The sequence below is a fragment of the Luteolibacter flavescens genome (genome assembly GCF_025950085.1).
In the GTDB taxonomy this organism is placed as follows: Bacteria; Verrucomicrobiota; Verrucomicrobiia; order Verrucomicrobiales; family Akkermansiaceae; genus Haloferula; species Haloferula flavescens.
Genome location: NZ_JAPDDS010000005.1, coordinates 1 through 115,343 on the forward strand (window position 1 = coordinate 1; position 115,343 = coordinate 115,343).

87 protein-coding genes (1 of these 87 running past the window's edge) are annotated in these 115,343 nt (G+C 64.5%); 36 read left to right on the plus strand and 51 right to left on the minus strand.

Translation table 11 applies throughout. The annotated features are described in order from the left end of the window. The first annotated feature begins 215 nt into the window (after window positions 1-215). Window positions 216-851, plus strand: coding sequence for an HD domain-containing protein (locus tag OKA04_RS10000; protein WP_264501016.1), 636 nt, complete (start codon window positions 216-218; stop codon window positions 849-851). A 50-nt stretch (window positions 852-901) separates the two neighbouring features. Beyond that, the gene (locus OKA04_RS10005) at window positions 902-1,504 is read left to right on the plus strand and encodes a flavin reductase family protein (protein WP_264501017.1); all 603 of its coding nucleotides are present in this window, start codon (window positions 902-904) and stop codon (window positions 1,502-1,504) included. Between the two features lie 56 nt (window positions 1,505-1,560). Here OKA04_RS10005 and OKA04_RS10010 read toward each other — a convergent pair whose 3' ends face one another. Beyond that, window positions 1,561-1,728 (minus strand): hypothetical protein, encoded by a 168-nt coding sequence (locus OKA04_RS10010; RefSeq protein ID WP_264501018.1) that lies wholly within the window; start codon window positions 1,726-1,728, stop codon window positions 1,561-1,563. 216 nt (window positions 1,729-1,944) lie between these two features. Beyond that, on the minus strand, window positions 1,945-4,377 hold the full coding sequence (locus OKA04_RS10015) for a hypothetical protein (RefSeq protein WP_264501019.1): 2,433 nt from the start codon (window positions 4,375-4,377) through the stop codon (window positions 1,945-1,947). Between the two features lie 46 nt (window positions 4,378-4,423). Between OKA04_RS10015 and OKA04_RS10020 the strand changes: the two genes are divergently transcribed. Together OKA04_RS10020 and OKA04_RS10025 are read left to right on the plus strand one after the other, a co-directional pair. Beyond that, window positions 4,424-7,339, plus strand: coding sequence for a PVC-type heme-binding CxxCH protein (locus OKA04_RS10020; protein ID WP_264501020.1), 2,916 nt, complete (start codon window positions 4,424-4,426; stop codon window positions 7,337-7,339). Between the two features lie 78 nt (window positions 7,340-7,417). Beyond that, window positions 7,418-7,615: a hypothetical protein gene (locus tag OKA04_RS10025; RefSeq protein ID WP_264501021.1), complete on the plus strand. Its 198-nt coding sequence runs from the start codon at window positions 7,418-7,420 to the stop codon at window positions 7,613-7,615. A 10-nt stretch (window positions 7,616-7,625) separates the two neighbouring features. Here the strand turns inward: OKA04_RS10025 and OKA04_RS10030 are convergent, their stop codons facing one another. The 11 genes from OKA04_RS10030 to OKA04_RS10080 all read right to left on the minus strand — a co-directional run bounded on the left by OKA04_RS10030 (window position 7,626) and on the right by OKA04_RS10080 (window position 21,162). Then, window positions 7,626-8,993, minus strand: coding sequence for a DUF1552 domain-containing protein (locus OKA04_RS10030; protein ID WP_264501022.1), 1,368 nt, complete (start codon window positions 8,991-8,993; stop codon window positions 7,626-7,628). Window positions 8,994-9,054: 61 nt separating this feature from the next. Further along, a complete protein-coding gene (locus OKA04_RS10035; RefSeq protein WP_264501023.1) occupies window positions 9,055-11,391 on the minus strand; it encodes a DUF1592 domain-containing protein in 2,337 nt (778 codons plus the stop codon). A gap of 8 nt (window positions 11,392-11,399) precedes the next feature. After that, window positions 11,400-12,371 (minus strand): alpha/beta hydrolase, encoded by a 972-nt coding sequence (locus OKA04_RS10040; protein ID WP_264501024.1) that lies wholly within the window; start codon window positions 12,369-12,371, stop codon window positions 11,400-11,402. 439 nt (window positions 12,372-12,810) lie between these two features. Then, window positions 12,811-13,191 (minus strand): hypothetical protein, encoded by a 381-nt coding sequence (locus OKA04_RS10045; protein ID WP_264501025.1) that lies wholly within the window; start codon window positions 13,189-13,191, stop codon window positions 12,811-12,813. A 195-nt stretch (window positions 13,192-13,386) separates the two neighbouring features. Further along, the gene (locus OKA04_RS10050; protein ID WP_264501026.1) at window positions 13,387-14,172 is read right to left on the minus strand and encodes a hypothetical protein; all 786 of its coding nucleotides are present in this window, start codon (window positions 14,170-14,172) and stop codon (window positions 13,387-13,389) included. Then, window positions 14,169-14,879 (minus strand): hypothetical protein, encoded by a 711-nt coding sequence (locus tag OKA04_RS10055; protein ID WP_264501027.1) that lies wholly within the window; start codon window positions 14,877-14,879, stop codon window positions 14,169-14,171. The genes OKA04_RS10050 and OKA04_RS10055 overlap by 4 nt, the downstream gene beginning before the upstream one ends. Window positions 14,880-14,947: 68 nt before the next feature. Continuing rightward, complete coding sequence (locus OKA04_RS10060) at window positions 14,948-15,622, minus strand: hypothetical protein (protein ID WP_264501028.1); 675 nt, start codon at window positions 15,620-15,622, stop codon at window positions 14,948-14,950. 305 nt (window positions 15,623-15,927) lie between these two features. Then, complete coding sequence (locus tag OKA04_RS10065) at window positions 15,928-16,827, minus strand: Mul1B family putative transporter subunit (RefSeq protein ID WP_264501029.1); 900 nt, start codon at window positions 16,825-16,827, stop codon at window positions 15,928-15,930. Then, on the minus strand, window positions 16,824-19,751 hold the full coding sequence (locus tag OKA04_RS10070) for a tetratricopeptide repeat protein (protein WP_264501030.1): 2,928 nt from the start codon (window positions 19,749-19,751) through the stop codon (window positions 16,824-16,826). Before OKA04_RS10070 ends, OKA04_RS10065 begins: the two co-directional genes overlap by 4 nt. Window positions 19,752-19,807: 56 nt before the next feature. Next, window positions 19,808-20,446: an endonuclease III gene (gene nth, locus OKA04_RS10075; RefSeq protein WP_264501031.1), complete on the minus strand. Its 639-nt coding sequence runs from the start codon at window positions 20,444-20,446 to the stop codon at window positions 19,808-19,810. A 29-nt stretch (window positions 20,447-20,475) separates the two neighbouring features. Beyond that, window positions 20,476-21,162 carry a 3D domain-containing protein gene (locus OKA04_RS10080; RefSeq protein ID WP_264501032.1) on the minus strand — a complete coding sequence of 229 codons (687 nt, stop codon included), beginning with the start codon at window positions 21,160-21,162 and terminating at the stop codon, window positions 20,476-20,478. A 486-nt stretch (window positions 21,163-21,648) separates the two neighbouring features. On the opposite strand from OKA04_RS10080, the gene OKA04_RS10085 reads away from it, so the two are divergent. Genes OKA04_RS10085 through OKA04_RS10110 form a run of 6 tightly spaced genes read left to right on the plus strand, consistent with a single transcriptional unit; the run spans window position 21,649 to window position 28,776 of the window. Beyond that, window positions 21,649-24,366 (plus strand): tetratricopeptide repeat protein, encoded by a 2,718-nt coding sequence (locus OKA04_RS10085; RefSeq protein ID WP_264501397.1) that lies wholly within the window; start codon window positions 21,649-21,651, stop codon window positions 24,364-24,366. Between the two features lie 22 nt (window positions 24,367-24,388). Continuing rightward, a complete protein-coding gene (locus OKA04_RS10090) occupies window positions 24,389-25,282 on the plus strand; it encodes a tetratricopeptide repeat protein (protein ID WP_264501033.1) in 894 nt (297 codons plus the stop codon). A gap of 22 nt (window positions 25,283-25,304) precedes the next feature. Next, window positions 25,305-26,150, plus strand: a complete 846-nt coding sequence (locus OKA04_RS10095) for a MotA/TolQ/ExbB proton channel family protein (RefSeq protein ID WP_264501034.1) — start codon at window positions 25,305-25,307, stop codon at window positions 26,148-26,150. 45 nt (window positions 26,151-26,195) lie between these two features. Beyond that, the gene (locus OKA04_RS10100) at window positions 26,196-26,633 is read left to right on the plus strand and encodes an ExbD/TolR family protein (RefSeq protein ID WP_264501035.1); all 438 of its coding nucleotides are present in this window, start codon (window positions 26,196-26,198) and stop codon (window positions 26,631-26,633) included. Window positions 26,634-26,643: 10 nt separating this feature from the next. Beyond that, window positions 26,644-27,093 (plus strand): ExbD/TolR family protein, encoded by a 450-nt coding sequence (locus OKA04_RS10105; protein ID WP_264501036.1) that lies wholly within the window; start codon window positions 26,644-26,646, stop codon window positions 27,091-27,093. 21 nt (window positions 27,094-27,114) lie between these two features. Continuing rightward, on the plus strand, window positions 27,115-28,776 hold the full coding sequence (locus OKA04_RS10110) for a prenyltransferase/squalene oxidase repeat-containing protein (RefSeq protein WP_264501037.1): 1,662 nt from the start codon (window positions 27,115-27,117) through the stop codon (window positions 28,774-28,776). A gap of 397 nt (window positions 28,777-29,173) precedes the next feature. Here the strand turns inward: OKA04_RS10110 and OKA04_RS10115 are convergent, their stop codons facing one another. From OKA04_RS10115 to rdgB, 7 genes are all read right to left on the minus strand, one after another. Then, window positions 29,174-30,256 carry a hypothetical protein gene (locus OKA04_RS10115; protein WP_264501038.1) on the minus strand — a complete coding sequence of 361 codons (1,083 nt, stop codon included), beginning with the start codon at window positions 30,254-30,256 and terminating at the stop codon, window positions 29,174-29,176. A 152-nt stretch (window positions 30,257-30,408) separates the two neighbouring features. Next, window positions 30,409-30,909 (minus strand): RNA recognition motif domain-containing protein, encoded by a 501-nt coding sequence (locus OKA04_RS10120; RefSeq protein WP_264501039.1) that lies wholly within the window; start codon window positions 30,907-30,909, stop codon window positions 30,409-30,411. Between the two features lie 166 nt (window positions 30,910-31,075). Next, window positions 31,076-31,594, minus strand: coding sequence for an NlpC/P60 family protein (locus tag OKA04_RS10125; RefSeq protein ID WP_264501040.1), 519 nt, complete (start codon window positions 31,592-31,594; stop codon window positions 31,076-31,078). A gap of 29 nt (window positions 31,595-31,623) precedes the next feature. Continuing rightward, entirely contained in the window at window positions 31,624-32,196 is a 573-nt protein-coding gene (locus OKA04_RS10130; RefSeq protein ID WP_264501041.1) for a hypothetical protein, read from the minus strand. Beyond that, a complete protein-coding gene (locus OKA04_RS10135) occupies window positions 32,183-32,623 on the minus strand; it encodes a hypothetical protein (protein WP_264501042.1) in 441 nt (146 codons plus the stop codon). Before OKA04_RS10135 ends, OKA04_RS10130 begins: the two co-directional genes overlap by 14 nt. Further along, the gene (locus tag OKA04_RS10140) at window positions 32,620-34,353 is read right to left on the minus strand and encodes a DUF3592 domain-containing protein (RefSeq protein WP_264501043.1); all 1,734 of its coding nucleotides are present in this window, start codon (window positions 34,351-34,353) and stop codon (window positions 32,620-32,622) included. Before OKA04_RS10140 ends, OKA04_RS10135 begins: the two co-directional genes overlap by 4 nt. 43 nt (window positions 34,354-34,396) lie before the next feature. After that, complete coding sequence (gene rdgB, locus OKA04_RS10145; protein WP_264501044.1) at window positions 34,397-34,993, minus strand: RdgB/HAM1 family non-canonical purine NTP pyrophosphatase; 597 nt, start codon at window positions 34,991-34,993, stop codon at window positions 34,397-34,399. Between the two features lie 79 nt (window positions 34,994-35,072). Between rdgB and OKA04_RS10150 the strand changes: the two genes are divergently transcribed. The 5 genes from OKA04_RS10150 (at window position 35,073) to OKA04_RS10175 (ending at window position 41,495) form a co-directional block, all read left to right on the plus strand. Next, window positions 35,073-35,531, plus strand: coding sequence for a thioredoxin family protein (locus tag OKA04_RS10150; RefSeq protein ID WP_264501045.1), 459 nt, complete (start codon window positions 35,073-35,075; stop codon window positions 35,529-35,531). A gap of 115 nt (window positions 35,532-35,646) precedes the next feature. Continuing rightward, window positions 35,647-36,126: a thioredoxin family protein gene (locus OKA04_RS10155; RefSeq protein ID WP_264501046.1), complete on the plus strand. Its 480-nt coding sequence runs from the start codon at window positions 35,647-35,649 to the stop codon at window positions 36,124-36,126. A gap of 163 nt (window positions 36,127-36,289) precedes the next feature. Further along, window positions 36,290-36,781: a PA2169 family four-helix-bundle protein gene (locus OKA04_RS10160; RefSeq protein WP_264501047.1), complete on the plus strand. Its 492-nt coding sequence runs from the start codon at window positions 36,290-36,292 to the stop codon at window positions 36,779-36,781. Between the two features lie 195 nt (window positions 36,782-36,976). Next, window positions 36,977-38,722: an ankyrin repeat domain-containing protein gene (locus OKA04_RS24730; RefSeq protein WP_425503669.1), complete on the plus strand. Its 1,746-nt coding sequence runs from the start codon at window positions 36,977-36,979 to the stop codon at window positions 38,720-38,722. Between the two features lie 61 nt (window positions 38,723-38,783). Continuing rightward, complete coding sequence (locus tag OKA04_RS10175; RefSeq protein WP_264501049.1) at window positions 38,784-41,495, plus strand: leucine--tRNA ligase; 2,712 nt, start codon at window positions 38,784-38,786, stop codon at window positions 41,493-41,495. 29 nt (window positions 41,496-41,524) lie between these two features. On the opposite strand, the gene OKA04_RS10180 is transcribed toward OKA04_RS10175, so the two are convergent. Further along, on the minus strand, window positions 41,525-41,908 hold the full coding sequence (locus OKA04_RS10180) for a hypothetical protein (protein WP_264501050.1): 384 nt from the start codon (window positions 41,906-41,908) through the stop codon (window positions 41,525-41,527). Between the two features lie 255 nt (window positions 41,909-42,163). Here OKA04_RS10180 and OKA04_RS10185 point away from each other — a divergent pair, with 255 nt between their 5' ends. From OKA04_RS10185 to OKA04_RS10200, 4 genes are all read left to right on the plus strand, one after another. Beyond that, window positions 42,164-43,690, plus strand: coding sequence for a family 43 glycosylhydrolase (locus OKA04_RS10185; RefSeq protein WP_264501051.1), 1,527 nt, complete (start codon window positions 42,164-42,166; stop codon window positions 43,688-43,690). Window positions 43,691-43,702: 12 nt separating this feature from the next. Continuing rightward, the gene (locus OKA04_RS10190) at window positions 43,703-45,106 is read left to right on the plus strand and encodes a 3' terminal RNA ribose 2'-O-methyltransferase Hen1 (protein WP_264501052.1); all 1,404 of its coding nucleotides are present in this window, start codon (window positions 43,703-43,705) and stop codon (window positions 45,104-45,106) included. Between the two features lie 10 nt (window positions 45,107-45,116). After that, window positions 45,117-47,681, plus strand: a complete 2,565-nt coding sequence (locus OKA04_RS10195; RefSeq protein WP_264501053.1) for a polynucleotide kinase-phosphatase — start codon at window positions 45,117-45,119, stop codon at window positions 47,679-47,681. Between the two features lie 79 nt (window positions 47,682-47,760). Further along, window positions 47,761-48,861, plus strand: a complete 1,101-nt coding sequence (locus OKA04_RS10200) for a metal-dependent hydrolase (protein WP_264501054.1) — start codon at window positions 47,761-47,763, stop codon at window positions 48,859-48,861. Between the two features lie 238 nt (window positions 48,862-49,099). On the opposite strand, the gene OKA04_RS10205 is transcribed toward OKA04_RS10200, so the two are convergent. The 5 genes from OKA04_RS10205 to OKA04_RS10225 all read right to left on the minus strand — a co-directional run bounded on the left by OKA04_RS10205 (window position 49,100) and on the right by OKA04_RS10225 (window position 54,262). After that, window positions 49,100-50,482 carry an ATP-binding protein gene (locus OKA04_RS10205; RefSeq protein WP_264501055.1) on the minus strand — a complete coding sequence of 461 codons (1,383 nt, stop codon included), beginning with the start codon at window positions 50,480-50,482 and terminating at the stop codon, window positions 49,100-49,102. Next, on the minus strand, window positions 50,479-51,147 hold the full coding sequence (locus tag OKA04_RS10210; protein ID WP_264501056.1) for a response regulator transcription factor: 669 nt from the start codon (window positions 51,145-51,147) through the stop codon (window positions 50,479-50,481). The genes OKA04_RS10205 and OKA04_RS10210 overlap by 4 nt, the downstream gene beginning before the upstream one ends. Window positions 51,148-51,286: 139 nt before the next feature. Next, window positions 51,287-51,748, minus strand: a complete 462-nt coding sequence (locus tag OKA04_RS10215; protein WP_264501057.1) for a hypothetical protein — start codon at window positions 51,746-51,748, stop codon at window positions 51,287-51,289. Between the two features lie 44 nt (window positions 51,749-51,792). Continuing rightward, entirely contained in the window at window positions 51,793-52,830 is a 1,038-nt protein-coding gene (locus tag OKA04_RS10220) for a DUF3616 domain-containing protein (RefSeq protein WP_264501058.1), read from the minus strand. Between the two features lie 79 nt (window positions 52,831-52,909). Then, window positions 52,910-54,262, minus strand: a complete 1,353-nt coding sequence (locus OKA04_RS10225; RefSeq protein ID WP_264501059.1) for a tetratricopeptide repeat protein — start codon at window positions 54,260-54,262, stop codon at window positions 52,910-52,912. Window positions 54,263-54,366: 104 nt separating this feature from the next. Between OKA04_RS10225 and OKA04_RS10230 the strand changes: the two genes are divergently transcribed. Next, the gene (locus OKA04_RS10230) at window positions 54,367-56,061 is read left to right on the plus strand and encodes an OmpA family protein (RefSeq protein WP_264501060.1); all 1,695 of its coding nucleotides are present in this window, start codon (window positions 54,367-54,369) and stop codon (window positions 56,059-56,061) included. A 158-nt stretch (window positions 56,062-56,219) separates the two neighbouring features. Then, window positions 56,220-57,047: a hypothetical protein gene (locus tag OKA04_RS10235; protein WP_264501061.1), complete on the plus strand. Its 828-nt coding sequence runs from the start codon at window positions 56,220-56,222 to the stop codon at window positions 57,045-57,047. Between the two features lie 14 nt (window positions 57,048-57,061). Here OKA04_RS10235 and OKA04_RS10240 read toward each other — a convergent pair whose 3' ends face one another. Further along, the gene (locus tag OKA04_RS10240) at window positions 57,062-59,011 is read right to left on the minus strand and encodes a DNA/RNA helicase domain-containing protein (protein WP_264501062.1); all 1,950 of its coding nucleotides are present in this window, start codon (window positions 59,009-59,011) and stop codon (window positions 57,062-57,064) included. A 206-nt stretch (window positions 59,012-59,217) separates the two neighbouring features. Between OKA04_RS10240 and OKA04_RS10245 the strand changes: the two genes are divergently transcribed. Together OKA04_RS10245 and lepB are read left to right on the plus strand one after the other, a co-directional pair. Next, a complete protein-coding gene (locus OKA04_RS10245; RefSeq protein WP_264501063.1) occupies window positions 59,218-59,472 on the plus strand; it encodes a hypothetical protein in 255 nt (84 codons plus the stop codon). A gap of 120 nt (window positions 59,473-59,592) precedes the next feature. Continuing rightward, a complete protein-coding gene (lepB, locus tag OKA04_RS10250; protein WP_264501064.1) occupies window positions 59,593-60,309 on the plus strand; it encodes a signal peptidase I in 717 nt (238 codons plus the stop codon). Between the two features lie 23 nt (window positions 60,310-60,332). Here the strand turns inward: lepB and OKA04_RS10255 are convergent, their stop codons facing one another. Beyond that, a complete protein-coding gene (locus tag OKA04_RS10255) occupies window positions 60,333-60,806 on the minus strand; it encodes a TspO/MBR family protein (protein ID WP_264501065.1) in 474 nt (157 codons plus the stop codon). A gap of 166 nt (window positions 60,807-60,972) precedes the next feature. Here OKA04_RS10255 and OKA04_RS10260 point away from each other — a divergent pair, with 166 nt between their 5' ends. The 3 genes from OKA04_RS10260 to OKA04_RS10270 all read left to right on the plus strand — a co-directional run bounded on the left by OKA04_RS10260 (window position 60,973) and on the right by OKA04_RS10270 (window position 65,883). Beyond that, a complete protein-coding gene (locus tag OKA04_RS10260; RefSeq protein ID WP_264501066.1) occupies window positions 60,973-62,181 on the plus strand; it encodes a zinc-dependent metalloprotease family protein in 1,209 nt (402 codons plus the stop codon). Window positions 62,182-62,269: 88 nt separating this feature from the next. Next, on the plus strand, window positions 62,270-63,922 hold the full coding sequence (locus OKA04_RS10265) for an ATP-binding protein (protein WP_264501067.1): 1,653 nt from the start codon (window positions 62,270-62,272) through the stop codon (window positions 63,920-63,922). Beyond that, the gene (locus tag OKA04_RS10270; RefSeq protein WP_264501068.1) at window positions 63,919-65,883 is read left to right on the plus strand and encodes a hypothetical protein; all 1,965 of its coding nucleotides are present in this window, start codon (window positions 63,919-63,921) and stop codon (window positions 65,881-65,883) included. The genes OKA04_RS10265 and OKA04_RS10270 overlap by 4 nt, the downstream gene beginning before the upstream one ends. Window positions 65,884-65,896: 13 nt before the next feature. On the opposite strand, the gene OKA04_RS10275 is transcribed toward OKA04_RS10270, so the two are convergent. The 3 genes from OKA04_RS10275 to queG are packed head-to-tail and all read right to left on the minus strand — an operon-like array spanning window position 65,897 to window position 68,894. Next, complete coding sequence (locus OKA04_RS10275; RefSeq protein ID WP_264501069.1) at window positions 65,897-67,294, minus strand: FecR domain-containing protein; 1,398 nt, start codon at window positions 67,292-67,294, stop codon at window positions 65,897-65,899. Next, complete coding sequence (locus OKA04_RS10280) at window positions 67,291-67,824, minus strand: sigma-70 family RNA polymerase sigma factor (protein ID WP_264501070.1); 534 nt, start codon at window positions 67,822-67,824, stop codon at window positions 67,291-67,293. The genes OKA04_RS10275 and OKA04_RS10280 overlap by 4 nt, the downstream gene beginning before the upstream one ends. A 38-nt stretch (window positions 67,825-67,862) precedes the next feature. Beyond that, window positions 67,863-68,894, minus strand: coding sequence for a tRNA epoxyqueuosine(34) reductase QueG (gene queG, locus OKA04_RS10285; protein WP_264501071.1), 1,032 nt, complete (start codon window positions 68,892-68,894; stop codon window positions 67,863-67,865). A gap of 134 nt (window positions 68,895-69,028) precedes the next feature. On the opposite strand from queG, the gene OKA04_RS10290 reads away from it, so the two are divergent. Then, window positions 69,029-69,928 (plus strand): sugar phosphate isomerase/epimerase family protein, encoded by a 900-nt coding sequence (locus OKA04_RS10290; RefSeq protein ID WP_264501072.1) that lies wholly within the window; start codon window positions 69,029-69,031, stop codon window positions 69,926-69,928. Window positions 69,929-69,934: 6 nt separating this feature from the next. Here the strand turns inward: OKA04_RS10290 and OKA04_RS10295 are convergent, their stop codons facing one another. Together OKA04_RS10295 and OKA04_RS10300 are read right to left on the minus strand one after the other, a co-directional pair. Next, the gene (locus OKA04_RS10295; RefSeq protein WP_264501073.1) at window positions 69,935-75,619 is read right to left on the minus strand and encodes a lamin tail domain-containing protein; all 5,685 of its coding nucleotides are present in this window, start codon (window positions 75,617-75,619) and stop codon (window positions 69,935-69,937) included. A 131-nt stretch (window positions 75,620-75,750) separates the two neighbouring features. Further along, the gene (locus OKA04_RS10300; RefSeq protein WP_264501074.1) at window positions 75,751-79,080 is read right to left on the minus strand and encodes an Ig-like domain-containing protein; all 3,330 of its coding nucleotides are present in this window, start codon (window positions 79,078-79,080) and stop codon (window positions 75,751-75,753) included. A 180-nt stretch (window positions 79,081-79,260) separates the two neighbouring features. Between OKA04_RS10300 and OKA04_RS10305 the strand changes: the two genes are divergently transcribed. After that, window positions 79,261-79,890: a DUF4240 domain-containing protein gene (locus tag OKA04_RS10305; protein WP_264501075.1), complete on the plus strand. Its 630-nt coding sequence runs from the start codon at window positions 79,261-79,263 to the stop codon at window positions 79,888-79,890. A 31-nt stretch (window positions 79,891-79,921) separates the two neighbouring features. Here OKA04_RS10305 and OKA04_RS10310 read toward each other — a convergent pair whose 3' ends face one another. From OKA04_RS10310 to OKA04_RS10345, 8 genes are all read right to left on the minus strand, one after another. After that, window positions 79,922-81,343 carry a DUF1501 domain-containing protein gene (locus OKA04_RS10310; protein ID WP_264501076.1) on the minus strand — a complete coding sequence of 474 codons (1,422 nt, stop codon included), beginning with the start codon at window positions 81,341-81,343 and terminating at the stop codon, window positions 79,922-79,924. Between the two features lie 50 nt (window positions 81,344-81,393). After that, a complete protein-coding gene (locus tag OKA04_RS10315; RefSeq protein ID WP_264501077.1) occupies window positions 81,394-83,823 on the minus strand; it encodes a DUF1549 domain-containing protein in 2,430 nt (809 codons plus the stop codon). A gap of 46 nt (window positions 83,824-83,869) precedes the next feature. Continuing rightward, on the minus strand, window positions 83,870-87,466 hold the full coding sequence (locus tag OKA04_RS10320; protein ID WP_264501078.1) for a 3-keto-alpha-glucoside-1,2-lyase-like domain-containing protein: 3,597 nt from the start codon (window positions 87,464-87,466) through the stop codon (window positions 83,870-83,872). 29 nt (window positions 87,467-87,495) lie between these two features. Then, window positions 87,496-88,191, minus strand: coding sequence for a hypothetical protein (locus OKA04_RS10325; RefSeq protein WP_264501079.1), 696 nt, complete (start codon window positions 88,189-88,191; stop codon window positions 87,496-87,498). Window positions 88,192-88,203: 12 nt separating this feature from the next. Continuing rightward, window positions 88,204-91,668: a pilus assembly PilX family protein gene (locus tag OKA04_RS10330; RefSeq protein WP_264501080.1), complete on the minus strand. Its 3,465-nt coding sequence runs from the start codon at window positions 91,666-91,668 to the stop codon at window positions 88,204-88,206. A gap of 65 nt (window positions 91,669-91,733) precedes the next feature. Beyond that, the gene (locus OKA04_RS10335; protein WP_264501081.1) at window positions 91,734-92,225 is read right to left on the minus strand and encodes a helix-turn-helix domain-containing protein; all 492 of its coding nucleotides are present in this window, start codon (window positions 92,223-92,225) and stop codon (window positions 91,734-91,736) included. Between the two features lie 158 nt (window positions 92,226-92,383). Further along, window positions 92,384-93,046 (minus strand): response regulator, encoded by a 663-nt coding sequence (locus OKA04_RS10340; RefSeq protein ID WP_264501082.1) that lies wholly within the window; start codon window positions 93,044-93,046, stop codon window positions 92,384-92,386. Next, the gene (locus tag OKA04_RS10345) at window positions 93,043-95,559 is read right to left on the minus strand and encodes a histidine kinase (RefSeq protein ID WP_264501083.1); all 2,517 of its coding nucleotides are present in this window, start codon (window positions 95,557-95,559) and stop codon (window positions 93,043-93,045) included. Before OKA04_RS10345 ends, OKA04_RS10340 begins: the two co-directional genes overlap by 4 nt. A gap of 123 nt (window positions 95,560-95,682) precedes the next feature. Between OKA04_RS10345 and OKA04_RS10350 the strand changes: the two genes are divergently transcribed. Beyond that, window positions 95,683-96,270: a hypothetical protein gene (locus tag OKA04_RS10350; protein ID WP_264501084.1), complete on the plus strand. Its 588-nt coding sequence runs from the start codon at window positions 95,683-95,685 to the stop codon at window positions 96,268-96,270. A gap of 56 nt (window positions 96,271-96,326) precedes the next feature. Continuing rightward, complete coding sequence (locus OKA04_RS10355) at window positions 96,327-96,803, plus strand: nucleoside deaminase (protein ID WP_264501085.1); 477 nt, start codon at window positions 96,327-96,329, stop codon at window positions 96,801-96,803. A 14-nt stretch (window positions 96,804-96,817) separates the two neighbouring features. Here the strand turns inward: OKA04_RS10355 and OKA04_RS10360 are convergent, their stop codons facing one another. The 3 genes from OKA04_RS10360 to rnhC form a co-directional block, all read right to left on the minus strand. After that, the gene (locus tag OKA04_RS10360; protein ID WP_319800606.1) at window positions 96,818-97,291 is read right to left on the minus strand and encodes a septal ring lytic transglycosylase RlpA family protein; all 474 of its coding nucleotides are present in this window, start codon (window positions 97,289-97,291) and stop codon (window positions 96,818-96,820) included. A gap of 85 nt (window positions 97,292-97,376) precedes the next feature. Further along, window positions 97,377-97,880 (minus strand): HU family DNA-binding protein, encoded by a 504-nt coding sequence (locus OKA04_RS10365; RefSeq protein WP_264501086.1) that lies wholly within the window; start codon window positions 97,878-97,880, stop codon window positions 97,377-97,379. Further along, window positions 97,810-98,724, minus strand: coding sequence for a ribonuclease HIII (gene rnhC / locus OKA04_RS10370; RefSeq protein WP_264501087.1), 915 nt, complete (start codon window positions 98,722-98,724; stop codon window positions 97,810-97,812). Before rnhC ends, OKA04_RS10365 begins: the two co-directional genes overlap by 71 nt. Window positions 98,725-98,850: 126 nt before the next feature. Here rnhC and OKA04_RS10375 point away from each other — a divergent pair, with 126 nt between their 5' ends. Then, a complete protein-coding gene (locus tag OKA04_RS10375) occupies window positions 98,851-99,420 on the plus strand; it encodes a hypothetical protein (protein ID WP_264501088.1) in 570 nt (189 codons plus the stop codon). A gap of 24 nt (window positions 99,421-99,444) precedes the next feature. Here the strand turns inward: OKA04_RS10375 and OKA04_RS10380 are convergent, their stop codons facing one another. The 4 genes from OKA04_RS10380 to OKA04_RS10395 form a co-directional block, all read right to left on the minus strand. Further along, entirely contained in the window at window positions 99,445-100,911 is a 1,467-nt protein-coding gene (locus tag OKA04_RS10380) for a DUF1501 domain-containing protein (RefSeq protein ID WP_264501399.1), read from the minus strand. Window positions 100,912-101,275: 364 nt separating this feature from the next. Continuing rightward, window positions 101,276-102,520, minus strand: coding sequence for an aminodeoxychorismate synthase component I (pabB, locus tag OKA04_RS10385; protein WP_264501089.1), 1,245 nt, complete (start codon window positions 102,518-102,520; stop codon window positions 101,276-101,278). Between the two features lie 46 nt (window positions 102,521-102,566). After that, window positions 102,567-103,682 (minus strand): formylglycine-generating enzyme family protein, encoded by a 1,116-nt coding sequence (locus OKA04_RS10390; protein WP_264501090.1) that lies wholly within the window; start codon window positions 103,680-103,682, stop codon window positions 102,567-102,569. Between the two features lie 103 nt (window positions 103,683-103,785). After that, entirely contained in the window at window positions 103,786-105,090 is a 1,305-nt protein-coding gene (locus OKA04_RS10395) for a Gfo/Idh/MocA family protein (protein WP_264501091.1), read from the minus strand. A 181-nt stretch (window positions 105,091-105,271) separates the two neighbouring features. Here OKA04_RS10395 and OKA04_RS10400 point away from each other — a divergent pair, with 181 nt between their 5' ends. Together OKA04_RS10400 and OKA04_RS10405 are read left to right on the plus strand one after the other, a co-directional pair. Beyond that, the gene (locus OKA04_RS10400; RefSeq protein ID WP_264501092.1) at window positions 105,272-106,663 is read left to right on the plus strand and encodes a nucleoside permease; all 1,392 of its coding nucleotides are present in this window, start codon (window positions 105,272-105,274) and stop codon (window positions 106,661-106,663) included. Between the two features lie 9 nt (window positions 106,664-106,672). Continuing rightward, the gene (locus tag OKA04_RS10405; protein WP_264501093.1) at window positions 106,673-107,941 is read left to right on the plus strand and encodes a Gfo/Idh/MocA family oxidoreductase; all 1,269 of its coding nucleotides are present in this window, start codon (window positions 106,673-106,675) and stop codon (window positions 107,939-107,941) included. A gap of 513 nt (window positions 107,942-108,454) precedes the next feature. On the opposite strand, the gene OKA04_RS10410 is transcribed toward OKA04_RS10405, so the two are convergent. The 3 genes from OKA04_RS10410 to OKA04_RS10420 form a co-directional block, all read right to left on the minus strand. Further along, on the minus strand, window positions 108,455-109,336 hold the full coding sequence (locus tag OKA04_RS10410) for a S1 family peptidase (RefSeq protein ID WP_264501094.1): 882 nt from the start codon (window positions 109,334-109,336) through the stop codon (window positions 108,455-108,457). A gap of 164 nt (window positions 109,337-109,500) precedes the next feature. Continuing rightward, entirely contained in the window at window positions 109,501-111,564 is a 2,064-nt protein-coding gene (locus tag OKA04_RS10415) for a PDZ domain-containing protein (RefSeq protein ID WP_264501095.1), read from the minus strand. 1,123 nt (window positions 111,565-112,687) lie between these two features. Beyond that, window positions 112,688-113,719, minus strand: coding sequence for a tRNA dihydrouridine synthase (locus OKA04_RS10420; protein ID WP_264501096.1), 1,032 nt, complete (start codon window positions 113,717-113,719; stop codon window positions 112,688-112,690). Window positions 113,720-113,811: 92 nt separating this feature from the next. Here OKA04_RS10420 and OKA04_RS10425 point away from each other — a divergent pair, with 92 nt between their 5' ends. The 3 genes in view from OKA04_RS10425 to OKA04_RS10435 are tightly spaced (at most 56 nt apart) and all read left to right on the plus strand, a layout consistent with a single transcriptional unit that may run on beyond the window. Then, a complete protein-coding gene (locus OKA04_RS10425; RefSeq protein ID WP_264501097.1) occupies window positions 113,812-114,246 on the plus strand; it encodes a GNAT family N-acetyltransferase in 435 nt (144 codons plus the stop codon). 56 nt (window positions 114,247-114,302) lie between these two features. Next, window positions 114,303-115,292 (plus strand): exosortase/archaeosortase family protein, encoded by a 990-nt coding sequence (locus tag OKA04_RS10430; protein ID WP_264501098.1) that lies wholly within the window; start codon window positions 114,303-114,305, stop codon window positions 115,290-115,292. Next, window positions 115,289-115,343, plus strand: partial view of an exosortase-associated EpsI family protein gene (locus OKA04_RS10435; RefSeq protein WP_264501099.1) — the start only. Its footprint extends 683 nt past the window's final position; the window shows 55 of its 738 coding nt (coding positions 1-55); the start codon lies at window positions 115,289-115,291; its stop codon lies beyond the right edge, outside the window. The genes OKA04_RS10430 and OKA04_RS10435 overlap by 4 nt, the downstream gene beginning before the upstream one ends.

Below are 115,343 nucleotides of genomic sequence, written 5' to 3' on the forward strand. Positions count from 1 at the left end.
AGGGTTCGAGAATAGTCCAGACGCGGTTGGAAATGTCGTGACGATGAAGATCCCGGCTCACGCAAGAGCAGCTAACGTATCCTGATTGTTAATTCAACCGAATCTTGTGACGACGCAGTCTAGACCGGCCCGAGTGGTCCCCGACTGCCGTCTCAACCAAGAGATCCACAATCACTTGCCCGTCCATCCCTCCTGCGCTCCCTTCCAGCCAAGCCATGAAGCACGATCTCCTTGCCGCGCGCTTCCTCCGCTGGTGCTGCGGTGAAGGTGCATCTGCATCCGAAGCGGGAGCACTCTGGTCGGAGCTTTCCTCCCTCTATCAAGAGGCGCACCGCCACTACCACACGCTCGCCCACATCGCGGCCTCGCTTGCGGAACTGGATGCCACGGGCGAATCCACTCCGGAGCTGGAAGGCGCGATCTGGTTCCACGATGTCATCTACGATCCCACGCGACCGGACAATGAAGCTGCGAGCGTCATCTGGTTTGAAAACGCCACCATGGCGTGGATCTCTCCGGATTCGCGGCAAGCCATCGCCCGCCTGATCTCCGCCACCGATTTCCAGCTGCCACGCACTTCTCTCGCGGACGAGATGCTGATGGTGGACATCGACCTTGCCATCCTTTCGGAGGACTGGTCGATCTACGATGCCTATCGTAGGTCAGTGCGGCGTGAGTATGCCCATGTGCCGGACGATGCCTTCCGTGCCGGGCGCGCGAAGGTGATGGAGCATTTTCTTGCGCAACCGGTGTATAGCACGCAGCGATTCGCAGGACGTGAAGCAAGGGCTCGCGAGAATATCAGCCGCGAGCTCGCCGAGTTGGGCGGTGATGAGCCGCTGGCCGGCTGATCCGGCACTATCGGCTTGCACATCGCGGAGGATGGGCGACATCCGGAGGCATGGAACTCGACCTTCTCGGCACTCATGCCGACCGTGCCTACCCCATCCTCGCCGGGCTGGTGGTCCCGCGGCCCATCGCCTGGGTGACCACGCTGCATGAGAATGGCTCGGTGAATCTGGCGCCCTTTTCTTTCTTCAATGTCTTCGGCGATGATCCGCCGCTGGTGATCTTCGCCCCCGGCGATCGCGAGGACGGCACGCCGAAGGACAGCGCCCGGAATGCCAAGCGGACCGGGGAATTCGTCGTCCATCTCGTCGATGAAGCCCTCGCCGAGGTGATGAACCGCACCTCCGCGCCGCATCCCCCGGGAGTCAGCGAGGCGGAGCACGAGGGCCTGACTCTTGTGCCTTCCTCGGTGGTCGCGGTGCCACGTCTCGCGGCCGCACCCGCGGCGCTGGAGTGCCGCGTCCACTCGATTCAGGAGATTGGTACGAACCGCCTAGTACTTGGCATTGTCCACCGCGTCCATGTGCGGGACGAGCTGATCGATCCGGAGAAGATCCGCATCATTCAGGAAGCCTATCACCCCGTCGGCCGCATGGCCGTGCCGGACTGGTACTGCCGCACCGGCGATCTCTTCGAAATGACGCGTCCGCGCTGAGGCGTATCGACGTCCTGCCGGCTTGAAGCGGGCACGAGTGCTGTCCATGCTCTCCGTCATGGGAGCATGTCCTCGCATTCCTCCAGTAGGCGCAGTCCCGTGACCGGCTCCGACTCTGCATTCGATCGCGCCCGTGCGATCGTGGTGATGACGAGGATGGCGATCAGCAGGGCGAGGAGGTAGTCGATGCTGATGCCGTGGAAGTTCTTGAGCTTCGGTTTCATGACCCGTGGCGATCTAGGGGTGGGAGCAAGGTCGGGCCTTGCGCTCTCTTTCTATCCCCCTCGCCGCCAGCAGTGAATGGGACTTTGGGTGCAATCCGGGTCGGCTCTCATCAATGCCCTATCCGACCACGGCAGTATAGTGCGATACGCTTGGAAGCGTCGCTCTCAGGTGATCGACCCTCGCTGAACGAGAGGGAGTGGAGGTGCCGGCTCTCCTCATCCTTCGCCGATCGACGGAAAGAACCGGTTGATCACGCAGTCGATCCCTTCCTTGAGAGCACTGTTTTCAGTTCGGCTGGCAAGCGACCTCAGGTCTCTGCCTAGGGACTTCAGCGGGCCGAAGTATCGGACGAGATAGAGCGGTCCGTCGAATGCCAGGATCTCGGTCGCTGGGTCCTGCTCGAGTCTTTCAAGCACGGACAGAGCAGTGGCCAAGCCTCCCGGACGTCCGGTCATCAGCGCGGCATACTCCGCGAAGATCACGTGACTTTCTCCCAGATGAGGAGCCAGCAAGGAGGGGACGTCGGAGTCATCTGGGTAAGCCCGTGCCAGCGAGCGCGCCGCTTCTTCGCGAACTTCGATCCATGGGTGGTCGATGGTTTCCTTGGCCAATTGAAGAACCCGCTCATCCTCCGGCCAGCGGATGACGAGGATCTTCAGGCAATTGGCGAGGAACTCTGGCCCCTTTCTCTCCCATTCATACTTGTCGAAGCCATTGGGAAAACTGAATTGTTCCACGTCCGGTCCAGTGGTCGAGCAGCGGATGATACGCAGAAACATCGGGAGCGTCTCCTCGTGATCTCCGAATTCAGCCGCGAGAAAATGGGCGGCCGGGAACGAACATCTCCACTCCTCCGCAAGGCGCTGGATCAAATACTCACGGTGACTTGCAGTTCCTGGAGTCCTGTGAGGACGGCCCTCCAGCCATTCCTGAAGCAATGCGGAAGCGCAATTAGCAGGCGGGGTTTTGATCTTCTGCAATCGATCCATTAGTTTTGGATCGGTAGGAAAGTAGTGGGCCAGTGCATTCCATGCGGCGTTACAGAACCCTTTGTCAGTATCGGAGGTGAACTCAAGGAGCTGATCCACAATCCGGGGGTAATCCCGAAAATGATCCGCCAGCGTTTGAATGGCGAGTTTCCTGATCGGCAGCGTCTTGGCTTCCCGGGCGATCTTGACCAAGAGATCGAACACTGTCGGTGAGCGAACCCAGCCCGAGCAAATGCATGCCAAACAGGGATCGCTGTCCGTGATGTCGGAGAGGTCGGCAAGAAGGCCCTCCACACGCCGGTTCACAAGATCGACCAATTCTTCGCGGAAGACGCCATGCTGAATCATGCTCTGCATCAGCAGGGAGGCTCCGGTGGAAGTGGAAATCTCTGGGAGGCGCGACAGTAGCTCATGGCGGGTTCTCGCCTGCTCGGGATAGGCCGCAACAAATGCCTGCCAAAGCGGATACTCCTCGGAGCCGCACGTATGCGGAAGCTGCAAGGCGCGGTCAATCAAAGCCATCCCCTCGTCTTGAGGAAGTTTCCACGGGGAGGCCACGAGTCTTTCGATGCCTTCGCAGGCAAACCGAAAACTGATGGGGTCGTGCGTTGAAAGCAGTGCAGCCATCGCATCCATCACCAGCTCTCGATTGCCGGAATGGCGAATGATGTTGCGGGTCCAAGGCGAATGCTCGGGTGCTATCGTGCAGCGCGAGCTGAGCCAGGATCTCAGATCTTCCCGGGAATCTGCAGCTTTCGCCAGACGTTCGACAACCGAGTTGAGGTTGGTACCCGCCAATTCTGCCGCTTTTCGCATTAACAGCTCCACGTCGCAATCCGACAGCTCCCGCGGTAAGTGGGTGTTCAGCAGGTAATCACGTCCATCATGGATCGCGATAGCCGCCAGCTTGTGGCGAAGGATAGGATCCGAGGTGGAGCCCAAGTGACGCCGCACCTCTGCCACCGGTTCTGCGAGGCCACCCAAATCGAAAGGTTCGAGGGGAGTGTGGGTCTGGCAGGCTAATGCCGCGATGATGTGTTTGGACTCCGTAGGGTGGACAGTCCCACACGCCACAAGCAGCGGAATTATGGAGGGGTCATCGAGTGCCCATGTGGCAATAGTGTCGCCGGCGTCCGTCGCCATATCCGTTGCCCAGTCTTCAGGAGGTGCATCCCGATGGCCGAAGGACCATGTGGATGCGCGGGCCGACCGGATCACGATCTGGCGGAGGTATGGGTCGTCTGCAAAGAAGCGCTTCATCAACTCATGACAAGGTCCTCCGCATCTTCCTTCGAATCCGAAGTTCACGAATGCGCCCCAGCGTAGGAGGTGGCGGGCGGTTTGGCAGTCAGGGAAGGCTTCCAACAGCATGCGAAGCATCGTGTGCTCAGCTTCAAAGAATTGATCGTAGCGCTGGCTGAACTCCACTCTGTCGAGCAACAGGGGCCTGACCTTCGGATCGGTTTTGAGGTATTGCTGGATAATCGACAAATCCTCGTCCGCCAGAACTTCATCAGTGTGGGGCCGTAGATAGAGGTACGCTGGAAGTTCTGAAGATGGCGCCATGTCAGTCATGCGGATGACCTCGTCTAGCAGGGGCGGAGGAAGCGAAGAAATGGAATCGCGATAAATCCGGCGGAAAGAGGGGAGGGAGCTCATCAAACGGGGTTGAAAGCGACCGTGAATTGGTGCGGTATCGGCAGTGATGCGTCGCCCCCAGATTTTCTTCCTCGCCGCTTGTCTCGTGCTGCCCGTGTCCGCAGAGACGGGCATGGCAAAGGGCAATCCCGTGAAGCAGGCCGCCGCGCGTATGACGGTGCCGCCGGGCTTCGCGGTGGATCTCATCGCGGGCGAGCCGGATGTGGTGCAGCCCATCGCGATGTGCTTCGACTCGCGCGGCCGCATCTGGGTGGCCGAGGGCCTGACGTATCCGAACCGCGCGAAGGATGGCGAGGGCAAGGACCGCATCCTCATCTTCGAGGACTCGGACGGGAATGGCACCTTCGAGTCGCGCAAGGTTTTCGCCGACGGGCTGAATCTCGTGAGCGGCCTCGAGACGGGCTTCGGCGGCGTCTTCGTCGGAGCCGCGCCGAACCTGATGTTCCTCGCCGATGCGGATGGCGACGACCGCGCGGACGGCGAGCCGGAGATCCTGTTAGACGGCTGGGGCTACGAGGACACGCACGAGACGCTGAATTCCTTCATCTGGGGTCCGGACGGCTGGCTCTACGGGTGCCACGGCATCTTCAGCCACTCGAAGGTGGGCAAGCCGGACACGCCGGATGACGAGCGCGTGCCGCTGAATGCCGGCATCTGGCGCTACCATCCGGTGTCGCGGAAGTTCGAGGTCTTCGCGCACGGCACGTCGAATCCGTGGGGCCTCGATTTCAATGACTGGGGCGATGCCTTCATCGAGGCCTGCGTCATCCCGCACCTGTGGCACATCATTCCCGGCGGCTACTACCAAAGGCAGGCGGGCTCGCACTTCAACAAGCACATCTACGATCCCATCGAGACCATCGCGGACCACCGCCACTGGGTCGGCGATATCAAGGATCACGCGCACTGGGGGAAGGAAGAGTCGGTCTCGAAGGAGGTGGCCGATGCGGGTGGCGGCCATGCGCACAGCGGCTTCGCGATCTGCCTGAGCGATGCCTTCCCGGCGGAGATGCGGGGCAGTGCCCTCTTCTTCAATATCCACGGCCATCGACTGAACCGCGATATCCTGGAGCGGAATGGCTCCGGCTGGACGGGCAAGCACGCGCCGGACGTGATGATTTCGAATGACGAGTGGTTCCTCGGCGTGGCCATCGAATCCGGGCCGGATGGCGCGCTGTACTTCACCGACTGGCACGATGAAACGAGCTGCCATCGCACCGATCCTCTCCGCTGGAACCGCGGCAATGGCCGCGTGTATCGCCTGCGCCATGGCGACGTGAAACCATGGCAGGGCGACATCACGAAGCTCTCCGACCTGGAGCTCGCGAAGGCGCAGGCGGGCCGGGATGAGTGGCAACTCCGCACCGCGCGCCGCGTGCTGCAGGAGCGCCTGGCGGAGGGAGCCAAGATCGATCCGGCGGCGAAGGAATTCCTGCTGCAGACCATGCGCAGCCATCCGGACGAGACGCGGCGGCTGCGGGCGCTCTGGTGCCTGGCGGCATGCGATCTGTTAGACAAGGCGTCTCTTCCACTGAATGACGGGCACGAGAGCGTCCGGGCCTGGGCGGTGCGCCTCGCCGCGCAGGGTGGCTTTGCCATCGAGCGCAGCCATTGGCTGAGGCTCGCGTCAAAGGAGACCTCGCCGGTGGTGCTGCTTTCGCTCTGCTCCGCGCTGCCAAAGCTGCCGCGGGAGATCTCGTCGGATATCGCCCGATGGATCGCGCCGAAGATGACGGAGGACGATCCGAATCTCACGCGCATGTTCTGGTTCGGCTTCGAGAGCCAGGTGCCGCGGGATGAGGCACGCGCGATGAGCATCGCGATGAGCTGCCCGGACGACCGCCTCGCGAAGTGGACGGCGCGCCGCCTCGAGTCGCCGGATGCATTGGTGAGCGCGCTCGGCTCCGCTGGCGAACGGGCGGGATTGCTGCTGGATGCGCTGAAGGAGCGCCTGGATGAAAAGCCGGACGAGAAGCTGTCCGCGCCGCAACTGGAGATCATCTCCGGGCTCGCGATGAAGTCCGAGCAGGCAAAGGCGGCAGCCATCGTGGAGCGCAGCGGCGGCCAGCAGGCCATCGCGCGACTGTGGTCGAGGGTGGAGGATCGTGCCGCCCCGGCGCCAGATCGCCTGGAGGCGTTCCGGCTGCTGGTGACTTTCCTGGAGGACAAGGACATCGAACGGCTGTCCGGACTGCTGGATGATCCCGCGCTGCGCCTGCCCGCAATCACGGCGAAGCCCGCGCTGCTGGATCACGATGCGACGAACGACCGCATCGCCGGATTCAGCGTGGAGGAAAAGGGCTCGGTCGCACGCCTTGCCGCGACGGAGGGTAAGGCGGCGAGACTTCTCGAATGGGTGGCTGCCATGAAGCTGAAGACCCGCGATGTGCCAGCGGATGCCGTGGTGCGCCTGCGCGAAGTACGAGATCCATCGTTGCAGGAAGAGATCGAGCGCCTGTGGGGACGGCCCGCGGCGGATGCGGATGCGCGCCGTGCGGCCATCGTGGAGTGGCAGGGCAAGCTTTCGCCCGACGTGCTCACTTCGGCGGACAAGGTGAGGGGCCGCGCGATCTTCGATCGCACCTGCGCCGCCTGCCACAAGCTCTTCGGCGAAGGCGGACTCATAGGCCCGGAACTCACCGGTGGCGAGCGCGGCAGCGTCCACCACTGGCTCGACAACATCCTTGATCCGAATGCCCTCATCGGCCAGGGCTACGAACTCCACCGCATCGACAAGAATGACGGCACCACCTTCACCGGCATGCTCGCCGGTGAGAACGACACCGAGCTCATCTTCCGCATGGTCGGCGTCGAGACCCGCGTGCCGAAGAGCGAGGTGAAGGCCAATACCGCCCTCGGCACCTCCATGATGCCCGAGGGCCTGCTGACCGGCCTCTCGGATGACGAGGTGCGCGACCTCATCGGCTACCTCATGTCCCCCGGGCAGGTGGAGAAGCCGTAGGCCGGAGCAGCGCGTTCAAATCAAAATCACGTAATGCGCGGATAGGTGACTCCCGTGGTTTCCTTCGCGTCTCATCCCGTGAAAGTCGCCACCGAGAAGCCATCCGTCACCGGCACCCGTCGATACTATCACCGTCCGGCACGCGAGAAGCGGTCGTCCTGGGACAAGTGGGTCGGCACCACCGGCAGCGAGCGCCGGGACAGGCGGGGAGCGGTAGTGACCGCCGCGCTTGTCCTCGCGGCGTTGGCCGGGGTGATCGTCTGGCTGATGGGTTGAGGAGCCCGGGTCAGATCTTCCGCAGGACTCCCGTGGAGTCGCCGAAGCGCTTCTCCTTCACGCCCATCTCTTCCAGCATGCGCAGGTAGAGGTTCGACATCGGCACGTTCTCGCCGAGGTCCACGTGGCGGCCGGGCTTGAAGGCACCGCCGCCATGACCTGCGACCACGATGGGCAGGTCGTCGTGATTGTGACGGTCGCCATCGCCGATGCAGCCGCCGTAGACGATCATCGAGTTGTGGAGCAGGCTCTTGCCATCCACGTCCTCGGTGTTCTTCAGCTTGTCGAGGAAGTAAGCGAGCTGCTGCATGTAGAAGAGGTCGATCTTCGCGATCTTCTCCAGATTGTCCTTCTTCCCCTGGTGGTGGGAGATGTTGTGGTGGCCGTCGCCGACGCCGATTTCCTTGAAGCTGCGGTTGCTGCCGTCATGCGCCATCAGGAAGGTGGAGATGCGCGTGGAGTCGGTTTTGAAGGCGAGCACCATCATGTCCAGCATCAGCCGCAGGTGATCCTCGTAGGAGCCGGGCTCGCCCTTCGGCGCGGCTTGTCCGGGGTCGGGCGGCAGGCCCATCGCCTCGGCTTTCTCGATCTGCTTCTCGATCTCGCGGACTCCGGTGAGGTATTCGTCCAGCTTGTGCTGGTCGGTGCGCCCCAGCCGGCGGTGCAGCGCCTGCGCATCGTGCTGGATGAAGTCGAGCATCGACTTTTTCGCGGCGTAGCGCCGGCCCAGGCTGTCGGCGCGCTCCTTCGCATCCCCCGCGCCGAAGAGCCGCTCGAAGACAGCGCGTGCATTCGACTCCGGCGTCATCGGCTGGTTCTCCGAGCGCCACGAGAGATTGAACTGATACGCGCAGGAGTAGCCGGAGTCGCACGAGCCGGACTTCCGCACGCCGTCCGCCGAGAGCTCCAGCGAGGGCAGGCGGGTCTGGCTGCCGATGGCATTTGCGGCCACCTGGTCGATGGAGATGCCGACATTGATGTCGGATCCGGCGGTCTTCCGGGCCTGGCTGCTCGTCAGGAAGGTGGCGACGCCGCGCGCGTGGTCGCCCGGTCCATCGCCATTCGCGCGGGCGAATTGCTGCTCGAAGCCGGTGAAGATCTGGAAGTGCTCGCGCAGCGATTCCATCGGCTTGAAGGTAGCGCCCATCTTGTAGTTGCCGGTGGTGCCATTCGGCCGCCAGTGCTCCAGGTTCACGCCATTCGGGATGTAGAGGAAGGCGGTGCGCAGCGGGGCGCCGCTCGCCGTCGTGGCCAGTCCGCGCCGCACGGTCTCCGCGGCCATCAGCGGGCGGAAGCACTCCAGCGCGGGCAGGCTGACGGCGGCTCCCAGGCCGCGGAGGAATCCGCGACGGCTCGATAGTCCGGGATGCGTGCTCATGATCTCAAAAAGGGTGTCGGGGTTTATTTGATACAGGGCGAAAACGGGGCGCTTGTCACGGTCAGTCGTCGCCGCGGCGCTTCTGGAAGGGCGCGCTCTCCACGATGCCGTAGATCAGCTCGCGCAGCTTGCCGTTGTTTTTCTCCAGCCGCTCGACGAGTTGGTCGATGGTGGTGGCGTCGTAGTACTCCACACCGCGGCCGGTGGCGTAGGTGAAGAGCTTTTCGGAAAGACAGCGGTAGAAGTCCTCGCGGCGCTTCGTGGCGAGCACGTCCTTCAGCTCGGCGACGTTCGAGAATTTCTCGCCGGTGAGAAGCTGGCCCGCGCCATCGATCTTCGTGCCGTGCTCGGTCAGGCGGAATTGGCCGAGCGCGTTGAAATTCTCGAGCGCGAGGCCGATGGGATCCATGCGCTGGTGGCAGCCGCGGCAGTCCGGGTTCTTCCGGTGGATTTCCATCATCTCCCGCATCGTCGGGTTCTTGTTGCCGCCGGTGGTGGCATCTTCCAGCGGCGGGACATCCGGAGGCGCGGGCGGGGCGGGGGTGCCGAGGATATTATCCAGCACGAAGAGCCCGCGCTTCACCGGCGAGGTGCGGGTCGGATTCGACGTCACCATCAGCACGCTGCCCTGCGTCAACAGGCCGCCGCGCTCCGGGTGCTCGGTGAGGTCCACGGGCTGGAAGTCCTCACCCTCCACGCCCTTGATCCCGTAGAAGCCCGCGAGGCGTTCATTGAGGAAGGAGTATCTCGCCGAGATCAGCTCCTCCGCCGGGCGATCCTTCCGCAGGATGAAGTCGAAGAGCATTTCCGTCTCGGTCCGCATGTCCGAGCGCAGGCGCACGTCGAAGGCGCGCGCGGCCTCGCGGTTGCTGCCGAGGCCGAGGATGTCTTTCGCGCTCACCGGCACGGACTCCACGTCGCGTGCCTGCAGCCATTGGCCGATGAAGTTGTGCGTCAGACGCTCCGAGCGCGGGTCGAGCAGCATGCGGTCGATCTGCGCGTGCAGGTTTGCCCGCAGTTTGTTGTTGAAGGCGAGGCTCAGCAGCTCGTCGTCCGGCACCGATCCCCAGAGGAAGAAGGAGAGCCGTGCGGCGATGGAGTATTCGTCCAGCGGCACGATCTTCGCCGGGTTGTTCGGCTCCGGCTGGATCTCCACGCGGAAAAGGAAGCGTGGCGAAGCAAGGCAGGTCGCGATGGCCTGCTTGATGCCGTCCTCGAATTCCTTTCCCGGCTGGCGGTCCACTTCCTTCACGATGTCCACCAGCCGGTCGATCGTGGAGTCATCCAGCGGCTTGCGGAAGGCGCGGCTCACGAAGCTGCGCATGATTTTCCGCGCATAGCGGTCGCGATCCGCCTCCTTCTCGGGAGCCGGACCATCGACGAAGATCATGCGGTAGCCCTTCGCATACTCGCGTTTGTCGCCACCGAGAGGACCCTGCACGATCACGCGGTGGATGGTCAGGAAAAGCTCCTCCTCGCCGCCCGCAGGCTGGCGACCGGGAGCCAGGCTGATCTCGAAGGTCTGCTTGCCCTTCTTCAAGGGCGCATTGCCCGTGAGGTCGATCACGCGGCGCTGGTCCCAGCCGAGCGATACCTCGCCGACCTTCGCGCCGCCCGCCTTCACCACCAGGTCCGCCTCGTGCACGGTCGCCTCGGTCGCGCCCTTGATGGCGTACTCCACCTTGATCTGGTACTCGCCGTCGTAGGGGATCTCCTGCTCCACCTTCACCTCCTGCTTCTTCGCGAAGGGCAGCCAGCGGCCGGTCGTCTTCGTGTCAAAGGGGACCGTGAAAGCCTTGCCCTCGATATCGATCCGCGGGACCTGCGCGGCGGCACCTTCCGGCAGCGCGAGCGCCACCACCTCGTCGGCGGCGGTGATGTACTTCTCCATCAGCAGCGGCGAGATCGAGAGCACGTCGCCGATGTTGTCGAAGCCGTAGCCCGTGTCGTCCGGCGGGAAGACATCCTTCGTGTCGTACTCCACGCCGAGCAGGTCATAGACCGCATTCTGATACTCCGTGCGATTCAGCCGGCGGATGGTCACGCGGCCCGGGTCGGGATTCTCCGGGTCGAGCTGGAAGACCTCCTTCTCGATCCACGACTGCACCTTGCGCTTCTCCGCCGGGGTGAGCTGGTCCTTGTCGGACGGCGGCATGATCTGGCTGCGCAGGTTTTGCCACACCGGCAGCCAGTGCTTGCGATCTCCCAGATGCGCAGAGAGATCCTTGTACTCGTCCATGGAGAATTTCCCCTTGGCCGTGCCTTCGCCATGGCAGGAGAAGCAATAGTTCTCTAACAGCGGCAGGATCTCCTTCTTGTAGCTCTCCTCGGACGTCGCGGCGATGGCGGCGGCGGGGAGCAAAAGCAGTGCGGTCAGCAGGGTGGGTTGGGCAAGCATGCGGCGGGTCAGGGAGCAGGCTTCTTGGCGGCGGGTGTGTCCGGGTAGCCCTTCCACAGCCATTCGAGCGCGCCGGGCAGGGTTTCGCGGGTGACGCGGCCATCGCAATGGCCGGCCTTTTGGGAGAATACGAAGCGGTAGTTGTATTCCTTTTTCTTCAACTCGGCGGCCATCAGGCGATTTGCACGCACCCAGTTGTGGTAGGAGGTGTCGTCGCGGTCGTGGCCATTGTCATTCTCGCTCACCTGCAGCCAGATGCGGAGCGGCTTCGCCTTCGCGCGCGGGATGATGTTCTCGTGATACTCCCACGCCCCGTGCGGGGTGCGGCGGTTTTCCGGCCACTGCTGGTTCACATACGTGCCGGAGTAGGTCAGCACGCGGTGGTAGAGGTCCGGGCGGAACCACGCCATGGTGAAGGCCGCCGCGCCACCGGAGCTGCCACCCATCGTGGCGCGCGCCTCGGGGTCCTTCGTCAGCTTCACGCCGCATTCCTTTTCCACGCGGGGCAGCACTTCCTTCTCCACGAATTCCGCATAGACGTCATCGACCGTATCGTACTCCAGCCCGCGCTGGCTGCCCTGGGCATCGCCGCCGCCGGAGTCGATCATGATGGCGACCATCGCCGGGACGCGCTTCTCGTGAATGAGGGTGTCGAGCGACTTCGGCAGGTCGCCGCGGTACCAATTCCCATCCTGCGCGATGATGAAGGGCGCGGGCTTCTTCCGGTCGAGCTGCTCCGGGATGTAAACGGCCACCTTCCGCTGGTAGGGCACCTTGCCTTTCTTCCCCTTCGCGATGCCCTTGTAGATCTTGCTGTCCTCCGACTTCATCGTGAAGTCCACCAGCTTCCCGCGCGGCACGCCGTCCTTCACCTTCAGCTCCGGCGCATCGGAGTAGTCCGGGCCGATGGTGAGATCCTCCGCCCGGGCCGTGGTGGTGGCCAAGCAAACGGCGGCAAGGAAGCCCGGGACAATTCTCATGGTCCGGACATGTCAGACAACTTGATTTGGCGGGTCAAACCTTGTTGGCGTCAATTTGCCATCGGCCCTCCCTCCGTTGCTTCGAGCCGGGGAAGGGGGCTGCATCGACAATGCACGGGGAGCTCCTGCATCGATCCTGCAAACCGCCGGATCAACAGGGCATGGGTTGGTGAAGCCAGGTTATCATTTCCCAGCTCACGTGAAATGTTATATGAAATCGATAGCGATAAATTGCTATCGTTTGGCGGTTGCGATCAATCGCATGAAGGCGAACGTAACGGATAATATAGTGAAAGATTTCCGTATCCCGCTCATCCTCGATAGGATGAGACGGTCAGAAAACCGGAAGACGATGTGCTGAATGCGGAGCTGAGCTTGGGTTTCGCCCCGGTGCCTTCCATCACGCGGAAGGCACGGGGGCGACAGCCGGAGAGGCGGCTCAGATCCGGAGTTGCCACATCGCTTCGGTCTCGCGGTCGCGCCATTGCGGGCGGCGTGCGATCGGGTCCTGCAGGGTACGGATGGCCTTGCGGCCAGCGGTGAAGAGGAAGTTGTCGCTGCCGATTTCCACGACTTCTAGGCCCATGTAGTAGGTCTGGTGCAGCGTGGTGACGGACTCGGAGCCGAAGGCTTCCGCCAGGTGCTGGCGAAGCAATGCGGCTTCCCTGCGGCCGACGAAGAGGAAGGCGGGCGTCTCGCCGAACCTGCACTTCGAGCGGATCAATTCGGAGACAGCCCGTGCATCCCAGACGTCTCGCATGTGCAACTCCGGCGTCAGCATCTTGCTGTCCGGGATTGGTGTATCGTGTCGTGTATTCATGGGTGGTATTGGGAAGGTGAACCCTTGTGGGGCGCCGCAAGTTACGCTCCCGCACCCGCTTTTTATCAGAAATTCGATGCTTAACATGAATCAGGATCTTTCAACAAATTCGTTAAAAATGATCCTGAAGGTATTGGTCGATCCGCCATGGACATGATGTCCGACAGCATGAACGGGGGCATTCGCGGAATGCTGCTAGCGCTGCTTTGCCGTCCGGGCTTCCAGGGCCATCTCGATCCACGCATCAAGTTCATCGGCGGCAATCTCCACCGTGGTCAGGTCAATGGTGATGACCGTGCGATGCCGGGCCTCGTATCTACTATAGGGACCGGAGATCACCAGCGGGAGGCCGGGATCGGACTGAGCTGTTAGACCGGCTCCGAGGTAAAGAGGTGGTTCTCCAAGGGCATCCCCTTTGGAGTCGATCTTGAGGTCACTCTGGCTCAGAGAGCCATCCGAGACCAGCGTGTCGGCAGATGGAGGAAAGCGCCGGTCACTCCGGTTTTCCGCCCACACCACGGCCGCTGTGGCAATCTTCATCGCGTGTAGTGCCGGAGTGTAGTTGCGGGATCGATGGAGCTCGGTCCACTTCACACGACGCAGGCCGTCCACCTGCAGGATCACTCCCGGCACCAGGAAGGAGATCACGAACAGCAGCGGAACGACCATGCCCAGCGCCAGCGAGGTCGATACCTTCCAAGGCTGCTGCCGGTGTCGCGCCCACAAGCGGCCGAAGGCATGGATCACCGCGATGCTGAGCAGCAGCGACACGATACCGGGAACCCAGGTGCCCGCATCGCTGGAAATCCTCGGGACGTTTTCTCTCAGGAAGTAGCCGAAGCCGGCGACGAAACGCCAGGCGATCTGGAATGGCGCGAGGCCAATGACGGGGAGGCTGAGGAAGAGAAGGAACGCCAGAATAGTCACCCCGGCGGGAATCAGGCAGCCTTTTTCATCCGAAGTGAAAGTGGGCTTGCTCATCGCTCGATGTTTGAAGGCATGCGGCTGGCCTCGATGACTTTCGCGAGTCCCGAACCGTGGACGGTGTGTGTCGCCCCCGAGGTGAAACCCACCACGTACCTTTCATATTCCAAGAGCGGGGAAACCAGGATCACTTGGCCATTGCCATCACTGTCCGCGTCGTGGGAATACGCTTCGTCGGGTTTCAGATAGAGGACAGGCTCCGGTGGCTTGTTCGCGCCCGGAGAGACGTATTGGAACTGTCGGCTGGACTCGATCTCAGCGAGCGAGTCCGGGTATCTGCCATGCGAACTCTTGAAATCCGTGATCGCGATTTGTAGCTGCCGGATGTTCATCGTCGCGGACGTCCGCGCGTACATCCGGTTTTTGGTCCACCACGTGGTATCGGACAGCCACACCGCCTGATGCACCACGCCGCTCAAGGCGATGGCCGCCGCCGCACCGAGAAGGAGGAGTGCCGTCGCCGATAGCGTGTGCGCGGCTTTCCATTCCAAGCGGCTGCCTTTCGCGGAGATCCACCAGCGGGTGAAGCGGTGGACAAGCCAAGTCCCGAGCACGAGACAGCCGAGGGGCAGCAGGATGCCCTGCCATTGTGGCAGCAGCGCTGGGGCCGTTTTCTCAAGGTGCCAGAACCAGCCGATCGCAAGGTGAAGAAGAAAATCGAGAAACGAGGTGAGACTCGCTAAAGCGGTGAATACCAGAAACACGGAAACGGCAAAGGCCGCGAACCATCGTTTCCGCCATCTCCGGGCTTTCGTGTGTGGTTGCTCCCCGGTCATGGCCTCCACTGTTCTTCGAGGTCGCGCTTCAGCGGTCCTTCCGCACGGTCTTCGATGGAGCCATCCGCGAGCAGGATGAAGCGCCTGCCGCCTGCGGAGGCGGGTTCATAGGCCAGCACCTCGCGTCCGCCGCCGGGGCGCACGCCGGGCATCAGGCAGTAGAGGCCGCCGCCCTGGAATTTCCAGAGCTCCGGCGAGATGCCGTCGGTCAGTGGGCCCGGAGGTGCCTTGCCGTCGTTCGCCTTCGCGTAGGTCCAGATGGCCGCCTGGAGTTCCCGCAGCGCCTCGCGGCGCTCGTCCTTTGTCAGCCCGTGGGGGCCTTCCTCGCGGTTCCGATATCCCATGCCCTGCTTTTCCCAAGCTCCCGGCGTGAGCAGCTCGCGTGCACCGGAGATCATGGTCAGCACCACGTAGAACATCAGGCCGGTGAGGAAGACGAGGCCGAGCGCGCGGCGGTAGTCCAGCCTCGGCAGCACGGTGAAGGTCTTGGCCAGATGATTCCACAGGCCCTTCACGGCCCACGCGATGAGGAAGTAGGAGACCAGGAAAAACGAAAGTGCATCGAAGCGGGCGCGCGCGACATCCGTGAGCGTGATGACCGTCATGCCGGCCTGCGCATCGCTGGACAAGGTGATCCAGATGCTGCCGAGAAGCATGAACTTGCGATGCATCGTCAAGTTATGGGGATGCATCCGGGCAGGTGCAAGAATGCCCTTCACACGAGGACATGAAATTCACGCTCTAGGCCACGTCCCGGCCTAGAGCGTTTCGCGCAAAGTCGTAGCCGCTTGCGCGGGATGATCGGGGTCAGCTCTCCCAATGGCTCGAAGCTTTTATTTCACCGCGAAAAACGCGAAAAGGCGCGAAATCTAAAGGCAGGAAGAAAATCCCGATTCAAAAAATTTCGCGGAATTTCGCGGTTCAATCTTCCTCTCCGGGATGCCTGCGCGACGGCTACAGTTCAAAGTAAAATGCTCTAGCGCTTCGTGCGATACTTCAGCAGCTCCTGTTGCTCGGCGGGGAGGGGCGTGCCGGCACCCAGGGTCAGCTCGAAGAGGTCTGCCAGCGCGGCCGCTTCCATCAGGCGGCGGTGTCCGGGTGATTGGACGTTGGCGGCGGATGTGCCCCACTGCTTCATCGCTGCCTTCACTTCGGGGTCCTTCTGGTGGATCCGCATCACGCGCAGGGCGGCATCGCGGGTGAGGTCTTCGGAGACACCGCCGTCCGCGGTGAGCGCGATCTGGTAGGCGTCGATGGCCTCGCGCGGACGCCCCTGAGATTCGTGGGAGAGCCCCAGGCACCACGCGGCCTGCACGCGTTGCCCGCCGGGCAGGCGCTCCTTCATCCGCGCGGTGGCGAGTTCCTGGAGCCGCGGCCAGTCCTTTAGCCGCACTGCGTCCCACAGGGCGTACAGCTCGATCTGGCGGAGCTGGTTCCTGCGGGTCAGGCCGCTCTTGTCGAATCCGGCGAGCGCCTTGCCGAGACCGGCCAGGTCGCCTGTCTTCCGCAGGCATTCCATTTCATAATATCCGGCCAAGGTTCCTGGATTGTCCGGCAGCGATTTCAGCGCCTGGTAGTCCTCCTTGATCGCGGCGAATTTCACCTTCGCCGCCGTGTATTGGCGGGCCTGGAAAAGGTCCATCGCCTCGCTCAGTGCTGCGGGCTCGAGCAGATAGATGGACGCGATCCCGGATCTGGCGGCCTCGGTGGTCCCGCCGCCGCTCTCCTGCTTCTGGTAGAGGATCTTCTCGTGGGTGGCGGAGGCGATCCACACGCGCTCGCTACCGCCCGCGGAGTCGATGAGGAATGCCTCCGCCGTCTGTTGCGCGGAGGCGCTTGCCGTCAGGAGGGCGAGAAGGGGAAGATACCACCTCATGGCTTCTCCCCCTCCTTCACTGCGGGTGGCGGTGTGGGATGGCTGCCCAGCGCGCCGGTGCGTGCTTCGGCATCCTGCCAGATGACTTTCTCCGCCTCGTTCATGGTTTCGAAGGCGGGCTTCGTCCGCACGAGGTAGTTGAGTGCGGTCTCGCGCACGATGTCGGCCGGCTTGCCCTGCCGGACGGAGAGATCGAGCCAAGCGACCATCGCGGGCGCGGAGAGGCGGATATTGTCCTGCCACTTGCTCCACACCTCGCGGTAGGCGGCCAGCGCTTCCTCGGGCTTGGCGAGGGCTTCGTACGACTTTCCTAGTAGCAGGTTCGCCTCCGGTGCGAGGCGTGCGCCCTCCAGCGCGAGATACTGGCGCGCGGTCTCGGCGGCTTGCCCGGAGTCACCTGCGGCGAATTGCGTTTCGGCAATGCGGAAGCGCGCCAGGTCCTTCACCGCCTCGTCGGTCGCGTCGAGTGCCACGCGCTTGAAGTCCTCGATGGCTCCCGCCTTCTCCTCCGGGCTGCCGGTGGCCAGCACGGCGGCGCGGCCGAAGCGCGCGGCGACGTGCAGCGAGGCATCCGGCCGGGCCAGCGCCTCTTCATAATACGGCAGCGCCTGACGCGGTGCGGAGGTCTTCGTTCGGAGATGATCGCCCAGTTGCACGAGTGTCGCGGGCGCGAGATCGGCCGGGGAGAAGCCGCTCTTCAGCTCTTGATAGAGTGCCTTCACGCGCGTGGCAGCGGGTTCGCCGGGCTGCTTTTCCATTACGCCGATCACGGCGATCTTCAGCCGCGCGGTCGCCGCTTTCTCCGCAGGGTCGATGCCGGGGAAAGCCCCGAAGTGCTTCTCCAGTTCATCGGGTCCGTGCTTCGCGAAATATGCCGCGGCATAGCGGTCGATCGCGTCCTGCAGCCCCGGGGCCTCGGTCGGCGTGATGCATTCGCGCAGGCGCCCCAGCGCCTCGTCCCCGCGGCCCGCCTGCTCCAGCGCCTCGATCTGCACCACGGCCATGCGCAACCGCAGCGGCGAATCGGCGTGCGCTTTCCAGAAGCGATCCGCATGGGCGACAGCCTCGGGCCGCGCGCCCAGCAGCGTCACGAGCTGGCAGAGCGATTCGGCGGCCACCTCCGGGTGATCCCGGTCTTCCGCGGCAGTGAGCGCCTTCGTGTAGGCGGCGATGGCTTCGTCCGTCTTGCCGTCGCCCTGTAGAATGCGGCCTTTCAACGCGAGGGCGGCATCCAGCGCCTCGGTGGCGGGGAATTCGTTTTCCAAGCGACCGAGCTTTTCCAAAGCCTCCGCCTCCTGCTCCTGCGCGAGGTGGCAGGTCGCGCGATCATAGAGCGCGAAGGGTAGATAGAGGCCGGGGTCCTCGGCGAGGAAGCGATCCAGCGCCGCCGCCGCCTCGCCCCACTGGCGCAGGCGTGCGAGGTCCGACGCCTGGAAGTAGCGCGCGGCCTGGCGCTGCGCGCTCTGCGGATACTTCTCCACGTGCCTGTCGAGCAGCGGGTGCGCCTGGTCGTAGTGGCCGAGGTGATAGTGGCTCGCCCCGAGGACGAAGAGCGCCTGATCGTGCTCGGCCGAGCCTTCGGAAAGCTTTGGCAGCAGCTCGTCCGCCACCCGCACGGATGACCCGTAGTCGCCCGCCTGATACAGCGACGCCAGCAGCAGGCGGCGCACGGCGGGCACGTGCTTCGAGTCGGGGAAGTCCTTCAGGAAACGCTCGCCGCATTCCGCGGTCGGCTCGCCGAGCACGGCGGTCGTGCGGACCAGATGGAAGAGGTGGTCCTCGCGCTTGGCGGTCTTCGGATAGTACTGCTCGAGCTGCCGGTAGGCCGCGAGCGCGCCGCGGAGATTGCCGCGCTTTTCGTGGATCACCGCGACGAGGCCGAGCTGCGCCACCTCCAGCGGCTCGCCCGCGGTCCGCTTCTGCGCGAGCGCGTCCAGCGAGCCCTGCAGCTTTGCCTTGCTCACGGTGCGCGTGAGTTCCTTCGCCTCGGGGCGATTTCCCAGACGCTCCAGCCGTGACTTCAGGTCTGCGGTCATCACGTCGCTCGGCGGGACGAGCTGGCAGAGCACCAGCGCTGCCCCGTCCATGTCCGCCGCCTGTGCATCCGCGGCGAGTTTCAGGAAAAGGCCCGCGTAGGGCTCCATCTCGAAGGGCTCCAGCACGATCCCGGAGCGATATTTCCCGAGGAAGGACAGCAGCGGCTTCTCGTCGCGCTTCGCGATCGTCGCCTCCACGAATGCCTGGAAAGCCGCGATGATCCCGCTGTCCGGCGCACGGAAGCGCGGCTTGTTCTGGATCGAGGTCTCCAGCGACTCGATGCCTTGGGAAATCTGCCCGAGGCGGAAGTGGCAGATCGCCAGATTCAGGTAATGAGAGCCGGGGTCGAATTCATCGTCGCGCGTCTTGTCGCGCTCCTCCATGAACTTGTCGAAAAGCCGGATCGCCTCCCCGTGCCTGCCCGCTCCCTGAGCCGCCTCGCCCCAGCGGAGCAGCGCGCGCTTGTGGTAGATGTTCGCGGCGGTGCTGGCGTTGCCGTTGCCGGAGCCGCTTCCCTTCCCATTGCCGTTTCCGATGCGGGAGGGATTCGGGAATTTGACGTAGCAGGTCTCGAAGGATTTCGCGGCGTCATCCCAGCGCTTCAGCCGCAGCTCGCAGATGCCCTTCCGATACCACGTCACGCCAAAGGACGGGCCGTAGAGCTGCAGCGCCTTCGCATCGTCCTGCTGCGCCACGCAGCGGGTCAGCAGGTCCAGCGCTTCACTCCAGCGGTCCGCCTCCATCTCCACCAGCGCCCGGGCACTGAGGTCGGAGGCATCCGCCGTGGCGGCAGGGGGCGGTGCCGGGGCCTGCTGGGCGGGCAATAGCGGCGCGGCCGCCAGCAGCAGGGCGAGGGCCTTCCGGCATGCCGGCACATTGGAATTCATCGCCACGCGTCTGACCGCGGAGTCTGAAAACGGGCATCATTCCCGCAAGGAAGATTTCACACCGCTTTCGCCCGTGGCGGGAAAAGCTCCCGGCACATCCGGCACGTCTTCCCATCACAACCGCGTGCGGTGCAGTGCTCGCGGCCGCAGAAAATGATGCGCAGGTGCAGCGCATTCCAGCGGTCGCGGGCGAAGAGTTTTTTCAAATCCCGCTCCACCTGCTCCACGTTGCGGCCCTCGCTGAGCTTCCAGCGCTTTGCCAGCCGGTGGATGTGCGTGTCCACGGGGAAGGCGGGCACGCCGAAGGCCTGCGCCATCACCACCGAGGCGGTCTTGTGGCCCACGCCTGGCAGCTCCTCCAGCGCGGCGAAATCCGCGGGTACCACGCTGCCATGCTTTTCCACGAGGATCTTCGACAACTCGTGGATCGCTTGGGACTTCCGGGGGGAAAGCCCGCAGGGGCGGATGATCTCGCGGATCCGCTCCACCGGCACCAGCGCCATCTTGTCAGGCGTGTCCGCCAGCGCGAAGAGCGCCGGCGTGACCGTATTCACCCGCGCATCCGTGCACTGCGCGGACAGCAGCACGGCGATGAGCAGCGTATAGGGATCCCGGTGATCGAGCGGGATCGGCGTTTCCGGATACCATTCCTCCAGCCGCCGGTCCACGTGGGCGGCCCGTTCGGCGCGGGTCATGGGTTCTGTAAATCCGGAAGCGAAGAATCTCAGCGTGCCGCCGTCGCAGCGGTGGCCGTGGCGCGGGACATCATGCGGTTGATCGCCGCATACATCTGCGCGCAGTGGGCGTACTGGGTGCGCTTGGAAAGGATCTCGGCGCTGCGGGCGTAGGAGCCCCATTGCACCACGGTCAGCTCCACATTGCGGCGGCCCCAGGCACCCATGTGCGCCTTCGAGGGGGTGTAGATGTCCACGGTATTCGTGCCGGTGAGGGCGGAGCCGTAGTCATCCACCACGAAGAGCTGGGGCATGCCCTTGATGCGGAAGACGGTGCCGACCGGATAGACGGCCCAGTCAGCGGCGGCGCTGCGCACGCGATCCGTGTAGCGGAGCGGGGTGCCGGTGGCGTTCTTCGATCCGTACTGGATGTGGTCGTCCTCGGAGCAGGTGTAGGCCGTGGTGCGGACCAGGCGATTGCGCTCGGAGGGCTTGTAGAAGGCCATGCCGTGCTTGTCCTTCGGCTTGCCGGCTGCTTCCGCGGACAGGATCGGCGAAGGCTGGGCAGTGGTGTAGCCGCCCGGTGCCTGGGTGGCGTAGCCGCTGTAGCTTCCGGAGGAAGAAGTGGAAGCAGAGTAGGAGCGGGACTTGGAAAGAACCGTCAGATCGGAGTCCGAGGCGCAGCTGGAGAAAAGTAGGGCTACCAGTGCCGCGGCGGAGGCGAGTCGGAAAGTCATGCTGTTTGTTTTGGAAAGCTTGATATTTAGGGATCGCGCTATTCGAGACTCCGCTTTCTACGAGTCCGGATCTGATGCGGCAACCCCATTTTTTCGCTGTTAGTCGTGGCGGGGGAGCGAATCGTGTGCCAAGGTGCCAGATTACCGCGACACCTGATCCGGTGGAGGTCGTTGAACCCGAAGGCCCCGGAAAAGTTGCTGCAAAAAATTGCATAACAGGGGGTCTTGTATGACACGTGACGGGATTGTCCCGACAATGTGTTGGCACTGGAGTCGCGCCCGGGTACGAAAGGATCGTCCTAGTGCCCTCCGTAAAGGACGAGAAAGGAGCGCCAGTTACTAACCGGCGGATTTCGCGTTGACGCCCGCAGATCGCGATGCCAATCGCTTGACGTGCGTGCGTGCTCCATTTTTTCCAAAAATCGGGTCTCGAAGTCCCTTTTGGTGGCTTTGTTTCCGCTCTGTTCGCTGACGGTTAACGCCCAGGTGGACCTCAACCGCGCGTTCAACGAAGGGATGAACGCTTACAAGGCGAAGAACTGGTCGGTCGCGATCGAGCAGCTCTCGTCCATCGTTTCGGCCAGGCCGAATGACGCCCCGCCGAATGTCCTCTATACCCTCGGCTTCGCCTACTACTTCAGCTCGGACTATGAAAAGGCGGGCGACACTTTCAAAGCCTACCTCAAGAAGGATCCGAACAGCGAGAATGTCCCGGAAGTCCAACTGATCCTCGGTCGTGCGCTCCTGCAGGTCGATGGCAAGGCGGATGAGGCGCTGAGCTTCCTCGCCGAAGCCGCGAAGAAGCCGGACTTTGCCGAAGAAGCCCGGTTCGCCGCCGCCGAGGCCTACATCAAGAAGGAAGATTACCCCAAGGCCGCCCAGACGCTGAAAACCGCGATGGCTGGCAAGTCCTCCGGTCTCAGCCTGCTCCGCGCCGCCATCCAGCTCGTGGATATCTACATCGAGGCAGACCAACTCGATGAGGCCATCAAGATCTTGCAGGATCTCGAGCGGAATCCCGGCTACCCGGACGTCATCGTTGTGGTGAACAACCGCTTCGTGAAGATCGGCGATCTTTATCTGGATGCGAAGGCCTACGCCGAAGCGCTCTCGGCCTACTCGAGTGCCCGCCCGCGCAACCAGGTCATCGCGATCCAGGAAGCCCGCCTCGCCCAGTCGAAGAAGCTCAAGGAGGATCTCGACAGGCGCATCGCCGCCGCCGTGAAGGCAAAGCAGCCGACTCCCCGCGTCATCGAGGAGCGAGCCGCGACCCTCGCGGGCATGATCACGAACAACGAAACGGTGCTCGGCGAACTGCGCGGCTTGGACACCTACGACGCCACCATCCAGTACCGCATCGGCCGTTGCTATTTCAATATGGAGCGCTTCTGGCCCTCCTCCGTCGCCTTTGAGACCGTCGCCGACGAGAATCCGAAGTCGGAAGACGCCGCCACCTCGCTCTTCGGCGCGATGATTTCCCAGTGGCGCCTCGGTCGTCTGGATGCCTCCGGCGTCCTGGCCAAGCGCTACTTGGAAAATCACCCGGAAGGAAAGCAACTCGAGACCGTCGCCGAGCTGAATGCCACGCTGCTGATCCAGACCGGCAAGTTCGAGGAAGCGGTGGACTTCGTCTCCTCCTTCCTGGAGAAGAGCCCGCAGTCTCCGATCCGCGAGAAGATGCTGACCCTGCTCGCCAATGCACGCTTCCAGGCCGGCGACTACAACAAGGCCGCTGCCGACTACGACCTGCTCATCAAGGACTTCCCGAGCGCTCCGGACTTCGAGGAATACGTCTATCGCCGGGCTCTCTGCGACTTCCTCCGCAACAACTACGAGGACACCGTCAAGTCCTTCGAGAACTACGAGAAGAACTTCCCGAATGGCAGCTTCCTCGCGGACATCCGCTACCGCCGCGGCATCATCCAGCTCGCGCTGAAGGACTACGCGACCCTCATCCCCTCGATGAAGTCGCTGCTCGATGATCCACAGGCGAAGGCCTTCCAAGGCCAGATCCACACCCTGCTCGGCGATGCCTACCAGAACCGCGGTGAAGAGGGTGACCTCGAGGCCGCAGGCACTCACTTCAAGCTCGCCGTGGACAATGCCAACGGCGACCGCAACGTCCTTGAATACGCCTTGGAGCAGGCGACCAATATCCTCCGCGGCGGTCGTCGCTGGGACGATCTGGAAGCCCTCTGGAAGAATTTCCTGCAGGACAATCCGGACCATCCGATGACCCTGCGCGGTGTCTCGGAGCTCACCAAGCTGCTGCAGCGGGCGAACAAGAAAGAGGAAGCCCGCAAGATGCTCTCCGAGCATATCCTCAAGGACATCCAGAATCCCCGCTCCGAGTATGTGGAGATGCTGCTCAGCCAGCTTGCCGGCATGCACGTCCCGCCGCGCAGCGTGAAGAAGGACGCGCCGAAGCCGGATGTCGACGCCATCGAGGCCGCGCTCGCCAAGGACCTCGAGACCGCCGAGGAAAACCAGACCCCGGCCTACGTTGCCCGCGTGCTCTTCGCGAAGTCCGAACTGGCTCGCATGATGCGCGACCAGGCTCGTTCCGAGCGCAGCCTGGGTGCCATCGCGAATACCGCGAACCCGAACGACCTCGGCCCGATCCTTCTGTCGATGATCGGCCAGTACCTCTTCGACAAGGGCGAGTTTGAAAAGGCTGTGCCGCTCTATGAGCGCCTCCGCGATGCCTTCCCGACGTCGCCCTTCTCGGATGCCGCTCCGGTCGGTCTCGGCCGCATCGCCCTGGCTGAGAAGAATTACGATGAGGCTGTGAAGCAATTCGACATCGCCATCGGTCGTGCCTCGTCCGACGAGACCCTGAAGCAGGCCACCTTTGGCAAGGGCCAGGCCCTGCGCATGCAGAAGCGCAGCGTGGATGCGAAGAAGCTCTTCGAGGAAGTCGTCGCCGCCCGCAACTGGCGTGGCGTGGAGAAGGCCGGTGCTCTTTACGAACTCGGCGAGATCGAGTCGGAAGGCGGGAATAAGAAAGCCGCGCACGCCTACTTCCAGCGCGTCTACGTCTCCCACGGTGCTTTCCCACAGTATGTGACCAAGGCCTACCTCCGCGCCGCAGACATGCTGCGCATGGAGGGAGATCAGGAAGGCTGGAGGAAGACCCTCCAGGAGCTGATCCGCAAGCATCCGGATTCCGAGGAAGCCAAGAAGGCCAAAACCCTCCTCAACTAATCTTCTAAAAACACCCGTCCCCATGCCGTTTCCCAAAACCCGGCTCGCGTTCGCAGCTTCGCTGCTCGCCCTGCTGCCTGCCGCACTCCACGGCCAGTCGGTGGAGGAGTTCGTGCTTCGCTCCGGCCAGCGCATCCCCGCCGAATCCGTAAAGCCCACCGCCAGCGGATTCACCGCCACCGTCGTCACCGGCGCTGCTGCGCGAAAGGTGGATTTCAAGGCTTCCGAGATCGAGAGCACCTCGCTGCGCGAGCCCGCCAACCTAGTGGAGGCGCGGAACCAGATCGCGACCGACAAATTCCTGGGCGCAATCACCGCCCTCACCCGCATCGAGGAAGAACTCCTGCCGTACCGCGAGGTCCCGGGCGGCTGGTGGCACCGCGCGCGCATGCTGCGCATGGACGCCATGGCTTCGAAGGGCGACAACAAGGCCGCTGCCGCCTTGGCCGCCGACAAGGAACTCGAGGGCCTTCCCGGCACCTCCGTCGCGATGCTCAGCGACTTCAAGACCATCGTCGCTCCGGCCGATGGCCCCGACAGCAAGATCAGCTCCCTCCAGGCGCTGGCAAAGCGTAGCACCGACCCGTGGATCTCCGCCCGTGCGTGGCTGGAGGTCGGCAATACCAACTCCGCCCACGGACGGATGGAGGAGGCGATCAAGGCATGGCTGCGTGTGGCAGTCTTCAATCCCGCCGAGCGGGACCTGGCCGTGCGAGGCACCATCTATGCCGCCCGCGGCATGCAGCAGATCGGTAGACCGCAAGATGGCGTGAAATTGCTCCAAGATTATCTCGCCGACAACGTTGCCTCTCCCTACGCCCCTGCGATCCAGACCGAAACGTCCAAACTCGAACCGAAAAAGACAGACGCTGCTACTCCAGCCCCGGAAACCGATTCCGAAGAAAACTCCAACTGAGCATCCGACCCGAAAAGATCCAATGAATACCCGTTCCCTCTTCAACCGCCTGTCCCGAGTTTTCCGGGTCGTCCTCCTCGCCGGGGTCGTCACGCTGTTTGCCGGTTCCATGATCGAAACCTCGATGGCCCAGGACGCTCCTGTCGGCGAGGCCGCCGCAGCGCCCAAGGGCGAATCGAAGTCCATGATGGACACCCTCAAGCAGGGTGGCTGGGTCATGTGGCCCATCGGCGCCGCCTCGGTGCTGACCATCTACCTCTTCATCGACGTCATGCTCCGCACGTCGAACAACCGCATGTCTCCGCCCGAGGAAGTGGAGAAGGCCCAGCAGCTCTTCATGGCGGGTGACTACGTCAATGCCTACCAGGTGATGAAGTCCACCGTGGCCCCCTTCAACAACTGCGTGAAGTACGGCCTGTCCTTCGTCGGCAAGGGCAAGGAGCAGACCGAGGAAGCCCTCCTCGTGGAAGTTGGTCGTGAGAACGCCCGCATGCAGAACAAGATCAACTACCTCTCCGTTATCGGTGTTTGTACGCCCATGATCGGTCTGGTCGGAACGGTCGTCGGCATGATGGACGCGTTCGGATCGCTCGGCCAGTCCGGTGCCGGTGACACCGCCGCGCTCTCGAACGCCATCGGTCACGTGCTTGTCGCCACCGCGTCCGGTCTGATCGTCGCCATCCCGGCCTTCACCTTCTTCTATATCCTCCGCAACCGCCTGCTCGCCAAGATGCACGTGCTGGAGGACACCGTCCTGAGCCTCTTCCGCAACATGCCGTACGAGCACTTCCACGGCCTGGAAATCGGCGAGGAAGTGACCTACGCCGCCCTGCCAAACTGGGTGAACGAAGGTCAGCCTGCTGCCTGATATCGTCCCGTTTTGTCCGTTCCTTACCCTCAACTATAAAACCCCATGGCTAGCGCTGGCGGAGGAGACGGGAGCGATCCGGAATTCCAGATCGCCCCGATGATCGACGTGCTCCTGGTGATGCTTATCTTCTTCATGAGCATCACCACGGATCAGGTGATGAAGATCGACAAGTCGATCTCGCTGCCAGTCGCCCCCGAGGCGAAGAAGCGCGAGAACGACATGAAGAACCAGGCGGTGGTGAACATCGACTGGGACACCGCGCTTGGCCGCGCACGGGTCTCCTACGGGGACGTCGTCTGCGACCCGCTGGAGCAGTTGAAGGATTTCGTGGAGCCTGCAAAGGCCGCGAATCCCAAGCTGAAGATGATCATCCGTGCCGACGCTTCGACGCCGGCCGTGGAGGTTCAGAAGGTCATCGAGCAGCTCGCGGCCGGCGGCGTCGACGACATCTCGCTCTCCGGCATGAACCGCATGAACTGACCTCACGACGATGGCTCACAAAAAGAAAAAGCGTAAGGAACCGGACTCGATTCACATCGGTTTCCAGATCGCGCCGATGATCGACGTGGTCTTCGTGATCATGCTCTTCTTCATGGTCATGGCGGGTCAGCAGGTAGTTGAGAACGAACTCAACCTGAAGCTGCCGGGCACGATGCAGACCGACGAGCCGATCACGGTCGAGGAAACCCAGATCCAGGTGACGGAGAGCGGCGAAGTGCTGCTCAACGAAGACCCGGTCGGCGCTCCGGAAGACTCGGCACTCCGGGAACTGGCTGCAAACATGCTCCGTCTCGCGGAAGCATCTAATGTTTCCGGCAACAAGGTCGTTGTAACCATCATGGCGGATGAATTCGCCCCGTACCAGCGGGTTATCGACGTTCTCAATGCGCTTGCCGTGGCACGCATCGAGAACGTGACCTTCGAGGTGCCGCCCCAGTAACCCCCTAAGAATCGAGCGGTCATGTACGACGAATACCAACAGGTTCCCGAGGTGCAGGAGGAGAGCAATATGAAGAAGCTCATCCGCAAGATGGGCCTCGGTGCCTTCTCGATCTCGGTCATCGTCCACCTCGTCTTCCTCGCCTTGGCGATCTTCTACTTCGTGCAGTGGGTCGAGCCCACGCCGGAGAAAGTCGATTTCCTCCCCGGCGGCGGCGGCGGCGGTGGCAAGGGTGGCGAAGTCAGCCACAAGCTCCAGCAGCAGAAGCGGATGATGACGAGCCCGGCGGCGACCCGCCGGATCGCGTCCACGTCCACGAATGCGGCATTCACCCTGCCGGATACTTCCAGCGAACTCATGGACACCGGCCTGCCGATGGACATGGGCATGGCGGAGGCCGGCGAAGGCGGCGGCACCGGCGGTGGCCGTGGCACGGGCGATGGCACCGGCATCGGCTCCGGCAGGGGCCCGGGCAAGGGCATGGGCTCCGGTGGCCTCGGCATCGGCGCGCTGATCCCGACCATCATGAAGGGCCGCTGCACCGACAGCGAGCGTCTCGCGATGCTCCGCGACGCGGGCGGCACCCCAGCCGTGGAGGAAGGGGTGAAGAAGTCGCTCGCTTGGCTGAAGGGCAAGCAGAACTCCGACGGCTCCTGGGGCAATGCCCACAAGGTGGCCATGACGGGTCTCTCGCTGCTCTGCTACCTCGGTCACTGCGAAAACACGCAGTCGAAGGAATACGGCGACAATGTGAGCCGCGGCATCACCTACCTCGTGAACATTTCCATGCAGAACGAGGGCAAGATGGCCTCGAACTTCAGCGGAAACTCCTGGGTGTATGAGCATGCGATCGCCACCTACGCCCTCTCGGAAGCACTGACCTTCTCCCGCGGCCTTCAATTCCCGGTGCCAAACCTGGAAGAAGCCGTGTTGAACGGTGCGACGCTGATCGTGAACGGCCAAACCGCAGCCGGTAGCTGGGACTACCACTACAAGGCCGAGTCGGACCGGAATGACCTCTCGGTCGCCGGCTGGCAGATGCAGGCGCTCAAGGCGGCGAAGGCCTCCGGCGTGAAGATCAAGGACCTGGACAAGGCGACCCGCAACGCGGTGAAGTGGCTCGAGAGCGAGGCTTACCTCGACAATGGCCGCTTCGCCTACACCGGTCGGAATGCCAACCCCGGCCTGACCGCGGTGGGCGTGCTCTGCCTCCAGCAGTGGGACAAGTCCTCCAGCCGTGCCGTGCGCGGTGGACTCAGCCTGATCATGGAAGGCCTGGAGCTCCGCAACAAGCCGGGTGCTCGTGTGAAGGACGCCGAGTTCTCGCCGCTCTACACGATGCGCTACAATGGCCCGAACGGTGACCTCTACGCGTGGTACTACGCGGTGCAGGCCATGCGGAATGCCGGTGGCAAGGAGTGGGAAGCCATGAACAAGGCCATCCTCGAGGACATCCTGCCTGCCCAGAATGGCGACGGCTCCTTCAAGACTGAGAACGGCCAGGTCGCCCGCAATGACGCACTGGTCCACGTCCGTGGCACCGAGGCGGCTGGCACCTCCCGGGACATCTACCTCCAGTGCCTGAACACGCTGATGCTGGAAGTTTACTACCGCTTCCTGCCCGCCACCTCGGCTGGCAAGGGCCGCAGCGGCGGTCTGGATGCGCTGGACGACCTCCGCTGATCCCGGCTGACCGTTTAAAGAAACATCACTTCAAGGAGGGGGCCAGCCGGTCCCCTCCTTTTTTGTGCCCGGGTGGTCCGTGGAGAGGAGCCGGTCCGGGGACGAGGAGCGCTCTAAAGCGCTTCACTCAAAGTCGTAGCCGCTTCTGGGGGATGGCTGGGGTCCGCTCTCTCAATGGGTCGAAGCCTCCATTTCACCGCGAAAGAACGCTAAAAGACGCGAAATCTAAAGGCAGGAAGAGAAATCCAGAGTCAAAAATTTCGCGGGATTTCGCGTTTTTCGCGGTTCGATCTGCTTTTCTCCGATGCCTGCGGGGCGGCTACAGTTCAAAGTAAAATGCGCTGGATGGCCCTGCGTCGTGAAGAGCAAGTGCGCGCGCCGCAAAGGGCACACGTGATCAAGCGCCTGCCAGCTCGGCGAAGAGGATCTGACCGCCGCTGGTCTGGAGGGTGCTGATGACCACCACGTCCTGGGTGGTGCCGATCTTTGGCGAGGCGTGGTTGACCACGATCATCGTGCCATCCGGCAGGTAGCCCACGCCCTGGTGGTCGTCCTTGCCGCCGCGGACCAGGGCGAGGCGGACTTTTTCGCCCACTGCGACGGAGGGCCGCAGGGCATCGAGCAGGTCGTCGAGGTTCAGGACCTCGAGGCCGCGGAGCTTGGCCACCTTGCAGAGATTTTCGTCCGTGCTGAGGAGGCGTGCACCGAGGAGCTGGGCCATCTGGAGCAGCCGGCCGTGGATGGTCTCGTCGCCGGAGACGGCGGAGGCGTCCTCGATATTCACCTGCATGTCGCGTGAGGCGCGCATCTGCTCCAGGCAGGCGAGGCCCCGCTCGGCACGCTGGCGCTTGGCCGGCGTGGGGGAGTTCGCCAGGACCTGGATCTCATCCAGCACGAAGCGCGGAACCACCAGACGGCCGTGGAGGAAGCCGGCCCGCACCACACCGGGGACGCGGCCATCCATCACGGCCTCGGCATCCAGCACCACGGGCTGGCCGGTGCTGCTATCCTGGCGGAAGCGGACGTAGGGCAGGATGAAGGCGAAGTCGTCCCGGCTGCTGCGCAGCGCCAGCACCGCGCCGAGGAAGCCGAGGCTGGCGTAGAGGATCGTCTGGATGGCGAAGGTGGCCGTGCTGATGAGCGACTCCGCCGCCACGTCATCGACGCCATCCTGCGCGAGGAGCCGGTAGCGCAGCGCGAGGGACACCAGCGCGGAGATATCCACCCGGGTGATGAGCCAGGCGCAGAACATCCCGACCAGCAGGCCGAAGGTGGCGGTGGAAAAGCCACGCAGGCTGAAGCCCTTCATCAGCGACTCCACCCAGATGAAGAAGCCGCCGACCACCAGCCCGGCGATGAGGCCGGAGGTCATCGACACCTCCACGGGCGTGCCCTTCGTGCTCAGGGCGATGGCCACTCCGGCGCTCTCGCAGACCAGCAGGTAGATCAGGCGGGCGACATTGACGGAAGCGGGGGCCATGGGAGTAGGCGGAGCATCCGTCATTCACGCCCATGCCGCAAGCCCAAGGGGAGCCCCGCCACTTGTCCGCCCGGCGTGGGAAAAAGAAAAAGCCCCGCCTTCCGTGAGGAGGGCAGGGCCTTGGGAAAAGATATCAGGTCAGGCTGGATGGATCACCAGTCGTCGCCGCCGCCGTAGCCGCCGCCACCACCGCCGTAGCCGCCCTTGCCGCCACCACCGTAGCCGCCCTTGCCACCGCCGCCGCGGCGATCACCACCGCCGCCGCCGTAGCCGCCCTTGCCACCACCGCCGCCGCCACGACGATCACCGCCGTAGCCGCCGCCGCCACCACCACCGCCGCCACGGCGATCACCGCCGAAGCCGCCGCGTCCACCACCACCGCCGCCGCCGCCGAAGCCACCTGGCTTGCTTTCGCGGGGTTCGGCCGGGTTCACGCGAAGCGGGCGCCCGCCCAGCTCCTGGCCGTTCACGGCGTCTGCCGCTTCCTTGACCTTGGAGGAGTCCGACAGGGTCACGAAGCAGAAGCCACGTGGACGACCTGTTTCGCGGTCCATGACGATTTTAACTTTCTCCACCGGACCAAAGGCGGCGAAGAGTCCTGCCACTTCTTCCTCGGTGGCGCTGAAGGGCAGATTGCCCACGTAGATGTCCATTGTCTGTAGTCGCAACGCCAATTGATCCAAACCACTTCCACAGCCAATGGCGCCACGGCCGGTAGAAGCGTGTCCGGAATTCTGCGCCGGACTTTGATCCCGCTACACGGTCGCTGCTTTCACTGCAAGCCCATAAATCACGGGGCAGGAGGGACCTGTGGTCGCTTCAGAGCCCCGCGGGGTGGCGCATCACGTGGCCCTTGCCGGGGCGGGTGCGCGTGTGCCAGCGCGGGCCGGAGCGGTCCGATCCCCAGCCGGTGTCGAGGCGGAGACCTGCCACGGTCATGAAGACGTGGCCGCTGCGGACATAGACGGTGATCCAGTCGCCCTCGCCCTTCTTGCCATAGTTGTAGTAGCCGCTGCTGGGCATGGAGCCCTTCAGCAGGCCCGCCTCGCGCAGGACGTAGGAGACAGTGCCGGAGCAGTCGTAGCCGCTGTCATTGTGGCGGGCATGGCCGCCGCCCCACTTGTAGGGCTTGTTTTGCAGGCGGTTACCGGCGGCGATCGCCTTCTTCACGGCCAGCGGCGCGCGCTTGGGAGCGTAGGCGATGCCATTGACGACTTTGGCCGTCTGGCCGTCCCGGAATTGGTAGGAGACCGACTGCTTCGCCTTCACCTGGCTGGCGCATGAGCTGAACCCGAGAGCCAGGACCGGCAGGGCGAGCAGGGTCAAAAGTCGTTTCATGATGCGGACTTTATGGATTTATGAAATTTTTACAAAACCTTTCTACCCGCCAGATCGTCGTAGCAGGCGAGCCAGAATTCCCGGAGATTTCCGTCACAGCGCCGGAATCGGGCATCGAGGTCAAACCGGAATTGCCCGGCGTGGGAAGCCGAAATCCTCTCTAACAGTGCTCCCGCAAGCTGCGGCGTGGATTTCAGCCGCAGGAGTTCCGGCCATCCCCGGGCCCGGTAGCGGCTGACGAGGATGCCCGCAGCGGCCTTCGCCGCGCGATGAAGCGCGGGCCGATCCCTCAGGGCGAGGTAGTCCGCGCCATCGATAATCCAGACCCGCCCTGCCCCCGTGGCGATCTGCTGCCGGTCCGCTTCGTCCAGCCGACGCCGCTGCTCATTGAAATGCAGCACCACGGGGGAGTCGCAGCGCTGTGCCCAGGCGCGGAGCAGGGCGCTCTTGCCCGCGCCGCGGTGTCCGGTGACGGCGGCGCGGCGGCCGAGATCGTGCCACCGTGACTCCAGCGCCTCCCAGGTCGTCCCGGCCAGTGCGGGATCGTAGCCCAGCAAGCGCTCTAGCCTGCCGGGGGCGAAGGGATTCTCACCGGCCCTCATGAGTTCTCACCTTCCGGAAGCCGAGGCGCTTCGCCCATCTCCCGGCCCTGCCGATGGAGCGGGCGTCCGGCACCTCGCGCAGCACGATTTCCCGCCGTTGCGGCGAGACGGTGAATTCCTCGACTCCGAGCGCGCCGACTTTCCTGGCGACCACCTCCAGTGCCCAGGTGATGCGGATCAGCGTGCCATTCGTGCTCCACGGCTCGGCGGGCAGGGGGAAGGAAAAGGCGCGCTCGCCGCGCCGGGTATCGCCCAGCGAGAGGACCTGGATGGTGCGGGATTCCTCGGTGCCGCGGCCGCGGGTGAACCAGCACAGCCGCAGCTCCAGCTCGCGCGGGTCCTTCTCCAGCTCCCAGCGCACCTGTCCCGAGACCGACTCGTACGGGCGCAGGTCGCGGCGGTCGATCGTGATGGTGGCGGAGTTCATGGCAGTTCCGAGGGGTCGTGGGGATGGACGAAGATTTCGCGCTCGTCGCGGACGTCGGGCATCCGGGGGATATTCGCGTGCAGCGAGACGCTCCAGACGATGCGGTTGTTTTTCCCATGGAAGGTCGGCACGGAGTCCTCCGGTATCCTCAGCGAGACTCCGCCGGCGGACATGGCCTGCGGGATCCTCGTCTCGAAGAGCACCTCCTCGTGGAAGACGGACTTCGCCGTGGTCGTGCTGGAGCCCTGCGAATACGTCGCCTCCTCGCGCCCGATCAGCAGGAGCGTGAACTCCTTCGGCTCACCCCGGCCCCCGGCACGCCGCCACTGGAGGCGGGCGGAGCGCCCGGGCTTCAGGCCGCCTCCCACGAGCTGGACCTCGAAGCGAGGCGCGAAGATCGAAAGGAAGGTATAGCAGGTGGCCCCGATCATCCCGATGCCGACGAGGAAGAACGGGATCATGAACAGCACGGCGAAACCGCCGATCACCTTGCCAAAGCCACCGTCCGAAAAGCCCGAGAACTCGCGCAGGAAGATGGTCATGAAGCCATTCCAGAAGAGCGTGAATACGAGAAAGCCGATGAATGTGCCCACCCGCGATCCTCCCGCGCGCACCCACCGGTCGGCAGGCAGCGACTTCGCGTCGAGCCGGGCGGCCCGGGCCACCGCGACGTGACCGCCGCTGCGCGCGCGACGGCGGGCGACGCCGGGCTGCGTGCCACGTTTCCTAAAAATCGCCCACACGCCGCCGAAGCCGACCGCGAGGAAGGGCAGGGGGAAGAGCGCGAAAAGTCCCCACCATCCGAGACTGCGATCCACCACCGCACGCCACGGCTTCTGCGGATCTACCAGCACGGTCAGCTTCGAGCCCTCCGGATGCGCCCGGGTAATCTCGCGCTTGCCCTTCGATCCCGAGGAGGAGCCGCCGAGGATGTTGTAGCGGTTCGAGCGGTACTCCCGTCCGGCCACCTCGTAGCGGTAGAAGATGTCCACGGCGTAGGTGGTGCCATCGCTGTCGCTCTTGCTCGTCACGCGGCTCCAGATCACCTCGGCTTCGGTTTCCTGCCAGCCGCGCATGTCGGCCCATTCCAGAGCCTTCGGGATGACCAGGCCGACAAGGACGGCGAGCCCGGCGCAGCCGAAGAAAAGGAAGAAGACAATTCCCAGCAGGGGGCTGTCCGTGCCGCCGCTTCTCCCGCCGGAGATCGACCTCCTGCCCCCGCCGGTGAAGATCATGACCAGACCGATCAGCACGAAGAATCCGCCGAAGCCCGCGAAGGCAAGCCCGCCCCAGATCATCGCTCCGCCGGACGGGATCAGCACGGCGGTCTGCGGTTCGCCCGGCTTCACCCGGCACTCGGCAGTGACATTCGCGATGGTGGCCAGCGGCCCTTCCGGGCCCATGGCGTAGCCTTCGCGGATCTCTGCCAGATCCTCGTAGTCATCGCTGCCTTCCTTGTCCTTCCACAGGCGGGTGCCGGTGTAGGAGTGCCCATCCACCTCGTAGCGATACGACAGGTCGGGCCGGAAGGACTGCTTCTGCGACTGGTCGGCGACGATCTCGAAGCGCTCGATTATGCACGGCACGGTGTCCCAGCCCCGCGACTCGATGGCGCTCCACGTCAGCCAGATGCCGAGGAAAAGGAAGATCGAGCTGAAGGCCGTCCAGAAGATGCCGAAGATCCGCGGCCCGCATCCGACGCTCGATTCACTGCTGACACCTGCATCCACGCCGCGGATCTAGCAGATCGGTCGGTCGGGCGCGGCAGGAAAATCAAGCGCGTGATTCCAGCCACGCGACCACGTTGGCCAAGGCGCGGCCGCGGTGGCTGAGGGAGTTTTTCACCTCCGCGCCGAGTTCCGCGAAGGTCCGGTCATGGCCCTCCGGAGCGAAGAGCGGATCGTAGCCGAAGCCGCCCGCGCCATACGCCTCGCCGAAGATGCGTCCCTCCACGGTGCCGCTGAAGTCGCCGAGCACCTGGCCGCCTTCCGCGAGGACCATGGTGCAGCGGAAGCGGGCGGAGCGATCGTCCTTGCCAGCCATCTCGTCCATCAGCCGGGCGTTGTTCTTCGGGTGATTTCCCTCTTCTCCGCCATAACTGCTGGACCACACGCCGGGGGCTCCGCCGAGGGCGTCCACCTCCAGGCCGGAGTCATCCGAGAGGACCAGCCCGGGGACGTGGCGGCTGATCGCGATGGCCTTCAGCGTGGCATTCTCCAGGAAGGTGGTGCCGGTCTCCTCGACAGCGGGCAGATCCGGGAAGTCATTGACGTCCATGACCTGGTAGCGGTCGCCGAGGATCTCGCGGATTTCCTGCGTCTTGTGCGCGTTGCGGGTGGCGATGACCAGGATCGGCGGGTCGGAAGGCATGGCCGTGGGTAGCGTTCTACCCGATCGGGGCCAAGAATTTTGAAATAATCGCCAGCGATGTTACGCCTATAGGCAAGCAATGAAAGCCATCACCTACCTCGCCGCCTTCACCGTTGGTGCCGCCGCAATGGTCAGTTCCGCATTCTCAAAGGAGCTCGAGGGCTGGTCCACCGATCTCGAAAAGGCCTTCGCCCAGGCGAAGAAGGAAAAGAAGCCCGTGCTGGTCGAGTTCACCGGCTCGGACTGGTGCCCGCCGTGCATTGCGATGCGCAAGAACGTCTTCTCCAAGAAGGAGTTCGTGGATGCCGCCAGCAAGAATTTCATCCTCGTGGAGCTCGATTTCCCGAATGGCGACAAGGAGCTGAAGAAGAAGAACCAACCCCACTTCGAGAAGTACAAGATCGAGGGCTTCCCCACGGTCATCCTCTTCGATGCCGAGGGCAAGGAGTTCGACCGCTTCTTCGCCATTAAGTATCCGAAGACCGAGGCCTTCCTGAAGCACCTCGACGAGGCGCTCGAGAAGAAGAAGCTCGATTGAGCGACTGGTTTCATAGGAGTGAGCTGTTCATGGCAGCTCGGCCCCGCCCGGCGTGGTTGCCGGGACGGGGTTTTTTCGTGGAATACCGGCGCGTGAGATGACGTCTTAGTCCCCGATGAAAACGCTGCTCCGCTCGCTCGCCGTGCTCGCTGCCACCGCCTCGTTCGCCTTTGGCAGCGAGGGCTGGATGACCAATTGGGAAGAGGCCAAGGCGAAGGCCAAGGCCGAGAACAAGCCGATCCTGATCAATCTCACCGGCTCCGACTGGTGCGCCTGGTGCATCAAGATCGAGAAGGAAGTCTTCTCCTCGAAGGAGTTCCAGGAATTCGCCAAGGCGAATGTCATCATGATGGAAGCCGATTTCCCGCGGAAGAAGGACCTCGTGGAGAAGCAGCCGGCGGAGATCAAGAAGCAGAATGCCGAGCTGAAGAAGCAGTACCTCGCCGGTGGATACCCGACCGTCTGGCTGCTGGATGCCGAGGGCAAGAAGCTCTCCGAAGACCTCGGCGAACTGAAGGGCGGCACGAAGGCCTACATCGAGAAGCTGACCGAGCTGATCGCCAAGTCGAAGGAGGCCGAGGAAAAGGCCGAGTAAGGCATGCGGACCGCCCGCGGGAGGCAGAGCGCAACAAACAGGTTGCACGCTGCCTCTAACGGGTTCCCCAAGGGGACGGCGGGGTCAGGGGAAAGTCGCTGATTTTCAGAGTGGAGAGTGCGCCGTGCCATCCCGGCATATGCCCTGCGAAAGGATGGGCACGATGAAAACCACCACTCGCCCCAACCCCGAGGCCGCTTCCCTGCAGGACATCCTGACCCGCCTGAATGACTCCATCGACGGCTTCCGCCTGGCGGCCGATTTTTCGACGGACTCCGCGTTCATCCGTCTCTGCGAGCGGTCTGCCGAGACCCGCGAGGCGATGGTGGAGGAACTCGCCGCCGTGATCGCCGAGTGCGGCATGGAGCCGTCCCTGGAAGGCAGCCGCGAGGCATCGGTCCACCGCGCGTGGATCCGTTTCGTCTGCCAGGTGCATCCGCAGTTCCGCAAGCGCCTGCGCGCCGAGTGCGAGCGCGGGGAGAAGGAATTCCAGCGCACGCTGGAAGGCCGGAATCGCCCCGCCGCCCGCAGCGAGCGCACTGGCAACATGCTGTCCGACCTCAGCGCCCACGTTGCTACCACGCTCTCTGCCCTGCGCCGCGTCGAGACCGCGTCCCGCACGAAGGCCCAGCCGCACTACGCCGCTGCCGCCTGATACGGAGCCCCATCACGCCGGTCGGCCCCCGCGCCCACCGTGAAAGCACCCCGCCCGGCCACGGCCGCGGCGGGGTTTTTCTTTTCGCTTCCGGAGGATATTGCTTTCGGAGAAGAAGTTATCTGTATGGACGATTTGCACGTGGCCGCTCGGGTGGGAGACCTTGATGAGATACAGCGGATACTCAATCAAGGGATGCAGGTAGATCATCGTGATTCCGAGGGCCACACGCCGCTGATGGCAGCATGTTTGAGCGATTCGGCAGGGGTCGAAGTGTTGGATCTTCTGGTGGATCGCGGAGCGGACGTGAATGCGCTCGTGATGAAAGCAGTGGCTGCGGTTCCAGATTTCCAAATGCCGGATATCGCTAACCTTGATTTGGATGAGGAGACGAGGGCTCTCCTCGAGGAGGCTAGGAAGATCACCGCCGGATACGTGAGCGTAGCAGATCAGGAGCATCCCGATGTGCTGTCTGTCGCTGTGGCTGACGCAAGCTTGGAGAAAATACAGCGTCTTACCGAGCTCGGAGCCAATCCGGCGTTTGCCTCGGCACATGGCTACACACCCGTGATGATGGCCATCTTCGCCGGGAGAATGGACGTTGTCGAATTGCTGGTAGGCGCGGGTTGGCCTGTCGATGGTCTTACGAGCCATGGGGAATCGGCACTGCGATTGTTTTCGCGAACCGCAGAATTCAAGGAGGTAAGAAGGTTGCTGGATCTCGGGGCCGATCCGGATCCATTGGAGTGGGCACCGCTTCACAGGGCGGTCGCCTTGGGAACGATCGAAGAGGTTTGCGAGCTTGTGGACGGAGGTGCGGATATGGAAGTGGAGGATTACTGGGAGCGATCCGCATTCCTGCTGGCGGTGCACGCTGGTGACATCGGGAAGGCGGAGATGCTGCTTTCAAAAGGAGCAAACAGGGATGCCAGAGGCCGCTGCCGTAGGACGGCGCTCCAATACCCCATGAACCATGACGACGCGGCGATGCTGCGTTGGCTGCTGGACCAGGGATTCTCACCGGCGGTGAAGGATGGTTTTGGCCACACTCCGGTGATGGACGCGGTCGATCATTCAGCGGCAGATTGTTTCGAGATCCTCCTTGAGGCCGGTGCGGACTGGGAGACGGGCAAGCATGAGGGCACGCGTCTTATCTCCGATGCGACCCACCCGAGGATCATCCAGCGCCTCCTCGATCTCGGCGAGAATCCCGCGCATCTGGAAAGGGAGGCCCTGCGCGAATGGATCGGTCTGGGAACCCGCGATGAATTGCAGGTCAGCCGGGCGGAGTATGACCAAGGTAGCTCGCGTCGATTTGGCACCGCAAATCCCGAGCGGATGAACGTGCCCTTCTGGAATGCCATGGTCCGCAACGGCTGGACCGGGTATCGGGCGGCGAAGCATTTTGGCGAGGACTCCACCGACCGGGGAGATCCGGTTTGGTGTCATGATCGCCTTGGCACGTCGATCACCCCGCTGCCGGACGGTCGCTTCATCGAGATCGCTGGAGAGCACGAGGACCACTACGACCCGGACTTCTGCATCTACAATGACGTGATCATCCACGACGGGAAAGGTGGCTTCGAGATCCTCGGCTACCCGGAGGAGGTCTTCCCGCCCACCGACTTCCATTCCGCGACGCTTGTCGGGGAGTGGATCTATGTGATCGGGAATCTCGGGTATCGGCGGACCCGCGAGGCATTCTCGGGCGAGACGCAGGTCTTCCGCTTCCATATTGGCAGCGGGGCGATGGAGCGGGTGGCCACGAGCGGGGAGTCGCCCGGCTGGATCCATTCCCATCAGGCGAAGCTGGGGGACGGATGCATCCGGGTTTTCCAAGGGAATGTCCTGGCAGCCGATGAGAGCGGGGAAATCACGAAGTCGTCACTCTCCGGTTCCTACTCGCTGGACCTCGCCAGGGCAGTCTGGACCCGGCGATGACCGGGACCCCGGGGTTTTCCTTTTCAAGATCAGCCGCTTTCGCCAATTTCCGCGCCCCGCCATGTCTGACCGCCGCAAACCGTTCCCCTTCGACCAGTTCGAGCCTGCCTGGCAGGACCGCTGGGACGCGGAGAAAACCTTCCGCACGCCGAATCCGGGCGATGCCGATTTCGACGCCACGAAGCCGAAGTTCTACGTGCTCGATATGTTCCCGTATCCCTCCGGCAGCGGCCTCCACGTGGGCCACCCCGAGGGCTACACGGCCACGGACATCATCGGCCGGGCAAAGCGCCGGCAGGGCTACAATGTGCTGCACCCGATGGGCTGGGACTCCTTTGGCTTGCCCGCGGAGCAGTACGCGATCAAGACCGGCCAGCACCCGGCGATCACGACCACGGCGAACATTGCCACCTTCAAGCGCCAGTTGAAGTCGCTGGGCTTTGGCTACGATTGGGACCGCGAGATCGCCACCACCGATCCGGACTACGTGCGGTGGACCCAGTGGATCTTCCTGCAACTGTACTCGTCGTACTTCGACGAGGAGGCGGGCAAGGCGAAGCCGGTGGCCGAGCTGGAGGCGAAGGGCTGGACGCGCGAGCAGATCGATGCGGTGCGCCTGGCATTCGTCCACGAGGCCCCGGTGAATTGGTCGCCCGACCTCGGCACCGTGCTGGCAAACGAGGAAGTCGAGGAGTGGCGCAGCAAGGGCCACATCGTGGAGCGCCGTCCGCTGCGCCAGTGGATGCTGCGCATCACGAAGTATGCCCAGCGCCTGATCGACGAGCTGGACCCGCTCGACTGGCCGGAAGGCATCAAGCTGCTGCAGAAGAACTGGATCGGCCGCAGCGAGGGTGCGGAGGTCGTCTTCACCGTGGCTGCGGCATCCCTGCCGCAAGCCTTGGAAATCACCGTTTTCACGACGCGTCCGGATACCTTGTTCGGTGCCACCTACATGGTGCTCGCACCGGAGCATCCGTATGTCGCGGAGATCACCACCGCGGAGCAAAAGGCTGCGGTGGATGCCTACATCGCCGCCTGCGCTGCGAAGTCCGATCTTGAGCGCGGCGACCTGAACAAGGACAAGTCCGGTGTCTTCACCGGCGCGTATGCGACCAATCCCGTGAACGGCGAGCAGATCCCGGTGTGGATCGCCGACTACGTGATGATGGGCTACGGCACCGGAGCGATCATGGCCGTGCCCGCGCATGACGAGCGTGACTTTGAGTTCGCGACCGAGTTTGGGCTGCCAATCAAGGCGGTTGTGAAGCCTGATCTGAAGTGGTTGGCCGCGAATGGCGGTCATCTTTGGGCAGAGGTGAAGGCAGGAGATGAGATCCTGAAATGGACTTTCACCGATTTGATCGAGGTTGCATCCAGCAAAGATCCTTCGCTGGCATCACAGGCTTTCGATTACTATGTGGCTCAATCGGCGAACTTCAGCACAGCTTTTGGCGATCATGGTGTCGCGATCCAATCGGATTTCCTAGATGGTCTGACGACGGCGGAGGCCAAGGTGAAAATCATCGCGTGGCTGGAAGAGAAGGGCTTGGGCAAGCGCCGCGTGCAGTTCAAGCTGCGCGACTGGCTCTTTTCCCGACAGCGGTATTGGGGTGAGCCCTTCCCGCTGACTTGGAAGGATGGCCATCACTACGCGGTGCCGGATGCCGAGTTGCCATTGCTCGCGCCGCCGCTGGAGGACTACAAGCCGAGCGGCTCGCCCGAGCCGCTGCTGAGCAAGGCCCGCGAGTGGGTCGAGTTGCCGGACGGCTCCATCCGCGAGACGAATACCATGCCGCAGTGGGCCGGCTCCTGCTGGTACTACCTGCGCTACTGCGATCCTCGTAGAAGCGACCGCTTCATCTCGAAGGAAGCCGAGAGCTACTGGGGTGGCGGCGACAAGCCGGGCATGGTGGATCTCTACGTCGGAGGTACGGAACACGCCGTACTTCACCTGCTCTACGCCCGCTTCTGGCACAAGGTGCTGCACGATCTCGGCCACGTCTCGACCAACGAGCCGTTCCAAAAGCTGGTGAACCAGGGCCTGATCCTTGGCGAGGACGGGCAGAAGATGTCCAAGTCCCGCGGCAACGTGGTGAATCCGGACGACGTCGTGCGCGAGTACGGCGCGGATTCGCTGCGCCTGTACGAGATGTTCATGGGCCCGCTGGAGCAGGTGAAGCCATGGAGCATGAAGGGCGTCGAGGGCGTCTCACGCTTCCTGGCCCGCGTGTGGCGCGTCGCCTTCGAGGAAAACCAGGCAGGCGAGTGGGTCACGTCATCGAAGATCCAGGACGTGCCCTGCACCGACAAGGCGCTGCTCAAGGTGGTCCACGAAACGATCAAGAAGGTCACCGACGACATCGCGAAGATGTCCTTCAACACCGCGATCTCGCAGATGATGGTCTGCACGAATGCCTTCACGCAGGCCGAGGTGGTGCCGCTGAATGGATTCCGCCTGCTGCTGCACGTGCTGAATCCCTTCGCCCCGCACCTCACCGAGGAGATCCACTCGCGCCTGGGTGGGACCTCCCTGCTCGCCGATGCGGAGTGGCCGAAGCATGACGAAGCGGCGCTCGTCACCGACGAGATCGAGCTGGTCGTGCAGGTGAATGGCAAGCTGCGTGACAAGGTCATCGTCGCGAAGGACGCCGACCAGGCCACCGTGGAAGCCGCCGCGCTCGCCTCCCCGCGGGTGAAGGAGCAGACGGATGGCAAGACGGTCCGCAAGGTGATCGTCGTGCCGGGCCGCCTCGTGAACATCGTCGCGAATTGATCCGCGAATCACGGGAGCTGGACCAGCGTTCAGCTCCCGGTGATGGTCCGGTGCCACTCGTCCTCCTCGGGCGCGCCGGTGCCGGGGTCCTCGCGGCCGGTGATGACCACCACCTTGCCGGTGAGGGATTCCATGAAGGTCATCACCTCGCCCGCCGTGCCGAAGACGAATTCGGCATGGCGCTCCTCCACCGGCAGGCGGACGAACCAGTGGAGCGCTAGCCATTCCCCGGAGCGCCCCAGCAGGTGGTCCGCGGCCTTCATGGTCAGGTCGCCCGGCGCGTAGCCGGTCTGGACGATGACGTAGGGGCCGTGGGCATCGTGCGGCTGGATCTGCGAGGCCATCGCCAGCTTTGCCAGGCTGATCAGTCGGGCGGCCGAGGGATCATTCGTGAGAGCACGGGAAAGGGCCATGGCGGCGAGTCTAGGGAATCCTCACTTGCCCGGAAATGGCAAAGCGCCGCCCGGCATGTTAGGGCGTGGTGCCGTGGGCATGGCGTGTCTTTGCAAGGTCTTCCAGATGTGGCGATTGGTGCGAGGGGGCTTGGATGAAAGAGGACTGCGATTTTTCCGGGTGCGGCTTTCTCGGCAAGCGGTGCGGTCGTCTGCTGGCACGGTGGGTCCTTGTCGCGGCTTGCACCTGTCCCGCCAGTGGGACACGTTTCGTGCATGCTAGCCCGTGTCATCACATGCCTCATCTCGGCGACCGGCGTTCTCGCCGCCGCGCCGACGTTGCCGTTCAAGGCTGACTTCTCCGATTTTTCCTCCGCCACGTGGAAGACCCACGGCGGCGAGTGGTCCGCCGAGGGCGGTGAACTCCGCGTGAAGGGAGGCGCGGGGCCGAAGGCGCTGCTGGACGGGCTGGAGGCGGGGGACTTCGTGCTGGATGTGGAGGTGCGCGGCGAGAGCGACGGAGCGCAGGCGGGCATCGTCTTCCGCGCGGCGGACGTGGCCGATGGCGTGGACGCTTTTCGCGGCTACTACGCGGGCGTTAGCGCCGGGCGGAATCTGGTCATGTGGGGTGCCACGGATCCGAAGTGGCGCACCATCGCGGCGAGGCCCGTGGAGGTGAAGCCAAAGCAGTGGTACTACCTGCGGCTGAAAGTGACGGGGAACAACACGAAGATCTACATCGATGAAAAGCCGATCACCGCGGAGACGTGGCCGGTCTTCGACGGCATCGATGCCGCTTTCGCAAAGGGCGGCATCGCCCTGCGCGCGCTGGATGGCGATGCGTCTTTCCGGAACCTGAAGATCGCGACGTATCGTCCGGATGCGCTCGCCCGCAGCTACACGAATCCCGTGCAGGCGGGATGCGCGGACCCGATGGTCTTCCGCCACGAGGGGAAGTACTATGCTTATACGACTTACACGCCGGACTTCCCGCGCATGACCCGCGGCATCCGTCTCTACACGTCCACGGATCTGGTGGACTGGAAAGACGAGGGCTTCGCGCTGAAGAACGAGGACTCGTGGGGTCGCTCGCGTTTCTGGGCTCCCGATCTCGTGGAAAAGGACGGCACCTTCTACCTCTACTACGCCGCGGACGAGCGCATGTGCGTGGCCACGGCCAAGTCTCCGGCGGGTCCTTTCAAGCAGGAGAAGCAGCAGCCGATCGAGCCGGACAGCATCCGCATCGACGGCCACATCTTCACGGATGACGATGGCCAGCGCTACTTCTACTACGTGACCTTCAAGGAGGGGAACGAGATCTGGGGCGGCAAGCTGAATGACGACATGGCGAGCGTGAACGTCTCCTCGCTGAAGATGATGGTGAAGCCGGACCAGCAGTGGGAGCGCCACCAGTGGCCGGTGACCGAGGGTGCCGAGATGCTGAAGCACAAGGGCACCTACTACCTCACCTACTCCGGCAGCCACTTCGAGAATCCGGAATACGCCGTGGGCTACGCCACCTCGGACAGCCCGTTGGGCCCGTGGAAGAAGTATGAATTCAATCCCGTGATGAAATCGACCGCTTACGCACACGGAACTGCGCATCACTGCTTCACCAAGTCGCCCGACGGGAAGGAGACCTTCATCGTCTACCATCGCCATAGTACTTTGCAGAAGACCGAGCCGCGCGCTCTCTCGATCGACCGTGTCCGCTTCGTGCCGGATCCCGCCGGCGGCCCGGATATCCTCCAGATCCACGGCCCGACCTCCTCGCCCCAGCCGCTGCCTTCCGGCGCGCGGTGACCCGTTCCGTCCGTGTTCCTCTCCATTACCAATCGCACGCCCGACGCCACCGAGCTCGGGCATCTGCTGCACAAGCATCCGGCGCGTTGTCACGGGGCGGAGCTGGCATTCGGGCAGGCCACGGTGTTTTACCCGGAGGCTACGCCGGAGTGCTGCACGGCCGTGCTCGCGGTGGAGGTGGATCCCGTGGGGCTGGTCCGTTCGGAAGGAGCGCGGCAGGGTGGCTGGGCGCTCGGGCAGTACGTGAATGACCGCCCGTATGCCGCGTCGTCATTCCTCTCGGTCGCGATGTCGCGGGTCTTTGGCACGGCGCTCAACGGGCGTTGCGTGAAGCGCCCGGAACTGGTGGACAAGCCCCTGGAGCTGGAGGCGAGGCTGCCGGTGGTGCAGGCGCCGGAGGGAATGCTGGAGAAGCTCTTCGCGCCGCTGGGCTACGCGGTGGAAAGCCGCCGCCTGCCGCTGGAGCCGGCCTTTCCCGAGTGGGGCGAGAGCCGCTACCACGAGCTGGTCCTGAGGGCCATGGTGCCGCTGCACATGCTGCTGAAGCACCTCTTCGTGCTCATTCCCGCGCTGGATCGCGACAAGCACTACTGGGTCGGGCGCGAGGAAATCGACAAGCTTTTAGGAAAGGGTGAGGGCTGGCTTGCGGATCATTCCGAGCGCGAGTGGATCGTCCGCCGCTATCTCAAGTATCAGGCCCGTCTTACGCGCGAGGCGCTGGAGCGACTCGCCCCCGAGCCGGAGACCGAGGATGGGGAGGACGAGGGCGAAGACGCGGCGGACACCGGGAAGGAGCCCGCGGTCGAGCGGAAGATCTCGCTCCACGACGCGCGGCTCGACCGCGTGGCGGAAGCCGTTGCGGCGCTGGGTCCGAAGTCGGTCATCGACCTGGGATGCGGCGAGGGCCGGTTGTTGGCGCGGCTGCTGAAGGGCACGCGGATTCCGAAGGTCGTCGGCATGGACGTCTCCAGTCGCGCGCTGGAGATCGCCCGGGAGCGGTTGGATCGCGTGCCGCCATCGCGTCGCGAGGGGCGGCTGGAGCTTTTCCTCGGTTCGCTGATTTACCGCGACTCGCGCCTGCGCGGTCACGATGTGGCGGCGCTGGTGGAAGTCATCGAGCACCTCGACCCGGAACGGCTGGAGTCGTTGGAAGAGGTGGTCTTCGGCGATGCCAAGCCGCGCACCGCCTTCGTCACGACGCCGAACCGCGAGTACAACGTCCTCTTTGAGGGCATGAAGCCCGGCGCGATGCGACACGGCGACCATCGCTTCGAGTGGACGCGCGCCGAGTTCCAGGCATGGGCCGGGCGCGTCGCCACGGAGCATGGCTATGCCGTGACCTTCGAGCCGTTGGGTGAGGAGCACCCCGAGCACGGCCCGCCGAGCCAGATGGCGGTTTTCTCCAGAATCCCTTGAGCATCTTCCCATGACCATCCGCATTCCAGAGCTGTCGCTCGTTCTTCTCATCGGTCCTTCGGGGTCGGGGAAGTCCACGTTCGCGCGGAAGCATTTCAAGCCGACCGAGGTGGTGTCCTCGGACGTGTGCCGCGGGATGGTGTCGGACGACGAGAATGACCAGTCGGTGACGCCGCAGGCCTTCGAGCTGCTGAATTTCATCCTGCGGCAGCGGCTCGCGCTCGCGAAGCTGACCGTGGTGGATGCGACGAACCTGAATCCGGAGGACCGGGCGAAGCTGGTCGCCATCGCGCGCGAATATCATGCGCTGCCCTCGGCGATCGTCTTCCGCATCGACGAGTCGATCTGCCACGAGCGCAATGCGAAGCGGCCGGACCGGGACTTCGGCCCGCAGGTGATCAAGCGGCAGTTCGGGCAGTTGCGGCGCGGCGTGCGCGGGCTGAAGAACGAGGGCTTCCGGAGCGTGACCCATCTTCGCAGCCCGGAGGAGGTCGATGCCGTCACGGGCATCCAGCGCGATCCGCTGTGGAACAACCGGCGCGACGATCACGGGCCCTTCGACATCATCGGCGATGTCCACGGTTGCTACGATGAGCTTCGTACTTTGATCGGGAAACTCGGCTACGGGGTCGAGGGTCACGTAGCCAGTCATCCGGAGGGGCGACGTCTCGTCTTTGTGGGTGACCTCGTGGACCGCGGGCCGGATTCGCCGAATGTGCTGAGGCTGGTGATGGCATCCATGGATGCCGGCACGGCGCTCTGCGTGCCGGGGAATCACGACGTGAAATTCCTGCGCTGGCTGAATGGCAAGAAGGTCCAGCCGACGCACGGCCTGGCCGACACCATCGCCCAGCTCCAGGCGGATCCCATCGATCAACGCGATCTCATCAAGGTGCTCGACGGTCTGGTCAGTCACTTCGTCTTTGACAATGGGAAGCTGGTGGTCGCTCACGCAGGACTAAAGGAGAGCATGCAGGGGCGCGGTTCGGGCAAGGTCCGCGAATTCTGCCTCTACGGTGACACCACCGGCGAACGCGATGAATACGGGTTGCCGGAGCGCCTCGACTGGGCGAGCGATTACCGGGGGAAGGCGCTGGTCGTCTATGGGCACACGCCCTTCACCGCGCCGCGCTGGCTGAATCACACGGTGAACATCGACACCGGCTGCTGCTTCGGCGGCGCGCTCACGGCGCTGCGTTATCCCGAGCTGGAGACGGTGTCGGTGCCCGCACAGAGGATGTATGCGGAGCCCGCGCGGCCATTGCGCGAGGAGCCCACGGCGGCCCAGCTTGCCAATGACCGCTTGCTCGATCTGGACGACCTGCGCGGCAAGCGCCAGATCCACACCTCGCTCCGCCCGGCCGTGACGGTGAGGGAGGAAAACGTGCTCGCCGCGCTGGAAGTGATGAGCCGCTTCGCCGTCGATCCGCGCTGGCTGATCTACCTGCCGCCCACGATGTCGCCCTGCGGGACGAGCGAGGTGGAGGGATGGCTGGAGCGACCGGAGGAGGCCTTCGACTACTATCGCCAGCAGGGCATCGCCCACGTCGTCTGCGAGGAAAAGCACATGGGCTCGCGCGCCGTGGCCGTGGTCTGCCGAGATCCCGCGGTGGCCATCTCGCGCTTCGGCGTGAGGCAGGAGAGGCGCGGTGTGATCTACACGCGCACCGGCAGGCCGTTCTTCAATGACATGGCGCTGGAGCAGGCGCTGCTGGATCGCCTCGCGGCCGCGCTTGAGACGTCCGGACTATGGGACGAGCTGGCGACCGATTGGCTGTGCCTCGATTGCGAGCTCATGCCGTGGTCGGTGAAGGCGCGCGATCTCATCCAGTCGCAGTATGCCTCCGTCGCTGCGGCGGGCGAGGCCCACTCGGCGATGCTCTCGGCCATGCTCTCGGCCATGCTGGGCCGTGCGATGTCCGGCGATCATCTGGAGGCGGATGCCAAGGCGATGCTGGCCCCGCTGCTGGAGCGGAGCGAGGCGCGGGCCGGCATGCTGGATCGCTACCGCCGCGCCTACCGGCACTACTGCTGGGACGTGGTTCGGCTGGAAGACCTGAAGCTCGCGCCCTTCCACTTCCTCGCGGGGGAAGGCGGCGCGTTTCATGACCGCGATCACCTCTGGCACATGGCCCACGCCGGGCGTCTGCAAGCTGCCGATCCCGAGCTCTTTCCCGCGACGCGATGGCGCGAGGTGGATCTCTCGGATGACGCCGCGGTGGCGGATGCGACCGCATGGTGGGAGGCACTCACGGAGTCCGGCGGCGAGGGCATGGTGGTGAAGCCCAGGGAATTCGTCGCGAAGGGCCTGCGTGGCATCGCGCAGCCCGCCGTGAAATGCCGCGGCCGCGAATACCTGCGCATCATCTACGGGCCGGAATACGACGCGCCGGAGAATCTCGCACGTCTGCGCCAGCGCGGGCTGGGGCACAAGCGCTCGATGGCGGAGCGGGAATTCGTGCTCGGGCTGGAGGCGCTCGACCGCTTCACGGCCATGCGCCCGCTGCGGGAGGTGCACGAGTGCGTGCTGGCGGTGCTCGCGATGGAAAGCGAGCCGGTTGATCCCCGGCTCTGAGCTGCCGTGCCATGCGGAAAATGGCGCCCGGTGAAGTTCCCGCTTGGCAAGCGGCCCGCCGTCCGGGTTGCTCCCGCGCGTGGATTCGCTCACGCAGTTGGCGCTCGGCGCGGTGGTTGGCGAGCTGGTGCTAGGGCGCCAGCTCGGACGGCGTTCCATCGCGTGGGGCGCGCTCTTCGGCACGCTGCCGGATCTCGATGTTGTCTTCGCATGGGTGCTCCCGACCGCCGGGGATCTGGTGCTGCACCGCGGCATCTCGCACTCCATCTTCCTCATCGGCCTGTTGACCTGGCTGCTGTCCAAGCCGCTCGCGAACCGCTGGAAGAAGGACAAGGTGACCCGCCAGCGCGCCGCCTGGTTCATCTTCCTAGCATGGGGCACCCACGTGCTGATAGATGTCTTCACGGTCTATGGCACCGGCGTGCTGGATCCGCTGCCGCTGCCGCGCGTCTCGACGGACAATCTCGCGATCATCGATCCCATCTTCACGATCCCTCTTCTGGTGGCGGTCATCATCGGCCTCTTCGTGAAGCCGAAGGAGTGGAAGAAAGGGAAGGGCATCCGCGCTGCGGCGTGGTGCACTGGCATCAGCTCGTTCTACGTGATCCTTAGTATTTGGGCGAAGTTCTCGGTGAGCCGTGCCGTCGAGGCGGACCTGGCGAGGCGCGAGGTGACGTGGCAGCGGAAGATGGAAGCGCCCACCATCTTCAATATCATGCTGTGGCGGGCCCTGGTGGATCGACCCGGCGAGATCTGGGTCGGCTACCGCTCGGTCTTCGATCCCGCGGACCAGCCGATCCGCTGGACCGTGGTGCCAAAGCGGGAGGAGGTCATCGCAGCCCATGCCGATGCGCGCGAAGTGAAGATCGTGAAGTGGTTTTCCAAGAATTGGCTCATCGCCCGCGAGTCCGCCGATGGCATCTGGCTCGCCGACATGCGCTTCGCGGAGATGCGGAGCTGGGACGAGCGCGGCGTGGCCTTTCGCTATCCCTTCACATGGACCTTCGAGCCCGGCAGCTCGAAGGACCGCCTGCGCTACCAAGGCCGCGACGCCCGCGATCCGGCGGAGATGCTGCGCCGCATGGGCCGGCGGATCACCGGCGAGAATGGCGCGTGGGAAGGAAATGCCCGCATGATCGCGCCCGTGCTATCGCTCCAGGAATATCTGGAGAGCCGCTGATCTATTCAAGGCTGCCAGAGATTCCGATTGGAGTGGCCGCCGCGCAGGGATCAGAGGAAGGAAGAGTGAACCGCGAAAAACGCGAAATCCCGCGAAATTTTCTGAATCGGGATTTTCTTCCTGCCTTTAGATTTCGCGCTTTTTCGCGTCCTTTCGCGGTGAACTGAAGGTCTCAATCCATTGAGAGAGCCGACCCCAATCATCCCGCACAAGCGGCTACGACTTTGTGTGAAATGCTCTAGGAAGGAAATGTCACCTCCACGCGGAATCTGCGGTCGGCGGTCAGGCTCGCCCGGCATTCACCGCCGAGCAGGGTGACGCAGGCCTTCACGATGGAGAGGCCGAGGCCCGAGTGGCCGTAGCCGCTGCGCGACTCATCCTTCCGCCAGAAGCGCTCGAAGAGCCGGTCGAGGTCTTCTTCACTGAGGCCGGGCGCGGGATTTGAGACGGCGAGGTTGCGCGGCGAGGCCTCGACCACGATGTCCGAGCCCTCCGGCGCGTGGGACACGGCATTGCCTAACAGATTCTGGAGAATCGTGCTCCAGAGGATGGGGTCGCTGGTGAATGATCCCGGAGAAACCCGCGTGTCCACCCGCAGGCGGCGTTGTGTCGCACGCGCCTCCACGCGCGAGACGGCGGTGGCGAGCGTGGCCTCCAGATCGATGGGCTCGCGCTGCACCGGCTGTCGGCCGGCGTCCGCGCGGGCGAGCAGCGAGAGCTTTTCCAGCAGTGCCTCCAGTTCATTGGCCACGGTCACCATCTCGGCGCAGCGCTCGGAGGTGGCCTCCTCCGGCCACATGGCACCGAGCTCCGCCATGCTTTTCAGCTCGGCCAGCGGCGTGCGGAGCTCATGGGCCGCGTGGCTGCTGAAGCGACGCTCGCGATCAAAGGATGCCTCAAGGCGGCCGAGCCACTCATTCAGCCGCTCCGCCACGGGGATCAGCTCGGCGGGCAGGCGCTTCACCTCCAGCCGCTGGTCCAGCTTCTCCGGCTGGATGCGGCCCACGTCGGCGGCGAGCTGGTTCAGCGGCTTCAGGCCGCGCCCGAGTCCGAGCCGGATGATCGGGACCATCAGGAACAAGGCCGCTGTACCCGCGATGGCGAGCACGGTGGTCAGCAGCGCGAACTGCAGGTCCATGCTCCCGGTGGGACTGGCCACGATGAGGTAGAGGTCCTGGTGGAGCTTCTTCTTGTCGTCCTTCGGGTAGAAGCGCTGCACGTAGAAGTGTGCGGCTTTCCCGTTGGCGAATTTCCCTTCGCGGATGCGCGGCTCGTCGTCGGTGGGCTTCTTGATGTCGGCGAAATTGCCGATGTCCTTTTGGTCGGAGATGAGCGAGGGCGAGCGCATGAAGCGCTTCCCGCTCATGCGGCGGATCTCGAAGTAGTCGTTCCCCTCCTTCCCGAATCCCGCGAAGTCCTGGACGGTGAGGTCGATCTCGAAGTCCCCGCTGTCGATCTCCGATGCGGTGATCAGCGCGCGCGCCTTCGCCGTGAGCGTCTCGTCGAACTGCGACTGCAGCAGCTCCTTCATCGCCACGAAGACACCGATGCCGGTGGCGATGAAGAGCGTGCCGATCGCCAGGCACAGCAGGAGGGTGAGACGCCAGCGGATCGAGATCATGCTTCGAGCACGTAGCCGAGGCCGCGGCGGGTGTGGATGAGCGCGGGCGCGCCCGGCGGGCAGACCTTCCGGCGCAGCGAGCAGATGGCGGAGTCCACTGCATTGCTCAGCGGGCCATCCAGTTCGGCGTAGAGATGTCCCTCGATCTGCTCGCGGCTCAGCACCTGGCCGGGGCGGCGGGCGAGCACTTCCAGCAGGGCGAATTCACGGGCGGTCAGCGGGATGGCCTCGCCCTCGCGGCTGACGGATTTCGCCGCGGTGTCGATTTCCAGCGGCCCCACCTTCAGCTTCGGATCCGGCTGCGCATAGCGCCGCCGCGCGAGCGCCTCCAGCCGTGCGACCAGCTCGGCGAGCGCGAAGGGCTTCGTGAGATAGTCGTCCGCACCGTCACCCAGGCCGCGGACCTTTTCCTCCACGCCATCCAGCGCGGTGAGCAGCAGCACCGGGGTATCGATGCCATCGCGCCGCCAGCCGCGCAGGACCTCCAGCCCGTCCTTGCCGGGCATCATGCGGTCGAGCACCACGGCATCGTATTTCGTGGCGCGGCCCATCACGTCGCCCTCCTCGCCATCCACGGCGAGATCGACGGCGTGGCCCAGGCGGGTCAGCGCCTTACCCAGCGTGTCCCGCAGCCGGGGCGCGTCTTCTATGACTAGCAGTCTCATGGGATGAACTGATGTGGGAAAAGCATGATGCCGGAAGTGGAACTCGTCCACCTCCGGCATCGGTTCCGGGATGCGCGCTTCCGGCTCCCGCCCCTCCCCGAGCAGGAGGCCGGCGCGCACGTCACCGCGAAATGGATTCTCAGTCGAGGTCTTCGGTTTCGCTGATCACGCTACCCTCGGCATTCAGCACCACCTTCAGGTCGGGGATGCCCTTGCGGTCGATCTCGACGTGCCAGGTCACCTTGCCATTCTGGACTTCCTTTTCCACGTCGTCGATCTTGCCACCGTGCTTGCTGACTGCCTCGCGGATGAAGCCGGGCATGGAGCGCAGCGAGATATCCTCGCGGGTCTTCAGGAGCGTGCCGCTGCCGGAGACGTAGATCTTCAGGTCGAGGTCGCGGGGCAGCTCGACCTCGCCGATGTAGATTTCATTTCCCTCGATGGCGATGAGGTCGACTTCATCGATCACGCCGCCGCGGGCATTTGCCTCGATGGTGGAGCGCACCGCAGGCGGGCAATCGGCGAGGCGGATGTCCCGCGCACCGGCGGTGGCGAGGGTGGCGATGGAGACAAGCGTGAGGGTCAGGATGTTCGTTTTCATGATCTTGTTAGAGTGAGTGGTTCGGTCTTTGAAATCGGGAAGTGTCAGCGGTGGATGCGGACGCTCATCGGCTCGCCGCCTGGCAATCCGTCGAAGATGACGAGCATCTCGATGTGGCTGTCGGTGTCATCCAGCACGAGCAGGGCCTCGCCCTTGCCGCCGTTTTCCGGGAGGCGGCCCAGGTTCCTCGCGTTGGAATCGCGGCCGTTCCAGTGGAGCAGCTCGAAGCGGGTGTCCGGTCCCGGGGCGGCGGTGACGGGGATCTTCTTCGATGCCTCGGCGCTCGCGTTGCCGGTCAGCACGATGAAGCCGTCCTTCACCGCGGCGATCTCGCGGATGCCCCGGCCCTTGCTGATGGCGATTTCGTGGACCTTCATCGGAGCAGGCTTGCCACCGTCAAAGAGCTGCCCGGGGGCAAGCTCCAGCACGAGGCCGCGGCCATCCTGGTTCGGCGCGCGCAGGCCGAACCACAGTTTCCCGCCTGACCAGGTCAGGCCCTCGATGTTCAGCCCGTTTTGCTGAAGCGGTTGCTTGAGGTGCGGCTCGACCCGAGGCGTCTTTTCCAGCCATGGCAGCAGGCTCGCGCGGCGGATGCCGTCCCTCTTCACCACGCCGGTGGCGGGATCGACGGGCACCTGATAGATCGAGTGGCGGTCCGGCTGGAAGTCGCCCTTCTTCTTCCCGAGGCCGTGGGAGCCGACAACGTAGTAGGCATTGTCATCCGGCGAGAATGCCACGCCCTCGATGTCCACTTCCTGCTTCTTGCCGGTGGACTCGATGGGCAGGGCGATAGGCCGCTTCGACTCGATGCGCTGCTTCGCGAAGTCGACCACGCCCGGCTGGACGTGGAACATCTCATCGCTGCCGACGAGCACGTGCGTCTTGCTGGCGGCGGCGATGCCGCTGAGGTCGAGCGAATTCTCGAAGCCCGCGAGCTGCCACTCGTCGTCCAGGATTTCCAGGCGTGGTGAGCCGGTATCGGTGCTGGCACCCGTCTGGGCGCAGGCCACCGGCAGCAGCGCAGCGAGGGCCAGCGCGGCCAGGGTGCCGGGACGGAGATTTGCAGGGCGGTTCGCTTTCACGCCGGAAGTCCTAGCTCCCGAACATGACCCGAAGATGACGGCGCGGAAAAAATCTCCGCGAGCTTCCGCCCCGTCTGGCTCAATCGCGGTCTTCGCCGGCGTTTTCCTCCATCTCCTCCTCCTCGTCGTCTCCGGCAGCTTCTTCGGCGAAGATCTCTTCGTAAATCTCGATCAGGTCGCTCTTCGGAGACTTCGCCTTCAGCATTTCCAGCAGCGCCTTGGCGACGGCTTCATCTTCAAGCTCCAGCGCGTGGTCGATGGCTGTCTCATAGGCGACCTCGGGGTCCGGCATCGCGTCGAAGTAGGGAGCGAGCTCGCCCACTTTTTCCGGCCCGGAGGAGACCGACGCCGTGGCCAGGCAGCCCTCGGACTCCTTGTTGTCCGCCAGTCCCTTCAGCGCGTGATCCAGGGCCTCCGCCTTCTTGTCCTCGGCGTAGTAGGCGTCCGCCATCATCTCATGCGCGTCGCTGTCCCATCCGAGCAGGTCGGCGTAGGTCTGGTAGGCGGTGCGCGCCTCGGCGAAGCGCTCCAGCCCTGCGAGGGCGAGGCCTTTCTGGAAATAAATGCCGGGGGAGGGATTTGGCAGCTTCTCCAGAGCATCGATCTCCTCCAGCACCTTCTCCGATTCTCCGTTCATGATCAGACCTGTCACAACCATCTGTCTGGCCACGATCTCCACCTCCTGAGGTGGGGAATGCTTCAGGATCTCCTCGGCGTGCTTTTGCACGGTGGTCAGCTTCTCCACCAGGTCCCCCGAGTGAAGGTCCTGCATGGCGGTCGCCATCGCCGTCATCGGGGCCATCCAGGGGGCGATCTTGCCCTTCAGGTTGCCAGCCACCGCGCCCATCATCGTGCTCGCGCGGACGCCCTGGCTCAGTTCTTCGAAGTCATAGGCCCTCCACGCCTTGTCCTCCTTCACCAGCCACCAGCGCATCTTCGTCACGGTCTGGAACTCGTTGTCATACTGACGCGTGTAGGCCAGCAATTGGTTCGGTGCCGTTTCCTCCAGCCGTGAGATCACGTGGCGGTCGAAGGACAAGTTTCCAGCCGACTTGCCCATCGATCCCTCTGCGCCCTTGATGAAGGCCGCCCGCTGTTTGTCATCGCGGAAGGAGATCAGCTCCTTTGCCTCCAGATGCCGGACCATGGCGTCCACGGAAAGGCATTCCTGGTAGGCGACCATGTCGCCTTTCCTCGCCGCGATGCCGAGTTTCGTGAAGAAGGCATCCACCTCGGCGTGCTCCGGCCGCGAGGGGTCGAGGATCTTCGCACCCTCCTGCGGGCTGTCGCTGAAGGCGCTCTTCATGCTTTCGCTGCGCTCCGCTTCGGTCTCGTGCGTCACGGTGATGCCCGGGTCGCTCTTCTTCTTGTTGCAAGACGACGTGAGCGCGGTGGCGCAGGCCAGGGCGAGCAGCAGGAGGCGTGAAGTCATGTCATGGAGATAAGGCAGGGCCGCTGCGCTTGGCGAGACAGGACTGGCACGCCCCTCCACATACGGCCGCATTTTCCCATCGCCGCGGCGTCTCCCTCCGGTGCATGCTCCCCCGCATCATGACCAAGCTCGGAAAGATCGTCTTCACCATCGTGGTCCTGCTCCTCGCCGGATTCGCCGTGATGCGGATGCTGGGGAAAAAGGACACGCCGCCCCCAGCCACGTCCTCGGCCACACCCGTGGATGCCGCGGAAATGGTAGCGCCCGATGGCGACAGCAGCATCGCCGCCGAGTACGACTTCATCGCGCCGGGCAAGGCCCCGCAGCTCCCCTCGCCCCGGCCCTACACGCCGCAGGACAATACCATCGTCCTGAATCTCTCCGACTACGCGGGCTACGCCGGCCTCATCGTGGCGAATGGCGGCCTGGAGCCGAATGACAACTCATGGTTCACGAAGAACGGCGGCTTCAAGCTGAAGATCACCCTCAGCGAGGAGGACTCGTGGGCGGACCTGCAGGACGGGAAATACGCCGCCACCGCCACCACCGTGGACGTGCTGTCAAACTACGGCCGCCAGTGGCAGGGCGTGGTGCCCGCGCAGGTCTCCTGGTCGCGCGGTGCCGACGGCATCATCGTGAAGAAGGACATCAAGCGCGTGAATGACCTGAAGGGAAAGACCATCGCCACCTCGCCCTTCAGCGAGGCGGAGTTCTTCATCCGCTACCTCGCCCAGGAGGCCGGCCTGCCGGTCGTGCGGCTGGATGGCCCGGAGCAGTCGCGGAATCCCGAGGCGGTGAATCTCGTCTTCCTCGAGGATGCCTTCGAGGCCGGGGATGCCTTCCTCGCCGACCTGAAGTCCGGCGGCACCCAGCTCGACGGCTGCGTCACCTGGGCGCCAAAGACCACCGAGGTGGTCACCGCATCCGAAGGGGCTGCCCGCCAGCTCATCGACAATCGCAACCTGCTCGTCATCGCCGACATCCTCGTCTTCAACAAGGGCTTCGCCCAGGCCCGGCCGGAAGTCGTCCAGAAGATCGTGGAAGGCATGCTGCTCCACAACGACCGCATCCGCGCCAATCCCGAGCCGCACCTGAAGACCATCGCCGATGGTCTGAAGTGGAGCGTGGAGGACGCGCGCGAGGAGCTGGCGAAGGTCCACCTTTCGAATCTGCCGGAAAACCTCGCTTTCTTCCGCGGGGCCATCGATGAGGCGGGCTCCTTCGCCTCCGTCTTCCAGATCGCGAATCTCGCCTACGGGGCCGAGCTCCAGCCGTCGCCCGTGGCCGCCACCTACTTCGCCGACACGAAGGCGCTGGAAGCCATCGCCGCCGGTGGCACGCTCTCCTCGCAGGTCGCCTCCATCCAGCCGATCAAGACCACCGACCAGGCACCCATCGAGCAGGACCCGCTGCTGACCCGCGACATCCGCTTCTACTTCCTGCCGAATAGCGCCGAGCTGGACATGGACAACAAGGAGAACCACGACTTCCTCTCCAATGTGAACCACCTCCTCGGCGTCTCTCCCGGCTCCATGATCCTCATGCGCGGCCACGTGGATGACGCGCAGAAGGAAACCTTCCGCACCCAGGGCGGAGAGTCCCTCGTCCGGAAGATGGCGCTCAAGGCCATGGAACTCTCCACCCAGCGCGCCGAGGAAGTGAAACGCCGCCTGCTGGAAAAGTATCCCTCCATCAAGACCGACCGTCTCGAAGTCATCGGCCGCGGCTGGGAAGAGCCCGCCGGCCGCGACTCCGAGCTGAATCGCCGCGTGGAGGTCCAGTGGTTCACGGTGGAGTGAAAGGGCAGTGTGCCGGGTGATCCGCGATCGGTGACCAGTGGTTGGAGATTTCCGTTCCGGACCGTCCGATGGCGCCATGGCCTTCCTTCCTGCGATCACCCGCACCCGTCCTTGTCTTTCCACCGATCACCGCTCACTGATCACCCGGCACTGATTCCATGACCGGCCTTGAGAAACTGAAAGCCTTTGTGAAAAGCCCGCACCACGCGTGGCTCGGGCTTCTGACGCTCGGGGCCGGGGTGGCCACCGTCAGCGGCATCGGCGTGGTCGCCGGGCTGGCGGCCTACGCGCTCGGCTGGATCTACCTGCCGGATTCGCGCTTCTTCAAGAGCTGGCTGGCCAGCCGCAAGCAGGGGGACGAGGGCGCTAGGCTGCGGCAGTTCCTCTTCCAGCGCCGCCAGATCTACGATGCCCTTCGTACTTCCACCCGTGCGCGCTACGAGCGCCTCGCCGGGGAGATCGAGAGCCTGCAGGATGAGTTCCGCCGCGATCCGCGGCTGAATGCCGAGATCGTCCGCCAGCGCAGCGAGCGCCTGTCGAATCTCGCGTGGACCTACCTGCGCCTGCTGCACACCGGCGAGATGCTCGACCGCTTCATCGAGTCCGAGGACCCCGCCGACTTGGAACAAAAGATAGCCTCGATGGAGAAGGAACTCTCCGCCATCGACGCAGGTAGCAAGGCCAGCCTGGCCGAGTCCCTCCAGTCCCGCCTTTCCTCGCTGAAGGCCCGTCTGGAAAAGCGCCGCGGAGCCGAGGAGAGCCGCGAGCTCACCGCCTCCGAGCAGGAGCGCATCGCCGAGCTCGTGAAGCTCTTCCGCGCCGACCACCTCGCCAGCCGCGATGCCGGCGCGCTCTCGCACGAGATCGACGGTGCCGCCGTCCAACTCGACCGCACCCGCGAATGGCTCAGCGGCCTGGAATTCGACACCTCCCCCGACATCCCCGAAGCCCTCGCCGCCGCCGCCCCGCTGAAGGTGGGGCAGTGATCCCATGCGGTAATCTACGAGGAATGCTTGAGTTCCTTCGCGCCGCAAGAACTCAAGAAGTCAAAGACGCCATCGTAGAACTCTGTCTTCCTCGTGACGTCTTCACCGCTGGGATCGCCTTTCGGAACGAAGATGACCATTCCTTTCCGAGCCCGCGTGAGAAGGACGCGGTAGCTGTTCTTCGCGACATCTTTGAGGCGATCCTGATTCCAGTCCGAACCGCTGAGTTTAAAGGCGGTCCAGTCATCGTGGTTGCGGCGTAGATCCGCGTCCCAGCATACAATGGTGTAGTCGAGTTCCAGCCCTTGGACTTGATACTGGTTTTGAACCGTCTCCAACGCGTTCGACGAGCGGACATCGGTGCTGGGGGCAAGCATCCAGTCTGCTATGCTCGGTTTGAGATCGACGAACAAACCTTCGGCGGCAAGCCGCTTCGCTTGTCCTGATGCGATGAGCCCTGCCCGTTGGTTGCCTGCCCGATGAGCCCTTGCCCATCGCTTTGCTTCCTCAAGACTGCGGGTAATCCACACCGTGGAACCTTCCCGTTCCATCTCGATCGCAAGCCTTTCCGCGGATGCCCGGTCATTATCGAGGAGGGCGCCGGCCCACTCTTCGATATGCTTGTTCCTGTAATAGCGCATCGACTGATGAAGATGCCCATTTTTCAGAACATGGCGCAGCGGATGAGCGGCCCATGTTTCCGGTGCCTTGAATTCGGCAAGTGCCAATGTTTCGTCCGAGATCGAATAGCTCCAGTTCTTGCGTTCCGCAGCCTCAAGCCAGGCGAGGATTCCAAGTTCGCCACGGTTGATCGCTTGATTGTGACCGACCAGTGCCAGCACGACGGCACCGCCTGATGGGAAGGCCGCCTTTTGAGCTTCAAGTATCAGGTCGGCTTCGTGGTCATCGAGGGCGCTGCCCAAGACAATCCGTCCTTTCTCATAAGTTCGCTGAGCTTCGTCAAAGACAAGCAAGCGGCCGTCTTCCTGTGAATGTGCGGATCCGCGTTTCCCGAGGAAATTGTGGGCTTTCACCACCTTGAAGTTTGCTGCTGCCGAGACCAATCGCGCATCTGACCGCCGATACCCCGTGGCCGCCCATGATTCAGCTCTGCTCCCTTGCGAGCGGAACGAGTTCGACAGTGCTTTGTTGAGGACATCGACCAGAGGGGCGTTCCCTGTCACGAAGACCGAGTTTGATGCCAGATCCCCGCGCATCACCAGATCAAGACCTACCAAGGTTTTCCCCGCTCCGGGTGCTCCGGAAAGAAAGATCACATGATAGGACCCTCGCGCGAGTGCCTCCCGGGCTGTGTCGCGAATCTCATTCACAGCCGCTTCGATGGATGCCTTTGGCGCCGCATGGTCTTGAATGGCTACGACATCGTGATTGCCGTAAAGCGACAGGGCAGCATCAAGGATCGAAGAGGACGGGCGGAAAGAGGAGTTCAACCACTCTGAGGAAGAAATCGGAGTCGTGGTTCGTCTGTGAGACATTCCAGTTCCGATGGTCTTACAAAAGGTGGATCGGTCACACTCCAACGGTTTCGACGCCATGGCCGGCCAGCTATTCCCTCCGAGGCCAGGCCAATCGGATTGGTTTTTGAGAATGCCTGCCGTGAGTGCGATGACGGGAACCACGATCACGCCATGGTTTCCTTCACAGAGTTCCTGAGTAGTCTTGTGGAATTCGATCAAGTTGACGGCATAGGTCATGACTTGGTCTCGATCCGCTCTTTGGATCTTCTGACGTTTGAATTCCACAACGAAGATGATGCCGTTGCCGATAAGGATGCAGTCAATGCGGAGCCCGCGTCGGCGGAAGTCATACTCGAGTACGACGTGAGTGATTTCGTTGCACTCCGGAGACAAGAGAGCTTCGCGCAGGATCGGTATCCTATCGTCCAGAGTGCTTTGAAGAAGTTCGACGCTGCTGTTCCACTCTTCGTTTTGATGAGCTTCCACTTCCAAGCTCTCGGCGGCCGCTCTTCCCGCGAGATGGTTTGCGATTGTTTCGGATGGTGCGCTGATAAATGTCTCGCGGGTCGCGGAATACCAAGCAGGAGACCTATGAAGACGTGACGGGGAAGTCATTGTGGGAGCCGAATGCGACGCAGATTTGTAAAAGACATCTTGATGAATGGACCACTCCTGGCCAGGTGATTCTGGCGATGAGTGAATCCAAAGTTCCCCTTCTGCTGGATAGCATGATGGTCGGTCAGATTCTCGATGCACTGGAGGTGCGGCGGGATGCTTGGGAGAAGACTTCCGCTTGGTTCCATGGCAAGCTGGGCGATCCGACTTTCCTCATTGAGGAATGCGATGATGCGGAGGAGGCGGATGGGATCGCAGCCTATTATCGGGAGATCGAGGGAGAGATCAGGGCGCAGTTGGAGCGTTATCGATCTCAGGATTCAGGAGGGTGACCGTCGTGGATCGGCGATGGGAATTTCGCTGCGGGATTCCATCCCGTGGTTTGGACAAGGGACGAGGGGGTGGGCGCTTTCAGGGGCGAAAGACACATTCCCACCCCGACTCATCATCCCATGAAATTCCTTCCTCTCCCTCCTCCGGTCCGGTCGTTCCTGAAGCGCAAGTGGACGGAGTGGCGTTCCACGATCCTGTTCGCCGCCTTCGTGCTCACGCCGGTGAAGTCCAGCCTGGCGGACATGAATTGGGTGCCATCGGGATCGATGAATCCCACCATCCTCGAAGGCGACCTGGTGTATGTGGACAAGCTCGCATACGACCTGCGCCTCCCGCTGACCTACCAGCGGATCGCGAAGTGGCAGGACCCGGCGAAGGGCGATATCGTCGTCTTCTTCTCGCCGAAGGATGACATGCGCATCGTGAAGCGAGTGGTCGGCACGCCGGGCGATGTGATCGAGCTGCGGAACCGCACGCTTTACCTGAATGGCAAGCCGCTCGACTACGCGCCGCTGCCCGCGGCGGAGTCGGCCGGGCTGAATCCGCCGCTCGCCGCACGCGCGGTGATGGCGGAAGAGGATCTCGCAGGCAGGGAGCACGCGGTGATGGCCATCCCCGGCTTCCCCGGGTCTCCCACCAGCTTCCCGCCCATCACCGTGCCACCGGGCCAGTACTTCATCATGGGCGACAACCGTGACAACAGCCTCGACTCGCGCGACTACGGCATGGTCGAGCGGAAGCGCATCATCGGAAAGGTCTCCACCGTCCTCGCGTCCTTCGACATCCTCGACAAGTACCAGCCGCGCACCTCGCGATTCATGAAGTCGCTGCGATAACGAGACCGCCGCTCCGCCTCCCGCTATCGGTTCAGCACCATGAAGCCCGCATTCAGGTAGGTGGCATAGCACACCCACAGGAGATACGGGACCAGCAGACCCGCCGCCAGCGGGTCGAGCGGGCGGAAGCGCACAATGGTGACGACGATGGCGAGGATCATCAGCACGATGACCACCAGCGCGGCGGCGAGCTGATGCGCGCCGAAGAAGACGGGCGTCCACGCCAGATTCAGCGCAAGCTGGATGAAGAAGGCGACGAGCGCCCCGCGCTTCGCCGGTCCCGCAGGCGCGCGATGCCAGATGAGCGCGAGGGACGTGCCGATCATCGCGTAGAGCGCGCTCCAAACCGGGCCGAAGACGGCATTCGGCGGCGTGCCCGGCGGGCGCTCGAGATTCACATACCACGAGCCGATGGACGAGGCGGTAATGTATCCACCCAGCCCGCCGAGGATTTCCGCGGCCACGATGCACAGGACGATCTTGAGCCAGAGAGGCATGGTCCACTCTCGCCGGGATTCGCCACGCGACAATGTGAAAGCGTGGCCGCGCGTCCGCATGCACTTCCGGCGCGCCGGGCTATGGGGCATTGGAATTGCAAGGGAATCTGAAATTTCCAGTCCGCGAACTTGTTTTGCAGTCCGCCGCCGCCTATGGCTGCCCCTTGTGAAAACTCCGGCTTTCTTCCGGTGGACGCGCGTTGCCACCGCCGCCCTTGCCCTGCTGGCCTCCTGCCCGCTGGCGGCACAGGTCATCGTATCGCCGCCCGAGACCATCACGCACCGCGTGCAGATCCAGCCGATCCGCGTGAAGAAGACGGACGGCACGACCGCCACCACCTTCGGGTCCGGCACGACGGAGACCTACATCAAGGACCAGATCAACCGCGTGTGGGCCCAGGTGGGCGTGGAGATCACGTGGCTGGCTATGGTGGACTACACGAACAACTTCGCCTACGACGGCTCGCCGGGGAACTATGCCACGACTTCCCGGCCGACCGCCCACCTCGAGCAGATCACTGACAATGCCGGCTCGCCTCCGAAGAGCCCGAACGCGATCGTGCTGAACCTTTTCTTCGTCGAGATCGTCCCGGGCTTCCCGCAGGTGAGTGACAATACCTCGAACGGCCTTGCATGGGTGGATGCCAACGGGATCACCATGCACGTGGGGCAGAACCTCCTCGGTTTCCAAGCCGGTCGCGACCTCATTGCCTCGGTTGCCGCCCACGAGATCGGCCACAATCTGGGGCTGGACCATCCGGCGAACGAGCCGACGAACCTGATGAGTTCGAATGGCACGGAAGAGCGGCTCACCAGCGCGCAGAAGACGACGATCTTCATGAACCGCTCGGGCATCGACAGCTACGAATTCCTCCAGGCGATCTCCGCGAGCAGCCATTACCAGCAGTGGGCCACGGCCAATGGCATCACCGGCGGGCCGGAGGACGATCAGGACCAGGACGGCATCGACAACGTGATCGAATACATGCTGAGCCTGAATCCGCGGGCATTCAGCCAATTGCCGTCACCCGTCGTGGCAGCGAATGGCCTGACATGGACCTTGCCGAAGAATGCCAACGCGCTGGCGGATGGCCTGGTCTATCAGGTCCAGAGCAGCGGCAGCACGATGGCTTGGCAGGCCGCGGGCTCCACTGGCAGCGGCAGCACGGTGGTGCAGGACAATACGAGCGCGCTGGTGGTGCGGCTGAATTCCGGGGGCGGCCGCCGCTTCATGCGGATGAATGTGAGCGTGCCAGCCGGTCTCACCGCATCCGGTGCCGCGGCCTCGTTCATCGCCCCCGAGGCCGCGCCCGCCGGGCGCGTGATCTCCGCCTGCGGTCATGAGGGCTGCGGCATCCGCACGCTGGTCCGATAGACAGGCCATCGCCGTGGACCGATGGATGGAAAGCATCCGCCGCCTTTCCCATCGACATCGGGACTGCGGGCGGGTGTCTTCTTTATTGATGTCTCTTCCATCCTGGGCCACCGAGGTTGTCGCGCGCTATGAAAGCGGTGCGGCGGGGCAATTCATCCTCCATGGCAATGTGGCCGACCGCATGCTGCTGCGCTTGCCGGAGGGGCCGCGGCTGGGGCGGCTGAATGACTACCTGTTAGATGTGTTGTTGCCGCGCTTCCAGGTGGTGCTCACCTATGATCCGGGCTTTGGCCTGCGGGTGGAGCGGGGGCAGGAGATCTTCGCGGACTGGCCCGCCCTGAGGGAGATCGGCGAGCTGCCGTCGCTGCCGCTGCCCGCCATCCGGGCGATCGCGCGCTTCCTCCAGTACGCGCGGAACCTGCGTGCCGTGGGCGCGAAGCCGGTGACGGTGGCCGTGGTGCTGCGGGATGCCCAGCTCTACGTGCCGGTGCTGCCGCAGACGATGAATCACGAGCTGAGCGCCATCGCCTCGCTCATCCGCTCGTGGGGCGGGGATACCTCGCTGGCCGCGCACGGGCAGGCCATCTTCCTCGTGGCAGATCGCATCCACAGCCTGCATCCGCTGGTGGCGAACAATCCTCGCGCCGCGGAGATCGAGCTGCCGCTGCCGGATACCGCCGAGCTGGCCGGTGCGCTGGCGGTGCTCGCCCCCGAGTGCCCGCGGGCGCTGGCGGCGGACGCGGATTTCACCCGTATCGCCTCGCGGCTCGCGGGCACTTCGATCGCCGCGCTGGAGGCTTTTCTTCGTCGGCGGAATCACGCGGGCACGCCGCTCGCCGATGCGGATCTCGGTGACTTGCGAAAGGCCCTGGTGGAACGCGATGCCGGAGAGCTGATCGATTTCATCGAGCCGGATCGCAGCCTCGACGACGTGATCGGCCTGGAGGGCGTGAAGACGCGGCTGCGTCAGGACCTCGCGCTGTGGAAGCAGGATGAAGTCGCCGCGCTGCCCATGGGTTATCTTTTCTGCGGACCCGTCGGCACGGGGAAGACCTACCTCGCCGAATGCCTCGCGGGAGAGGCCGGGGTGCCGGTGGTCACGCTGCGGAATTTCCGCGATCGCTGGGTGGGCTCCACCGAGGCAAATCTGGAGAAGATCTTCGCGCTGCTACACGCGCTCGGGCGCTGCATCGTCTTCATCGACGAGGCAGACCAGGCGCTCGGCCGCCGCGCCTCGGGCAGCGGCGACTCCGGTGTCTCGAGCCGCGTTTACTCCATGCTCGCCGCGGAAATGTCCGACACGCGGAATCGCGGCAGGATCCTCTGGGTGCTCGCCTCCAGCCGGCCGGACCTGATCGAGGTGGACCTGAAGCGCCCGGGCCGCATCGACGTGAAGGTGCCCATCTTCCCCACGGCCACCGCGGCGGAGGGGATGGTCCTGCTGGGCGCACTGTGCAAGCGCCGCGGCATCCCGCTCGATGACGAGGCGAAGGCGGCGCTGCTGCCCCTGGTCCCGCAATGGCTCACGCCCGGTGCCGCCGAGGCGCTCGCGGTGAAGGCGTATCGCCTCACGAAGACCGGCACGCCTTCCCCGCAGGAGGCGCTGCATGCTTGCCTGCAAGGCTACCTGCCGCCGGTCGATCCGCTCGTCATCAAGGCGCAGATGCGGCTCGCCTCGGAGGAGGCGACCGATGCCGAATTCGTCCCCGTGGAAGTCCGCAGCTACCTCGACGCATCATGACGCCGGACTACGAGCGCTTCGCGGAGCTGGCCACGCGCCCGCTGGAGTCATTGCCCGATCTCCGCGAGGAAGCGCGGGCCGAGGTGCTCTCCCGGCTCGCGCATGGTGGCCAGGAGATCCCGGCAGACGTTGCCCGCCTGGAGGCGAAGCGCCCGTCCTCCACCGGCCGATGGGCGGGTGTCGTGGCCGCGGTGATCGTCCTGCTGGGAGCCATCGCCGCTTGGCAAGGCCGGCATGCGGTCCCCGAGCTGCGGATTCTCTCGGGAATTTTCAGCACCGTGAAGATCTTCGAGTACAAGGATGGCGTGCGTGAATCGGTGGCTCCGGAGAATCGCGACTATGTTTTCGCAGGCTTCGGCTCGTACTCCGAAGCGATCACAAATCTGGAGCGGCAATGGCAGCTCCATCCCGATGACCTCGGCATCTATGAAGAGCTGGCCCACCGGCGGCTGGCGGCGGAGCAAGGGCTGCCACCTGGTTTCAGCGAGACTTGGCAACGCCTCGACCCCGACAATGGCGTGTGGCTTTTCCTCGAAGCGATGGGCAAGCACGAGGAGTGGAAAAGCAGCGGCCCTCCTGCCGGCGAGCTCTATTCGAAGGATGCCCTAGACCTCTTGCTGAGGAGCGCGGTGGCACCGCGCCACGAGAGCCATATCCCGGCGCTCCACTCGCGGCGTTACTCGATGATCCCCCGCTCGGAAACGGTGGCGGATAACTGCGCTCTGCTTCTCCATGCCATTTCGACCTCTTTCCTGCCGACCATGAGTAACCAGCGCGAGACGCTGGATTCTTTCAATGGCGGCGTGCAGGACGCGATCGCGAGGGATGATGGCGAGCGCCTCGCCGAGTTGATCTTGGCTTGGGAGCGTCTGATCGGCAGGAAGGGTGTTGATGCCTCATCAGTGGTGGAGCAAAGCACGGCAACCGGCAGTTGGAATCATACGGGAAAGGAGATGCAGGATGCCTGCCGGAAGCTGGGTCTGACTGACCTTGAAGCCCGCCTTGATGGCCTCCAGAAAAAGTTCTCAACCCATATGGCCATGTATAGTGGGGCCATGTATCGTGGCTTACGCCGCATTGAGGAGATGGGTGTGCTAGCCCGGACGCTCTGGAGCGGCAGTGTGCTCCCGGTGGATCCCGAGCTTCACGCCCCGGGCCGCCTGGCCGAGTATGCCGTGATGGAGCGGATGCTCGGCTTGGCCGCGGCGCTCATCGTGCTGCTGTTCCTCCTGGTCATGCTGATCGAGGGCGTCCGTCGCGGGCGCAGGGTCAATGGGCTGGTGGACGGCTTGTCGCCGTTGTTCCGGCTGTCGGATGTGGCGTGGATGGTCGGACTCGGGGTCGTACTGCCCGTGGTCTGGTACTTCGGGATCACGCGGTGGACCCCGCTCGGCTTGCGCGATATCGGGATGCCTCAATACACGCCGCAGCCCGTTTTGATTCAGGCTGCCGCAGGATTGGTTTTCGTCCTCCTGATGATCGTTCAGGCGGCGCGCTGGCGTCTCGTGGCTCGTGCCGGATTTCTCGCGCTGAAGCCCGCGTGGCCGTGGGTCGGCTGGACCATGACCGCGGTCGCGGCGCTGGTGATTCCCTTGTCAGGAGCCGTGCGCTACCTACCGGGGAATGAAGAGCGATTCCTGCAGGGAGTGGCTGCCGCGGGTGGCATGGCGCTGCTGTGGCTGGTCTGGGAAGCGGGCGCGCTTGTCTTCAAGTCACGCGATACCTCGCTCGGCGGCGTCTTGCTGGCGCGGCGGATGGCGCTGCCGCTGGCATCGCTCCCGGCGCTGCTGCTCGCCTGCTGGGGACCGCTGCTCGCGACGGAGCGCCATTGGCACTCACTGGACCAGATGACGCGGGGGAACCCGGAGCGGGGCGGCCTGAACTTCACGGAATGCCGCCTCGTCGATCACATGCGCGAGAGCTTCCGGCAGGCATTTCCCGAGGCGTCGGGCACCCGTTGAAAAGCCGGGCTGCTCACTGATAGCGCACGTGGCGCACGGTCAGGCGGCTCAGCGCGAAGTCGCCGCCGTAGTCATTCCACAGCTCCAGCGTCGCGGGCATGCCCTGCGCCTCGGTATCCAACTCGGCGATCGTTTCTCCCTGCGCATTCAGCCCCGCGTGCAGGCTGATGCGGCCCGCCATGGGATCGTAGCGCAGGCTCAGGTGATGCGTGTCCAGCGCGGACAGGTTCGTCAGGCTGGACTCGCGGCCTGCCACATCGTCGCGCAGCCGCCAGCAGTGCTCCTCCCGCGCGAGCGCGACCACGGAGCACAGGCGCTTGCCCTCGGCATCCAGCAGAGTGATCCGCTCGATGCCGCTGCGCCGCGTCTTCTTGTCACCCATCACGCTCGGTGGCGTGGTGGTGAAAGTGGCCACCACCACATCGCGACCCGCGCCTGCCGGCACATCGGCAAAGACCGCGCCGAGGTGGCGGAAGCCGCCGGAGGTATCGAGCCGGTTCCCGCCCGTGGTCATCACGCCCTGCTGCTCCACCACCTTCCACGGCTTGCCCTCGTCCGGCATCTTGTTTGCCAGCACGGTGCCCACCGGCTCGCTGAAATCATCGTCGAAGATCACCCGCTCGATCGGCGGCGTCATGCGAAAGGCCCTTGGTTCCGAGGCGGCCCGCTTGCTGGGTCCGCCGTCGCGCCATGACACGGACTCCCCCGCCACCAGCACCAGCGTCTCCTGGCCAGGGCGGCTGATCTCCACGCTGCCGCCCATCACGTGGACGTCGCAGGAGCCGTCATCCTTCGCGCGGATGCCAAAGTCGGTGCCGACATGTCGCACCGTCGCGCCCGCCACCTGCACCTCGAAGTCCGGCCCCTCCGTTGCGGAGCGGAAGTAGGCCTTGCCGCGGCGCAGCTCCAGGTCGCCCTTGTTGTTGAGCAGCCGCAGGCTCGCCGTGCCGTCGATGTTCGCCTCGGCGGAGGCATTCAGTTGGGCGACCAGCATGCCGTCATGCACGTCGAGCACCTCGCCCTTTTTCCAAAATTCAGAAGTCGCCTCTTTCCCGTCGATGAGGAAATGGCTGTCCGCGGTGGCGGTCACGGTGACCCGCGGGCGATTCGCCTGGATGACCAGCGCGGTGAAAATTCCGGCCATCAGCACGGCGGCCATCGCCACCAGCATCTTGCTGACCTTGCGCCGCTTCACTTCCGGCGCCGCCACCACCTTGGCATGGGCCGCCAGGTACTCCGGCATGTCATAGGTGTCCGCCAGCATCTGGTCGGTGCACACCAGCGCGTAGTAGTCGCGGCGTGCGGCGGGATCCTGGAGCAGTGCTTCCTGGAGCCTCGCGAAGTCCTCCTTGCCGATGCTGCCATCGATCAGCTCGTGGATCAGCCGCAAGGTCTCGCTGGGACGCATCATGAACTCTCGGGTTGGTGAAGCTGGCCCTCGATGCAGCGGCGGAGGCCCGCGCGGAGCTGGTGGAGCCGTGCCTTCAGGGTGCCCACGCTGCGGTGGGTATCATTCGCCAGGGTCTCCAGTGAGCCGCCGCTCCAGTAGCGGTGGCGGAGCAGCTCGGTGTCCTTCGGCGTCAGCTTGCTGAGGCAGTTGGAGAGTGCGGCGCGCCTCTCGGGGAGCTCGTCCACCGTCTCGGCGAATTCCGTCGCGAAGAGGTCGAAGAGCTTATCGTCAAAGGTCACCATCGGCGATTTCCGCTGCTTGCGCAGGTGGCTCTTCACTTCGAGCTGGGCGATCTGGAAGGACCAGTTCTTGAAGCTCGAGCCGGGGCGGAACTTCTCCCGCTTCTTCCACAGGACCATGTTCACCGCCTGGCGGATGTCGTAGGCGGCGTGCATGTCGCCGGTGAGCGCGCGGATGAAGTAGAACAAATCCATCTGGCAGCGCGTCAGTTCGCTCACGAATTCGTCGAGATTTTCGTCATTTGAGTCCATGACTGACAAGAATGCACGGCCTGTGCCGGGCAAGGGGTTTAGTTCTCAGGTGGGATTTCCGCCAGCCTTCTGCGTATCATCCCTAGTGCCCAGAGGGCGTGCTCGGAAATCAACGGGTCCGGATCGGCGGCTGCCTTCTCCAGAGCTGGCACGTCATTGGCATCCCCGGTGTTCCCGAGGACGACACAGGCATTACGCAGGAAGCGCGGCCGTTTGATCCGCTTGATGGGCGACTTTGCGAAAAGCGTGCGGAATGCCTCGTCATCCAGCGCCAGGAAGTCCCGCGTCTTCATCGCGAAAACGGCCTCCCGGGCGTGGAAGCGAGCCTCGCGGGACTCGCGGGCGAAGCGGTTCCACGGGCACACCTCCAGGCACGCGTCGCAGCCGTAGAGCCGGTCGCCGATCGCCTCGCGGAATTCCTCGGGGATCGGGCCCTTGTGCTCGATGGTCAGGTAGGAGACGCAGCGCCGCGCATCCACCCGGCGCGGGGCGGTGATGGCCTGCGTCGGGCAGGCATCGATGCAGCGCGTGCATTTCCCGCAGTGGTCGCCGAAAGGAGCGTCCGCCGGCAGGTCCAGCGTGGTCAGCAGCTCGGCGAGGAAGAACCACGTGCCGATCTCGCGGTGGATCTGCACGGTGGATTTCCCATTCCAGCCCAGCCCGGCATCGCTGGCGAAGTCCCGCTCCAGCACCGGCCCCGTGTCCACGTAGTAGCGCTGCGTGCCGCCGAGCGCCTGCATGCCCTCGTCCATGCGGCGCAGCATCTTCTCGATGATGTCGTGGTAGTCGTCATTCCACGCGTAGCGGGCGATCCGGTAGCCCTCGCCCGCGCTACGGCCGGGATAGTAGTTCAGCGCCAGGCAGACCACGGCCTTGCAGCCGGGCAGCACCTCGCGCGGATCGCAGCGCCGCTCGGGCGTGCGTTCCATCCACGCCATCTCCCCGTGGCAGCCGTCGTCGATCCAGTCCCTGAAGGCGTCCGCATGCGTCGCCACGCGCGCCACCGCGATCCGGCAATCATCGAAGCCGGTCTCGCGGGCGAGCTGCTTGATCGCATCGGCCGGGGACATCCGGAGGACCATGGGGCGGGATGGCGCGGGAGACAACCGCGGCTTCTCCCGATGCCGCAACGCCGGCCCCGTCCCGGTTCCTCACCCGAATCGGTGGATTGAAATCCGCGGCGCAGCGGTCAGGCTTGGCCATCATGCACCGTCGGCAATTTCTCGAATCGTCCGCCCTCGCCCTGGCCGCCACCGGCGTCGCCCCGCTTTTCGCGGCGGAGACCGCGCCTGTCGCCGCTGCCGAGCGTCCGCTCGTCGTCTTCACGAAGATGCTGGAAAAGGTCCCGGCGGACGAGCTCGCGGAGAAGGTGGCGGCGCTCGGCGTGAGCGGCATCGAGGCACCGATCCGCGCGGGCGGCCACATCGAGCCGAAGGACGTGCCGGACAAGCTCCCGGCCTTCGCCGAGGCCCTCAAGAAACGCGGGCTGGAAATCACCATCCTTTCCTCCGATGTCGATCAAGTGAATGCCGAGCAAGAGGCCGTCCTGCGCACCGCCGTCTCGCTCGGGATCAAGCGCTACCGGCTGAAGCACTACCGCTACGACCTGAAGAAACCGATCGCCCCGCAGCTCGCCGACGTGCGCGCGAAGCTCATCGACATCGCGGCGATGAACAAGGAACTCGGCATCCAGGGCCAGTACCAGAACCACCGCGGCAACGACTTCGTCGGTGCGCCGGTCTGGGACATGGTGTCCGCGCTGGATGGCATCGACCCCGCCCAACTCGGCCTCGCCTTCGACCTCGCGCACGCCACCGTCGAGGGCGGAAATGCGTGGGAGCTGAACATGCACCGCGCGGCGCAGCACATCGTCTCGGTTTATTTCAAGGACTACCGCCTCGATGGCCGCCAGTGGAACCCGTGCCCGCTGGGCGAGGGCTCCGTCAATCCGCGGTCTGCCAGGCTCGTCAGCCAGCTCCTGCCCGCCGGCACGCCGGTCTCCATCCACATCGAGTACATCGGCGGCCAGGACCACGTCGCCCGCACCTTCGATGCGATGAAGAACGACGTGGCCACCTTGAGGAAATGGCTCGCTCCGGCGTGAGCCGTCTCACGGCCCGAAGACGAAGCGCGCGAAGAACCGGCCCTCCCCGGCGGGCGGCGTGATGCGGTAGTGGACGCGATCCACCGCCGGACTCGTGCTCACCCGCGTGCTGCCGAGGTATTGCGCGCCCGCGTCCACCTGCCATGAGGTGAGATTCGTGGAGACCTGCGGCGCGATGGTGCCGCCCTCCGCGGTGGCGCGGCGGGTGATGCTCATGAGGAAGGTGCCGTCCTGCGATCTCTCGAAGGTCGGCGCCAACGTCTGCTCCGCCACCTGGGGATTACCGCCGAGGAAGTATTCGTCACGCGTGGTGAAGCCGTCGCCGTCGAGGTCCTCGTCGTCGGCGTGATTGCCATTCGCTGCCTTCCATGCGGCGTAGGACTCCGTGTCGGGAAGGCCCGGCGTGCCACCGCCTGCGACTGCGCTCGCGCGCCAGTTCCGGGGATCATTGTGATCCGGTGCGGACGAGGGATTGACCAGCACCAGCGAGTAGCCGTCGCCATCCGCCTCCACCGGCCACGGCGCGGTGTCGCTGTAGGTGAAGTCGTGCAGCACGGTGCCATTCGCCGCGACGAGGCGGATCTGCTCGCCGGAGTTGCTCAGGTTGTTCGGGAAGGTCCCCGCGATCGGCCTGCCGGTCCCGAATGCCGCATTGAAGGCAGCCGTGTCCTTCACCACCAGGATGCGCGCGCCCGCGGCCAATTGCGTGCCGCCGGGGAAGGTGAAGGTGAGCCCGGCATTGAAGTTCACGCTGCTCATGTCGAGCGTCGCATTCGAGATGTTCGTCAGCTCGATGTACTCGGTGAGCTCGTCGCCGCCCGGCGGATTGTAGTAGATCTCCGAGACGACCAGCGTGGACGAGGTCGGGAGGGAGACTCCGCCGGTATTCGTGACCACGATGCTGTCGCTGCCGACCACGGCACCGGAGAAGTCCACGGCTTCCAGCGTGATCGCATTCGGCCCCATGGCGACGGGCACGGCCACCTCCCACGCGGTCGATGAGGTCCACGTCACGGCCAGCGGCACGGTGGACCCGGCGAGGCGGATGTCGCGGACATTCACCCATCCCGTGCCCGCGAGCGTCACCGGGCTGAAGGGCGTCGAGAAATTCGCGCCGCCATTCGTGGTGATGTCGAAGCCGATGCTCGGCGTGTCACTCTGGATCGCGCCGAGGATGTAGTTCGAGCGCGTGTTGATGTACGAGAGGTGACCCGCGAAGTCCTCGCCGGGCAGCAGGCTGCCGAAGTGCGTCGCCCACGGACCGAGGTAGGACTGGTTGAAGAACTTCGTGCAGATGTGATGCAGGTGGCCGAGGTAGAGGCGGCGGCGTGCGGGATTTGCCACCAGCTTCTGCAGCTCCGAGCACTCGAAGATGTTCCGCGTCGCGTTGAACGCGTAGTCCATGTCGTGCGGGAAGTAGAGCACGCGACCATCCGGGCGGGCGTAGAAGATCCCGTTGTGGTTCGAGTTGTCGAAGAACGAGTCACCCGCGCCGGTCACGCACGCGTGGGCCAGCGCCTGCAGCCACTGGTTCACGTCGATCACGTCGGACAGCCCGTTCTCGAAGGCACTGCCGCTCTTCCCGAATTGCTTCGAGGCGGCCATGATGCGGGAGTAGTCGTCCTTGTCCTCGTTGTTCTCGAGGAGGAAATTCCAGCGGTAGTTCTCCTTGTCGTCGCCCAGGTTGGTGAGGTCGGTGCCGACGACATTGTCGGGCTGGGGCAGCTTGAAGCCGTTGGAGTCCGTGGTAGTGGGGTAGTAGATCAGCTCGTATTCCCACGCCGTGCCGTCGCTGCCGTTGTTGAACTGCGAGTCGAGGAAGACGTCGTTGAAGCGGGCCAACTGGAGGATCGCGGAACTGGTGTGCGCGGGATTCGGCGCGATCACCTTGCAGAGGTCGTTGTACTCCGCGGGGATGCTGCCCGCGACGGCCATCGTGTGGTCGAAGAGGATCTCCTTGCAGCCCGGCTCCTGTCCTTCCGAGCGGTCGATGGCGATGGTGCCGTGGATGCCGCGGAAAAGCTGCTGCTTGTTGAAGCCGAGATTGAAGCCGACGCGCTGCGCCTGGGGGCGGCCGCGCTGGCTGCTCTTCAGCCGCACGCCGACCTCGTAGTAGATCTCTGTCTCATTGTAGATGACCGTGCAGCCGAGGCGCTCGTTGCTCATCAGGTTGTTCGTCCGGTAGAGCAGCTCCTTGTCCGCGGGGTCCATGACGATGCGGATGTTGTGCAGGCCGTTGGTCGCGGCGAGGCCGTCATTCACCTGGTAGAGCGCGTGCGATTCCGCGCCGTCCGCAGGGAAATACGAGGTCCGCGCAGGCACCGCGGCATCGGTGGCGGAGACGTGGAAGCGCACCACGCTGGCCGCGGATTGCCCGGGGATCATGCCATTGTAGGTCGTCCCGTCGCCGACCGGGGTCATCGGCACGGTGGAGAATGCCCCGCCATCGACCGAGTAGTGGAGGGCCAGCGTGCCGATGCCATCGGGGTCCGCGACAGCCGCCGTGACCGTCACGCTCGCACCGGGTGCAGGCACCGCGGGCGAGTGGATGAATTTCGTGAAGCCGGGGCCGACATTCGGCGCGGCGGTCGAGTTCGCCGCGCCGGGCGTGCCTGGGTTTTCCACGCGCGTCAGCTCGGTGGTCTTGGCGCAGCGGTTGAAGTAGAGGCGGGTATTCAGGCGGTTCGATCCGCCGAGCCACTTGGCGCGGTAGCGGATCTCGTAGGTGCGGCCGTTCACGACCACTTCGCCGTTGGCGAGCGTCGTCTCCACGTGATTGTGCATGTGCTCGGTCGGCCCCTTCGCGGAAAGGTGAAGCACCGGATTCCCCGGCTGGTCCGGGTCGTCGATGATCCGGGCGTGGCGGTGATTGCCGAGGAAGCGCCAGCCATTGGTGCCGGAGCTGAAGTTCCCGTTCGCGATCATCTGCACCGCGGTCGTATCCGGGTTCTCGATGACGGCGATGTCATCGATCAGCACGTCGCCACCGTCCAGCAGGCCGAAGACGAATTCGCGCCACTGGTTGTCCGGTCCCACGCTGCTGGGCGTGGCGGTCATGCGGTAGCTGTAGGTCTGCCACGTGCGGCGCGAGCTTTCATCGCTGGCGGCCCAGGACTCGGGCAGGGAATTGTCCGCGCGGGGATTGCGGAGCTCCATGGTCGAGCCCTCGCCATCGGCGGCACCCGGCCAGCGGCCGCCGTCGAAGTATCGCACCTCGTCCGCGGGATTCCCCACGCTGTCGAGCAGTGTCACGAGTTCGCCGCTGTTGGCCAGGCTGCCGGACCACGGGCCGAGCACCGTCGTGCCGCCCGGCACGGTGAAGTTCCCCGGGCTCTTCGCGACCACGAGATAGCCGCCTGCGGGCAGCATGGTATTCGCCGGGAAGGTGTAGGTGATCCCGCTGCTGAATCGCCATCCGCCGAGATTCACCGGTGTGGTGCCGCGGTTGAAGAGCTCGATCCACTCCTTGTCCGCGCTCGTCGGGGTCACGCCCGGTGGATTGTAGCAGAGCTCGTTGATGACGATGTTCTGCTGGAAGGAGAAGGCATTCGCCGATCCGGGCGTGGCGGTGGACGGGTAGAGCCAGAGGCCCGGCCATGAGCTGTGGCGTCCGCGCGGGACGGCATCCGCGAGCTGCGCATCCACGGGGGCACCGCTCGGCGCGCGCAGGATGATCTTGTCACCCGTGCCCGGGCGGAAGCCGAGCTGGACGTGATTGAAATGAAGCACGCCGCCCGCGGGGATGGTGGTGGACGGCAGGTTGTCGATGGCATCTTCCGAGCCTGAGACTTCCAGCTTGTAGCCGCTCGCCGAGATCGGCTGCGCGGTCGGATTCCGCACCTCGATGAAGAAGGTCGCGGCACCCGATGCGGCGATTTCATTCAGCTCCAGCGTGCCCGGCAGGTCCGGGTCCACGGGCGTCTCGATGCCTCGCAGGTTTGCGGTGAAGTAGGCGGTATTGTCCGAGGCTCCCGTGTGCACGGATACGGCCAGCACGTTCGTGCCGCTGACCAGCGCGCCCGAGGGGACGGTCTGGTAGTCCGTGGTCTCCGGCGAGGCGAGGTCGGCCAGAGCGGAGGTCCCGTAGTTCGCCGTGCCCGCGGGCATGCCCTTGCGGGAGATCTCCTGGCCATTGAGGTAAAAGACCGCACCATCCGCCACCGTGTGGCCCAGCTCCAGCACCGTGCGCGCGGGGTCGCCGGTGAAGGTGAAGGATTTCCGGTAGTACGACGTCGAGGAATTCGCCGCGAGGGTCGTGCGCGCGCTGCTGTCGGGGAAGGCGGTTGTGAGACCATACTTCGCCTCGAGGTAGGCACCTGTGGCCTGAAAGTCGGATTCGCTCAGAGCGTCGCGATAGACTAGCAACTCGGCGATATCGCCATTGAAGCCGGTATTCCCGCCACCGGCATGCCGGGCGATCACGATGGGCTGCGGCGTCAGGTTCCCACCGGTATCCGTGGAGGTGGCCTCCATCACGCCATCCACCCAGATCTCGAAGCGGCTCGCCGCGGGATTCCGCCGCACCGCCACGATCTGGAATTGGGTGGTCGAGATCGGCGTCGTGGAGATCGGGCCGCCGATGCCGGTATTGTCGTCGTAGCGCTTCTGGAAGCCATACCGGCCATTCACCGCCTTCAGCGAGGCGAGCGGGATCTCCGACGTCGTCGTCATGCGGTCGAAGAGGAAGGCCCCGGCGCCGTCTGACATGCCGCCGCTCACGGGCGTCGCATTCGCACGGCAGACGATGAAGTAAACGAAGCCCGAGGTGGGCGCGATGCCCGGCGAGATCGAGGTGCGGAAATCGTCGTTCCCATCGAAGTCGATCGCCGGTTCACCGCTCGGCGTGGCATTCACCTCGAAGGCGGGATTGCTGCTCGCGGTGCCGTCCTGCGCCACCCCGTCGCCGGTGGCCGTGTCGTGCCACGTCGTGACGGTCTGGCCATTCGTGTAGCCCGTCACCGCCCCGGCGCGGTAGCGCTGGACGAGATCCGCAGTGACCCCGAGCACCGGCCCGGTGCCTGCGGTGGCAAAGGGGGCTTGGCCTTGCGACCAGGAGTTGTCGTTGAAATTGGTATTCACCCAGGTGCCCGCCGGACCGGAGGTCGCGTCGCGATAGCGCCACGTCGTGTTCCCGTCGGTGAGGGAGTGGATGATCGGTTGGTCGGGCGAGCGGAAATTCAGCGCGCCCGGTGTGCCAGCGGAGAAGCGCCAGTTCGCGGGATCTTCCGAGCTGGTGCCCGCGCGGCGTTTCGCGAGCGTCGCGCCTGCGCCGTCCGGAGCCACCGGCCATGGCGCGACATCGGCGTAGTCGATGCGATCCATCAGGCGGCGGGTCGGGCTCAGCAGGTCGATGGTCTCGCCGCTGTTCGAGAGGTTCCCGGCGAAGGGCCCCAGCACGCCGGGGACGCCGGCGAGCGATGCATGGCCCGGTGTCTTCGCGACCACCCGGTAGCCGCCGCCGGGGATGATGGTGCCGGGGGGGAAGACGTAGTCGATGCCATCCGACAGCGACCAGCCGGAGAGGTCGATGTTCACCGCCATCTGGTTGTGCAACTCCACCCACTCTGCGTCCTGTCCGGAGGCCGGGTTGTAGTTCAGCTCGCTGAAGGTGACCACCGCGTCGGGCGTGTCAGCGAGGAGGGGAGTGGCGGCAAAGATGCCGAGCAGAGGGAGCCATTTCGAAGGTGACATCGGGGAAAATCGGAAAGGACTGAGGGAGAAAAGATGAACGGGCGGGGAGAGATGGTGCTTTCTATAAAAAAGGACTCCGCGGACCAGTGAAGGTCCGCGGAGTCATGTAGGTCTTCAGGAGACGGGTCCGGTCATTCCGTGTAGGAGATGCGGTAGAAGGCCCGCACTGCCGGTGGATCCTCGTCCAGCACGGTCACGACGCCCGATGCCGGGGCCACTTCCGTGTCCACCGTGATCCAGCTATCGGCCAGCAGCGTGGTCGAGCGTTGCAGGATGTAGGTGGCACCGGGAGTGCCGGTGAAGGTGCCGGTGACGCTTCCGCCGGTCAGGTCCACTGCCAGGGTCATCTGGCCGGGAGCTCCGCTTGCGGCGGCGGTCACGTTGATGAGCACGCTGCCGACCGAGGAGATACCGCCCCATCCGTCATTCACCGTGTAGGTGAAGCCGTCCAGGCCGGTGAAGCCGGGTGCCGGGGTGTAGTAGAGGTAGCCCCCGTCGCGGGTGACCGTGCCGCCGTTGAAGCTGGTGGCGCCGAAGGTCTCCAGCTCCAGCGTGTCATTGTCGGCATCGGTATCGTTGGCGAGCATCTGCGCGTTGATGTCGATCTCGAGCTGTGTGCCCACCGTGGTGCTGAGGCTGTCATCGACCACCACCGGGATGGCATTGGTGACCGCGACGGTCGCCACGTTGCTATCGACGGAGGACACGCTGTTCGTCACGCGCACCTTGTAGTCCGCGCCGTCCGATATGTCGGAGATAATCACGTCCAGGGTGGGCTGGTCCGCGCCGGGGATCGGGGTAGTCCCACGATACCACTGGTAAGTCAGCGGGGCCGAGCCGGTGGCTCCTGCAACCAGCGTGATGTTGCCGTTGTGCACGCCCGGTCCACCCTGCGGCTGCAGCGTGATGTGCGGCGGGGTGCCCGCGGGGATGATGCCGGCGGCACGGAAGTCCACGACATGCAGGCCGGTGTAGCCCTGCTGCGCATCCGCATTGTTGACCACGAAGTCAATGGTGTTGACTCCAGCGATCAATCCTGGGGCGTTGGTTGTGTTGATCGTGAAGGGAAGCAACTCACCGAAGGTGTTTCCGGTGTGGGTCAGGCCGGTTGCCACGGTGTTCACGCGGATCGCGACCCCGTTGTTGTCGGATGCCCAGCGTCCCGTGATCTGCACCGTTGAGATGTCGTAGCCCGTCAGGTCGACGGTCGTGCGGTAGACATAGGTGCCGGGGCCTTCGCCTGCATCTGCATTCAAGCCGGCTGCGCCACCGGTGAAAGCACGCGGTCCGATCCAAGTGGAGGTGCCGGTGTGCGGCACCCATGGCGGGGTCGGGATCGGATTCTGAACGAAGGCCATGGTGCTCCCGATATTGTCGGGATTCGCGAGCAGGGTGTAGTGGGTATCGACGGTGCCCTGGGCTAGGGCAACACCGAGATTGTCGACACCGGTGTTGAAGAGGCCAGGTGCGCGTTGCAGGACGGTGATCACGGCCGGGTTGCTCGTCGTGGAGGAGACGCTGTTCGTCGACACCAGCGTGTAGCTGCCGGCATCCGCGAGCTGGATGTCTACAAGCTCGAGCTCAGGTTGGTCAGCACCCGGGATGTCCACGTTGTTGCGCTTCCACTGGTAGGTCAGCGTGGAGCTGCCGTTCGCGGCCCCGCGCAGGATGAAGCTGCCGCCCTCGCTGATGGTAGTGCCGAGCGGCTGGAGCGTGAAGCTGGGAGCCACTCCGACCATCGCATCCACCTCGCGGTTCGAGGAGGCATAGACGTGGATCGTCTTGTTCCCGTCGGTGGCGTAGTCGATACCGAAGTCCTTGATCTTCGCCGTGCCACTGGCATCCGCCGTGTAGACGCAGTCGAAGCGCGCCCCGCGGTTGTCGCCATACTGGTCCTGATTGAGAATCTGTGCGTTCTCGCCCGGAGCGCCATACATCGCTCCCTGGCGGACGCCGGTTTCCCAGCCGACGGTGTAGAGGGAGAAGACATACTGCTTCCCTGGGGTCAATCCGCTCAGGCTGAAGGTGCTAGGGGCACCGCCATGAATGAAGTCCTTAGCGATGGTGGCCGAGTAGCCAGTGATGGTGTTTGCGTCATTCGTGTAGACACCCGGCATGCCTGTGACGGCGCAGTTCGTACCGGAGGGATTCTGCCCTCCGATGCCCACGAAGTTCACGCCGTTGATGTTCTGGCTGACCGTGGAGGCGTAGCTCTGGGCGTGGGTGTAGACGTGGTTCGGGCTGGCGCCGGAGTCCGCGTCGTTGTTCCACTCATGGATGGTCCAGTTGACGGCCGGCGGCCTTGCCGTGGCCTCGCGGTTGCAGAAGGCGCTGACGTGGAAGTCGAGGCTCTGCGACAGCGCGGGGAAGGAGACCGTGACCGGGGTGCCGGTCGCATCCGTCGTATAGGTGTACTTCACCTTCAGGCCCTTGTTCTGGCCGTATTGGTTCAGGTTGACGCTGTAGGGCGTCCCTCCGAGGCTGCTGTTGAAGGTGACCGTGCGGTGCGGGGTCGAGCCCGTCGCCGAGTCCCAGGCGACACCATAGACGGTGAAGACGTACTGGGTATTCGGCTTCAGGTTTTCCAGCGTCAGCGACGGCAGCGCGCCGTAGCGGAAGGGCGTGGCAAGTGCTGCGCTGTCCCCGGTGATCTGGACGACTCCGGCCCCGAACTGTGCGGTGGAATTCAGCCCGTTCCACGTGAAGAGACCCGGCAGGGTGCCCTGGCGACCGAAGAACTGCACGCCATTGACGGTGGTGTTCGTCGTGTTGCCCAGCTTGAAGGCGTGGGTGTAGATGAAGCTGGAGTCGATCCCCGAGTCCGCGTCGCCCGTCCATGCCGAGTGGCTCCAGGCATTGCTCGAGGGCACCACGCTCACATTGTCGAGGAGCAGCGTGTGGTCGCCCGAGGTGCGCGCGTTCTCAAAGGTGAGCTCGTGGCTCGTGCCGGTGGCCGTGAATTCGAAGGCCGCGGTCCGGTAGGGAGTGGCGTCCACCGCCGTCGCGACGCGCGACACTTCCGCGATGACCGGATCACCCGTGCCGTCCGACGACATCCGGAGGTATGGCAGGTTGATCGGGGTGTTCGAGCGGGCGTTCACGCGGACGGTGACGGTGTACTTCGTCCCGATGGTCAGGCCGGTCACCGTGGTCTTCAGCGTGGACGTGGTCGTGCCGCCGGACTGTAGGAAGCCGACATTCACGCCGCCGGGAATCGCGCCGTTGTTCGCAAAGGGCGAGCTGGTCGCGGGGTTCTGGCCCACGCGGTCGGCGGGAGAGCCCGTCCAACCGGTGATGGGGCCGTTGGCCGCTCCGCTGATGTAGCCTGGGAACGTGCTGAAATTGTTGGACTCGAAACCCGGGTTGGTGAGCGTCTGCGCCACCACCGGGTTTGGGGAGAGCAGGAGCACCGAGGCGAGACTACTCGCCAGTGCCCCCGTGTAGCTGAGGGTTGGTTTCATGGGTAACTGGGTTCTTCATCCTGTAGTCCGGCCAAACAAGGAGACCGGCACCGATGAACCCCGCTTTTAGCCTGAGTCCCGTGGGAGGCGACGGAATTGGATTCCCAATCCGTGCCAAAATGCGCGCATTTGTTAGAACAGGGCGGCTTCCCTTGTAGGCCGGGACTTCGCCATGCGTGCATGTGCGTGGGGATCGGCGAGGCGCTGTATCGCTTTGGCGTCAAGCGCGTCCTGTGGCTGTGGGGAATCCCGGAAGCAAAGTATGATCCTCACATGTTTTCGCTTTCCGCCGCCGTCTCATCTGCTTTCGTCGCGGCCCGCATGGACAAGAACGCTTTCTGGAAACTGCTCGACGGCCTCGACGCCGAGGATGCCGCCGCTGAACTCGCCGCCCGTCTCGAAGACCTCGAACCGGCGGAGATCGCGGAATTCCAGCGCCACTTCGACGAAGCCCACGAAGCCGCCTACATCTGGTCGCTGTGGGGTGCCGCCTACCTCATGGAGGGTGGCTGCTCGGACGATGGCTTCATGGACTTCCGCTACGGCCTGATCTCCCGCGGACAGAAAGTCTACGAGGCCGCGCTGGCCGATCCCGACACGCTCGCCGACCTGGTGGGCGATGACGACTTCATCTCGAACGAGGAATTCGGCTACGTCGCGGGGCAGGTGTACCAGTCGATCACCGACGAGGAGATCCCACGCTCCGACAACCCGCCGGCCCTGGAGCCGACGGGTGAAGAGTGGGACTTCGAGGATATGGACCTCAATGCCGAGAAGCTGCCGAAGCTGACGGCGAAGTTCGGCGATTGAGGCCCGGAACCGGGTGGCCCGCGGGGCGGCCTTACGCCCCGAACAAGCTCATCACGGGTTTGCCCTTTCCGTCCTCGGTGACGTAGAAGGGGCGCTTCTCGATGTCATAGACCATCTTCGGGCTGATGCCCATCGCGGTGAAGATGGTGGCGTGGAGGTCGGTGATATTCACCGGGTCCTTCACGGCGACCAGCGGGCGCTCGTCCGCGGTCGCGCCGTGGATGTGGCCCTTCTTCACGCCGCCGCCAAACATGACGACGGACGAGCCGCCGGTGAAGTGGCGGTGCAGGCCGTAGTGGGTGGCATTCTCCAGCGTGTCGGACTTCACCGTGGCCTGGTCCTTCGCCTCGGAGCCGGGGACGCCCTCGATCATCATGTCGCGGCTGAATTCCGTGGCGATGATGACCAGCGTGCGGTCCAGCATCTTCCGTTCCTCAAGGTCGCGGATCAGGCGGGCGATGGGGCGGTCGATTTCCTGCTTCAGGCGGACGGTGGTCTCGTGGCCGTTCTCGTGGGTGTCCCAGTGGAGGAAGGGGACATACTCGGTGGTCACCTCGATGAAGCGGGCACCGGCTTCCGCCATGCGGCGGGCGAGCAGGCAGCCGCGGCCGAAGCGGCCCGGGCCGTAGGCATCCAGCGTGGCCTTTGACTCGCGGGTCAGGTCGAAGGCTTCCTTCTCCTTCGAGCCGAGCAGGCGGTGGGCATTCTCCAGCGAGCGGAGCATGGACTCCTGCTGGTGGTCGCTCATGAAGTCGCGCTGCGGATTGGCATCCACGAGCTTGCGGTAGAGCTTGTAGCGGTTCGCGAAGCGACCGGCGTCCATGCCTTCCGGCGGGCGCACGGAGCGTGCGGCCTCGTCGGGGTAGGGGAGATTGAAGGGACCGTACTCCGCGCCGAAGAATCCGGCGGTGGTGAAGGCCTTCAGCTCCTCGCTCTCGCCGATGCCTTCCAGGCGCTGGCCGATATTCACGAAGGCAGGCATCACCGGATTCCGCGGGCCGAGCACGCGCGCCATCCATGCGCCGATGTGGGGCGCGGCGACGGTCTGCGGCGGCACGTAGCCGGTGTGCCAGTGGTACTGGTGGCGCGAGTGGAGGATGGAGCCCAGGTCGGGCTGCACGTGCGAGCGGATCACCGTGGCGCGGTCCATCAGCTTCGCGATTTCCTCGAGGCCCTTGCTGATCTTCAGACCGTCCACCGAGGTATCGATCTCGGGGAAGGTGCTGAGGATCTTCTCGATGGGCAGGCCTTTCTCGTAGGGGCGGTAGCCCTTCGGGTCAAAGGTCTCCGGGGAGGCCATGCCGCCCGCCATCCAGAGCAGGATGCAGCAGTCGGCGGTGGCCTTCGGATGGACGACCTCTTCATTGCCATAGGCGCGCGGCGCGCCGGACATGGCTGCTGCGAGGCTGGAGGCGGAGAGGGCCTTGAGGAACGTACGACGGGTATGGTCCATGGGAAACGTGGCAGGAAAGCAGGTGAGTGAATCGGGATCTGCCGACAGGGTCAGCGGACGAATTGGAACTCCGGCAGGAGGATGACCATCCAGAGAAGGTCCTCGATGGCCTGTGTTGTCGGTTGCATGCCCAGCGTGCTGCCGAGCCCGTTCTTCTCCGAGGCGGTGGCACGGCGGCCGAGCGCACGCATGAAGACGTGGTCGATGAGCTCCGGCGTCGGCTTCCTCAGTGCGTGGAGGTCGGCGGCTCCCTTTTTCAGGAGGCCGGCGAGCTGCTCGCCATTGGCCAGGTCGATCGCTTCCAGCGTCGTGATATTGTCCGGACGCATGCTGACGATCTGCTCGCGGTTCGGGCGGCCGAGGGCGCGCATCAGCATGTCCGAGGGCACCAGCGAGGCGCGGACCATCGGCGCGGGCTCCGAGGAAAGCGGAGGCATCGCGGCGACGAAGCGGTCCCACACTCCCGGATTTGCGAGCACCTGGGCTGGCTGCCAGTCCTGCGGAGCGCGGGCGAAGCGGCCCTTCTCATCCGGCAGGCTGGACGTCCATTTCCAGGAGGGGCCGCTGGCGATGGTCACGGGCTTGCCGTCCGGCATCTCGATGCGGCCTTCCAGCAGGAAGCCCGCGGGATTCGGGCCGCTGCCGCCATTGCGGACCACGGCGAGGATGGAGTTCTTCCCGGCGCGGAGACCCTGCAGGTCCACGGACACACCGCGGGGGCCTTCCGGGTGGGCGGTCTCGCGGACCACGGAGCGGCCATTGATGAAGATCTCGGCCTCGTTGTCGGCGATGAAGACGGCCTTCGCCGCTGCCGGGGCGGAGGGCAGAGTGACCTCGGTGCCGAGCGTGATGGTGTGGCCGGAGGGCATGGACGCCGAGGCGGATGCCTGCGACCAGATCCAGCGGGCGGTGAGAGGGGCAGCACCCGCACCCTTGCCGCGCGGCACGGCGTCGCTCGCCTTGTCAGGCGCGGTGCCGGTGAGGGTCCACACGGCATCCACGAATTGCTCGGCGCTCATGCGCTTCGCCAGCGGGCCGCGGAAGACATTCTGGTCCGCATTCTCGGCGGTCACCACCGGCTGCGACTGGTAGATCTCCGAGGAGGCGATGAAGGCGAGCGCCTTCTTCAGGTCATAGCCATCCTCGGCGAAGCGCACGGCCAGGAAGTCCAGCAGGTCCTCGTTCCACGGCTCGGTGTCCATGGCATCCACCGGGTGGACGATGCCGCGGCCCATCAGGCGGTGCCACAGGCGGTTGACGATGGTGCGGGTGAAGCGGCCGTTCTCCGGGTGGGTCATCAGGCCGGCGAGCTGCTTCAGGCGCTCCGGCTGCGGTGCATTTGCATCCACTTCGCCGAGTTCCGGGAAGATCCAGCCGGGCTTGGCCATGCGGCCGGTCGGCTTGTCGCAGCGCGCGATTTCCAGCGGCTGCTCGGCGTAGATGGCGGCGAGTCCGTAGGCCTCGTCGAGCTTCCAGCGGTCCACGAAGCTGTCGTGGCACGAGGCGCACTTCATGTTCAGGCCGAGGAAGGTCTGAGAGACGGATTGCGAGAACTGGATCTCGCGGACCTGCGAGGCATTCACGCTGCCGCGCCACTGGATGCCATCGATGAAGCCGCGCGATGCCGGTGTGGGCGGTGCGAGCAGCTCGCGGGCGAATTCATCGTAGGGCTTGTTGGAGACCAGCGACTCGTAGAGCCAGCCGGTGATGGGCGAGCGGCCGCCATCGATGTAGCCGGTGCCCTGGTAATCATTCCGCAGCAGGTCATTCCAGAAGCTCAGCCAGTGCTCCGCGTAGTCCGTGTCGCGGGCGAGCGTGGACTCGATGAGCTTCGCACGCTTGTCCGGCGCCTTGTCCGCCACGAAGGCATCGATGGCCTCCGGGGTGGGCAGCAGTCCGGTGAAGTCGAGCGTGATGCGGCGGATGAAGGCGGCATCGCCCAGCGGCTGCGGGCGCGTCACCTTCTTGTTCACGAAGTAGGCGTCGATCAACCGGTCGACCGGGTGCTCGCGGCCATCGGCCACCGCGGGCAACTCCGGGTGGCGCGGCTTCAAGGGCGGCTCGTAGGACTGCTCGCCGAAGCTGAAGCCCGGCTGCCATTTCATCCCCTCGTCGATCCACTGCCTGAGGATCTCGGCCTGGTCCGCAGGGACACGCGGTCCCTTGGGAGGCATCCTCTCCACCTTGTCGTCGGTGAGGATGCTCTCCAGCAAGAGACTTTCGTGGGCCTTGCCCGGCTCGACGATCGCGCCGTTCTCAGACCCCTCGAGCAGCGTCTCCCGCGTGTTCATGGAGAGGCCGCCTTTCTTGGCTCCCTCCATGTGGCACTTGGAGCAGTGCTCCTTCAGGATGGGGACCACCTGATGGGCGAAGTCCACCTCCGCACTGGCGGTGACGGGTGCCAGCAGGAGCAGGGGCAGAAGACGGGGCAGAAGGGACAAGTCCTCCCGCACGGGGGCTGTTTTGACAGACCGTGGCATGACGAGCCGGATGATAGTGGTGTGTTCTAAAGGGGAATTCTTCGGATTACTTCGCTAGGAGGTAGGCGAGGAGGTCCTTCAGTTCTTCCGGGTTGAGGCGATTGATCAGGCCTGCAGGCATCGGGGATACCGGCGAGGGCTTGATGTCCTTGATCTGGCTGCGCTCGATCTCGCTCGTGGAGCTGAAGTCGAACGGGCTGGTGGCGATGATCCAGTGCTCGTCCTTCTCCTCGATCAGCTTGCCGACGACCTGCGAGCCGTCGTGCTTGATGATGGTGTCGAAGGCATACTGGTCGGAGACGACCAGGCTGGGCTCCAGGATGGACTCGGCGAGGTCCTTCACCGAGAAGCGTCCGCCCACGGCGGTGAGGTCGGGACCCGCGGAGCCGCCCTCGCCATCGAAGCGGTGGCATGCGGCGCAGAGCGATGCCTGATACATCTTCTTGCCGTTCTCCTTGTCGCGGCCTTCGAGGCCGTCGGCAGCGAGCTTTTCGATCTCGGCCACGGTCCACTCACGGCCCGGACCCTGCACGGGCGGCAGGTTGGCAAGCGGGTTCGCGGTGACCACGGGTGCCATCTTCTCGATCCACTCGCGCTCTTCCGGCGTGGCGCTTTCCAGCGTCTGCTTGCGCAGGTCCTGGATGAAGCCGGCATAGCTGGCACCGCCGCTCTTTTCGACCAGGCGGCCGAACCATGCGAAGAAGCGCTTGCGCTCGTCCTGGCTCCACGGGCCCTTCACCACACGCAGGCAATACATGTAGTGGATGACCTGTGCGGGCGGCAGGTTGTTGATCATCTTCTCGACGTCGGCACCGTACTGCGTGTTGCGCTTGGCGACCTCGAGCCAGTCAGGGGCGGGCGAGGGGCCGGTGGTGTCCATCAGCGCCAGCGTGCGGCCGACGATGCCGGGAGCCTGCAGGTAGCTGAGCATGCGGCAGAGCTCGCGGTCCACGTCGGCTTGGTTCGACGGGAAGGCGGTGTCGATCTTGGCGAGCATCTTGGTGCGCTCGTCGGCGGTCGGCTCGCCATGGCGGGCGAAGGCGAGGCCGGCGGCACGCAGCCAGTTGATCTTCTGCTGGGTGTCCAGCTTCGTCCAGTCGAGGCCAAGCAGGGCGTCGAGCGCGATGCCGCGCTGCGCTGCGGTGCCGGTGCGGGCGAGGGCCATGGAGCCGCCAATCACCTTCCAGGCATCCTTTTCCCCGGCGAGCTTCTGGGCGATGGGGCCGGCACCGACGTGTTCGATCGCGGTGCGGGAGTTGAAGCGCTCCACGCGGTCCTTCGAGCCGAGGCCTTCCCAGGCGCCTTCCTTCGGTGCGAGCTCGGCTTCCTTCGCGGCGTAGGCCACGGGGGCGACAGGCTCGGTGCCGGTGTAGGTGACGCGCCAGAGGGCGGATGCCGTGCGGCGGCCGCCGGTCATGAAGTACATCGCGCCGTCCTTGCCGATGGCGGCGTCGGTCAGCGGCAAGCCGGAGCCGGCGAGGAATTCCTCACGCTCGGTCTTGTACGTCGCGCCGTCCGGGGTGAGGTGGATGGCGTGGATGGTGGCGTAGGTCCAGTCGAAGGCGTAGAGCGCGCGCTGGTACTTCGCGGGGAATTTCGCGTCCTTGCCGGCGAGCATGCCGGTGGGGGAGCCGGGTCCCAGCTCGACCAGAGGAGGCATGCTGTCCTCGTAGTAGGCGGGCCATGGGCCGGTGCCGTGGCGCCAGCCGTACTCGGCTCCGGGGACGATCTGGCCGATGCGGGTGGGGCGATACCACGGCATGCCGAGGTCCCACTCCATGTCGGAATCGTAGCCGAAGAGGTCGCCCTTGTCATTGAAGGCGATGTCATAGGTATTCCGCATGCCCATGCCGACGAGCGTCCAATTCGAGCCGTCCAGATCGCAGCGTGCGACCCAGCCGCCTGGGGCGAAGCGGTCCTGTGCGTGGCCGCGGGCGTCGGGACGGCGTGGCAGGAGCTGGTCTTCCTTCCAGACCTTCGGGACCATCGAGCCCTTCATTTCCGGCAGGTCGGTGAAGTTGCCTGCGACGAAGTAGATGTATTTGCCATCCGGCGAGGGGACCAGCGCATGCGGGCCGTGCTCGCCATTGCCGCCCACGGTCAGGACGCGCTCGGCCTTGTCCGGCTCGCCATCGCGGTCGGTGTCGATGACGCGATAGACACCGGCAGGCTCGGGGCCTTCATTCACGGTGACCCAGAGGACACCCTGGTGCCACAGCAGGCCGTGTGCACCCGCGAGCGGGATGGAGGTCGGCGTGACGATGGTCTCCTGGTCCGGAGTGGCGGCCGGGGTGACGCGGTAGATCTTGCCATACTGGTCGGCGCAGAGCAGGCGGCCCGAGCCATCGATGGTCATGGCCACCCAGGATCCCTGCACGTTCGGCACCTGATAGAGGCGCTCCAGCTTGAAGCCGGGGAGAAGCTGATACTTGTCGGTGACATCGACGGGGATGGCGCCGCCCTCGGGGTCCGGCTGGATGACCATGCCCCACGGGCTGTCGCCCATCTTCGCGACCACGGTGGCTGGCTTCCAGTCGCGCGGGGTGAAGCGTGGCTCCTGCCATCCGCGCGGGGCCTCGAGCGAGGTGACCCACTTGTCATCGGAGACGATCCATGCCTTGCGTCCGCCCTTCACGGTGGCGGAGAAGCGCAGTGCCATGCCGGCGCTGCCGTCCTGGTTGCGGCCTTCCACGGCGATCACGTTGCGTCCGCCCTGCACGAGGTGCTGGGTGACGTCGTGGTTCGCGGGGGAGCCCCACTCGCTCGTCCAGCCGAGGTCCTTGCCATTGATCCAGACGCGCTGCCAGTTGTCGCAGGTGACGGCGAGCGATGCCGAGATGACATCGCGCGGCAGGGCGAATTCGCGGCGGAAGTGGACCTTCTGGTTTGCGCCGGGATTCGCATTCTCCCAGATCCAGGAGATGTCCGGCTCGACGGCTTTGGCTGCATTCGCCTTGGCCGGTGCCGCGACGGGTGCGGGCTTGAAGGTGCGGATGCGCAGGCCCTTGAACTCCGCCTTCATCGAAGGACCGGCGTGGACCTGCAGCGCGAGCACGCCTTTCAGCGAGCGCTTCGCCGCATCCACGTCGCGGATCTCGGCGACGGGCTTGTCATTGATGTAATGGGTGACGGTGTCTCCCTTCGCCACGATGCGATAGGTATTCCACTCGGAGAGGGTGGTCGCCGGACGCTGGAGCGAGCCGGTCACCTTCGGCTTGTCGGCCAAGTCCACCTTCTGTCCGCTTTCGCAGGCGATGCCGCGGCCCTGCTCTTCATAGAGCATACCGAGGTACTGCGGCGCGGGGTGCAGGTCCATCTGGTATCCACCCACGGACCACTGTTTCGGATCGATGATGCGGCTGCGGTACTGCACGCCGGAATTGTTATCTCCGGTGACGCGTGCCTGGTACTCGAACTCGAAGTCGGCGACATCGCCACCTTCCCAGATGAGGAAGGAGTTCGCGCCGATCTTGCGGTCACCATCATTGGTCTCACCGGTGAGCACGCCGCCTTCGACACGCCACAGGCGCGGGTCGCCGGACCAGCCATCCAGATTGCGACCATTGAAGATCGGCTTCCACTCCTGACCATGGAGTGAAGTGGCGACGAAAAACAGGGAGAGTGTGGATACGAATCGTTGCATGAGACGGGTGAGACAGAGAACGGAGCAAGTTAAGGATTCTTTCCAGATGTCGTGCGATGATCTGGAAAACCGAGCACGCGCGGTGTGCGGCTGCCACCTTCATTGATGACGAAGAGAAGCGTGCGGGCTGCGGGATCGTGATTCCACTGGGTCTCGCAGAGAGGGTAGTTCGCTTCCTTGCCGGGGATGCGGAAGTTGAGGCTCACATGATAGGGCTCCACCGCGGAAGCGGGCGCATCGGTGATGACCTTCGAGCGAGCCTTCAGGACGAGCTTCTGCTTGCCCACGGTACCGGCCACGTCATTTGGCGTGAGATTGAACCACTGCATCTGGCCGGCCTTGAAGCGCTCCGCGGTCGCATCGATGATCTGCATGCGCACCGGCACGGTCTTGTTCGTCGGGTCCGGGCTGAGCACGAGGTAGAAGTCACCCACGGTCTCCGCGACGGTGGCGGACGGTGCACCCGCGGGCACGGGCTGATCCTTTGCCGGGGCAGCGGTCAGCATGCGGAGAGTGATGGCACCGGACGGGACCTCATAGACCTTCGAGAGATTCATCCGTGGCAGCTCCACCTCGGTGGCGGCGGTGCCGTCGTGAAGGAAGAGGGTCTCGGGATCGGACGCTGCCGCGCCCAAGAAAAGGACACGGCAGGTTCGTTCGCCCTTCTTTTCCTGGGCGGAGAGAGACAGCGGAAGGAGGCAGCAGATAAAGGCGAGGATTCGCATGGGAACAATCTGTCAAATCTCCGCGGGGTTTAGCCAGCGGAAGCTCACCACCTCGAAGCGGCGGCCAAAGGTTTTGTTGAGATCGGACTTCGGTGGCGTGACGAGGTCGGCGGCATCCGTGGAATCGACGTAGTCGCGGGTGCGGCGGACGATGGCCTCGCACACCGCGCGGCTGACCACGTTGCCCTTTTCATCGCGGGCATCGCCATGGGCGCGGATCACGAAGGTATCGTCACGGGCGGACAGGATGGGAGCGATGGGGCGGAGGATGTCCGCCTGGCGCGTCCAGCCTGGCAGGCCGTAGGCGCTCCAGCCCTCGGCTGCAGCGGGGAAGCGGTAGGCGGCGTCATTCAGGCGCGGCAGTTTGGAGGCGCTGGCCTTCTCTCCCTGGATCGACATGAGGGCCTCCATTTCGGCGAAGGGATTCGCGCTGCCCTTCGATGCCTCATTCATCGCCGCCTGCACGGCACCGGCGAGGGCGAGGTCCCCGGAGGAAAGCTGGCGGTTCACGAATTCAGCGAGCGAGAGGAAGGGGCCGCGTGCGCGCACCTGCTTCACGATCTCTTCGGCGAGCTGGTCGATGAATTCCTCATCGAGCACGCGGTAGCCGGCGAATTCCGTCGCTTCCGGGAAGATGCCCGCGCCGCCCGACTTGCCGGCTTCCACGTCACCAGCGATGGAGAAGCGGCTGACGGCATAGTTGGTCTCGCCCGAGAGATCCACATTCCAAGTGCTTCCGCTGTCTCGGATGAAGGGGACGCGCTGGTTCCGCGCGTGGCCGAGCAGCGCGCGCCAAGCGACCACGGAGGTGGAGTTCACGTTGAACATTCCTTCGACATCGAAGCGCGAGGCGATGTTGCGGTAGGCGTCGTTCCTCCTCACGTACTGGTCGTAGAGGGTATTGGCATTCCCCTCCGCTGCCGCTGCGAATGCCTTGTCCTCGGTGATCGCGTGGTAGGCCCGGTTCGCGAGGGGCGAGGTGCCGGAGACGAAGCTGGTGTAGGTCGTCTGGAGGTTCTTCCCGGCGTTGCCGTAGGTATTCGGATCAGGCGCGATCGAGGAGAAGAACCAGTCGTCGAAGAGCACGTGGTTCGCGCAGTAGCTGTCGTCGTGCTGGAGGTTGGTCGCCAGGTTCGTGTAGGTCGTGTTCACTACCGCATTCGCGGGAAGCAGCGGGCTCGCGTCGCTGTTGCCGATCAGGTTGAAGGCGAAGGGCGGGATGGGATTCTCGTAGCGCAGGTCCCAGTTCTGCAACTCGGCGAGGGACGCCAGCGGACGCACGGGGATCTCCGCGATCACGCAGCGCGAGAGGCCGTCGGCACTGCTGAAGCCGGTGACGATGTAGCCCTTCGTGTCGTTCGAGTTGGGGAACATGCTGTCGTTTGCGGACAGCGAGGTGAAGCTGTAGTCGAAGGGCGAGTTCACCGGGTGATTGGTGCCGCTGTAGTCGATGCCGATGGTCGATTCCGCGATGTCCTTCGAGCCCATCGCCGTGTAGTTCACGAGCGGGCTGGACTGCACGAAGCCCTTCGCTGGCAGGTGAGTGTTGCTGGCCATGCGTGCTCCGAAGACCGTGGCCATGAAGGGCACCGGATTCGTGGAGGAAGCCGCGAGGGTGGCACTGGCGAGCTGGGTGAGCGGCTTGTACACCTCGTTGGCGATCGTCGGGGTGTAGGTCATCCGGTAAACGAGATGCCGCTCGTTGTTGATGTTCATGTCCAGATAGATGCCGACACCGGTCTGGCCTCCATCATCGTAGGTCGTGTCGAATTTCGCGTCAGCCTTGATGGTGGAGCTTCCGGGGGCGGTGAAGGTCTGGCCCGCGGAGTTCTTCACGTCGAAGAAATGACCGCCCTTGTGACGGAAGCCCGGCTGGAGTTCCACTTCCTGATCGGAAGCCACGATGCCGGCGGTGGTGCTGGGGCTGAAAACCCGGGCTTCACCCGGCTTCAGCGTGAACTGTGTCGTGATCCTGTAACGCAGCGCGCTGGATGCGGAGAGGGATGGCGTGTTGGTCAGGTTGCCGGAAGTGAGGGAATTGTAGACGGTATTCGTGGCACTTCCCACGGTGTATCGCAGGGCGACAGGCAGTGGCTTGGCGACCGAGAAGTGGAGGGCGCTGGTCGGCGAGGAAAGCTCGACACTGTAGGGATTCCACATGGTCACCACGGGAGTGAGCAGCATGCGTGGATTATAGAGAGTTTCACCCGAGCCTCCCGCTCCTGCAGTGGTGGCGTAGTGGGAAAAGACCCACTGGACACGAGCGACCAAAGGCAGGCGCCGGACGCGGTGGAGGAAGTTGTATGCATTGCCCGTGGCATCCACGGAGATCGAGTTGCTGGCGATGCGATTGCGACCGGTGGAGCTGGAGGTGATCGTCTTGTAAAGGGTCGCGTAGTCGCGGAGGTTTTCCCAACTGCTGACCGGACCGTGGCGGTACATTGGTGGGTCGGAGGGACCACCGCGGTAGGAGGCCCATGGGTAGAGCATGGAGCGCTCGGCCGTCGGGTTGCTCGTGGCCTTGGCGGCGGTGCCGTCCCGTTCCGGCGTGAGGCGGAAGAAGGGAAGATTGGAAGAGGGCAGGGAGGCCCAGTTCTCCGTCACCAGCGAGAGGTCCTTGCGCCAGCCGCCGGTGGCAGTGTTAGTGAGGAGGCCGGTCGAGGTGGTGGAGAGATCGTGGAAGAATTCCTGCGAGGCATTCAGGTCGCCCTTGTCCGCGACCAGGTCGCTGAGCATCAGGCTGACGGTGCGGTCGCTGAGGGTGGGGTCATTGATCAGTTCCTCCATGCGCAGCGGCTTGGGGTCGGCCACGGCGTGTGACTTCGCGACCACCGCCCAGCGGGGTGCGGTGTCTTCTTCGGGCTTGTGGGGCTTGGGCAGGCGGGCCTTCTGGTTCTCGCCGCCGATCCACCAGGCGAAGCCACCGTTGTCCTTGCCAGCGGTCACGCTCTGCGCGTCCAGGTGCACCTGCAGCTTCTCGCGGCCGGTGCCGGTGCCCACGGTGCGCTCGCCGAGGAGTGCCACGCTGCCCATGCGCTGCTTCGTGTCGGGCATGGTCTTCATGTCCGGGCCGGAGGTCATCCAGCCGAGGAAGCGTGCTTCCTTCTTCGAGGCGTAGTTGCCGGGGGAGATCGGGCGTCCCTTCGAGTCGTGATTGGTTCCTTCCCAGCTCTTCCACACGCCGAGCACGGGTGGATTGTTCTCGTTGAGGATGTCGGCGCGCGCGGTCACGCGGGTGTCCGCGCCTGCCTGCTTCTGCAGTTGTCCGATGGCGAGGCTAAGGGCCATGCGGGCATTCGCGCGGGCCTGTGCAGCGTATTCGTCGCGGCTGCCTCCGCGCAGCGAGATGGTGGACAGGCCGATCAAGCCGGTGACCAGCACCATGATCAGCACCATCAGTGACAGCGAGATGATCAGGGCAAAGCCTCGTGGCTGCCGCTGGCGGATGGGAAAGTGATTACGGGAAGAAGTTGTCATGGGGTTCTTTTGCTTCACGACCAGGGAGCCGTGTTTGGGTTTCAGGCCGAGGGAGCCCGGGGGTATCAGGCCGCTCCGCTGCGGCGTCCGTGGAAGGACTCCTTCCACTGTCCGGGTGTCTGGCCGAAGTGCTCGCGGAAGAGCCGGCACAGGTTCTTGGCATTGCCGAGGCCGGTCTCGATGGCCACGGGCTCCAGCTTCACATTGTCCTCGCGCAGCATCGTCGCGGCGGCTTCCACCCGCCGGGCGATGAGGTCCTGGCCGATCGTATTCCCGGTGGCGGAGCGGTACAGCCGGTGCAGGGAGCGCACGGACATGCCGCACTCGCGTGCCAGCGAGGTGACGGTCAGCGGACGCGAATACTCGTCACGGATGGTGCGGATCGCCTTGCGGATGCCAGGGTTGTTGCACTCCGGCATCGCAGCCATCCCGGCACGGGAGGATCCCTCCTTCGTCCGGGAGTCATTCCAATCGAACTCTCCGCCGACAGGGGTGGCGGGAGCTACGATCGTGTCCGCGCCTCCGGCGGACTCATCATGGCATGCTTCGAGTTTCATGGGGTTTTAGCCCGCCGGATTTCTCCAGTGGACTGTGATCCCCTACCCGAATGCTTATGCTTTGGATACCTAGGTGAATACCTAGTGAATACGTAAATCGCTATTTATGAGCGATATGCGTTTTTTAAAAAAGTGAAAGAACGTTGAAAGGGCTAGCGTTAATTTCCCTCCGCCTCGCGCTTCATGTATTTCAGGACGGCTTCCGTCCGGGTCCTTACGTGGAGCTTCCGGTAGATATTACCAAGGTGGAAGCTCACCGTTTCCATGCGCACTCCCAACTCGTGGGCGATCTCCTTGTAGAGATATCCCTTCGCCAGCAGGTCGAGCGTTTCCTTCTCCCGCTGGGTCAGGTGGTAGTCTTCCACCGGTTCGGCGACGGGCAGTTGCACGGGCAGTTGGAAATGCTGCACCACCTTGCGGGCGATGCCGCTGGACATCGGCGAGCCGCCGGCCACGACGTCATCCAGCGACTCCAGCAGCCGCTCGTCGATGTCGCGCTTCAGCACGTACCCGGACGCACCCGCGGCGAGGGCTTCGAAGACGCGGTCGGCATCCTCGAAGACGGTCACCATGAGGAACTGGGTATTCGGGCACAGCGGCTTCACCTTCCGCAGGAGCTGGATGCCGGAGAGGCCGGGGAGCTGGATGTCCACGACGCAGGCTTCCGGTGCATCCTTCTGCAGGCCTTCCAGTGCCGTCTCGGCGCGGCCATAGCAGCCGGTGACGGTCCACTTGTCGGAGGCGGACAGTGTTTCTCGGAAGGACTCCCGCAGCAGCGAGTCATCCTCGACGATGGCAATGGTGCGCTTGGCCGAAGTCATGCACCCGGCAATGCCGGAACTTTCGGGATCTGGCAACGGAAGATCGCACGCGTGCCTTCCCCGGGCGAAGATTCGATCACGCAGGTGCCGCCGAGTTCGGTGAAGCGCGCGGCGAGATTCACCAGGCCATTGCCCTCGCGCGGGATCGCAGTGTCAAAGCCTTGTCCCTTGTCGGAGATTTCCGCGACCAGGTCGCCGTGGTCGAGATGCAGCGCGAAGGTGGCCTCGCACGCGCCCGCGTGTTTCAGGATATTGTGCAGCGCTTCCTTCACCCCGAGCGCGAAGTGATGGCGGAAATCCGACCGCAGCGTGAGCGGCGGCAGATCGTCCGCGATGTCGATCCGCAGGCGCACCGGGCTGTCGCGGAAGATTTCCTGCGCCACGGCGGAAAGGTGCGTGGCCAGGTGGTCCAGCGTGTCGTTCTTCGGATTCACCGCCCACACCAGGCCGTCCATCGCGGTGACCAGATCGCGAGCGGCGGACTCCAGGCGCACGACCTGCTGGCGCGCCCGCTCCGGATCGCCATCGATCGCGCGGCGCACGAAGGAGGCCGCCAGATTCAGCACCGTCACGCGCGTACCGAGGTCATCATGCATGTCGCGGGCGATGCGGGCGCGGTCGCGCTCCACCGCGTGCTGCAGCTTGATCTCCGCCAGCCGGTGGCGGGCGCGGCGGCGATATGCGGCGAAGAAGAGCAGCGCCGTCCCCATGACGCCGGCCGCCACGGCCAGGGGAGCAAACCAGTCGCGCTCCCAGATGGGGCGCTTCACGCGCAGGGGAAAGGTCAGGCTGGCCGTCGCGGGCTGTGGCTCCGATCCCATGGCGATGGCCTGGAAGGCATACTCGCCCGGCGGCACATTCAGATAGCTGGCGCGGAGGGATGCGCCGGGGATCACATTGAAAGCTTCCGTCCAGCTCAGCAGGAAGGTCTCGCCTCCTTTCGCCGGTCTCACGCCCAGGTCGCGCGTGGAGGTCCACAGCGCGGAGTGCTCCTGCTCGGCATCCAGCAGGCCGAGCGAGACACCGCGCATCTGCATCAGGCGTGCGATGGCGGGCTCGGTGCCGCGCCTTTCCCAGTAGAGCGGGATGCCGCCGATTTGGTTCATGCGCTCGCCTTCCTGGAAGCCGCCGTCTTCCCACAGGTTGTTCAGCGGGTCCGCCGAGCGGGCGAGGACGATGTCGTCGATGACCCAGGTGCCCGTGGTATCCGGCGCGCCGGAGGAGAGGGTTACGCGGATCTTCCGCGTCCCCTCGGGGATGAAGATCGGCTCGGTGCGTGGCACCATGGGGGAGCTCAGCGCATCGATCTGCCAGCCGGCGCTCGATCCCGTATTCGCGAAGACGCGCTGCGTGAGGACGGTCCCTGCGGCATCCAGCATCTCCCACTCCATGGTCATGCCGCGCGCGGCCGGGTGCCACTCATCGCCCAGGCCCTCCAGCCGGCAGCGCACGGCCAGCGGGTCCGCGGTCACGCCGGGGAGGAAGCTGAAGTCGAAGTCCAGCCGGTGGAGGCCGGGCCCCAGCACGAGCGGCTGCCCGGGCTTTGGCAGCACCACCGGCACCTCGCCCACCTGGATCTGCTGGAGCATCATCCCCAGCGGGGGCACCTGCGGCGGGGTGCGGCGCATGATCTCGTCGAGGCGGTTCTTTTCCTCCTCGCTCACGAAGCAGAAGTCGTACGGCGCGCGGGCGATGCTGCTGATGCGGACCTCGTCGATGAGACCGGGGAAGAACTCCCGCGGGGCGTGTCCGGTCTGGCGGTTCCCGGTATTCCCGATCGCGAAGTCGGCGAGCTGGCGGCCGAGGTCGGCGGTCAGGGTGCCGCGGCCGATCATGTTCGCGCCCGTGTGGCCGGATTCCAGCTTCGTCCAGTAGAGCTTCAGGTTGTTCACCGCACCCTCGCGCCCGTCGTAGGCCACGGCGGCGTGGAACCAGTCCGTGGTATTCGCCGCGTGCGGGCCGGAGGTCGGCAGGGTGGCGAGGCCACCGCCACGCACGGCACTGCCGCTGATGGGCAGGAAGCAGAGGAAGCCCGGCTTCTCGACGCGGAAGATGAAGACGCGGTTCGCCGTCACCTCGTCGTCCATGCTGACGATGTCGAAGGCGAGGCCCTCGGCATCCGCGGGCATCACCTCGAACTTCACCAGCGCCTCGATGGTGAAGGCCCCGTCGATCCCCATGATCGGGAAGGGCGGATCGACATTGTCCTTCGGCCCGTAGTCCAGCTCGGGCTTCGCCAGCAGGATGGGACCGTAGTCCCGGTCACCCCCCGGCTCGGGCTGGAAGGAAATCGCCGCGCCAAAGCCGGGGTAGGGCGGCTGCCCTGCCTTCGCGCCATTCAGCAGGCCGAGCAGCGGGGTGGGGCTTACGCCGTCGTCCTTGAAGGGCGGGCCCGCCTCGTCGAGGTGCCAGAGGTGGAGGGTATGCTCGTCCGGTTCGTAGGGCTGTATCGCCATCGCGGCATTCGCTGCCACCACCGCCGTCGCCACCACCTTGACCAGAAGCTTCCACATCCGCCCCAACTGAAACACCTGCCGTCCGCGTGGCAAGCTGCGAACATTGGGAGCCCCGGCGCCCAGCATGATCCCTTGTTGACGGCGCACGTCGGGAGGGGATGGTATGACGCCATGAGTTCAATGGCATCCACACCCATCACCCGGGCCGGGGTGATGCTGGGCATCTCGTTCCTCTGTGCGACGGGCCAGGTCGCATCGGCAGAGGGAGAGCTGGCCCTGCCGGATGTCCGGGCCGAGTCGATGTTCGACCTGCCCGGGAGTCTGGACAAATCGAAGGCACCCGCTTTGTCGATCACCGGCAACCTGACGCTCGGCGACATGGGCTACTGGATGGGGCAGCTTCATCTGAAGAAGGAAGGCGCGACCGCTCCCGGCATCGCTGTGGAATACACCTACACGGCCTCCGGCACCCTCACGGATTTCTTCGCCACCTACCGCGAGGGGAATTACTTCTACAAGTGGATGGTGATCGGGAAGGACGGCAAGTATCTCGCCCAGCGGAAGAAGTGGAATGTGAAGGGCATCGACAAAGTGGACCGCGACGGCAGCGGGATGCTGGTGAAAGTCGAAAGCCTGGCCCTCGGGCTGGAAGAGCGGAAGAAGGACGCGACCCCGGTGGAGCAGGAGCTTTACAAGCTGCTCGATGCCATCCGCGCCGATCACGCGGCGAAGAACCCACCTAAGAAGGACGACGGGAAGAAGGACTGACGCGGCTTCGCTGGATGGGCATTCGACGGGGGCGGAAAGCCTGTCATGGTGGAGGCATGTCCCACGCCGATCCCCGCTTCATGCGCCGCGCCATCGAGCTCGCCCGCACGGGCATGAATGCAGGCGCGGGCGGTCCCTTCGGCGCGGTGGTGGTGAGGGACGGCGAGATCGTCGGCGAGGGATACAACCGGGTGGTCGCCACGAATGACCCCACGGCCCACGGTGAAGTCGTCGCCATCCGCGACGCGTGCGCGCGTCTCGGCACCTTCAGCCTCGCGGGATGCGAGATCCACACGACCGGCGAGCCCTGCCCGATGTGCCTCGGCGCGATCCACTGGGCGCGCATCGGCCGCATCTACTATGGATTCAGTATTTCGGACGCCGCGGCCATCGGCTTCGACGACCGGGAATTCTACCGGCAGTTCTCCCTCCCGCTGCACGAGCGCGAGGTGCCGGTCCACGAGTCACCCGGCCAAGAGGCGAAGGAGCTGCTGGCGGAGTACCTCGCCCTGCCGGCCCGGCGGGCTTACTAGCCCGTCCCGACTTCTCAAAAAATCCCGAAGAACCACTTCCGCTTCGCGCTGCGCTTGTAGTCGCCATCGCCGACGGAGAGGACCTTCACCTCCACCTCGGCGAGTCCCTGGTCGCGGAAGCCGATCTTCTTCGCGGCGCGTGGCGAGAGGTCGATGATGCGGTCGCCGATGAAGGGCCCGCGGTCGTTCACGCGGCACTTCACGGACTTGCCGTTCTGCAGGTTCGTCACCTGCACCACGCAGGGCAGGGGCAGCGTCTTGTGCGCGGCGATGAGGTGCCAGGGCATCACCTTCTCGCCCAGCGAGGTCTGGCCGCGCTTCAACCCCAAGAAACTAGATTCATCGTACCACGAGGCGGTGCCCGTCTCCACGTGGTGGATCGCCTGGTCCACGCCCATGGGGTAGTAGGTCTGCCCGCGGACGTGATAGGACTTCGTCATGTAGCCCTGGTAATCCCCGCCGGGGTAGGCGCAGGAGGCCAGGAGCAAGAACGGAAAAAGCCGGAGCAACGCCCCGCGGCCCGCGTGCGGGCCGCCATCGGGAGTCCTCCGGCGTGGGAAATCGCGCATTACCTCACTTGTCGCGCTCGCGGATCATCGGGAGGGTGCGTGCCACCTGCTCCTTCATTTCCTTGCCCGGCTTGAACTTCACGACGGCGCGGGCCGGGATCGGCACATCCTTGTCCGGATCCTTCGGGTTGCGGCCGATCTTCGCCTTCGTCTCCTTCACCTGGAAGGCGCCGAAATTCCGCATCACCACCGTGTCACCGTTGGAAAGAGAGTCGGTGATGGAATCGAGGGTCTTCTGGATCACGTCGAACACCTGCTGTTGGGTGAGGCCGGTTTCGTTGGAGATTTTGATGACGAGCTCGCGTTTGGTGATGGTTGCCATGGCTTTACGGGTGAAGGTGGTTCTGCGTGCGGCGCGGGGATTGGACACCACACAGGGCGGAGTTTGTCCCGCGAAAAAGTGCGAAAAATCATGCTGGTTCCGTGCCAGCGGCGTTTCAATCGCCTGTGACGGCAGACGTAGTCTTGAAATGCAGTTTTGCAACCTTGCCAAGGGCTTCGGTTCCATGTTTGGCCACCACTTGCCTCGCGGCCTCGATGACCGCGGCGGATGCGCCCAGCGGCAGCAGGATGCCTCCGGCGGCGGAGGTCTTGTCCATCCACTCCACGAAGCGTTCGCGCGCGAGGATGGAGGCGGCGGCCACCGCGATGTCGGATTCGCCCTTCGTCCGCTGGTCGAGCTGGATGGATAAATTTTGCTGCTTCAGCGCGCGGGCGAGCACGTCCGGCCGGGCGAATTGGTCGCTCAGCGCGCGCGGGCACTGCGGCCGCTGGCTTGCAAGATTTGCAATGACCTTGGCGTGGCCCCACGCGAGCAATCGGTTCAGGTTCCCGAAGGAAGTGAACATCTCGTTGTAGCGTTCCGGGCCGATCGCCACCACGGAAGTCGCCACGCCGGGCACGTCGCGGATCCTCGCGGCGAGGTCGCGGATGCGCTTCGCGCTGGAGATACGCTTCGAGTCCATCACGCCGGCGGTCATCAGCGCGCGCGCGACGGAGGCATCTGTATATACACCGGCGATGACGAGCGGGCCGAAGTAGTCGCCCTTGCCGCTCTCATCGATGCCGAAGTGCGGGGCAAACATCTCCGGATCCAGCTCCTCCTCGTAGCCGAGCTTCGCCTCGCCGAGCACCTCGGGCTCCAGGATGAAGCGGATGAAGTCCTCCGTCTCCTTTCCCTGCACCAGCACCTTCGGCCCCTTTTCATAGACCGAGACATTAAGCTTCCCCTTTTTCGCGGCGTAGAGCGTGTATGGCTTCGCCTCGAATTCATAGCCGCGCTCCTCCAGCACCTCCCGCAGGCGGGCGGCCTGGGCGGCGGTGAGCGGCGCGGTATGCGAGGTCAGGGACACGCCCGCTAGGGAACCGTCCCGGCGCGGTGAGCGCCAAGGTTTTTCGTCGGAAACGCCGCAGCTTGTATTGCCTGGGAAATGAACCTTGAATGCGGAGGAATGGCGCTCAAATCACGGATTGTCTTCTTGTCTGCCGGTCTCCTCGCGGGTGGTGCCGTCGGCTCCCTCGTGACTTACCGGCAGATGTATGTCCCTCCCGCGCCGAAACACGAGGTGAGGTATGCTGCACCGGAGTTCGATTCGATGCCCGAGCAGATGCTGTTTCCAGCGGGTTTTACCTTGGATAGGAATGTCAATGATCCCGAGCTGCTTGAGGCGATGTTGGAGCCCGATGCCATGAGCATCCACCTCCAGGACGATACAGGGAATCTGGTATTCGATGACTGGAGATTCGCATCCCAGGGCGTGGCACCGGACAAGGAAACCTTCGACCGCCTGAAGCGGGCACTCGGATCGGTCAGTTCCTATGAGCCTCCCGGGAAATTATGTGTCTTCCACCCGGACGTATTGCTGCGTCTTGAGAAAGGAGGACGCGATCACGACATCGTCTTTTGCTTCGGCTGCTCGCAGACCACCGCTTTCCTCGATCTCTCCGTTCAGGGAAAGAAGACCTTTCTGAAAGCCTTCTGCGACACCCTGCCCCAGGCGGAGCGCTTGCATGATATCAGGGAGGCATTTGAGAAGAGACCCCGATGAGGAGAGTCTTTCTCCAATGGTGGCTCACGCGAAGATCTCCTTCACCACGCGCGAGGGCTTGGTGACGTTCGACAGCCGTTGGTCGAGCCCTTGGAATGGATAGGTCAGCCGCTTGTGGTCGAAGCCGAGCAGCGTCATCAGCGTGGCGTGGAAGTCGTGGGCGCTGACCTTGTCGATGATGGCGTCGTAGCCCACCGGGTCCGTCTCGCCATATGAGAAGCCGGGCTTCACGCCGCCACCGGCGACCCACACGGTGAAGGCACCGGTATGATGATCCCGGCCGACGAAGGGCATCTCCACGCCGCCGCGATTCTCACGCATCGGCGTGCGTCCGAATTCACCGCTCCAGATGACGAGCGTTTCTTCTAACAAGCCTCGCTGCTTGAGGTCCTTCAGCAGCGCGGCGATGGGCCGGTCGATCTCGTTGCACTTGTCCACGAAGCCCTGCTTCAGGTCCGTGCCCTTGTCCGTGCCGTGCGAGTCCCAGCCCCAGTCGAAGAGCTGGATGAAGCGCACGCCGCGCTCCGCCAGGCGACGTGCGAGCAGGCAATTGTTTGCGAAGGATTCCTGCCCCGGGCGGGTGCCGTAGAGCCGGTGCGTCGCCTCGGACTCGTGCTTCATGTCAAAGGCGTCCGACGCATGGATCTGCATGCGGAAGGCCATCTCGTACTGGGCGATGCGCGTGACCGTCTCGGGATCGCCGAAGTCGGTGGCGACCCGCTGGTTCAGGTCATTGAGCGCGTCGAGCGTCTTCCGGCGCAGCGCCTGCGAGACGCCGTCGGGATTGCTCAGGTAAAGCACCGGCTCGCCCTGCGAGCGGCATTGCACGCCCTGGTAAACGCTGGGCAGATAGCCGGCACCCCAGACGGATTTCCCCGCGTCCGGATTCTTCCCGCCGGACGTGAGCACGATGAAGCCGGGCAGATTCGAATTCTCCGAGCCGAGCCCGTAGGTGGACCATGCACCGGCCGATGGCGAGCCGGGGATCTGGCTGCCGGTGTGCATCAGGAGCTGCGCCGGGCCGTGGTTGAATTGGTCGGTCCACATCGACTTGATGAAGCACACGTCGTCGATGACTTCCTCGAAGTGCGGCAGGCGGTCGGAGATCCACTGGCCGCTTTGCCCTGCCCGGTGAAAGGGGAATTGCGAGCCGAGCATTTTTGGCACGCCTTGGATGAAGGCGAATTGCTTGCCTGCGAGGAATTCCTGCGGGCAGTCCTTGCCATCCAGCTTCGCGAGTTCCGGCTTGTGGTCGAAGAGCTCGAGCTGGCTCGGCGAGCCGGCCATGTGGAGGTAGATCACGCGCTTCGCCTTTGGCGCGAAGTGGGAGAGGTCCGGCATCAGCGGATTGGCCGGGTCTTTCCTCAAGGTGGCACCCTGCGCCTGCGTGCCCAGCCACATCCCGCCGAGACCGATGGAGCAGTTCTGCAGGAAGTGCCGACGGGTCAGGTGCCGCGCGCGATCCAGATGGAGTTGTTGGAAGACATTCATCGCGGCAGGGTCCTTTGATTCGGTGCTTTCGACGTTTAATTGGTAGTGGTGCCCCGGCGTGGCGGTCAAGGATCTCCGGCCGCATGACAGCCAGGATCTGGGACGGCGTAGCGGTCAAGGACGGTAGCCGTGGGTTTCAACCCACGGAGGTTTTCGAGGCGGTGCGAGTTGTCGCGTAGTGACAATGGAACCCGACCTTTGAAGTCCCCTTCGGTGGTACGGGATCGCACGTGATGGTTCCGGTGTCACTACGCAACACGTTGCGGCGTCTTGTCATTCCGGGGGCTGAAGCCCCCGGCTACCATCCTTGACCGCTACGCGGTCGGAGAGGTGCGAGCCAGGAGATGGGGCGCTGGCGATGCTATCAATACCTCTCCACCGCCAGCCGTATGCCTGCGGCCTTGTGCAGCGTTTCCTCGTATTCCGTCTCCGGCTCGGAGTCGGCCACGATGCCGGCACCGACGTGGTAGCTCAGCGTTTCGCCGTCGCGGATGAGGGTGCGGATGGCGATATTGAACTGGCTCTCGCCGTGGTAGCCGAGATACCCGATGCCGCCGCAGTAGATGCCGCGCGGCTCCTCCTCCAGCTCCGCGATGATTTCCATGGCTCGCTTCTTCGGCGCGCCGGTGATGCTGCCGCCGGGGAAGCACGCGGCGATGGCGTCCACGTGGTCCGTATCGCCACGCAGGGTGCCGGTGACGGTGGAGACCAGGTGATGCACCTGCGCGAGCGTCTCGAGCTGGAGCATTTCCGCGACCTGCACGCTGCCGTATTCGCAGACCTGGCCGAGGTCGTTCCGCAGCAGGTCGGTGATCATCACCAGCTCGGCGATTTCCTTCGGGCTGGTCTGGAGCTCGTAGGCGGAGCGCCGGTCCTCGTCGGGATCGGCGAAGCGCGGGCGCGTGCCCTTGATCGGGCGCGTCTCGATGCCCCGGCCGGAGAGCCGCAGGAAGGTCTCCGGCGAGGAGGAAAGGATCTCCTTACCCCCGAGCGAGAGGTAGGCGGCCAGCGGGGCGGGGGAGCACTCGCGCAGCGTCTCGTAAAGGCCGTAGAGGTGCTCGCCGCGCACCTCCGCGACGAAGGCCTGCGTGAGATTCACCTGATAGATGTCACCCGCCACGATCCACTCGTGGATGCGTCGCACGGCCGCGAGGAAGGTGTCCCGCGCCATCAGCGGGCGAAAGCTGCCGATCCGCGGGCGCGGCATCGGCGCGGTGCGGCGCTCCGCGGAAAGCGTGCCTGCCTCGTGCCAACGTCCGCTGCGGTGGTCGTGGACGAGCATTCCCGGGAAGTCGCCGAAGACGAAATCGCCGCCGTAGCCGATCCATCCGCACAGCCCGCCGAGCGGGAATCCACGGTCCGGCGCTGGCAAGGCAGCACCCCTCGCGAGCGCGGCCCGCAGCCTCGCCCGGTCCGCCGCATTATTGATGGATCCCTCCAGCAGCTCGCGCGGGCGCGCGGCGATGATGGAGACGGGCGCGCCGTAGCTCGAAGGCAGGTTCCCCGAGGTGTCGAAGAAGACCAGGCCCGGCAAGTGCGCGAGCGAGCCCGCGACCTCGGCAGGCGTCAGGCCGTCGAGCGGGGCTAGGGCGGTGGCGGCGTGGTCCACGGCGCGGAAGGTGGTGGCGACCGCCCCGGAATTCCAAGTCAGAAAATCACTCCGTGGGTCCCGGGCCGGTATTCCACATGCGGTGCATCTCCTTCACCTCCGGCACCTTCATCGGGCGCACCACGCGGAGGCCGATGTACTGGCAGCTCGTGAGGTACCAGATGGACTTCGGGTTCTGCGGGTCGATCGCCTTCCACGAGGGATCGGACGGGACGCGCGCGGCGGAGCGCAGGGTCTCCGGGCCGCCGTCGTAGTAGTGGCCGCCGCGCGTGACGTGCGGGTAGCGGTTCACCGCCGGGTGCCATGGGCCCTTGTCGCCGGGCTTCCACTTCGCATAGGCGTCGGGCAGGTAGGCATCCAGGCACCACTCGGAGACATTCCCGTGCATGTCGTGGATGCCCCAGGGATTCGGCTTCTTCTGGCCCACCTTCTGGTAGGTGTACTCCGCATTGTCCATGGACCACGCGTAGTCGCCGAGCTGGGCGGGATCATCGCCAAAGGAGTATGCGGTGGTGGTGCCGGCGCGGCAGGCATACTCCCACTCCGCCTCGGTCGGCAGGCGGTAGTAGTGGCCGGTCTGGGCGGTCAGCCATTCGCAGAACTTGCTGGCGGCGTGATGCGTCATCGCGATGGCCGGCCATCCCGCGCCGTAGCCGTCGCCCATGCTGAAGTGCATCGGCACGTAGGGCGGCGTCGGCTGGCTGACCACGTCCACGAGCGTCTCGCCTTCCTTGATCTCCGGCGCTTCGGAGGTCTTCAGGTCGGAGTCGCGGTTCAGCGTGCCGTCCTTGTTGCGCGCCTTCCCGTTTTCCATGAAGGCGCGGTAGATGTCCCAGGTCATCTCGAACTTGCCGATCCAGAAGGGCTCCAGCGCCACCTTCACCTGCGGGCCTTCATTGTCCTTCCGGCCAGCCTCGCCCGCGGGCGAGCCGATGGTGAATTCACCGCCCGGCACCGCGACCATGTCGAAGGTGCCGTCATTCGCCAGCGGCACCTTTTCCGTGTAGGCCTTCATGTCCGCGGCGGTGGCGGGTGCTCCCTCCTTCTTCGTCACCAGCGCGTGGATCTGCTCGGTCACGGGCAAGTACTGCGGGCTTGGTACTTCGGGCTCCTTTGCATGGAGAGGCACGGCGAGCAGGGGCAGGAGGGCGAGGCGTTTCATCTCGGGATGGGTCGGGAAAGGAGCGGGCGGGGATGAATCAGGCGCGGACCGGAACGGATGTCCGGCACGCGCCTGATGTGGGAAAGGTCGGGCGGGGCGGGTATCAGGCGAGCTTGTGCTTCCCGGGCACCGGCACCGGCGCGATCTCGAAGCTGTCCGCCATGGCCAGCGTGTCCGGTGCCTGGTCCTGCGTGGACTTCCACATCTCGTCCCAGGTGATGCGCTGGCCGGTGTGGGCGGCCTCGCGGCCCAGGATGCCGAGCATGGTGCTGTTCGCCATGTACTCGCCGGTATTGATGATCTCGCCCTTGCGGAGCGCGGCGAAGAATTCGTTGTGGCAGACCTGATACATGTTTTGCTCCACGCCGGGCTGGGCGCGATACATCCACGTGCGCTTCTTGCCGTCCGGTCCGAGGACCATCGGGGTGTCCGGCGCCACGGCGATGCCCTTTTCACAGTAGATGCGGTCGATCACCTCGGTGTGGCAGCCGGGGAACTGGCGCTCGCCCACGTGGCACATCACGCCGCCGGGGTATTCGAAGACGATGTTGTAGTGGTCGTACACATTGCCCGCGTCGGTGCGGGTGGCGCGGCCGCCATTTGCCACGGCGGCGATCGGCGCGACATCACCCATGGCCCAGGCGATCTTGTCCACGGTGTGGATGGCCTGCTCCAGCAGCGGGCCGCCGCTGATCCACTCGAAATTCGTCCACCAGCGCATCTGCCACTCCACGTCGGCCATGCCGTCCGGCTTCTTCATGCCCGGCTGCAGCGGCTTCGGCGCGACGCCCATGTAGGTGCCGTAGACGGAGTGGACCTTGCCCAGCTCGCCGGAGGTGATCTTGCCGTAGAGCTCGCGCACGCCCGGGGCGAAGCGCCAGCAGTAGCCGTGCTGGATGGCCACGCCCTTCTCCTTCGCCAGCTTCGCGGACTCCATCACGGAGCGCACGCCGGTCGCGTCCACGGCCATCGGCTTCTCGGCGAAGACGTGCTTGCCCGCCTCGATCGCCGCGCGCAGGTGCTGCGGGCGGAATCCCGGAGGAGCCGCGAGCAGGACGACGTCCACGCCGCTGTCGATGACCTTTTGATACGCATCCAGGCCCACGAACTGGCGCTCGGTGGGCACGTCCACCTTGCCGCCGAATTTCTTCAGGCCATTCAGGCTGCCCGGGATGGCCTCCGCGAAGGCATCACCTACGGCCCACAGCACCACATTCGGGTCCGCGGACAGCGCCTGCTCGGCGGAGCCGGTGCCACGTCCGCCGCAGCCGATGAGGCCGACCTTCAGCTTGGCAGTGCTGGCGGCATCCTGCGCGAGCAGGAGATTCGGGAAGCTGGCGAGCGCCGCGGTGGCGGCAGACCCGGCAAGGACGCGACGACGGGAAAGGGGCAGAGATGTCGGACTCATGGCAGTTGCAATGACAAACGGGCCGCAAATACGACCCCAAGGCAAGCCGGGCTTTCACGAGATCAGCAGAAAATTTCAGGAAAGGTCGTTTTTCATGAGAGAACGGGACAAATTACGCCGAATAGGAATCGTTGATCCTGCTTGCCGCCGCGAGGGGGGGTTGCCGAATCTCAGTCCAGTTATGGAAAAAGCTGCTTCGCCTTCCGCGCTGCCTCGTTTGTCAGTGATGATGTTCCTCCAGTTCTTCGCGTGGGGGTCTTGGTTTGCCACCCTCGCGCTGGCGATGGGTGGAAATGGTCTCGGAGATTTCATCGGCCGTGCGTATGAGAGTGCGCCCCTCGGCGCGATCTTCGCCCCGCTCTTCCTCGGCCTCGTGGCCGACCGCCTGTTCTCCTCGGAGCGGGTCATGGGCGTCCTCATGATCATCGGCAGCCTCCTCGTCGGGGCCGTGGCCTTGATCTCCCCGCAAGGCGCGGCAAAGGGCGACATGATGGTCTGGCTGATGATCGGCTACATGCTCTGCTACATGCCGACCCTTGGCCTGGGGAATACGATCACCTTCACGCACCTGAAGCAGGAGGATTTCCCGAAGGCGCGCGTCTGGGGCACCATCGGCTGGATCGTCGCCGGTCTCGGCGTGGGCGCTGTCGGCTGGTCCGCCTCGCTGAATATCTTCTGGCTCGGTGCCGCCTCCAGCCTCGCGCTCGGCCTCTACAGCTTCACGCTGCCGAATACCCCGCCGCCTGCAAAGGGCAAGCCGCTCGACCTCGGCTCGCTGCTCATGGTGGATGCCTTCAAGCTGCTGAAGAACCCGCCCTTCCTGGTCTTCGCGATGTGCTCGATGCTGATCTGCATCCCGCTCGCCTACTACTACGGCCAGACCTCCGCCTACCTCGGTGCCGCCGGCTTCAAGCAAGCCGCCGCGACCATGACCCTCGGCCAGATGTCCGAGATCTTCTTCATGCTCCTCATCCCCTTCTTCTTCCGCAAGCTCGGGGTGAAGATGATGCTGCTCATCGGCATGCTCTCCTGGGTGGCCCGCTATGCCCTCTTTGCCTTCGGTGCGCCTGACCAGGTCGCCTGGATGCTCCTCCTCGGCGTGGCCCTTCACGGCATCTGCTACGACTTCTTCTTCGTCACCGGCTTCATCTACACGGACAAGAAGGCTCCGGCCGAGATCCGCGGCCAGGCCCAGTCCCTGCTCGTCTTCCTGACGCAGGGCCTTGGCATGTTCTTCGGCTTCCGCATGGCCTTCGGCCAGACCTTCCCCTTCACCGATGCCAAGCTGCCGAATACCCTCGGTGCCTACGGCGCCGCGCCTGCCGAGCACGGCGAGCTGATCGGCCAGATCAAGGATCTCTCCGGCTCCGCCACCCCGGGCTTCTTGGAAAGCCTCGCCGGCATGTTCGGCAAGGCCTACCCCGCCGGCATCGACACCGCCCTCGTCACCAAGGTCCTGACCGACTGGAAGAACTACTGGATCTTCCCCGCCGGCATGGCCGCTGTCATCGCCATCATCTTCTTCCTCGGCTTCTGGGACAAGTCTGCGGACGGCGGTGATGCGAAACACTGATCCACTCCCATGAATCTATCCCGCCGCCAGACCCTCAAATCGCTCGCCGCACTGGCGACCATCCAGATCGTCCCGAGCCGCGTGCTCGGCCTCAATGGCCAGACACCGCCGTCCGGGGAGATCACAAAGGCGATCATCGGCTGCGGCGGGATTTCCGCCTCCCACCTGCCCATGCCGGGCAAGCTTCTCGCGCTGTGCGACGTGGACGAGAGCCACCTCGCCCAGCGGATGAAGCAGGCCGGCGGCGAGGAAAAGGGAGTGAAGGGCTACCGTGACTTCCGCGAGGTGCTGGAGCGGAAGGACATCGACGTCATCCACGTCGCCACCCCGCCGCATTGGCACGCGCTCATGTCCATCGCCGCGGCGAAGTCCGGCAAGGACGTGTGGTGCGAGAAGCCCATGAGCCGCACCATCGGCGAGGGCATCGCCATGGTGAAGGCGGTGGAGAAGTACGAGCGCGTCTTCCGCCTCAATACCTGGTTCCGCTTCCAGGACAATTTCTACGGCATGGGCGTGCCGGTGAAGCAGATCAAGAAGGCCGCCATGCACGACGTGCTCGGCTGGCCGCTCACCATCACCGTGGGCGCCCACACCGGCTTTGACTGGAAGCTGGGCATCTGGACCGGCCAGAAGGGCCTGAAGGAAGAGCCCGTGCCCGCCTCGCTGGACTACGATCTCTGGCTCGGCCCCGCACCGAAGAAGCCGTACAATCCGAACCGCGTGCACGCGAAATTCCGCGGCTACTGGGACTACGATGGCGGCGGCCTCGGCGACATGGGCCAGCATTACCTGGACCCCGCCCAGTACATCCTGGGGAAGGACGACACCGCGCCCGTCTCCGTGGAGATCGATGCCGACCCGCAGGACCCCGATGCCATCGGCACGTGGCGTCGCATCGAATTCACCTACGCCGACGGCTGCAAGATCGTGCTCGATGGCGACAACAGCCTGAAGGACGCCGCCTACATCCAGGGGCCGAAGGGGAAGATCACCAAGGGCTTCCAGACCGACATCCCGGACCTGGAAAAGAAGCTCGCCTCGCTGCCCGATCCCGAGCCGCAGATCACCGATTTCCACGAGAGCATCCGCACGCGGAAGAAATTCGCGCTCAACGAGCGGAATGGCTTCTGGTCCTGCACGATCGTGAACATGGGCGTCACGGCCCACCGCTTGAACAAGAACCTCAAGTTCGACCCCAAGACGCTGAAATTCGACGACGCCGAGGCGAACAAGCTCATCGACCAGCCCATGCGCGGGCCATGGAAGATCGAGGTGTGAGATTGGGGTAGAGCGCGGCGGGAAAGCCGTCCAATCACGAAAAAGCCGCCCGCGGTTTCCCACGGGCGGCTCCTTCAAATCGTGGCTCCGGCATCCTGCCGGAAGCCTGCCCAAGCCCGGGCGCCGCGACCTGGTGGCCGCATGCCTCCGCTCCACAGGGCCAAAGGCCCGGCCATCCCTCAGCCCCGGCCATCGGCCGGGGTAGGGGGGCGACGCGGGACGGCGGCCTGAAGGGGCGCGATATGGGGCGGGCCGGTAACGTATCGCGTCCCTTCAGGCCGCCACGCTTCACGGACGCTTTTTCCCGGGCCGTTGGCCCGGGCTGAGGGATGGCCGGGCCGTTGGCCCTGAAACCGCCGCTGAAAAACCGCCCTTGATCGCGAACGAACAAAAAAACCGCCCGCGGTTTCCCACGGGCGGCTTCTTCAAATCGTGGCTCCGGCATCTTGCCAGTAGCCTGCCAAAGCCCGGGCACCGCGACCAGATGGCCGCACGCCCGGAGTCTGCTCAGGCTTACTCGCCAGCCTTGTCTTCGGCGGGCTTGTCCTCAGCGGCCTTCTCCTCGGTGGCAGCAGGCTCCACGGCCTTCGCTTCCTTCGCCTGCGCGGCCACCTTGGCGATGTCCGCGGCGGGCAGGATAATGGGCGAGATCTGGATCTGGCCACCGCGTGCGGCAGCGCCCTTCGGGCTGCGCAGCACGGACACGCCGAGCAGCTTGCCATTCGCCAGATAGACCGGGCAGCCCACGCTGTCCGTGGCCACGCGGTAGAAGGTGCGCGGGCGGGTGGTGATGCCGGAGATCTCCGTGGTCAGCAGGCTGGACTCGCGGTTCAGCGACTCGTCCAGGCGGCCCAGCGCGATGCACTCGTCGAGCACCTCGCCCTTCGCCGAATCCGCCAGGTCGATGGACTGGAGCTCCACGCCCTTCGCTTCCTCGCTGTCCATGCGGACCTTGATGAATGCCAGGCCGAGGTCGGAATCCTTCAGCACCAGATCCGCCGGGATCTCGGAGCCATCGGCCATGATGACCTTCACTTCCTTGATCTCGGAGTTCGACTTCAGCTTGATCGGGCCGGCGGGGGTAGGGACCGTCTGGCCATCGACCATGGACGACTTGTCGAGGCCGCCGAGGGCGGTGACGATGAGGCCGCTGGAGTCGATGATGGTGCCGGTCGTCTCGCTCTTCTCTTCCTTTTCCTGCGCGGCGAGCGCGGCCTTGAGCTGGGCGGGCACGTCGCCATCGGCGGACATGCTCACCTTTGCCAGCACGGAGAGCCAGACGATGGCATCCTTGTGATCGGCGGAGAGCTTCCTGGCGGTGTCACGGAGTTCCGCGGTGGAGGCGGAGACGAGGGTGGTGGTCGCCGCGAGGGCGAGAGCGATGGAGCGGAACATGGTCGGAGATGATGGATGTGGGATGGGAGACGGTAGATATGAGATGATAGATGTCAGATCGTGGATTTCAGAGCAGAGGTGAAATTTCGGATATGAGATTTCAGATATGAAATTTTAGATCTGAGATTTTCAGATTTGAGATCTTGAAGGCGGGGTCGTGGGGATCACCAGCGGGGCTCGATTTCGAGGAACCAGGTGCGCGGGCCGCGGCGGATGCCGAAGACGACGCTGCGTGGCTTCGTGTCGCGCAGCGAGACCAGCTTGCCCTTCAGCTCCTCGATCTCGTTCATCGGCTTGCCGTCGATGGTGAGGATCACGTCGTCCGGGGCGAGTCCGCCGAGGGCGGCCCAGCCGCTGGGCTCCACCTTCATCACGGAGATGCCGGCAGGCTCCTCGCCCAGGTCCGTCTTCAGCTTGTCGCGCTGGGCGGTGGAGAGCTGGCGGGCGGTGAATTCGAAGAGCTCGTCCTTGTACTCGCGCAGCTCGCTGTCATCCGTCGGGCGCGGGGCCAGGGAGACATTCCACGTCTGCGGCTTGCCGTCGCGGATGCCGGCCAGCTCCAGCGTGGCGTCCACCGGGTAGGCCAGGATGAGCTCCGGGAAGACCTCCGAGTCCTCCTGGCGGCGGGCATTGATGATCTTGCCATCCAGCTTCAGCAGCAGGTCGCCCTCCAGCAGGCCGGCGCGCTTTGCTGGGGAATCCGGGGCGAGCGAGGTCACGCGGACGCCCTTCTTGCCTGCAATGCCCAGCGCGCTCGCGAGGTCATCCGTGAGCACCTGCGTGGACAGGCCCATCCAGGCCTTCTCCGCCAGGCGCGGCTTCACCGGCTCCTTCGGCGGGCCCACCTTCACGACGGTGGCGTACTTCTGGCGGTCGCGCTCGAATTCCACGAGCACCGGCTTCGGCTCGGTGAGGCCCTTCACGAAGTCCGCGGTGAAGGCGATCAGCTCGGCGCGGTTCTTCACCTCCTGGCCGCCCACCTTCACGATCACGTCGCCGCTGCGCAGCGCGGGCTTCGCCTCGGAGGCCGGGCCGCCGCCGCGGGTGGTGTCCACCAGCACGCCGTCCTTGCTGTCGCGGGATTTCTCGAGCGCGGACACTTGGGTGAAGTTGCGGGTCGTCAGGCCCCACTCGCGGATCTCCGCTTCCTTGTCCAGGGTGGGCTCGCGCAGCACCGTGGTCAGCTTCCACGTGTGCGGCTGGCCGTCGCGGATGCCTGCCAGCGTCACCTCCGTGCCCGGGGTGGTGTTCAGGATCATTGCATTGAAGACCGGCAGATCCTCCGCCGCGTGGCAGTCCGGCAGCGCGGTGCCCTGGTAGGCGGTGATGAAGTCACCGGGCTTGATGCCGGCCTTCTCCGCCGGGCTGCCCTTCCACACGGAAGCGACCAGCGCGCCCTTCTCGTCCGCCATGCTGCGCAGCAGTGGCTGGGCCTCCAGGCCGATCCAGCTTCGCGTCACGTGGCCCTTGTCGATGAGTTCCGCGGCCACCTTCTTCGCCAGGTTTGAAGGGATCGCGCCGCCCAGGCTGGCGATGCCCACTTCGTTCACGCCGATGATCTCGCCGGCCGGATTGACCAGCGGTCCGCCGCTGTTGCCGGGGAAGATGATCGCGTCGTGGCCGATCCAGCGGACCAGTTCGCCGACCTTCTCGCCATCGAGCGTCAGGCCGATCTGGTGGCGCGGGACGATCATCTCGGTATTCGCGACGATGCCGCGTGTCACCGATTGCGACAGGCCACCCGGGCTGCCCATCGCGAAGACGAGGTCGCCGGTCTTCAGCGTGTCCGAGTCGCCGAAGCCCGCCACGGCCAGCGGCTGGTCCTTGAAGCGGCGGGTATCCAGGTCCAGCTTCAGCACTGCCAGGTCGGACAGCGCGTCCGTGCCCACCAGCGTGGCGTCCACCTCATCGTGATTCGACAGCGTGCACACGAAGCGCGTGCCGCGGCCCGCCACGTGGTGATTCGTCAGCACGTGGCCCTCGGGCGAGATGATCGCGCCGCTGCCGCTGCCTTGCATCTTTTTCATCGAGCCGTCGGCCCCTTCCTCCATCACCACGTAGATGCGGACGAGGGCGGGATAGACCTTCTTGATCGCGTCGGAGACCTCGGCGGACGGGGCGGCTGCCGGTGCGGTGGCGGCGGCATCTTGGGCGAAAACTGGCAGCGTCTGGCAGGTCGCAAGCGCGAGCACCAGCAGGGCGGAACGGCAGGAAGACATCGGGGTCATGGGTAAGGTGGTCTGGACGGGACGCCAAGTAGCGATGAACGCGGGGCGGCTTGTTCAAGTTAATCCGCAGGGCCCGCCAATCCCGGGACAAACCGCTGGCGGAGCGGGATGAAGGCGGCGATTCCCGAGGTGATTTGCGGCATTTCCCGGCCTGTTGGCAATCCCGCAGGCTGCCGGGAACCCACCTGCCGGGGTGTCCGGTGACGCCGCGATCTCCGGGAAATCCAGCTCCCCGGTGGACGCGGAAACGCCTTCGCCCCGAGCGGCCATGCCGGTGAATCCCACCCCTGCCCCACCTCCGGACTCCGGGGCCAAGCCCCACACCACGAGCAACACCGCGAACAAAAATGCCATCGATCTGATGCGATGAAATTACCCCGGCCGCCGCTCCGAAACAATGCGAAGTTCGGAAAGTTGTGGCCCCCCGGGAGTCACGATCCCGGACCTGCGGAGCGAGGGCAGGGGCTCGCGCGCGCTCTCTCTCTCTTTCTTTTCCTTACATTCCCTTCCTTTTCCTTTCCTTACGCTTTCCGATATTGGTTCCGACGTTGGTTCCAAGCAATAACCGACGTTGGTTATTGCTGCCGGTCCTGTTCGAGGTGGCGGGCTGCATTTGGTATATCTGCCTGTGGGTTATTTGGGTGTGGTAATTGATTTGGAGGAGATAATTCTTTGGAGTGTGGTTCGCTTCTGGTTGATGAGTGATTGATGTACTAAAAATGAATCAATATCCGACGGTTTCGAAAGGTCCACGCGGCGTATCGAGCGAAGCCTTGCGGTAGTCGCACTGTTGGAAATGCCGCGGGCTGCCGACTGCCTTGAGGGCCAACGGCCCGGCCATTCCTCAGCCCGGGCCATCGGCCCGGGAAAAACGTCCGTGAAGCGTGGCGGCCTGAAGGGACGCGATACGTGACTGGCCCGCCTATGGGAAGGCGACGATGCCCGCGCGCGACGTGCAGATTCGCGCGCCAATGCGGGGAAGGTTTGGGATCGTTTTCTTGGAAAACCGGCCGGCCCCATATCGCGGCCCTTCAGGCCGCCGACTCGGCCAGGATTGCCTGACCCCGGCCGATGGCCGGGGCTGAGGGATGGTCGGGCCTTTGGCCCTCACGAGGCTCCGCCCTCACTCCGCCAGCAATTCGCTGAAGCCACAAAACACTCTGGAGCCTTCCTGCGGGGCGGCGGGGACCGGGGCGTCGCGGTCCAGGTGATCCCGGCATGCGGAGTGAAAGTCCTCAGGTGTCTTCGCCCGGCGCACGCGGAATTCGAAATCCGCATCATGCCCCTGCGTGACGAAGACCATCGTCTTCTTCATCCGTTGCACATGCCCCACGGGGTCAAAGGTCTCCGTGTGCGCCGCGAGTTCATCATAGAGCCGCCCGACGTACTCCAGCATGTCCCGGCAGCCCGGGTGCGACACCGTCTCCCCGGCGAAGGCGGAGCGGAGTTGGGAAAAGAGCCACGGATTCCGGATCGCCCCGCGCCCGATCATCAGCCCGGCGGCCTGCGATTTCTCCCGGTAGGCCAGGCCGGTGGGGACATCCACCACGTTGCCATTCGCGATCACGGGGCAGGGGAGCGTCTCCACGGCCATCTTCACGCAGTCCGGGTGAACCGGCGTCGAGTAGCGCTCCTCCACCGTGCGCCCGTGGATGGCCAGCACGTCGATGGCGTGCTTGCGGAAGATCTCCAGGAGTTGGGGGAATTCATCGTGATGATGATAGCCGATCCGTGTCTTCACGGTGAAGCGCGTGGGGATGGCATCCCGCAGCGCGCCCAGGATGCTGTCCACCTTTGGCAAGTTCCGCAGCAGGCCCCCGCCGGCCTCCTTCTTGCACACCACCGGTGCGGGGCAGCCGAGATTCAGGTCGATGCCCGCCACCGGGTGCTCCAGCAGGCGCTTCGCCGTGCGCACCAGCGCCTCGATGTCCTGGCCGATCATCTGGGCGAAGATCGGCCTGCCCGTCGGGTTTTCGTCGATCGACCGCAGGATCCACGCGCTCGGCCGCGAGTCATTGTGCACGCGGAAGTACTCCGTGACGTAAATGTCCGCGCCGCCGTAGGGATGGATCACCTTCAGGAAAGGAAGGTCCGTCACATCCTGCATCGGGGCGAGATAGAGCGCCGGGCGTCCGGCGGTAAGGAGATCGGTCATCGCGGGGCCCGGCCCTTGTCGCGTCTCTGTCATCCGGCGGCAAGCAAAGTAACTTTTGCCATCCCGCGAGTTCTTACACTAGTCTTAGAAGTATGACCCTCCTGCCAATCACCCGAGAGTTGGAATTCGACTGCAAGAACTACGAGGCAGTCTCTGGAATCATGATGGAAGTGATCGAGAGCACCCTCGCCCAGGGGACCGTGCCGCCCTGGTGCGGCTATCTCGCGCTCACGGAGGGCCGGGAGGTGGTCGGCACCTGTGCTTTCAAGGGGCCGCCGGACGAGAGCGGCGAGGTGGAGCTCGCGTGGTTCACTTTCCCCCGCTACGAGCGCCGCGGCCACGGCACCCGGATGGCCCGCATGCTGGTGGAAGTCGCTGAAAATACGGGCTCGGGAGCCACGCTCGTCGCCCACACCGCGCCGGAAAAGGACGCCTCCAGCCGGATCTGCGAGCACGCCGGATTCACCTGCGAGGGCGAGGTCGAGCTGCCCGACGACGGACCGGTGTGGCGCTGGAAACGCGGTTAGATCCCGCGCCGACCGGGGCGTTGACAGGTCGGGGCGAAATGGGAATTCTCCCGGCGATGCACGGGGAAACCCAAGACAGCTCCGCGGACCGCGGACTCGCGAAGCCCGGGCCTATCCCGAGGGGTTCCCTTGCCATCTGCCTCGCCTGTCTGGCCGTGGTGGTGGTCTTCTACTGCTTCGTCCCTGCCAGCGGCTGGGGCGGCATTTCCACGGCCGCATGGTGGGAGTCCACGTGGAATTCCGAGAATGACTACGAGCACGGCTACCTCGTCCCCGTGATCATGATCGGCCTGATCGCCTCGCAGTGGAAAAAGCTGCGCGAGGTCGCGGGCCAGGGCCACTGGATCGGACTGCTCGTCCTGCTGCTCGGCTGTCTCTTCTACCTCGCCGGCCAGCGCAGCGGCCAGCCGCGCCTGACGGTGGGCGGCCTCCCGATGATACTGTGGGGCGGCTCGCTCTTCCTGTGGGGCTGGCGGGTTGGCTGGAAGCTGTTTTTCCCTTTCTTCATCCTCTGGCTGGCCATCCCGGTGCCGGAGTTCCAGCAGGCGACCACCCACCTCCAGATCCTCTCGACCAAGCTCGCGCAGTGGGGCTCGAATCTCTTCGGCATCGAGACCGTGGTGCGCGGCACCCAGATCCACTCCGTCTCGGAGAAGTGGTCCGCGCTGGAGATCGACGACGGTTGCAGCGGCATCCGCTCGCTCATGGCGCTCATCCTGATTTCCACCGTGTGGGCCTATCTCGCACCCATCTCGCTGTGGAAGAAGGCCATCCTCTGCTTTTCGGCCCTGCCCCTCGCCATCATCGGGAACATGATGCGGCTCACCTCGATCTTCGTCCTGTCCGAGTATGGCGACTACAAGTTCGCCGCGGGCACCTGGCACGACTGGGCAGGCCTGCTCCTTTTCTACCCCATCTCGCTGGTCATGCTGCTCGGCGTCCACTCCGTCCTCGAGGGCGGCCTGCCGTGGAAGCGGCCGAAGAAGGTGGCCGTCCGGAAAACGGTGGTCAGCCAACAGGGAGGGGAGGCCCTTGAAGCCCGATGAAACGTGAACTCGTCCTGCTCGGCTGCCTCGTCGCCGGATTGTCCGCGGTCT

Coding starts and splice junctions, on each gene's coding strand:
- OKA04_RS10130 (WP_264501041.1), bottom strand. CDS start 32,196: ATGAGGGCCGGTGAGAATCCCTTCGCCCCCGGCAGGCTAGAGCGCTTG.
- OKA04_RS10110 (WP_264501037.1), top strand. CDS start 27,115: ATGTACGACGAATACCAACAGGTTCCCGAGGTGCAGGAGGAGAGCAAT.
- nth (WP_264501031.1), bottom strand. CDS start 20,446: ATGACCCGCGCCGAACGGGCCGCCCACGTGGACCGGCGGCTGGAGGAA.
- OKA04_RS10340 (WP_264501082.1), bottom strand. CDS start 93,046: ATGACTTCGGCCAAGCGCACCATTGCCATCGTCGAGGATGACTCGCTG.
- OKA04_RS10290 (WP_264501072.1), top strand. CDS start 69,029: ATGCACCGTCGGCAATTTCTCGAATCGTCCGCCCTCGCCCTGGCCGCC.
- OKA04_RS10105 (WP_264501036.1), top strand. CDS start 26,644: ATGGCTCACAAAAAGAAAAAGCGTAAGGAACCGGACTCGATTCACATC.
- OKA04_RS10185 (WP_264501051.1), top strand. CDS start 42,164: ATGCTAGCCCGTGTCATCACATGCCTCATCTCGGCGACCGGCGTTCTC.
- OKA04_RS10050 (WP_264501026.1), bottom strand. CDS start 14,172: ATGAGCAAGCCCACTTTCACTTCGGATGAAAAAGGCTGCCTGATTCCC.
- OKA04_RS10095 (WP_264501034.1), top strand. CDS start 25,305: ATGAATACCCGTTCCCTCTTCAACCGCCTGTCCCGAGTTTTCCGGGTC.
- OKA04_RS10345 (WP_264501083.1), bottom strand. CDS start 95,559: ATGTGGAAGCTTCTGGTCAAGGTGGTGGCGACGGCGGTGGTGGCAGCG.
- OKA04_RS10005 (WP_264501017.1), top strand. CDS start 902: ATGGAACTCGACCTTCTCGGCACTCATGCCGACCGTGCCTACCCCATC.
- OKA04_RS10425 (WP_264501097.1), top strand. CDS start 113,812: ATGACCCTCCTGCCAATCACCCGAGAGTTGGAATTCGACTGCAAGAAC.
- OKA04_RS10335 (WP_264501081.1), bottom strand. CDS start 92,225: ATGAAACTCGAAGCATGCCATGATGAGTCCGCCGGAGGCGCGGACACG.
- OKA04_RS10155 (WP_264501046.1), top strand. CDS start 35,647: ATGAAAACGCTGCTCCGCTCGCTCGCCGTGCTCGCTGCCACCGCCTCG.
- OKA04_RS10410 (WP_264501094.1), bottom strand. CDS start 109,336: ATGTTCCGCTCCATCGCTCTCGCCCTCGCGGCGACCACCACCCTCGTC.
- OKA04_RS10225 (WP_264501059.1), bottom strand. CDS start 54,262: ATGACTTCACGCCTCCTGCTGCTCGCCCTGGCCTGCGCCACCGCGCTC.
- OKA04_RS10320 (WP_264501078.1), bottom strand. CDS start 87,466: ATGCAACGATTCGTATCCACACTCTCCCTGTTTTTCGTCGCCACTTCA.
- OKA04_RS10350 (WP_264501084.1), top strand. CDS start 95,683: ATGGCATCCACACCCATCACCCGGGCCGGGGTGATGCTGGGCATCTCG.
- OKA04_RS10305 (WP_264501075.1), top strand. CDS start 79,261: ATGTGCGTGGGGATCGGCGAGGCGCTGTATCGCTTTGGCGTCAAGCGC.
- OKA04_RS10020 (WP_264501020.1), top strand. CDS start 4,424: ATGCGTCGCCCCCAGATTTTCTTCCTCGCCGCTTGTCTCGTGCTGCCC.
- OKA04_RS24730 (WP_425503669.1), top strand. CDS start 36,977: ATGCAGGTAGATCATCGTGATTCCGAGGGCCACACGCCGCTGATGGCA.
- OKA04_RS10295 (WP_264501073.1), bottom strand. CDS start 75,619: ATGTCACCTTCGAAATGGCTCCCTCTGCTCGGCATCTTTGCCGCCACT.
- OKA04_RS10035 (WP_264501023.1), bottom strand. CDS start 11,391: ATGCTTGCCCAACCCACCCTGCTGACCGCACTGCTTTTGCTCCCCGCC.
- OKA04_RS10180 (WP_264501050.1), bottom strand. CDS start 41,908: ATGGCCCTTTCCCGTGCTCTCACGAATGATCCCTCGGCCGCCCGACTG.
- lepB (WP_264501064.1), top strand. CDS start 59,593: ATGAAATTCCTTCCTCTCCCTCCTCCGGTCCGGTCGTTCCTGAAGCGC.
- OKA04_RS10420 (WP_264501096.1), bottom strand. CDS start 113,719: ATGACCGATCTCCTTACCGCCGGACGCCCGGCGCTCTATCTCGCCCCG.
- OKA04_RS10160 (WP_264501047.1), top strand. CDS start 36,290: ATGAAAACCACCACTCGCCCCAACCCCGAGGCCGCTTCCCTGCAGGAC.
- OKA04_RS10125 (WP_264501040.1), bottom strand. CDS start 31,594: ATGAAACGACTTTTGACCCTGCTCGCCCTGCCGGTCCTGGCTCTCGGG.
- OKA04_RS10210 (WP_264501056.1), bottom strand. CDS start 51,147: ATGAGACTGCTAGTCATAGAAGACGCGCCCCGGCTGCGGGACACGCTG.
- OKA04_RS10270 (WP_264501068.1), top strand. CDS start 63,919: ATGACGCCGGACTACGAGCGCTTCGCGGAGCTGGCCACGCGCCCGCTG.
- OKA04_RS10080 (WP_264501032.1), bottom strand. CDS start 21,162: ATGACTTTCCGACTCGCCTCCGCCGCGGCACTGGTAGCCCTACTTTTC.
- OKA04_RS10230 (WP_264501060.1), top strand. CDS start 54,367: ATGCTCCCCCGCATCATGACCAAGCTCGGAAAGATCGTCTTCACCATC.
- OKA04_RS10330 (WP_264501080.1), bottom strand. CDS start 91,668: ATGACAACTTCTTCCCGTAATCACTTTCCCATCCGCCAGCGGCAGCCA.
- OKA04_RS10030 (WP_264501022.1), bottom strand. CDS start 8,993: ATGAGCACGCATCCCGGACTATCGAGCCGTCGCGGATTCCTCCGCGGC.
- OKA04_RS10280 (WP_264501070.1), bottom strand. CDS start 67,824: ATGGACTCAAATGACGAAAATCTCGACGAATTCGTGAGCGAACTGACG.
- OKA04_RS10135 (WP_264501042.1), bottom strand. CDS start 32,623: ATGAACTCCGCCACCATCACGATCGACCGCCGCGACCTGCGCCCGTAC.
- OKA04_RS10255 (WP_264501065.1), bottom strand. CDS start 60,806: ATGCCTCTCTGGCTCAAGATCGTCCTGTGCATCGTGGCCGCGGAAATC.
- OKA04_RS10175 (WP_264501049.1), top strand. CDS start 38,784: ATGTCTGACCGCCGCAAACCGTTCCCCTTCGACCAGTTCGAGCCTGCC.
- OKA04_RS10235 (WP_264501061.1), top strand. CDS start 56,220: ATGACCGGCCTTGAGAAACTGAAAGCCTTTGTGAAAAGCCCGCACCAC.
- OKA04_RS10275 (WP_264501069.1), bottom strand. CDS start 67,294: ATGATGCGTCCCAGCGAGACCTTGCGGCTGATCCACGAGCTGATCGAT.
- OKA04_RS10010 (WP_264501018.1), bottom strand. CDS start 1,728: ATGAAACCGAAGCTCAAGAACTTCCACGGCATCAGCATCGACTACCTC.
- OKA04_RS10390 (WP_264501090.1), bottom strand. CDS start 103,682: ATGAAACGCCTCGCCCTCCTGCCCCTGCTCGCCGTGCCTCTCCATGCA.
- OKA04_RS10380 (WP_264501399.1), bottom strand. CDS start 100,911: ATGAATGTCTTCCAACAACTCCATCTGGATCGCGCGCGGCACCTGACC.
- OKA04_RS10100 (WP_264501035.1), top strand. CDS start 26,196: ATGGCTAGCGCTGGCGGAGGAGACGGGAGCGATCCGGAATTCCAGATC.
- rdgB (WP_264501044.1), bottom strand. CDS start 34,993: ATGCCTTCCGACCCGCCGATCCTGGTCATCGCCACCCGCAACGCGCAC.
- queG (WP_264501071.1), bottom strand. CDS start 68,894: ATGTCCCCGGCCGATGCGATCAAGCAGCTCGCCCGCGAGACCGGCTTC.
- OKA04_RS10300 (WP_264501074.1), bottom strand. CDS start 79,080: ATGAAACCAACCCTCAGCTACACGGGGGCACTGGCGAGTAGTCTCGCC.
- OKA04_RS10115 (WP_264501038.1), bottom strand. CDS start 30,256: ATGGCCCCCGCTTCCGTCAATGTCGCCCGCCTGATCTACCTGCTGGTC.
- OKA04_RS10015 (WP_264501019.1), bottom strand. CDS start 4,377: ATGAGCTCCCTCCCCTCTTTCCGCCGGATTTATCGCGATTCCATTTCT.
- OKA04_RS10310 (WP_264501076.1), bottom strand. CDS start 81,343: ATGGACCATACCCGTCGTACGTTCCTCAAGGCCCTCTCCGCCTCCAGC.
- OKA04_RS10400 (WP_264501092.1), top strand. CDS start 105,272: ATGGAAAAAGCTGCTTCGCCTTCCGCGCTGCCTCGTTTGTCAGTGATG.
- OKA04_RS10315 (WP_264501077.1), bottom strand. CDS start 83,823: ATGCCACGGTCTGTCAAAACAGCCCCCGTGCGGGAGGACTTGTCCCTT.
- OKA04_RS10205 (WP_264501055.1), bottom strand. CDS start 50,482: ATGATCTCGATCCGCTGGCGTCTCACCCTCCTGCTGTGCCTGGCGATC.
- OKA04_RS10040 (WP_264501024.1), bottom strand. CDS start 12,371: ATGAGAATTGTCCCGGGCTTCCTTGCCGCCGTTTGCTTGGCCACCACC.
- OKA04_RS10365 (WP_264501086.1), bottom strand. CDS start 97,880: ATGGAACCGAAGCCCTTGGCAAGGTTGCAAAACTGCATTTCAAGACTA.
- OKA04_RS10000 (WP_264501016.1), top strand. CDS start 216: ATGAAGCACGATCTCCTTGCCGCGCGCTTCCTCCGCTGGTGCTGCGGT.
- OKA04_RS10430 (WP_264501098.1), top strand. CDS start 114,303: ATGCACGGGGAAACCCAAGACAGCTCCGCGGACCGCGGACTCGCGAAG.
- OKA04_RS10070 (WP_264501030.1), bottom strand. CDS start 19,751: ATGAATTCCAATGTGCCGGCATGCCGGAAGGCCCTCGCCCTGCTGCTG.
- OKA04_RS10060 (WP_264501028.1), bottom strand. CDS start 15,622: ATGCATCGCAAGTTCATGCTTCTCGGCAGCATCTGGATCACCTTGTCC.
- OKA04_RS10065 (WP_264501029.1), bottom strand. CDS start 16,827: ATGAGGTGGTATCTTCCCCTTCTCGCCCTCCTGACGGCAAGCGCCTCC.
- OKA04_RS10395 (WP_264501091.1), bottom strand. CDS start 105,090: ATGAGTCCGACATCTCTGCCCCTTTCCCGTCGTCGCGTCCTTGCCGGG.
- OKA04_RS10090 (WP_264501033.1), top strand. CDS start 24,389: ATGCCGTTTCCCAAAACCCGGCTCGCGTTCGCAGCTTCGCTGCTCGCC.
- OKA04_RS10045 (WP_264501025.1), bottom strand. CDS start 13,191: ATGAATACACGACACGATACACCAATCCCGGACAGCAAGATGCTGACG.
- OKA04_RS10265 (WP_264501067.1), top strand. CDS start 62,270: ATGTCTCTTCCATCCTGGGCCACCGAGGTTGTCGCGCGCTATGAAAGC.
- OKA04_RS10405 (WP_264501093.1), top strand. CDS start 106,673: ATGAATCTATCCCGCCGCCAGACCCTCAAATCGCTCGCCGCACTGGCG.
- OKA04_RS10195 (WP_264501053.1), top strand. CDS start 45,117: ATGACCATCCGCATTCCAGAGCTGTCGCTCGTTCTTCTCATCGGTCCT.
- OKA04_RS10355 (WP_264501085.1), top strand. CDS start 96,327: ATGTCCCACGCCGATCCCCGCTTCATGCGCCGCGCCATCGAGCTCGCC.
- OKA04_RS10120 (WP_264501039.1), bottom strand. CDS start 30,909: ATGGACATCTACGTGGGCAATCTGCCCTTCAGCGCCACCGAGGAAGAA.
- OKA04_RS10215 (WP_264501057.1), bottom strand. CDS start 51,748: ATGAAAACGAACATCCTGACCCTCACGCTTGTCTCCATCGCCACCCTC.
- OKA04_RS10325 (WP_264501079.1), bottom strand. CDS start 88,191: ATGCGAATCCTCGCCTTTATCTGCTGCCTCCTTCCGCTGTCTCTCTCC.
- OKA04_RS10150 (WP_264501045.1), top strand. CDS start 35,073: ATGAAAGCCATCACCTACCTCGCCGCCTTCACCGTTGGTGCCGCCGCA.
- OKA04_RS10415 (WP_264501095.1), bottom strand. CDS start 111,564: ATGACCCCGATGTCTTCCTGCCGTTCCGCCCTGCTGGTGCTCGCGCTT.
- OKA04_RS10245 (WP_264501063.1), top strand. CDS start 59,218: ATGAGTGAATCCAAAGTTCCCCTTCTGCTGGATAGCATGATGGTCGGT.